122 protein-coding genes and 3 pseudogenes (2 of these 125 only partly in view) are annotated in these 111233 nt (G+C 63.9%); 87 read left to right on the top strand and 38 right to left on the bottom strand.

What is annotated here, in order from left to right:
• Positions 1 to 411, bottom strand: the start of a protein-coding gene (gene truB / locus IAU68_RS07355; protein WP_171192664.1) for a tRNA pseudouridine(55) synthase TruB. 483 nt of this gene lie to the left of the window's left edge; only the first 411 of its 894 coding nucleotides appear in the window; its start codon is at positions 409 to 411; its stop codon lies beyond the left edge, outside the window.
• 30 nt (positions 412 to 441) lie between these two features.
• Here truB and IAU68_RS07350 point away from each other — a divergent pair, with 30 nt between their 5' ends.
• From IAU68_RS07350 to IAU68_RS07335, 4 genes are all read left to right on the top strand, one after another.
• A complete protein-coding gene (locus tag IAU68_RS07350) occupies positions 442 to 1410 on the top strand; it encodes a bifunctional riboflavin kinase/FAD synthetase (protein WP_407928707.1) in 969 nt (322 codons plus the stop codon).
• The gene (locus tag IAU68_RS07345; RefSeq protein ID WP_171192662.1) at positions 1407 to 2369 is read left to right on the top strand and encodes a nucleoside hydrolase; all 963 of its coding nucleotides are present in this window, start codon (positions 1407 to 1409) and stop codon (positions 2367 to 2369) included. Before IAU68_RS07350 ends, IAU68_RS07345 begins: the two co-directional genes overlap by 4 nt.
• Positions 2370 to 2472: 103 nt before the next feature.
• On the top strand, positions 2473 to 2742 hold the full coding sequence (rpsO, locus tag IAU68_RS07340) for a 30S ribosomal protein S15 (protein ID WP_171192661.1): 270 nt from the start codon (positions 2473 to 2475) through the stop codon (positions 2740 to 2742).
• A 131-nt stretch (positions 2743 to 2873) separates the two neighbouring features.
• Positions 2874 to 5162, top strand: coding sequence for a polyribonucleotide nucleotidyltransferase (locus IAU68_RS07335; protein WP_171192660.1), 2289 nt, complete (start codon positions 2874 to 2876; stop codon positions 5160 to 5162).
• Between the two features lie 57 nt (positions 5163 to 5219).
• On the opposite strand, the gene IAU68_RS07330 is transcribed toward IAU68_RS07335, so the two are convergent.
• Genes IAU68_RS07330 through IAU68_RS07315 form a run of 4 tightly spaced genes read right to left on the bottom strand, consistent with a single transcriptional unit; the run spans position 5220 to position 7747 of the window.
• Positions 5220 to 6167, bottom strand: coding sequence for an oxygenase MpaB family protein (locus tag IAU68_RS07330; protein ID WP_231698991.1), 948 nt, complete (start codon positions 6165 to 6167; stop codon positions 5220 to 5222).
• Positions 6168 to 6186: 19 nt separating this feature from the next.
• The gene (locus IAU68_RS07325) at positions 6187 to 6429 is read right to left on the bottom strand and encodes a hypothetical protein (protein WP_171192659.1); all 243 of its coding nucleotides are present in this window, start codon (positions 6427 to 6429) and stop codon (positions 6187 to 6189) included.
• The gene (locus IAU68_RS07320; protein WP_171192658.1) at positions 6429 to 7079 is read right to left on the bottom strand and encodes an AMIN-like domain-containing (lipo)protein; all 651 of its coding nucleotides are present in this window, start codon (positions 7077 to 7079) and stop codon (positions 6429 to 6431) included. Before IAU68_RS07320 ends, IAU68_RS07325 begins: the two co-directional genes overlap by 1 nt.
• 20 nt (positions 7080 to 7099) lie before the next feature.
• The gene (locus IAU68_RS07315; protein WP_171192657.1) at positions 7100 to 7747 is read right to left on the bottom strand and encodes an AMIN-like domain-containing (lipo)protein; all 648 of its coding nucleotides are present in this window, start codon (positions 7745 to 7747) and stop codon (positions 7100 to 7102) included.
• Between the two features lie 56 nt (positions 7748 to 7803).
• Here IAU68_RS07315 and dapB point away from each other — a divergent pair, with 56 nt between their 5' ends.
• The 7 genes from dapB to IAU68_RS07280 all read left to right on the top strand — a co-directional run bounded on the left by dapB (position 7804) and on the right by IAU68_RS07280 (position 16364).
• Complete coding sequence (gene dapB, locus IAU68_RS07310; protein ID WP_171192656.1) at positions 7804 to 8547, top strand: 4-hydroxy-tetrahydrodipicolinate reductase; 744 nt, start codon at positions 7804 to 7806, stop codon at positions 8545 to 8547.
• On the top strand, positions 8548 to 9174 hold the full coding sequence (locus IAU68_RS07305; protein ID WP_171192655.1) for an FAD-dependent thymidylate synthase: 627 nt from the start codon (positions 8548 to 8550) through the stop codon (positions 9172 to 9174).
• 36 nt (positions 9175 to 9210) lie between these two features.
• Positions 9211 to 10119 (top strand): 4-hydroxy-tetrahydrodipicolinate synthase, encoded by a 909-nt coding sequence (gene dapA, locus IAU68_RS07300; RefSeq protein ID WP_171192654.1) that lies wholly within the window; start codon positions 9211 to 9213, stop codon positions 10117 to 10119.
• A gap of 2 nt (positions 10120 to 10121) precedes the next feature.
• Positions 10122 to 12179, top strand: a complete 2058-nt coding sequence (locus IAU68_RS07295) for a ribonuclease J (RefSeq protein WP_269434718.1) — start codon at positions 10122 to 10124, stop codon at positions 12177 to 12179.
• A gap of 90 nt (positions 12180 to 12269) precedes the next feature.
• The gene (locus tag IAU68_RS07290) at positions 12270 to 12719 is read left to right on the top strand and encodes a hypothetical protein (RefSeq protein ID WP_171192653.1); all 450 of its coding nucleotides are present in this window, start codon (positions 12270 to 12272) and stop codon (positions 12717 to 12719) included.
• 14 nt (positions 12720 to 12733) lie between these two features.
• On the top strand, positions 12734 to 13360 hold the full coding sequence (locus tag IAU68_RS07285) for a TIGR03085 family metal-binding protein (protein WP_171192652.1): 627 nt from the start codon (positions 12734 to 12736) through the stop codon (positions 13358 to 13360).
• A 67-nt stretch (positions 13361 to 13427) separates the two neighbouring features.
• The gene (locus IAU68_RS07280; RefSeq protein WP_171192651.1) at positions 13428 to 16364 is read left to right on the top strand and encodes an FtsK/SpoIIIE family DNA translocase; all 2937 of its coding nucleotides are present in this window, start codon (positions 13428 to 13430) and stop codon (positions 16362 to 16364) included.
• Here the strand turns inward: IAU68_RS07280 and IAU68_RS07275 are convergent.
• Positions 16361 to 17410 (bottom strand): HNH endonuclease signature motif containing protein, encoded by a 1050-nt coding sequence (locus IAU68_RS07275; RefSeq protein ID WP_171192650.1) that lies wholly within the window; start codon positions 17408 to 17410, stop codon positions 16361 to 16363. The genes IAU68_RS07280 and IAU68_RS07275 overlap by 4 nt on opposite strands.
• Positions 17411 to 17678: 268 nt before the next feature.
• Between IAU68_RS07275 and IAU68_RS07270 the strand changes: the two genes are divergently transcribed.
• On the top strand, positions 17679 to 18854 hold the full coding sequence (locus tag IAU68_RS07270; RefSeq protein ID WP_171192649.1) for a TerC family protein: 1176 nt from the start codon (positions 17679 to 17681) through the stop codon (positions 18852 to 18854).
• Here IAU68_RS07270 and IAU68_RS07265 read toward each other — a convergent pair.
• Positions 18851 to 19135, bottom strand: a complete 285-nt coding sequence (locus IAU68_RS07265) for a YciI family protein (RefSeq protein WP_171192648.1) — start codon at positions 19133 to 19135, stop codon at positions 18851 to 18853. The two genes, IAU68_RS07270 and IAU68_RS07265, sit on opposite strands and share 4 nt — an antisense overlap.
• A gap of 38 nt (positions 19136 to 19173) precedes the next feature.
• Here IAU68_RS07265 and pgsA point away from each other — a divergent pair, with 38 nt between their 5' ends.
• The 4 genes from pgsA (at position 19174) to IAU68_RS07245 (ending at position 21538) form a co-directional block, all read left to right on the top strand.
• The gene (gene pgsA / locus IAU68_RS07260; protein ID WP_231699139.1) at positions 19174 to 19713 is read left to right on the top strand and encodes a CDP-diacylglycerol--glycerol-3-phosphate 3-phosphatidyltransferase; all 540 of its coding nucleotides are present in this window, start codon (positions 19174 to 19176) and stop codon (positions 19711 to 19713) included.
• The gene (locus IAU68_RS07255) at positions 19710 to 20246 is read left to right on the top strand and encodes a CinA family protein (RefSeq protein ID WP_171192646.1); all 537 of its coding nucleotides are present in this window, start codon (positions 19710 to 19712) and stop codon (positions 20244 to 20246) included. Before pgsA ends, IAU68_RS07255 begins: the two co-directional genes overlap by 4 nt.
• Positions 20247 to 20269: 23 nt before the next feature.
• Complete coding sequence (locus IAU68_RS07250; protein WP_171192645.1) at positions 20270 to 20617, top strand: helix-turn-helix domain-containing protein; 348 nt, start codon at positions 20270 to 20272, stop codon at positions 20615 to 20617.
• Between the two features lie 72 nt (positions 20618 to 20689).
• The gene (locus IAU68_RS07245; RefSeq protein WP_171192644.1) at positions 20690 to 21538 is read left to right on the top strand and encodes a PspA/IM30 family protein; all 849 of its coding nucleotides are present in this window, start codon (positions 20690 to 20692) and stop codon (positions 21536 to 21538) included.
• Between the two features lie 61 nt (positions 21539 to 21599).
• Here IAU68_RS07245 and IAU68_RS07240 read toward each other — a convergent pair whose 3' ends face one another.
• The 3 genes from IAU68_RS07240 to IAU68_RS07230 are packed head-to-tail and all read right to left on the bottom strand — an operon-like array spanning position 21600 to position 23452.
• Positions 21600 to 22205: an energy-coupling factor transporter transmembrane component T family protein gene (locus tag IAU68_RS07240; protein WP_171192643.1), complete on the bottom strand. Its 606-nt coding sequence runs from the start codon at positions 22203 to 22205 to the stop codon at positions 21600 to 21602.
• Positions 22202 to 22891, bottom strand: coding sequence for an energy-coupling factor ABC transporter ATP-binding protein (locus IAU68_RS07235; protein WP_171192642.1), 690 nt, complete (start codon positions 22889 to 22891; stop codon positions 22202 to 22204). The genes IAU68_RS07240 and IAU68_RS07235 overlap by 4 nt, the downstream gene beginning before the upstream one ends.
• Before the next feature lie 3 nt (positions 22892 to 22894).
• Positions 22895 to 23452 carry a biotin transporter BioY gene (locus IAU68_RS07230; protein ID WP_171192641.1) on the bottom strand — a complete coding sequence of 186 codons (558 nt, stop codon included), beginning with the start codon at positions 23450 to 23452 and terminating at the stop codon, positions 22895 to 22897.
• Positions 23453 to 23509: 57 nt separating this feature from the next.
• On the opposite strand from IAU68_RS07230, the gene IAU68_RS07225 reads away from it, so the two are divergent.
• From IAU68_RS07225 to miaB, 4 genes are all read left to right on the top strand, one after another.
• Positions 23510 to 23725 (top strand): DUF3046 domain-containing protein, encoded by a 216-nt coding sequence (locus IAU68_RS07225; RefSeq protein WP_171192640.1) that lies wholly within the window; start codon positions 23510 to 23512, stop codon positions 23723 to 23725.
• A 241-nt stretch (positions 23726 to 23966) separates the two neighbouring features.
• The gene (gene recA, locus IAU68_RS07220) at positions 23967 to 25085 is read left to right on the top strand and encodes a recombinase RecA (RefSeq protein ID WP_171192639.1); all 1119 of its coding nucleotides are present in this window, start codon (positions 23967 to 23969) and stop codon (positions 25083 to 25085) included.
• Positions 25086 to 25088: 3 nt separating this feature from the next.
• A complete protein-coding gene (gene recX, locus IAU68_RS07215; RefSeq protein ID WP_171192638.1) occupies positions 25089 to 25676 on the top strand; it encodes a recombination regulator RecX in 588 nt (195 codons plus the stop codon).
• Positions 25677 to 25710: 34 nt separating this feature from the next.
• The gene (miaB, locus tag IAU68_RS07210) at positions 25711 to 27240 is read left to right on the top strand and encodes a tRNA (N6-isopentenyl adenosine(37)-C2)-methylthiotransferase MiaB (RefSeq protein WP_171192637.1); all 1530 of its coding nucleotides are present in this window, start codon (positions 25711 to 25713) and stop codon (positions 27238 to 27240) included.
• Between the two features lie 15 nt (positions 27241 to 27255).
• Here miaB and IAU68_RS07205 read toward each other — a convergent pair whose 3' ends face one another.
• Both IAU68_RS07205 and IAU68_RS07200 read right to left on the bottom strand, forming a co-directional pair.
• Positions 27256 to 27924, bottom strand: coding sequence for a response regulator transcription factor (locus tag IAU68_RS07205; protein ID WP_171192636.1), 669 nt, complete (start codon positions 27922 to 27924; stop codon positions 27256 to 27258).
• A complete protein-coding gene (locus IAU68_RS07200; protein ID WP_171192635.1) occupies positions 27921 to 29006 on the bottom strand; it encodes a sensor histidine kinase in 1086 nt (361 codons plus the stop codon). Before IAU68_RS07200 ends, IAU68_RS07205 begins: the two co-directional genes overlap by 4 nt.
• Before the next feature lie 254 nt (positions 29007 to 29260).
• Between IAU68_RS07200 and IAU68_RS07195 the strand changes: the two genes are divergently transcribed.
• Complete coding sequence (locus IAU68_RS07195; protein ID WP_171192634.1) at positions 29261 to 29959, top strand: ABC transporter ATP-binding protein; 699 nt, start codon at positions 29261 to 29263, stop codon at positions 29957 to 29959.
• Positions 29960 to 30143: 184 nt separating this feature from the next.
• Here IAU68_RS07195 and IAU68_RS07190 read toward each other — a convergent pair whose 3' ends face one another.
• A complete protein-coding gene (locus IAU68_RS07190; RefSeq protein WP_171192633.1) occupies positions 30144 to 30692 on the bottom strand; it encodes a hypothetical protein in 549 nt (182 codons plus the stop codon).
• Between IAU68_RS07190 and IAU68_RS11605 the strand changes: the two are divergent.
• From IAU68_RS11605 to IAU68_RS07180, 3 genes and pseudogenes are all read left to right on the top strand, one after another.
• Positions 30678 to 31025, top strand: a pseudogene (locus tag IAU68_RS11605) (FtsX-like permease family protein); the annotation flags it as partial. The gene IAU68_RS07190 and the pseudogene IAU68_RS11605 sit on opposite strands and share 15 nt — an antisense overlap.
• Positions 31026 to 31391: 366 nt before the next feature.
• On the top strand, positions 31392 to 32396 hold the full coding sequence (locus tag IAU68_RS07185; RefSeq protein ID WP_171192632.1) for an ABC transporter permease: 1005 nt from the start codon (positions 31392 to 31394) through the stop codon (positions 32394 to 32396).
• A 41-nt stretch (positions 32397 to 32437) separates the two neighbouring features.
• Complete coding sequence (locus IAU68_RS07180; RefSeq protein ID WP_171192631.1) at positions 32438 to 33052, top strand: Rv2732c family membrane protein; 615 nt, start codon at positions 32438 to 32440, stop codon at positions 33050 to 33052.
• 141 nt (positions 33053 to 33193) lie between these two features.
• Here IAU68_RS07180 and IAU68_RS07175 read toward each other — a convergent pair whose 3' ends face one another.
• Both IAU68_RS07175 and IAU68_RS07170 read right to left on the bottom strand, forming a co-directional pair.
• Entirely contained in the window at positions 33194 to 34264 is a 1071-nt protein-coding gene (locus IAU68_RS07175) for a GNAT family N-acetyltransferase (protein WP_171192630.1), read from the bottom strand.
• On the bottom strand, positions 34265 to 35617 hold the full coding sequence (locus IAU68_RS07170) for a DUF349 domain-containing protein (RefSeq protein WP_171192629.1): 1353 nt from the start codon (positions 35615 to 35617) through the stop codon (positions 34265 to 34267). It lies immediately after the preceding gene.
• 131 nt (positions 35618 to 35748) lie between these two features.
• On the opposite strand from IAU68_RS07170, the gene IAU68_RS07165 reads away from it, so the two are divergent.
• The 4 genes from IAU68_RS07165 to IAU68_RS07150 all read left to right on the top strand — a co-directional run bounded on the left by IAU68_RS07165 (position 35749) and on the right by IAU68_RS07150 (position 39465).
• Complete coding sequence (locus IAU68_RS07165; RefSeq protein WP_171192628.1) at positions 35749 to 36315, top strand: hypothetical protein; 567 nt, start codon at positions 35749 to 35751, stop codon at positions 36313 to 36315.
• A complete protein-coding gene (gene miaA, locus IAU68_RS07160) occupies positions 36312 to 37211 on the top strand; it encodes a tRNA (adenosine(37)-N6)-dimethylallyltransferase MiaA (protein WP_171192627.1) in 900 nt (299 codons plus the stop codon). Before IAU68_RS07165 ends, miaA begins: the two co-directional genes overlap by 4 nt.
• Positions 37208 to 38002 (top strand): diaminopimelate epimerase, encoded by a 795-nt coding sequence (gene dapF, locus IAU68_RS07155; protein ID WP_171192626.1) that lies wholly within the window; start codon positions 37208 to 37210, stop codon positions 38000 to 38002. The genes miaA and dapF overlap by 4 nt, the downstream gene beginning before the upstream one ends.
• Before the next feature lie 80 nt (positions 38003 to 38082).
• A complete protein-coding gene (locus IAU68_RS07150) occupies positions 38083 to 39465 on the top strand; it encodes a hypothetical protein (protein WP_171192625.1) in 1383 nt (460 codons plus the stop codon).
• 15 nt (positions 39466 to 39480) lie between these two features.
• Here IAU68_RS07150 and IAU68_RS07145 read toward each other — a convergent pair whose 3' ends face one another.
• On the bottom strand, positions 39481 to 39996 hold the full coding sequence (locus IAU68_RS07145; RefSeq protein WP_171192624.1) for a hypothetical protein: 516 nt from the start codon (positions 39994 to 39996) through the stop codon (positions 39481 to 39483).
• 20 nt (positions 39997 to 40016) lie between these two features.
• Positions 40017 to 40757 carry a hypothetical protein gene (locus IAU68_RS07140; protein WP_171192992.1) on the bottom strand — a complete coding sequence of 247 codons (741 nt, stop codon included), beginning with the start codon at positions 40755 to 40757 and terminating at the stop codon, positions 40017 to 40019.
• 118 nt (positions 40758 to 40875) lie between these two features.
• Here IAU68_RS07140 and hflX point away from each other — a divergent pair, with 118 nt between their 5' ends.
• On the top strand, positions 40876 to 42420 hold the full coding sequence (gene hflX, locus IAU68_RS07135) for a GTPase HflX (protein ID WP_171192623.1): 1545 nt from the start codon (positions 40876 to 40878) through the stop codon (positions 42418 to 42420).
• A gap of 12 nt (positions 42421 to 42432) precedes the next feature.
• Here hflX and nagB read toward each other — a convergent pair whose 3' ends face one another.
• Positions 42433 to 43194: a glucosamine-6-phosphate deaminase gene (gene nagB / locus IAU68_RS07130; protein WP_171192622.1), complete on the bottom strand. Its 762-nt coding sequence runs from the start codon at positions 43192 to 43194 to the stop codon at positions 42433 to 42435.
• Between the two features lie 78 nt (positions 43195 to 43272).
• On the opposite strand from nagB, the pseudogene IAU68_RS07125 reads away from it, so the two are divergent.
• Positions 43273 to 44184: pseudogene (locus IAU68_RS07125) on the top strand (uracil-xanthine permease family protein); the annotation flags it as partial.
• Between the two features lie 14 nt (positions 44185 to 44198).
• On the opposite strand, the gene IAU68_RS07120 reads toward IAU68_RS07125, so the two are convergent.
• From IAU68_RS07120 to IAU68_RS07110, 3 genes are all read right to left on the bottom strand, one after another.
• The gene (locus IAU68_RS07120) at positions 44199 to 45371 is read right to left on the bottom strand and encodes a tyrosine-type recombinase/integrase (RefSeq protein WP_171192620.1); all 1173 of its coding nucleotides are present in this window, start codon (positions 45369 to 45371) and stop codon (positions 44199 to 44201) included.
• A gap of 78 nt (positions 45372 to 45449) precedes the next feature.
• A complete protein-coding gene (locus IAU68_RS07115; RefSeq protein ID WP_171192619.1) occupies positions 45450 to 45848 on the bottom strand; it encodes an ImmA/IrrE family metallo-endopeptidase in 399 nt (132 codons plus the stop codon).
• Entirely contained in the window at positions 45823 to 46275 is a 453-nt protein-coding gene (locus IAU68_RS07110; RefSeq protein ID WP_171192618.1) for a hypothetical protein, read from the bottom strand. Before IAU68_RS07110 ends, IAU68_RS07115 begins: the two co-directional genes overlap by 26 nt.
• Before the next feature lie 171 nt (positions 46276 to 46446).
• On the opposite strand from IAU68_RS07110, the gene IAU68_RS07105 reads away from it, so the two are divergent.
• The 51 genes from IAU68_RS07105 (at position 46447) to IAU68_RS06855 (ending at position 83378) form a co-directional block, all read left to right on the top strand.
• On the top strand, positions 46447 to 46677 hold the full coding sequence (locus IAU68_RS07105; RefSeq protein ID WP_171192617.1) for a helix-turn-helix domain-containing protein: 231 nt from the start codon (positions 46447 to 46449) through the stop codon (positions 46675 to 46677).
• Between the two features lie 25 nt (positions 46678 to 46702).
• The gene (locus IAU68_RS07100) at positions 46703 to 47200 is read left to right on the top strand and encodes a hypothetical protein (protein ID WP_171192616.1); all 498 of its coding nucleotides are present in this window, start codon (positions 46703 to 46705) and stop codon (positions 47198 to 47200) included.
• 249 nt (positions 47201 to 47449) lie between these two features.
• The gene (locus IAU68_RS07095) at positions 47450 to 47647 is read left to right on the top strand and encodes a helix-turn-helix domain-containing protein (RefSeq protein WP_171192615.1); all 198 of its coding nucleotides are present in this window, start codon (positions 47450 to 47452) and stop codon (positions 47645 to 47647) included.
• Positions 47644 to 47838, top strand: coding sequence for a hypothetical protein (locus IAU68_RS07090; RefSeq protein WP_171192614.1), 195 nt, complete (start codon positions 47644 to 47646; stop codon positions 47836 to 47838). The genes IAU68_RS07095 and IAU68_RS07090 overlap by 4 nt, the downstream gene beginning before the upstream one ends.
• Positions 47835 to 47996: a hypothetical protein gene (locus tag IAU68_RS07085; RefSeq protein ID WP_171192613.1), complete on the top strand. Its 162-nt coding sequence runs from the start codon at positions 47835 to 47837 to the stop codon at positions 47994 to 47996. Before IAU68_RS07090 ends, IAU68_RS07085 begins: the two co-directional genes overlap by 4 nt.
• 94 nt (positions 47997 to 48090) lie before the next feature.
• A complete protein-coding gene (locus tag IAU68_RS07080; protein WP_171192612.1) occupies positions 48091 to 48336 on the top strand; it encodes a hypothetical protein in 246 nt (81 codons plus the stop codon).
• Positions 48326 to 49249, top strand: a complete 924-nt coding sequence (locus tag IAU68_RS07075) for a YqaJ viral recombinase family protein (protein ID WP_171192611.1) — start codon at positions 48326 to 48328, stop codon at positions 49247 to 49249. Before IAU68_RS07080 ends, IAU68_RS07075 begins: the two co-directional genes overlap by 11 nt.
• The gene (locus IAU68_RS07070) at positions 49246 to 49449 is read left to right on the top strand and encodes a hypothetical protein (RefSeq protein ID WP_171192610.1); all 204 of its coding nucleotides are present in this window, start codon (positions 49246 to 49248) and stop codon (positions 49447 to 49449) included. The genes IAU68_RS07075 and IAU68_RS07070 overlap by 4 nt, the downstream gene beginning before the upstream one ends.
• 46 nt (positions 49450 to 49495) lie before the next feature.
• Positions 49496 to 50473 (top strand): recombinase RecT, encoded by a 978-nt coding sequence (locus tag IAU68_RS07065; protein ID WP_171192609.1) that lies wholly within the window; start codon positions 49496 to 49498, stop codon positions 50471 to 50473.
• Positions 50474 to 50503: 30 nt separating this feature from the next.
• Complete coding sequence (locus IAU68_RS07060; protein ID WP_171192608.1) at positions 50504 to 50845, top strand: hypothetical protein; 342 nt, start codon at positions 50504 to 50506, stop codon at positions 50843 to 50845.
• The gene (locus IAU68_RS07055) at positions 50845 to 51129 is read left to right on the top strand and encodes a hypothetical protein (protein ID WP_171192607.1); all 285 of its coding nucleotides are present in this window, start codon (positions 50845 to 50847) and stop codon (positions 51127 to 51129) included. The genes IAU68_RS07060 and IAU68_RS07055 overlap by 1 nt, the downstream gene beginning before the upstream one ends.
• Positions 51126 to 51578 carry a single-stranded DNA-binding protein gene (locus IAU68_RS07050; RefSeq protein WP_171192606.1) on the top strand — a complete coding sequence of 151 codons (453 nt, stop codon included), beginning with the start codon at positions 51126 to 51128 and terminating at the stop codon, positions 51576 to 51578. Before IAU68_RS07055 ends, IAU68_RS07050 begins: the two co-directional genes overlap by 4 nt.
• A 168-nt stretch (positions 51579 to 51746) precedes the next feature.
• Positions 51747 to 52079: a hypothetical protein gene (locus IAU68_RS07045; RefSeq protein ID WP_171192605.1), complete on the top strand. Its 333-nt coding sequence runs from the start codon at positions 51747 to 51749 to the stop codon at positions 52077 to 52079.
• Positions 52080 to 52108: 29 nt separating this feature from the next.
• Entirely contained in the window at positions 52109 to 52930 is an 822-nt protein-coding gene (locus IAU68_RS07040; RefSeq protein WP_231698990.1) for a DNA-methyltransferase, read from the top strand.
• The gene (locus IAU68_RS07035; RefSeq protein ID WP_171192603.1) at positions 52927 to 53871 is read left to right on the top strand and encodes a hypothetical protein; all 945 of its coding nucleotides are present in this window, start codon (positions 52927 to 52929) and stop codon (positions 53869 to 53871) included. Before IAU68_RS07040 ends, IAU68_RS07035 begins: the two co-directional genes overlap by 4 nt.
• Positions 53868 to 54056 (top strand): hypothetical protein, encoded by a 189-nt coding sequence (locus IAU68_RS07030; protein ID WP_171192602.1) that lies wholly within the window; start codon positions 53868 to 53870, stop codon positions 54054 to 54056. The genes IAU68_RS07035 and IAU68_RS07030 overlap by 4 nt, the downstream gene beginning before the upstream one ends.
• On the top strand, positions 54053 to 54649 hold the full coding sequence (locus IAU68_RS07025; RefSeq protein WP_171192601.1) for a RusA family crossover junction endodeoxyribonuclease: 597 nt from the start codon (positions 54053 to 54055) through the stop codon (positions 54647 to 54649). Before IAU68_RS07030 ends, IAU68_RS07025 begins: the two co-directional genes overlap by 4 nt.
• Positions 54646 to 55287, top strand: coding sequence for a hypothetical protein (locus IAU68_RS07020; protein ID WP_171192600.1), 642 nt, complete (start codon positions 54646 to 54648; stop codon positions 55285 to 55287). Before IAU68_RS07025 ends, IAU68_RS07020 begins: the two co-directional genes overlap by 4 nt.
• A gap of 94 nt (positions 55288 to 55381) precedes the next feature.
• Positions 55382 to 55675 (top strand): HNH endonuclease, encoded by a 294-nt coding sequence (locus tag IAU68_RS07015; RefSeq protein ID WP_171192599.1) that lies wholly within the window; start codon positions 55382 to 55384, stop codon positions 55673 to 55675.
• Between the two features lie 167 nt (positions 55676 to 55842).
• Positions 55843 to 56067 (top strand): hypothetical protein, encoded by a 225-nt coding sequence (locus IAU68_RS07010; RefSeq protein ID WP_171192598.1) that lies wholly within the window; start codon positions 55843 to 55845, stop codon positions 56065 to 56067.
• Positions 56060 to 56749, top strand: coding sequence for a hypothetical protein (locus tag IAU68_RS07005; RefSeq protein ID WP_171192597.1), 690 nt, complete (start codon positions 56060 to 56062; stop codon positions 56747 to 56749). The genes IAU68_RS07010 and IAU68_RS07005 overlap by 8 nt, the downstream gene beginning before the upstream one ends.
• Complete coding sequence (locus IAU68_RS07000; RefSeq protein ID WP_171192596.1) at positions 56715 to 57002, top strand: P27 family phage terminase small subunit; 288 nt, start codon at positions 56715 to 56717, stop codon at positions 57000 to 57002. The genes IAU68_RS07005 and IAU68_RS07000 overlap by 35 nt, the downstream gene beginning before the upstream one ends.
• Complete coding sequence (locus IAU68_RS06995) at positions 56999 to 58342, top strand: DNA methyltransferase (RefSeq protein WP_171192595.1); 1344 nt, start codon at positions 56999 to 57001, stop codon at positions 58340 to 58342. Before IAU68_RS07000 ends, IAU68_RS06995 begins: the two co-directional genes overlap by 4 nt.
• 20 nt (positions 58343 to 58362) lie before the next feature.
• On the top strand, positions 58363 to 58716 hold the full coding sequence (locus IAU68_RS06990) for a hypothetical protein (RefSeq protein ID WP_171192594.1): 354 nt from the start codon (positions 58363 to 58365) through the stop codon (positions 58714 to 58716).
• A 15-nt stretch (positions 58717 to 58731) separates the two neighbouring features.
• On the top strand, positions 58732 to 59043 hold the full coding sequence (locus tag IAU68_RS06985; RefSeq protein ID WP_171192593.1) for a terminase small subunit: 312 nt from the start codon (positions 58732 to 58734) through the stop codon (positions 59041 to 59043).
• Positions 59030 to 60724 carry a terminase large subunit gene (locus IAU68_RS06980; protein ID WP_231698989.1) on the top strand — a complete coding sequence of 565 codons (1695 nt, stop codon included), beginning with the start codon at positions 59030 to 59032 and terminating at the stop codon, positions 60722 to 60724. Before IAU68_RS06985 ends, IAU68_RS06980 begins: the two co-directional genes overlap by 14 nt.
• A gap of 25 nt (positions 60725 to 60749) precedes the next feature.
• Positions 60750 to 62009, top strand: coding sequence for a phage portal protein (locus tag IAU68_RS06975; RefSeq protein WP_171192591.1), 1260 nt, complete (start codon positions 60750 to 60752; stop codon positions 62007 to 62009).
• The gene (locus IAU68_RS06970; RefSeq protein ID WP_171192590.1) at positions 62006 to 62359 is read left to right on the top strand and encodes a RapZ C-terminal domain-containing protein; all 354 of its coding nucleotides are present in this window, start codon (positions 62006 to 62008) and stop codon (positions 62357 to 62359) included. The genes IAU68_RS06975 and IAU68_RS06970 overlap by 4 nt, the downstream gene beginning before the upstream one ends.
• 95 nt (positions 62360 to 62454) lie before the next feature.
• The gene (locus IAU68_RS06965) at positions 62455 to 63495 is read left to right on the top strand and encodes an HK97 family phage prohead protease (protein ID WP_171192589.1); all 1041 of its coding nucleotides are present in this window, start codon (positions 62455 to 62457) and stop codon (positions 63493 to 63495) included.
• Complete coding sequence (locus IAU68_RS06960) at positions 63495 to 64790, top strand: phage major capsid protein (RefSeq protein ID WP_171192588.1); 1296 nt, start codon at positions 63495 to 63497, stop codon at positions 64788 to 64790. Before IAU68_RS06965 ends, IAU68_RS06960 begins: the two co-directional genes overlap by 1 nt.
• 23 nt (positions 64791 to 64813) lie before the next feature.
• A complete protein-coding gene (locus IAU68_RS06955; protein ID WP_171192587.1) occupies positions 64814 to 64999 on the top strand; it encodes a hypothetical protein in 186 nt (61 codons plus the stop codon).
• 14 nt (positions 65000 to 65013) lie between these two features.
• Positions 65014 to 65538, top strand: a complete 525-nt coding sequence (locus tag IAU68_RS06950) for a hypothetical protein (RefSeq protein WP_171192586.1) — start codon at positions 65014 to 65016, stop codon at positions 65536 to 65538.
• Positions 65535 to 65903, top strand: coding sequence for a hypothetical protein (locus IAU68_RS06945; RefSeq protein WP_171192585.1), 369 nt, complete (start codon positions 65535 to 65537; stop codon positions 65901 to 65903). Before IAU68_RS06950 ends, IAU68_RS06945 begins: the two co-directional genes overlap by 4 nt.
• Positions 65896 to 66168: a hypothetical protein gene (locus IAU68_RS06940; RefSeq protein ID WP_171192584.1), complete on the top strand. Its 273-nt coding sequence runs from the start codon at positions 65896 to 65898 to the stop codon at positions 66166 to 66168. Before IAU68_RS06945 ends, IAU68_RS06940 begins: the two co-directional genes overlap by 8 nt.
• Positions 66168 to 66554, top strand: coding sequence for a hypothetical protein (locus IAU68_RS06935; RefSeq protein WP_171192583.1), 387 nt, complete (start codon positions 66168 to 66170; stop codon positions 66552 to 66554). Before IAU68_RS06940 ends, IAU68_RS06935 begins: the two co-directional genes overlap by 1 nt.
• 13 nt (positions 66555 to 66567) lie before the next feature.
• Positions 66568 to 67329: a phage tail tube protein gene (locus IAU68_RS06930; RefSeq protein ID WP_171192582.1), complete on the top strand. Its 762-nt coding sequence runs from the start codon at positions 66568 to 66570 to the stop codon at positions 67327 to 67329.
• A gap of 94 nt (positions 67330 to 67423) precedes the next feature.
• On the top strand, positions 67424 to 67822 hold the full coding sequence (locus tag IAU68_RS06925; protein WP_171192581.1) for a hypothetical protein: 399 nt from the start codon (positions 67424 to 67426) through the stop codon (positions 67820 to 67822).
• A gap of 209 nt (positions 67823 to 68031) precedes the next feature.
• Positions 68032 to 68187 carry a hypothetical protein gene (locus tag IAU68_RS06920; protein WP_171192580.1) on the top strand — a complete coding sequence of 52 codons (156 nt, stop codon included), beginning with the start codon at positions 68032 to 68034 and terminating at the stop codon, positions 68185 to 68187.
• 18 nt (positions 68188 to 68205) lie between these two features.
• Positions 68206 to 74703 (top strand): tape measure protein, encoded by a 6498-nt coding sequence (locus IAU68_RS06915; protein ID WP_171192579.1) that lies wholly within the window; start codon positions 68206 to 68208, stop codon positions 74701 to 74703.
• An 18-nt stretch (positions 74704 to 74721) separates the two neighbouring features.
• Positions 74722 to 75513 (top strand): hypothetical protein, encoded by a 792-nt coding sequence (locus tag IAU68_RS06910; protein ID WP_171192578.1) that lies wholly within the window; start codon positions 74722 to 74724, stop codon positions 75511 to 75513.
• Entirely contained in the window at positions 75514 to 76425 is a 912-nt protein-coding gene (locus IAU68_RS06905; RefSeq protein WP_171192577.1) for a hypothetical protein, read from the top strand.
• On the top strand, positions 76422 to 78587 hold the full coding sequence (locus tag IAU68_RS06900; protein ID WP_171192576.1) for a hypothetical protein: 2166 nt from the start codon (positions 76422 to 76424) through the stop codon (positions 78585 to 78587). Before IAU68_RS06905 ends, IAU68_RS06900 begins: the two co-directional genes overlap by 4 nt.
• Positions 78588 to 79010: 423 nt before the next feature.
• On the top strand, positions 79011 to 79391 hold the full coding sequence (locus IAU68_RS06895; protein ID WP_171192575.1) for a hypothetical protein: 381 nt from the start codon (positions 79011 to 79013) through the stop codon (positions 79389 to 79391).
• Positions 79392 to 79416: 25 nt separating this feature from the next.
• Positions 79417 to 79809, top strand: a complete 393-nt coding sequence (locus tag IAU68_RS06890; protein ID WP_187767822.1) for a hypothetical protein — start codon at positions 79417 to 79419, stop codon at positions 79807 to 79809.
• Positions 79810 to 79825: 16 nt separating this feature from the next.
• Positions 79826 to 80224 carry a hypothetical protein gene (locus tag IAU68_RS06885; RefSeq protein ID WP_171194137.1) on the top strand — a complete coding sequence of 133 codons (399 nt, stop codon included), beginning with the start codon at positions 79826 to 79828 and terminating at the stop codon, positions 80222 to 80224.
• Between the two features lie 44 nt (positions 80225 to 80268).
• Positions 80269 to 80718, top strand: coding sequence for a hypothetical protein (locus IAU68_RS06880; RefSeq protein ID WP_171194136.1), 450 nt, complete (start codon positions 80269 to 80271; stop codon positions 80716 to 80718).
• Positions 80702 to 80875, top strand: coding sequence for a hypothetical protein (locus IAU68_RS06875; RefSeq protein WP_171194135.1), 174 nt, complete (start codon positions 80702 to 80704; stop codon positions 80873 to 80875). Before IAU68_RS06880 ends, IAU68_RS06875 begins: the two co-directional genes overlap by 17 nt.
• Positions 80876 to 80911: 36 nt before the next feature.
• On the top strand, positions 80912 to 82264 hold the full coding sequence (locus tag IAU68_RS06870; RefSeq protein WP_231698988.1) for a GH25 family lysozyme: 1353 nt from the start codon (positions 80912 to 80914) through the stop codon (positions 82262 to 82264).
• Between the two features lie 2 nt (positions 82265 to 82266).
• Positions 82267 to 82509: a holin gene (locus tag IAU68_RS06865; RefSeq protein ID WP_171194133.1), complete on the top strand. Its 243-nt coding sequence runs from the start codon at positions 82267 to 82269 to the stop codon at positions 82507 to 82509.
• Positions 82499 to 83002: a hypothetical protein gene (locus IAU68_RS06860; RefSeq protein WP_171194132.1), complete on the top strand. Its 504-nt coding sequence runs from the start codon at positions 82499 to 82501 to the stop codon at positions 83000 to 83002. The genes IAU68_RS06865 and IAU68_RS06860 overlap by 11 nt, the downstream gene beginning before the upstream one ends.
• Positions 82983 to 83378: a hypothetical protein gene (locus IAU68_RS06855; protein WP_171194131.1), complete on the top strand. Its 396-nt coding sequence runs from the start codon at positions 82983 to 82985 to the stop codon at positions 83376 to 83378. Before IAU68_RS06860 ends, IAU68_RS06855 begins: the two co-directional genes overlap by 20 nt.
• A 66-nt stretch (positions 83379 to 83444) precedes the next feature.
• Here IAU68_RS06855 and IAU68_RS06850 read toward each other — a convergent pair whose 3' ends face one another.
• The 3 genes from IAU68_RS06850 to IAU68_RS06840 form a co-directional block, all read right to left on the bottom strand.
• Positions 83445 to 83654 (bottom strand): hypothetical protein, encoded by a 210-nt coding sequence (locus IAU68_RS06850; protein ID WP_171194130.1) that lies wholly within the window; start codon positions 83652 to 83654, stop codon positions 83445 to 83447.
• A gap of 92 nt (positions 83655 to 83746) precedes the next feature.
• Positions 83747 to 84238, bottom strand: a complete 492-nt coding sequence (locus IAU68_RS06845; RefSeq protein WP_171194129.1) for a hypothetical protein — start codon at positions 84236 to 84238, stop codon at positions 83747 to 83749.
• A gap of 45 nt (positions 84239 to 84283) precedes the next feature.
• A complete protein-coding gene (locus IAU68_RS06840) occupies positions 84284 to 84736 on the bottom strand; it encodes a hypothetical protein (protein ID WP_171194128.1) in 453 nt (150 codons plus the stop codon).
• 233 nt (positions 84737 to 84969) lie between these two features.
• Here IAU68_RS06840 and IAU68_RS06835 point away from each other — a divergent pair.
• A pseudogene (locus tag IAU68_RS06835) lies at positions 84970 to 85386 on the top strand (solute carrier family 23 protein); the annotation flags it as partial.
• 70 nt (positions 85387 to 85456) lie between these two features.
• On the opposite strand, the gene IAU68_RS06830 reads toward IAU68_RS06835, so the two are convergent.
• The 5 genes from IAU68_RS06830 to lexA form a co-directional block, all read right to left on the bottom strand.
• Positions 85457 to 85726, bottom strand: coding sequence for an HPr family phosphocarrier protein (locus IAU68_RS06830; protein WP_171194127.1), 270 nt, complete (start codon positions 85724 to 85726; stop codon positions 85457 to 85459).
• A 60-nt stretch (positions 85727 to 85786) separates the two neighbouring features.
• A complete protein-coding gene (locus tag IAU68_RS06825) occupies positions 85787 to 87841 on the bottom strand; it encodes a PTS fructose transporter subunit IIABC (protein WP_171194126.1) in 2055 nt (684 codons plus the stop codon).
• A gap of 20 nt (positions 87842 to 87861) precedes the next feature.
• Positions 87862 to 88845: a 1-phosphofructokinase family hexose kinase gene (locus tag IAU68_RS06820; RefSeq protein ID WP_231698987.1), complete on the bottom strand. Its 984-nt coding sequence runs from the start codon at positions 88843 to 88845 to the stop codon at positions 87862 to 87864.
• An 81-nt stretch (positions 88846 to 88926) separates the two neighbouring features.
• Positions 88927 to 89712 carry a DeoR/GlpR family DNA-binding transcription regulator gene (locus IAU68_RS06815; protein WP_171194125.1) on the bottom strand — a complete coding sequence of 262 codons (786 nt, stop codon included), beginning with the start codon at positions 89710 to 89712 and terminating at the stop codon, positions 88927 to 88929.
• An 81-nt stretch (positions 89713 to 89793) separates the two neighbouring features.
• Positions 89794 to 90444, bottom strand: coding sequence for a transcriptional repressor LexA (gene lexA, locus IAU68_RS06810; RefSeq protein ID WP_171194160.1), 651 nt, complete (start codon positions 90442 to 90444; stop codon positions 89794 to 89796).
• A gap of 428 nt (positions 90445 to 90872) precedes the next feature.
• Here lexA and IAU68_RS06805 point away from each other — a divergent pair, with 428 nt between their 5' ends.
• Both IAU68_RS06805 and nrdR read left to right on the top strand, forming a co-directional pair.
• Positions 90873 to 91079 carry a hypothetical protein gene (locus tag IAU68_RS06805; RefSeq protein ID WP_171194124.1) on the top strand — a complete coding sequence of 69 codons (207 nt, stop codon included), beginning with the start codon at positions 90873 to 90875 and terminating at the stop codon, positions 91077 to 91079.
• A 41-nt stretch (positions 91080 to 91120) separates the two neighbouring features.
• Positions 91121 to 91582, top strand: coding sequence for a transcriptional regulator NrdR (gene nrdR / locus IAU68_RS06800; RefSeq protein WP_171194123.1), 462 nt, complete (start codon positions 91121 to 91123; stop codon positions 91580 to 91582).
• 21 nt (positions 91583 to 91603) lie between these two features.
• On the opposite strand, the gene hrpA is transcribed toward nrdR, so the two are convergent.
• Both hrpA and IAU68_RS06790 read right to left on the bottom strand, forming a co-directional pair.
• Complete coding sequence (gene hrpA / locus IAU68_RS06795; protein ID WP_171194122.1) at positions 91604 to 95545, bottom strand: ATP-dependent RNA helicase HrpA; 3942 nt, start codon at positions 95543 to 95545, stop codon at positions 91604 to 91606.
• A gap of 15 nt (positions 95546 to 95560) precedes the next feature.
• Positions 95561 to 96517, bottom strand: a complete 957-nt coding sequence (locus IAU68_RS06790; protein WP_171194121.1) for a hydrogen peroxide-inducible genes activator — start codon at positions 96515 to 96517, stop codon at positions 95561 to 95563.
• 115 nt (positions 96518 to 96632) lie between these two features.
• On the opposite strand from IAU68_RS06790, the gene IAU68_RS06785 reads away from it, so the two are divergent.
• The gene (locus IAU68_RS06785; RefSeq protein ID WP_171194120.1) at positions 96633 to 97229 is read left to right on the top strand and encodes a peroxiredoxin; all 597 of its coding nucleotides are present in this window, start codon (positions 96633 to 96635) and stop codon (positions 97227 to 97229) included.
• Between the two features lie 29 nt (positions 97230 to 97258).
• On the top strand, positions 97259 to 97783 hold the full coding sequence (locus tag IAU68_RS06780; RefSeq protein ID WP_171194119.1) for a carboxymuconolactone decarboxylase family protein: 525 nt from the start codon (positions 97259 to 97261) through the stop codon (positions 97781 to 97783).
• 91 nt (positions 97784 to 97874) lie between these two features.
• Here the strand turns inward: IAU68_RS06780 and IAU68_RS06775 are convergent, their stop codons facing one another.
• The 6 genes from IAU68_RS06775 to IAU68_RS06750 form a co-directional block, all read right to left on the bottom strand.
• Positions 97875 to 98903, bottom strand: a complete 1029-nt coding sequence (locus tag IAU68_RS06775; protein WP_171194118.1) for an ornithine cyclodeaminase — start codon at positions 98901 to 98903, stop codon at positions 97875 to 97877.
• A gap of 39 nt (positions 98904 to 98942) precedes the next feature.
• Positions 98943 to 100460: an amino acid permease gene (locus IAU68_RS06770; RefSeq protein WP_171194117.1), complete on the bottom strand. Its 1518-nt coding sequence runs from the start codon at positions 100458 to 100460 to the stop codon at positions 98943 to 98945.
• 33 nt (positions 100461 to 100493) lie between these two features.
• Positions 100494 to 103925 carry a bifunctional proline dehydrogenase/L-glutamate gamma-semialdehyde dehydrogenase gene (locus IAU68_RS06765; protein WP_171194116.1) on the bottom strand — a complete coding sequence of 1144 codons (3432 nt, stop codon included), beginning with the start codon at positions 103923 to 103925 and terminating at the stop codon, positions 100494 to 100496.
• Positions 103926 to 104128: 203 nt separating this feature from the next.
• Positions 104129 to 105376: an NAD(P)/FAD-dependent oxidoreductase gene (locus tag IAU68_RS06760; protein ID WP_171194115.1), complete on the bottom strand. Its 1248-nt coding sequence runs from the start codon at positions 105374 to 105376 to the stop codon at positions 104129 to 104131.
• A gap of 107 nt (positions 105377 to 105483) precedes the next feature.
• Complete coding sequence (locus tag IAU68_RS06755) at positions 105484 to 108027, bottom strand: DEAD/DEAH box helicase (RefSeq protein ID WP_171194114.1); 2544 nt, start codon at positions 108025 to 108027, stop codon at positions 105484 to 105486.
• 41 nt (positions 108028 to 108068) lie between these two features.
• Positions 108069 to 109154, bottom strand: coding sequence for a PAC2 family protein (locus IAU68_RS06750; RefSeq protein WP_231699136.1), 1086 nt, complete (start codon positions 109152 to 109154; stop codon positions 108069 to 108071).
• A gap of 138 nt (positions 109155 to 109292) precedes the next feature.
• Between IAU68_RS06750 and IAU68_RS06745 the strand changes: the two genes are divergently transcribed.
• On the top strand, positions 109293 to 110444 hold the full coding sequence (locus tag IAU68_RS06745; RefSeq protein WP_171194113.1) for a DUF4192 domain-containing protein: 1152 nt from the start codon (positions 109293 to 109295) through the stop codon (positions 110442 to 110444).
• On the opposite strand, the gene galE is transcribed toward IAU68_RS06745, so the two are convergent.
• On the bottom strand, positions 110441 to 111233 hold the 3' portion of the coding sequence (gene galE, locus IAU68_RS06740; RefSeq protein WP_171194112.1) for a UDP-glucose 4-epimerase GalE. The gene runs 188 nt beyond the window's last position; 793 of the gene's 981 nt are visible here — the last part of the coding sequence; the start codon falls outside the window, past its right edge — the gene reads right to left on this strand; its stop codon occupies positions 110441 to 110443. The genes IAU68_RS06745 and galE overlap by 4 nt on opposite strands.

Below are 111233 nucleotides of genomic sequence, written 5' to 3'. Positions count from 1 at the left end.
CACCAGTTCGTGGGCGCGGCGTCCGTCGATCTTGATCGCGGAAACCTTTGACGGCACCTGCATAATCTCGCCGGTGAGGTTCGAGACCGCGGCGCGGATCGCCTCCTCGCTCACCTTTGATGCGTCGTGCGTCTCGACGACATCGCCCTCCGCGTCGTCCGTCGTCGTCGCTTGGCCCAGCCGAATGGTCGTCTCGTACACCTTGTCGTCGGCCACCAGGTGGGCGAGCAGTTTCGTGCCGCGTTCGATGCCTGCGACGAGCACCCCGGTCGCCATCGGGTCGAGCGTGCCCGCGTGCCCCACCTTGCGGGTACCGAAGAAGCGGCGCAGGCGGGCGACCACGTCGTGGCTTGTCAGGCCAGCTGGCTTATCGACGACAACAATGCCGAACGTTGCGAGGGGATCGTTCATGCCACGAGCGTATCCCGTACTGTGTCGGGCGTGGATATTTTGGCAGGGCTTAACGCGGTTCCGGAAACGCTCGGCAACAACGGCACCGTCGTCACCATTGGTGTGTTCGACGGCGTGCACCGCGGCCACCAAATGCTCATCTCGCAGGCCGTGCACAGGGCCCGCGAACTCGGCGTGCCCAGTGTCGTGATGACATTCGACCCGCACCCCGTGACGGTGTTTACCCCCGACCGCAGCCCGGCGGCGCTGATGTCGCTGGAGGAGCGGGCCCACCACATCGCGGAACTCGGTGTGGACTACCTGCTTGTTATCGATTTCCGCCACGAACTCGGCGGGCTCACGCCGCAGGAGTACGTCGATGACGTGCTCGTCAGCAAGCTCGGAGCCCGGCACATTTTGGTGGGGGAGAACTTCACCTTTGGCAAAGACGCGGCCGGCACCGCCACCACCATGGCGCAACTGGGTGAGCAGGCGGGCGTCGACGTGACCATTGTGCGGTTGCTTTCCGACGGCGGCGTGCGGGTGTGCTCGACCGCTATCCGCGACCAACTGTCCGGCGGCAACGTGCACACCGCCACCGACTACATGGGCCGGCCGTTTTCCGTCATCGCCCCGATCGAGCGCGGGGCGGGCCGCGGCGGCAAGGAACTGGGCTACCCGACGGCGAACCAGTACGCCTCCGACGCCGCGGCCGTCCCCGCCGACGGCGTCTACGCCGGGTGGCTGACCATTATCGACGACGCCCCCATCGACGGCGACATGGAACCCGGGGAGCGCTACCCGGCGGCGATCTCCGTGGGCACTAACCCCACATTCGGGGACCTGCGACGCAGCGTGGAGTCGTTTGTGCTCGACCGGGACGCCGACCTGTACGGGCGCATGGCGCGCGTGGAATTCGTGGGCAAAGTGCGCGACATGCTGAAGTTCGACTCCGTCGACGAGCTTTTAGAGCACATGGCCCGCGATGTGGCCACCACCCGCGATATCCTCGGGGCATGACCACCAAGCTGATTCTGGATCTGGACACCGGTATCGACGATGCCCTCGCCCTCGCGTACGCCCTGGCCTCGCCGGAAGTCAACCTTATCGGGGTGACCTGTACCTACGGCAACGTGGTTGTCGCTGATTCGGTGCGCAACACGCTCGCCATCTTGGAGCTGTTCGGCCGAACGGACATCCCGGTGTTCGCCGGACCAGACCACGCGCGGGTGAAGGATTCCTTCGAAGTCCAGGAAATCTCGGCGTTTATCCACGGCAAAAACGGCATCGGTGAAGTGGAGATCCCCGACCCGAAGCGGCAGGTGGAAACGACATCCGCGGTCGACTTTCTCGTCGAGTCTGTCGATGCTTACGGCGATGATCTCATCATCGTGCCGACCGGCCCGTCGACTACGATCGCGGAAGCGGTTGAAGCTTCCAACGTGTTCCGCGAAAACGCCAACATCGTGATGATGGGCGGTGCGCTGACCGTCCCCGGCAACGTCACCGCGTGGTCCGAGGCAAACATCAACCAGGATCCGGAAGCTACGGATCTGCTGTTCCGGAAGGTTCGCAACGTCACCATGATCGGCCTCGACGTCACCCTGAAAACGCTTCTGACCACGAAGGAAACCGCGCAATGGTCTGCGCTTGGCACCACCGGCGGCAACTTCCTGGCGGACATCACGAACTACTACATCGACGCGTACAAGACCACCTCGCCGCACTTGGGCGGCTGCGGCTTGCACGACCCGCTCGCCGTCGCGGTGGCTATTCAGCCTGGTTTGGTTGACACGCTCGGCATCAACATGAAGGTGGACACCGATGGCGAGACGCGCGGGCGCACGATTGGCGACGAGACGCGGCTCAACGACCAGGACAAGACAGCCGCCGTCGCAGTCCGAGTCGACACCGCCGGCTTTTTGGACGAGTTCATGCGTCGACTGACCGGTTTGGCCCGCGAAACAGCCGTCGTGTAGTCTTTCCCGAGGTCTTGCGCCATTCGACTGTGGTTCGTGGCAGTTACGGCGCAGCGAAAGACTTTTCCGTAGAACGCGAACTGAAACAACCAAGGAGTTCCTCATGGCACTGTCCACTGAGAAGAAGGCCGAGATCCTCAAGGCTTACGGCCTGCACGAGACCGACACCGGTTCCCCGGAGGCGCAGGTTGCGCTGCTCACCGAGCGCATCAACAACCTGACCGAGCACCTCAAGACCCACCAGCACGACCACCACTCCCGTCGTGGCCTGCTGCTGCTCGTCGGTCGTCGTCGCGGCCTGCTGAAGTACCTGCGCGAGAACAACGTCGATCGTTACCGCGATCTGATTGCCCGTCTGGGTCTTCGTCGCTAAGCAAAAGCGCAAAAATAACGCCTCACCTGCGTGGTGGGGCGTTTTTTGCTATCATCGTTGCCCGTTGCAAGAACACCAATATAGGGCGGCACCGATGATCGCCACCACGCCTTCGAAGGAGAGGGATCCTTTTGCGCAACTTTCAGCCAAAAAACTCGTTTGATGTCCAAGTTGAGGAGGACTTCGGTGTGACCGAGGTCGTCGCCACGCTGGACAACGGCGAGTTCGGCACCCGCAACATCCGTTTCGAGACCGGGCAGCTCGCGCGCCAGGCCGACGGCTCTGTGACCACCTACCTTGACGACGACACCATGATGCTGGCCACCACCACCGCATCGAATCAGCCGCGCGAGGGCTTCGATTTCTTCCCGCTGACCGTGGATGTGGAAGAACGTATGTACGCCGCCGGCAAGATCCCGGGCTCGTTCTTCCGTCGCGAGGGCCGCCCGTCCACGCAGGCGATTTTGGCCTGTCGCTTGATCGACCGCCCGCTGCGCCCGACGTTTGTCAAGGGGCTGCGCAACGAGGTCCAGGTGGTCATCACCGTGCTGTCTCAGCACCCGGAGGAGTACTACGACGTCGTCGCCATCAACGGCGCGTCTGCTGCAACGCAGCTGTCCGGCCTCCCGGTCTCCGGCCCGGTTGGCGGCGTGCGCATGGCGTTGCTTGCCGACGACAAGCACCCCGAGGGCCAGTGGGTCGCCTTCCCGAACCACGAGCAGCACCAGCGCTGCCTGTTCGAGATGGTCGTTGCCGGACGCATGGTCGAGCGCAAGCGCGGCCGCAAGACTGAGGAAGACGTCGCCATCATGATGGTGGAGGCCGGCGCGGGCGTGAACGTTGTCGAGCAGATTAAAAACGGCTACCCGGCACCGACCGAGGAGACCGTTGCGGAGGGCATCGAGTCGGCGAAGCCGTACATCGAGACCCTGTGCCGCGCGCAGCGTGCGCTGACCGAGGAAGTCTCCACCGAGGACAAGGAATTCCCGCTCTTCCCGTCGTACTCCGAGAAGGTATTCAAGGCCGTGGAGAAGAAGGCGGCGAAGAAGCTCTCGAAGCTGATGACCATCGCGTCGAAGGCGGAGCGCGAGGACGCCACCAACTCCTACATGGAGGAGATCGAGGAGGACCTGTTCGACTCCTTCGACATTGACGACGACGAGCACGAGGAGCGCGCAGCCGCGTCCAAAGAGATCCGTGCGGCCTACAACGCGGTGCAGAAGCAGATCGTGCGCGAGAAGATCCTCTCCGAGGGTTTCCGTATCGACGGCCGCGGCGTGACTGACATCCGCGACTTGGGCGTCGAGGTCGAACTCATCCCGCGCGCCCACGGCTCCGCCTTGTTCGAGCGCGGCGAGACCCAGATCCTGGGCGTGACCACGCTGGACATGCTGAAGATGGAGCAGCACCTCGACTCCCTGCACCCGGAGGACTCGAAGCGCTACATCCACCACTACAACTTCCCGCCGTACTCCACCGGTGAGACGGGCCGCGTCGGCTCGCCGAAGCGCCGCGAGATCGGTCACGGCGCTCTCGCAGAACGTGCGCTCGTGCCGGTGATCCCGTCGCGCGAGGACTTCCCGTACACCATCCGCCAGGTCTCCGAGGCGCTCGGCTCGAACGGGTCGACCTCGATGGGCTCGGTGTGCGCCTCCACGCTGTCGCTGTACAACGCAGGCGTGCCGCTGGCTGCCCCGGTGGCCGGCATCGCGATGGGGCTTGTCTCCGGCGAGGTCGACGGCGAGACCGAGTACGTCGCGCTAACCGACATCCTGGGCGCCGAGGACGCGTTCGGCGACATGGACTTCAAGGTCGCCGGTACCCGCGAGTTCATCACCGCGTTGCAGCTCGACACCAAGCTCGACGGCATCCCGTCGAAGGTGCTTGCCGACGCCCTGAACCAGGCCCGCGACGCCCGCGAAGCCATCCTGGATACCATGGCTGAGGTCATTGACGGTCCGGACGAGATGAACACGCTCGCCCCGAAGATCACCACCGTGAAGATCCCGGTACCGAAGATCGGCGAGCTGATCGGCCCGAAGGGCAAGACGATCAACCAGATCACCGAGGACACCGGCGCGGAGATCTCCATCGAGGACGACGGCACCGTGTTCGTCTCCGCAGCCTCCGGCGAAGCCGCGGACGCAGCGATTGAGAAGATCAACGCGATCGCGAACCCGCAGATGCCGAAGGTGGGGGAGCGCTACCTGGGCACCGTTGTCAAGACCGTCGCCTTCGGCGCGTTCGTGTCCATCATGCCGGGCACCGACGGCCTGATCCACATCTCGAATCTGGGTGGCAACACTCGTGTGGAAAATGTTGAGGACGTCATCAACGTCGGCGACAAGGTTGAGGTGGAAATCCGCGACATCGATAACCGCGGCAAGATCTCGCTCGTCCCGGTGGAGGACAACGAGTAACACGTCGCACAGCGAAAGCGGGCGCTACTCCGGTAGCGCCCGCTTGCTACTGTCCGGTTACACCGGGCAGCCGGACGGCTTGTACGGCTCGATCTTCTTCGGTTCCTTGTACTTGCCGCGGATCATGCCATTTTTAATCATCAGCGACCTACCGGGCTCCATGTAGCGCTTGTCTTCCGGCAGGATCGTGAACACCTTTCGGATCACATTCGCGATGCGGTTGAAGCGGCGCTGGTCCTTCTTAGTCCACTCGAGGTCCAAGATCTCGCGCTCCTTGTCGTTGAGCGTGCCGATGGTCAGCCAGATCAGCGAGTTCATCGCCGGCTTCCAGATCACCTTCCACACCGCCTCGGGCACACCGTCCGGGGCTTTGACCGGCTCGACGCGGGCGGTGCGCAGCGCGAAGTCGACGGTCTCGTTGCGCTCTAAGACGGTGTCTTCCATCTCGTCGATGTAGGCGATGAGATCGTCGTAGTTGTCAATCACCGGGCGCTCCGACAGCCCGTACATGTCCCACCAGGTCACGCCCTCGCGCACGATCTGGTCCTTTTCTTCGTGGGTGAACGGGGTGCCGAAGAGTTCCTGGGCGAGGATGACGCGGTAGACAAACGTCGCGTGCGCCCACCAGTACGTCTCCGGGTTCAGCGAGTGGTAGCGCTCGCCGTCGCGCAGCTTGCCCTTGATGTCCACGTGGTAGTCGCGGATCTGTTTGCCCAATTCGCCGTTCTTGTCGTAGATGGACATGATGATCTGCGGGGTGGAGCGCTCAAGCCTGGCGAACGGCTCCTCGAAGAACTTCGAGTGATCGAGCAGGGACTGTCCGATCGCCGGGTGCATGTTTTGCAGCACGCCGGTGTAGCCGCGCAGCAGCTGCAGACGCTTGTCGGAACCCCACTTCCACATCAGCGAATCAGGGCCGAGCGGTGCTCGCTTTAGGTTGCGCGCGCCGGTTTTCACGCTGCCGTCGAGCAGGTTGTCGTAGTTTTCAGGGTTGTGCTGGCTCATGTGTGAACCGTAGCACTATCTATGCTTCGTTTTGTTCCAAATCACGTTTTTGGTTGTCGCGGTGTCCGAGCAGTTCTTCGCGACGATTCCACGTAAACAACCCCGCGAGCGGGGAGATGCCGAAAATGAGGCCCCAGCGGCGTTTGGCGTCGTCGTCAAGATCGCTCTTGTGAATCTCGTGCAACTTCCGCGCCAGCACGACGGCGCCGAGTACCGCAAGTACGGCGACGAACGCGAGGCCTAACCATGATGTCGTATTCATTACTTCTGGAAATCCACCACCACGCGCGTCGGATTCTCCAGCACCGTGAGCTTGTAGGGGCGCTGCGCATTCAGCCCCACAACGTATTGGGCATCGGCCTCGAACACACCGCCGTCGGCCACGCCGACGATGTTGCCGGCGGCAACTCCCGACGGATCAGACTTGGCCACAATCTCCTCGTCCGCGGACATGCTCAGCGGCACTCCCTGGATGAGCAGCGTGAAGAAGGCGTTGCCGGCGGGGCGAATTTCGTAGCCGGAGGCCTGCTGGCGCGGATCGGCCTCGTAGCCGGCGATCACACTGGGGGATCCGGTCCCGGACAGTTCCACGACGAGCCGGTCGAATCCGTCGTGGGCACCGGCGCGGACGTCTTCGATCATCATCTCCGCGGGCTGCTCGGAGCGGATGTGGGTGTCTTCGAGCGTGAAGCCTTCCGCCGCGGGTTTCGCAGCAGCTGCCTGGGCGGCTGTGGGGGAGATGTCCGTGGTCGCTTCCGTGCTTGTCGACGACGCACTGGTCGACGCACTCGACGCCGGCGACTTGTTGGCGGCTGTCGGCTCGTCCAGGGCGGGCTCGGTCTCTGCGCTGCAGGCACCGAGGGCGAGCGCGGCGGCAACGGCAGGGGTGAGAAGCATGCTGTGGCGTTTCATACCCGCCCAGCTTAAGGGGGTTACTGCTCGAAGTCGATGACCAGACGGTTCGGCTCGTCGAGGTAGTAGATGCGGTATGGGCGCTGCTTATCCAACCCGATGAGGTACTCGGTCGCGCCCAGCACCTTGTGCGCGGAGGTATGGAAGATCTCTTGGACGTTGCCGGCAGTTGCATCGTGGGTGTAGTCGCGTCCGGAGTCGTCGGTGGTGTTGCGGATCTCCACCCGCAAAAACGCGTTGCCGGCGATCGGTAGTGCGGCGTCGGAGCCGTACGACATTGGGGTGTCCATCCACCTTGTCGCAAACCCCGGCGCCTGGGTGCCGTTGAACTCGTAGACGACGCGGTCGAACCCGTCGTGGGAGCCCGCGCGCAGGTCCATGATCACGACGTCTTCGCCGAGTCCTGCGACGTCGCGTTTGTCGGTGGAAAATCCACTGTTTTCGTTGTCGGGGGACGTCTGCGGGACGATGCCGTCGTAGGTGGTGGAAGGGGCGTTTTCGATCACGGTTTTGGTGACGGTGCCGGGAGGTGGGGTCGTCGTCACGCTAGAAGGCTCCGAGATTTTTGTGAACTCGTTGGGCTGCGGCTCCGGGGTGTCTGTGGGGGCGCACGCGGTCAGGGCAGTGACGAGGGCGAGGGCAACGACGAGGCGCGAGCGGGCAGTCATGTTGAAAAGATTAACCGGGCTACCATTGCGGGCAAGTATCAACGGAAAGGAAACGCATGATCAAGGTTGGAGTACTCGGCGCGAAGGGCCGCGTCGGTTCGGCGGTTGTGGCAGGAGTGCAAAAGGCTGACGATCTCGAGCTCGTCGCTGAAATCGACCACGGTGACGACCTGCAGCAACTTGTCGATGCAGGCGTCGAGGTAATCGTAGATTTCACCACCCCGACTTCCGTCATGGGCAACCTGGAGTTCTGCATTAATCACGGCATCCACTGCGTGGTGGGCACCACCGGCTTCGACGACGAGCGCTACCAGCAGGTGCGCGACTGGTGCGCCGCAAACGAAGGCGTCGGCGTGCTCATCGCCCCGAATTTCGCCATCTCCGCGGTGCTGACCATGGCGTTCGCTCGCCAGGCCGCGCCGTTTTTCGAGTCCGCCGAGGTCGTCGAATTCCACCACCCGAACAAGCTCGACGCACCGAGCGGCACCGCGGTCAAGACCGCGCAGGGCATCGCCAAGGCGCGCAAGGACGCCGGGATGGGCGAGATGCCGGACGCCACCGAGCAGGCGCTTGACGGCTCCCGCGGCGCCGACGTCGACGGAGTGCCGGTGCACGCCGTGCGCATGCAGGGCATGGTCGCGCACGAGGAAGTCATCTTCGGTACGACGGACCAGTCGTTGACCATCCGCCAGGATTCCTACGGGCGCGAATCCTTCGTCCCCGGCGTGCTCACCGGCGTGCGCGAGGTGGCGGATCACCCGGGTCTGACGATCGGCCTCGACGAGTACCTCGGCCTGTAGATGCGCGTCGAACTCGTCGCCGCCACCGCACTGCGCACCGCCCACCCCGACCACGTCACCGATGGGGAAGCGGCCATTACGCACGCAGCCATGTCCACGGAAGCACCCGAGGCGGTGCTGAGCAGGCTTATCGACGACACCCGCACCGACCTACTCGCCCACGCCAGCGCAACCCTGCACATCTTCGGCGTCTCGCGCACCGCCGCCGCTGCCGTACGGGCCCACGACGGGTTCGCGGTGCAGCAGCGCGACGATGACGGCTACGTCGTGCCCCCGCTAGTCGCCGAAGATGAAGAACTAGCGCAGCTGCTCGACACCGCGCTGGAGCACGCCGAATTCGTGCGCCGCGAGTTGCTCGACGGTCTCGAGCAGTTGCTTGGCGACGAGCCCAACCTGCTCGCCCGGCGCAAACGCGCCACCGAGGCCGCCCGCGCGCTAGAGCCGGCGGCGTCGGCTATGCAGCTTGTTGTCACCGGTTCGTTTGCGACGTGGCGGGGGTTCGTCGCAAAGCGCACAGGCGAGTACGAAGATGCGGAAACCCGCGCGCTTGCCCTCGAATGCCTTGCGGTGCTGCGGGAGGAAGCGCCGAAAGTGTTCGGGGATTTGGCGCCGGGGGAACGTCGATAGCCAAATGCGCGACTGAAGAAGGTATCCTTTCTGCCCATGGGCTTATCGTGCAAAGTTGATAGAGGCGCCGACATCTTCGGCACCGTCTGCGTCGCCATGGTCACGCCGTTCGATTCCGACGGCGCGCTCGACCTTGCCGCAGGGCGTCGACTTGCAGCCCACTTGGTAGAAAACGGAATCGACGCACTTGTCCTCGCCGGCACCACCGGCGAATCCCCGACAACGAGCCCGGAAGAAAAGGTCGCGCTACTCAAGGCGGTGCGCGAAGAAGTCGGCGACCGTGCGAAGATCGTCGCCGGTGCGGGCTCCAACGACACCCGTCACGCCGTCGCGCTGGCCAAAGAAGCCGCCGACGCAGGCGCCGACGCGCTGCTGGCCGTCACGCCGTACTACTCCAAGCCGTCCCAGGCCGGAGTAGTCGCGCACTTCGAAGCCATCGCCGCCGCGACCGACCTTCCCGTGTGCCTCTACGACATCCCGGGCCGCTCCGGCATCCCCATCGAGGAAGCAACGATCCGGGAACTCGCACAGATCGACACGATCAAGGCGATGAAGGACGCACGCGGCAACCTCTTCGAAGCCGCCGGCCTGATCCAAGACACCGGCCTGGCGTGGTACTCGGGCGACGACCCGTTGAACCTGCCGTGGCTCACCCTCGGCGCAACCGGCGTCATTTCCGTTGTCGGACACGCGGCGCCGCAAGCGCTGCGGGGACTGGTGGACGCATTCGAGGCTGGCGACCTCGCCCGAGCACGGGAAATCAACGCCAACGTACTCAACGTCCTCGCGCGGCAGCAGGCCGCGCTGGGCGGCGTGACATTTGCAAAGGCAGCTCTGCGACTGCAGGGCATCGAAGTGGGAGACCCGCGCCTGCCCGTCGCAGCGGCGACTGAAGAGCAGGTTTCGCGGCTCCGAGAAGATTTGACGAAAGCTGGAGTCCTCTAAATATGAACGAACCCCGCAACCGCGCCCGTAAGGTGACGCGCAAGGCAGGACCCCCTGAACCGGCTGATCAGCAGCCGGTCTTCCAAGCTCCGGACACCCCGGACGCGAACGCGCAGAAAAACTCGGCCGACAAGGGCGACGCCGAGCGCGACGGCGGCGAACAGCCGCGCGGCAACCGCGGCGGTAACAACCAGGGCGGCGGCCGGAACAACGGCAACGGCGGTGGCCGGAACCGTCGTCGCGGTCGCAGCCGTGGCGGCAACGGCGGCAACAACGGCGGTGGGCGCCGCAACCCGGTCAAGGGCATGCAGGGCGCTGACCTGACCAAGCGTCTGCCCGCCCCGCCGAAGCTGGCCAAGGACACGCTGCGCATCTACGCGCTCGGCGGCATTTCCGAAATTGGCCGCAACATGACCGTCTTTGAATACAATGGCCGTCTGCTCATCGTTGACTGCGGCGTGCTGTTCCCGAACTCCGACGAGCCGGGGGTGGACCTCGTCCTGCCGGACTTCGGCCCGATCGAGAATAAGTTGGACAAGATTGAGGGTCTCGTCGTCACGCACGGCCACGAGGACCACATCGGTGCGATCCCGTGGCTGCTCAAGCTGCGCCACGACATCCCGATCTACTCGTCCAAGTTCACCAACGCGCTGATCAAGGCGAAGACGCAAGAGCACCGCCAGCGTCCGAAGCTGCACGACGTGAACAAGGATTCCGAGGTCAACGTCGGTCCGTTCCGCCTGCGTTTCTGGCACGTCAATCACTCCATTCCGGAGTGCCTCGGTGTGTCGATCAAGACGGGCGCGGGCCACGTCGTCATGACCGGCGACGTCAAGGTTGACCAGACCCCGTACGACGGCAAGCCGACCGACCTTCCAGCGCTGTCGCGGCTTGGCGACGAGGGCATCGACCTGTTCATGTGCGACTCCACCAACGCCACCATCCCGGGCATTTCCGCCTCGGAGGCCGGTATCGAGGAGACGCTGACCCGTCTGGTGTCCAACGCGCGTCAGCGTGTGGTCATCGCGTCGTTCGCGTCCAACGTGGCGCGTGTGCAGATGGCGGTCAACGCCGCGGTGGCCAACAACCGCAAGGTCGCCTTCAACGGCCGTTCCATGCTGCGCAATATGGAGATCGCCGAGAAGATGAACCTGCTCAAGGCGCCGAAGGGCACGATCATCCCGATCGAAGAGGCCGCGAAGATGGCCCCGCACAAGACGCTGCTGATCACCACGGGCACCCAGGGCGAGCCGATGGCGGCGTTGTCGCGCATGTCGCGCCGCGAGCACCGCCAGATCACCATCCACGACGGCGACACGATCATCTTGTCGTCCTCGCTCATTCCGGGCAACGAGGAGGCCGTCTTCGCGGTGATCAACAACCTCGCCCAGATCGGCGCGAACGTGATCACCAACGCCGAAGCCCACGTCCACGCCTCGGGCCACGGGTACGCCGGTGAGTTGCTCGCGCTCTACAACGCGGCGCGCCCGCGCAACGCGATGCCGGTGCACGGCGAGTGGCGCCACATGCGCGCCAACAAGGAGCTCGCCATCTCCACCGGTGTGAAGCCGAACAACACGGCGCTGGCGCAAAATGGTGTGGTCGTCGATATGCACAAGGGCAACATCAAGGTCGCCGGCCAGTACCAGGTCGGCCAGCTCTACGTCGACGGCACCACCATGGGCGATGTGGACCCGGACGTGCTCGCGGACCGCACCTCGCTGGCTTCAGGCGGCGTTGTCTCGATCACCTGCGTTATCGACGACGCCACCGGCCGTCTGCTCGAGGCGCCTCGCGTATCGACGACCGGCTACACCGACGATGACCGCGACTTCAACAAGAAGGTCGTCGAGGGCGTCGAGGCCGTGATGGGCGATCTGGCCGCCGAGGGTGAGAACGACCCGTTCCGCATGGTGCAGCAGATTCGCCGCAAGGTCTCGCGCGCGATCGAGCAGAACTACAAGCGCCAGCCGGTGATCCTCCCGACGGTCGTGCCGATGTCTTCCGACAACCACGCCGCAACCGAGGACGAAATCGCCGCGACCCGCGAATCGCGTTAGTTCGCTTCTCGACGACACCGTCACCCCCTCATCCTGTGAATTTCAGGAGAGGGGGTGATGTGCGTCATAGACGGGTGTAGCGTTCGGGCTATGAAAACCGCAACGAAAATCGCCGCGGCTTTTCTCGCCGCCGCGATGACACTCGCACCAGCTGCTAACGCCTTTGAGGGCGACGTCGACTGGACCGGCGGACGCCCGTTGCCGCCTGGCACCGAGGTCCCGTTCGACCCCGGCTACGCGTCAGCGTTCAAGATGTACGACGTGATCCGACTCGGCGACCCGAACTACCGCAACGCCCAGGTGCCCGGCGTCCGGGTGGTGGGCAAATTCGAGGGCGACAAGATCGTGTGCCTCATGAATGCCAAGGGCGGGCTGACGGGCTGCTACGTCGACGGCCAGCCGGTGACCAACCTCGGCTGGGGTCGCGGCGGCATGCGCGTGACCACCGACCCGGTGATCGAACGGTTTGCTCCGGCGATCAAGGAGATTCAAAAGTTCGAGGCGCAGTTCTCGAGCGGCTCGTCGTTGAGCTCGAGGTAGCTAAACTCGGGCGCATGTCTTTTGCACAGCAAGAACGCGCCCGTTTAGCCGACCTCTTTCTGGAGGTCGGACCCGAAGCCCCGACACTTTGCGAAGGATGGACGAGTTTCGATCTCGCCGTCCATTTGCTCATCCGGGAGAGAAAACCGCTTGCGGCCCCCGGAATCTTCGTCGACGCCCTCTCCGGTATTACGGACGATGAGACCGAACGCCAGAAAGCTCGCCCGTACGAGGAGGTTGTGCGCGAGTGGGCTGCCGGTCCGCCGGCGTTTCTGAAGCCTTTCAATACCGCGATGAACACTTCGGAGCATTTCATCCACCACGAGGACCTGCGTCGCGGTGGGGGAGCGGTGGAACCGCGCGATTTCTCCCGCACGGTAAATCAGGAACTGTTTGCGTTGGCGAAGCGCTTCGGTGGCATGACCCTGCGCAAGGCGACGGTCCCGGTGATTCTCACGCCTCCCGATCTGCCGCCGGCAACCATCGGCGACAAGGCGGGTGTGGCTGACCGCGGCGACAACGTGGTGCGCGTGTCGGGCGCGCCCGGAGAGCTTCTCTTGTGGGCTTCCGGACGCGATGCCGCGGTCGTGGAACTAACTGGCGCGGTCGACGCCCTCGAGGGGCTCGACGTCAAGATGTAGCGCTTGACGGCACGCCGACGGTGTGGTGTGTGGGGAAAATGTGACTAAAGGCGTTAAAGTTACAGCCATGTCTGTCAAAAACACCGCACCGCGCTCGTCGCGGTCTTCCTCGCGCCGGTCGGCGGACGGCACCCGCTACGGCGGACCGGTGTCAATGACGCACCCGCCGACGTCCTCTAACGTCGCCGCCGACACTGCCGACGAGCGCGTCGGGTCCGCATACAAGATCGTCGGTAGTTCCCTCGGCGCCGCAGCCCGCGGCGTCGGTTCGTTTTTCCGGCGCGACGAGCGCCACCGCGAGCAGGAAGAAGAGAATCTGAGCACCCCACGCAGGCGCCCGCGCCGCGACGAGCGCGAAGACCACGACAACTACAACGATTACGACGATCACCAGGAACACGACGAGCCCGCTGGCCCGCGCATTAGCACCTTTGAATCCCACGCCGATGCTTGGGGCTTGGTGCTCATCGGCCTGGCCGCCATTATCGGGGGCTCGGTGTGGTTCGACGTCGCAGGCCCGGTCGGCGATCTGATCTCCACCGGCACCCACTGGCTCATCGGTGCCGGCGCGCTCATTCTCCCGGTGCTGCTGATCGGCATCGCAATTGCGCTCATGCTCAACGTCCGCGCGAGCGAAGCCGTGCGCGCACGGGTAGCGCTCGGGTTTAGCATCATCGCGGTCGCCATGCTGGGGCTTATCCACGTCTTCGCCGGCAACCCCGCGGAATGGGCGGACCGGAAGATCGCCGGGGGTGCGGTCGGCGCCTTCACCGGCGGATTGCTCGTGGCAGGCTTTTCCTCTTACGTCGCCGTGCCGTTGCTTGGACTGATTGTGCTCTACGGAGCACTCAAGGCAACCGGTATCACGGTGCGCGAAGCGTACGACTACGTCGTGGGTCTGATTACCGGTGTGCTTGCCAGTGACGACGAGGACGACGACCCGTACGCGCACGTCGAAAGCGATTTAGATGACATCGCAGAGGGGCGCGATCGTCCCAAGAAGCGCCCCGCTCCTCGTCCGGCGCCGCGGCTGAGTCCCCGTCGCCGTCCGTCGCCGATGGAGAGCTACCCCGCCGACGAGGAAGAGGACCTGTTCGACTTCGCCGACGACTTCGACACCGAGTCGGAACCGGCATCCGAACCCGAATCTGAACCCGCGCAGACCGCCGTCGTGCCGCGCCCGAAGCGCCGCCCGGCACCGCGTTACGACGACACCGCGAACGAAACGAAGGCACTGCAGCGCCCCGAAGAGGCGGTGGAAGAGACCGCACCCGACGCGGTCGAAACCTCTCGCGAACAGGTCGCCAAGGCGATTGCTGCTCGCTCCGGCATCGACGCAGCGAAGGTGCCAGCGACCACGCCGAAATCCGAAACCGAGCCCAAGGCGCCGAAGCAGGTGCGCAAGATCCCGCAGGGCGATTACACCCTGCCGTCGACGGACCTACTGTTGGCGGGCACTGCACCGAAGACGCGCACCGAGGCGAATGACCGCATGATCGAGGCGATCACGGACGTCTTCGAGGAATTCAAGGTTAACGCCCAGGTCACCGGTTTCTCGCGCGGTCCGACCGTGACGCGCTACGAGGTCGAGTTGGGCCCCGGCGTGAAGGTCTCCAAGATTACGAACTTGCAGTCCAACCTCGCGTACGCCGTCGCCACCGACAATGTGCGCCTGCTTACCCCGATCCCCGGCAAGTCCGCTGTGGGCATCGAGGTGCCCAACGCCGACCGCGAGATGGTGCGCCTGCGCGACGTACTGGATGCGCCGAAGGTGTCGTCGCAGGACGATCCGATGCTCATCGGTTTGGGCAAGGACATTGAAGGCGAGTTCATCGCGTCGTCGATTCAGAAGATGCCGCACCTGCTGGTCGCGGGTTCGACCGGTTCCGGTAAGTCGGCGTTCGTCAACTCGATGCTGATCTCGCTGCTGACCCGCGCGACCCCGGAGGAGGTCCGCCTCATTCTGGTCGACCCGAAGATGGTGGAGCTCACCCCGTACGAGGGCATTCCTCACCTGATCACCCCGATCATCACCCAGCCGAAGAAGGCCTCCGCGGCGCTGCAGTGGCTCGTTGAGGAGATGGAGCAGCGTTACATGGACATGAAGTCCGCGCGCGTGCGCCACATCAAGGACTTCAACCGAAAGGTCCGTTCCGGTGAATTGACGGCGCCTCCGGGGTCGGAGCGCGAGATGCGTCCGTACCCGTTCATCGTGTGTGTCGTCGACGAGTTGGCCGACCTGATGATGACGGCGCCGAAGGAGATCGAGGATTCCATTGTGCGCATCACGCAGAAGGCACGTGCGGCTGGTATCCACCTGGTGCTTGCTACGCAGCGTCCGTCGGTGGACGTGGTCACCGGTCTGATTAAGACGAACGTGCCGTCGCGCCTTGCCTTTGCGACGTCGTCGCTGACCGATTCCCGCGTCATCTTGGACCAGGGCGGTGCCGAGAAGCTCATCGGTATGGGCGACGGTTTGTTTATCCCGATGGGGGCCGGCAAGCCGCAGCGTCTTCAGGGTGCGTTCGTGTCCGACGAGGAGATCCAGGCGGTCGTGGAGGCCGCGAAGGCCCAGCAGGACGAGCCGGAGTACGTCGAGGGCGTCACCGAGGACAAGCAGGCGGAAGCCAAGGTCATTGACGACGACATCGGCAAGGACATGGACGACCTCCTCGAGGCCGTGGAACTGGTCGTCACCTCGCAGCTGGGGTCGACGTCGATGCTGCAGCGCAAGTTGCGCATCGGATTCGCCAAGGCCGGCCGCTTGATGGATCTGATGGAGTCGCGCGGCGTTGTCGGCCCGTCGGAGGGATCGAAGGCGCGCGAGGTGCTGGTCAAGCCGGAAGAGTTGGACACGATCATCTGGATGATCAAGGGCGCCGACCCCGCTGAAGCTCCCAAGGACGCCATGCTTGACGACGACACCCCCACCGACGACACCGACCACGACGATGACACCCGCACCGTCACCGCCACCTACAACCCGACCGGCGGTGCGTTCTAGCCGAACAGCTGCTGCATAGCGCCGGAGGGCGTGACTGGTACCGGCACATCACCTGGGGAGACCCAGGTCGGTGTGCCGTTTATCATTTCGATGTGTCCGCGGTGTCTGATGTGGGGGTCGTCGTCGTTAACCCGGTTGTGGTAGCTGCACAGTGGCGCCAGGTTCGCGAGGTTGGTTTCGCCGCCGTGTTTCCACGCGGTGATGTGGTGGATTTCGCAGTGGTCAGCGCCGTGTCTGCAACCGGGGAAGGGGCATCTCGGCATGATCATGCGGGCTAAGTCGCGCTGCTTCCGATTGGCAAACCGCTTCGTGCGGTAGAGGTTCACCGCACCTTCCTGTGGGTGGAAGAGTGCCACTTCACCGAAGGTGAGGTCGAGGTATTCGGCACCGGTCATGGTGGTGCCGTCGGTAAGCGTAAGCACCACCTCGTCGCCGTCGCCGGTAAGGATTCGCACGTGCTCCGGCAGCGGTACGAGCACGATGGGTCGCGGGGCTGCGTGTGGCACGGCCTCTCCGTCGCGGATGAGCTCGAGGAACGCCTCGAGCATCTGCGGCGCGGCGGGCTTGGAGGAGTCGACGTGCTGGCGCAGGGCGTGCTCCAGATCCGCGATGTCGCGCTCTGCGGCAGTGACTTTCATCGTGCGCATGCCGAGAGTCGAGCAGGTGAATGTGACCTGGGCCTTCGGCGGCTTTGGTGCGGCGGCGGGGATGATGTTCTTCGCCGCGTCGCGCAACGCGGCGAAGCTGCCGCGGACGGCAAGGAGCTCGCGGCGCATCCGCCAGCGGTCCGATTCATCGCCGACGGCGCGCAGACGATTCTCGATATAGGCCAGGCGGTCGAGATCAAACGCGCCAGCACGCGCTGCGGCAAGGGCGAGGCGCTGCTGCTTCGTCCACCGGGTTGCACCGAAATACACGCGGTGGAGGCGCTCCCAGGTTGAAACGGTCGCCGGGCGGCAGCGCGCGGCAAGGGCTGCCGGGCGGTCGAAGCCTTGGAGGCTGTCGATCGTCGGCAAGCCGGCGAGGAACGTTTCAAATGGGCTCATGACCCGCACGCTAAACCAGAAACCGGAACGTCAAAAACGTGCCTGTGGATAACCGCGTTGACACATCAACAATCGGGGTGGGTTATCCACAACCGGGTTCGCCGGTGGGCTTCGCCGTGTGTATTGTGTAACCCACTTGGAGGGGAGTACCCCGGAAGTGTTCTGGATCGTCAGCACGGTGTCGTCGTCAAGCGAAGGCCCCGGTCCGAACAGCCCACGAGGGTGGGGGAGACCTCCGGTCGTCTTTTCTGCAACCGGAGGTTAAAGCATGCATGTGCCCCTTAGTATTTGGCTGATCACCTCTGCGGTGATCCTGGGATTTTTCATCTTCGACTTCGTCTCGCACGTGCGCACCCCGCACGAGCCGACTATGAAGGAATCGGGCGGCTGGGCCCTGTTCTATATGTCCATGGCGTGCGTTTTTGGCGGGCTGGTCTGGTGGATGTGGGACGCGGAGCACGCCGTTCAGTTCTTCACCGGCTACATCACCGAGTTGTCGCTGTCGGTGGATAACCTGTTCGTTTTCGCCCTGATTATGGGCTCGTTCAAGATTCCGCGCGCCTACCAGCAGAAGGTGCTGCTCATTGGCATCGTGATCGCGCTGATCTGCCGTCTCCTGTTTATTCTGCTTGGCGCCGTGATCATCGAGGCGTGGTCGGATGTGTTCTACATCTTCGCCGCGTTCCTCATCTACACCGCCATCAAGCTGGTCTACGACGAAGTCACCGATCAGGAGGATCCGGACCCGAACGACATGTTCGTGGTGAAAACGCTGCGCAAAGTCATTCCGGTGACCAAGTCGTACCACGGCGACCGGCTAGTTTCGAAGACTCAGGCCGGCAAAAAGGCGGTTACCCCGCTGTTCGTGGCACTGCTGTCCATCGGATTCATTGACGTCATGTTCGCCTTCGACTCCATCCCGGCGATCTACGGCATCACCCAGGAGTCTTTCCTTGTCTTCACCGCCAACGCGTTCGCGCTGCTGGGTCTGCGTCAGCTCTACTTCCTGCTCAACGGCCTCCTTGACCGCCTGGTGTACCTGCCGTACGGCCTTGCGGTGGTGCTCGGCTTCATCGGTGTGAAACTGCTGCTGCACGCGCTGCACGAGAACAACCTGTCGTTTATCAACGGCGGCGAGGGACTTAACGTGCCGGAGGTCGGCACCGTTGCCTCGCTGCTGGTCATCGTTGGCGTGCTCGTAGTCACCGCGATTGCGTCGGTGGCGAAGGACCGCGCAGATGTCAAGGCAGGCGTGCGCGACTCAGACGCGGCCAAGTACCACATCGACTACGACGACCACGGCAACCGCCGCAAGGTCGACCGCGAAGGCCACCACGTCGAGTGGATCGACGACCCGGCCACGTCCGGCAAGGGCGACCACACCGCCACTGGTTCGCGCGACACCGCCCACCTCGACGTCGCGCGCGGCGGCCGGAAGGCTTAGGCGAAGATATTCATCACCGGGTTCCACTCCCGGATCTCGCGCGCGGCCAGGGCGCCCTCCACGGTGTAGGGGTCCTGGTCGAGCACGTCGGCGGCTTCGGCCTCGGTGGCGGAATCTGGCAGCTGCAGGATGATCAGTGCCTGGTCGCCGTCGGCAAACGGGCCCGATCCCACGATGCGTCCCAGCGAGAGTTGGGAGGCGATGAACTCGCGGTGGGCGGGGCGGGTGTCGTCGACAAGCGAGGGCTCGCCGTAGGTGTAGGTTGCTGCGAAATATTTCATACAGGTCAGTCTAGGAGGTAGGTATGGTGGAGTCCGTGATGCAACCGGACAAGCCCTCGAATTGGAATCTGCCGAATATTCTGACGTCGTTGCGGATTCTGTTCATTCCAGTGTTTGCCTGGCTGGTGCTCTCCGAGCGCTGGTGGTGGGCGTTCGGCCTGTTCGTGGCGCTGATGATCACAGACAAACTCGACGGCGACATCGCGCGTGCGCGCGGGTTGGTCACGGACTTTGGCAAGATCGCCGACCCGATCGCCGACAAAGCGCTCATGATCACCGCGCTGGTGACGCTGAATATCGCCGGCCCCTTGCCGGTGTGGATCACGGTGGTGATTGTAGTGCGCGAGCTTGGCATTACCTTCTGGCGCATGTGGATGCTGCGAAACGGCCGGGTCGTGCCGGCGTCGCGAGGCGGCAAGATCAAAACGGCCTTACAGACTCTCGCGGTGGGCCTCTACCTCTGCCCGCTGCCTGGCTGGATGGGCTTGCCGGTCTACCTCGTCATGTTGGCTGCCGTTGCGGTCACCGTCATCACTGGCGTGCAATACCTCCTCGACGCGGAAAAGGCGAACAAATGACAGCGCAATTGCTTATCGACGAACTACGTTCCCGCAACCAAACCATCTCCTTTTGCGAATCGCTTACGGCCGGCCTTGCCGCAGCGACACTCGCCGAGGTGCCGGGCGCATCTGACGTCCTCGTCGGCGGTTTGGTGACGTACTCGGCGAAGCTAAAGACAGCGCTTGCGGACGTCCCTGCGGACCTCATCGAACGCGAGGGCGTGGTCTCCGCAGCGGTGGCTCGTGAAATGGCTCGTGGCGCGCGTCGCGTTTGCGGTTCCGATTGGGCGGTGGCGCTCACTGGTGTTGCAGGTCCGGACGACCAGGACGGCATGCCGGCCGGCACCGTATGGATCGGACTTGCGGGGCCGAGGTGGACGGCATCGTCGCAAGCTGCCGAACTGCTCGATTCCTCCGTGGGCCGTTACGCGCTCGTACCCGGCCATGATGTGCCGGTGCGGGTGCTGGCGGGAGAGCGAAACGAGATTCGTCGATTAGCGGTGCAAGCTGCGCTCGAAGGGGCCTTGACCGGAATCCGGGAACAAAACTGACCGCGTAACCGTTGGAGCAACTGATGACCACAACGACTCTGCTTTACGACACCCCAGTACAACTGCCCGTCGACGACGAGCCTGCCCGCGAACCGCTGTTCCGCGAGGCGCTGGGCATGTCGCTGCGTGCGTTCCGCGCGGACAAGGGTGTCACCTTGCGCGCGCTGGCCAAGGAAGCGCGCGTGTCCTCCGGCTACATCTCCGAGTTGGAGCGCGGCCGCAAAGAGGTCTCCTCCGAGCTGCTCGCGTCGCTGTGCACGGCACTCGACACCACGGTTTCTGAGGTATTGCTCGAGGCCGTAGCCAACTTGTCGCTGCACACCTTCAACGAGGAACTTGCAGCAACCACGCCCGCAGCGGCGGAAGCGTAATGCGCGTCACGCGACTACAGTGGTTCACGTTTACCGATTAACTACGCAACGAAAGGTCGCGGTGATGTAGCCATGGCGAATCCGTTTTCCAAGTTCTGGAACTACCTGATGGCGCTCTTCGACAACAAGATCGAAGAAAACGCTGACCCGAAGATCCAGATCGAGCAGGCGATTAACGACGCCCAGCGTCAGCACCAGGCGCTGTCCCAGCAAGCCGCGGCTGTGATTGGCAACCAGCGCCAGTTGGAGATGCAGCTAAACCGTCGCCTCGAGGACGTCGAGAAGCTCCAGGCGAACGCGCGTCAGGCACTGCAGCTTGCCGACAAGGCACGCGCCGAGGGCAACGCCCAGAAGGCGCAGGAATACGAAAACGCCGCCGAGGCATTCGCAGCACAACTGGTCACGGCCGAGCAGGGTGTGGAAGACACCAAGCAGCTCCACGACCAGGCGCTGCAGCAGGCATCCCAGGCCAAGCAGGCCGTTGAGCGCAACGCCGCGCACCTGCAGCAGCAGGTTGCCGAGCGCTCCAAGCTGCTTTCCCAGCTGGAGCAGGCCAAGATGCAGGAGAAGGTCTCGGAGACGATGCAGTCGATGAACTCCATTACCTCCTCTGGGCCAAACCTGGATCAGGTGCGTGACAAGATTGAGCGTCGCTACGCCAACGCGCTGGGCGCGGCTGAGTTGGCGCAGAATTCCATCGAAGGTCGCATGGCCGAGGTCGAGCAGGCTGGCATCCAGATGGCCGGCCACGGTCGCCTCGAGCAGCTGCGCGCTGAGATGGCAGGCGAGCTGACCGCAGGCGACAAGCCAGCTATTGAAAAGGGTGGTGCCACCTCGACCGGCAACTCGAACCCGGTCGGCGCCGAGGTCAACGATGACGCTGTCGCACAGCGTATGCGCGAACTGCGCGGCGAAGCCTAAGTTTTTCACCGTCCAAGGGCCCGTGGTGTGTACCGCGGGCCTTTGTCGTTGCGAGACGTGGTTAGTCCACCGCGCCGCGGGCCATGAGCGCCTCGCCGATCATTTTTGCGCGACGCACGGAGCGGATAACCAGGGGAGTGCCGAAAGCGTGGACGGAAAAGCCTGCGCCGCGGGCTTTGCGGGCCTCGAGGACCTCGTTGGCTGTCGCGAGAGTCAGCGGGATGAGCCGGATCGTCAGCGCGATGGTCAGCGAGATGAGTTCGCCGGTACGGCCGAATGGGGAAAGGGCGCGGTCGAGGGCGTCGAGAAGTTCCTGTACTGGCGTGGTCAGGGTGAGCAGGTTGGCGGCGGCGATCGTCGCCAAGAGGCCGATGAGCAGCGTCAAAGCAGCGGCGACGCCGTTTTGCCACACCATGAACGCACCGAGGAAGAGCAACACCGGCAGCAACGGCACCAGTTGGCGTACGGCCAACCCCATCGGGATGCGCGCCCAGGCGTAGAGCACCAGAACGAACGTCAGCAGTGACATGGACTGCCACGGCTCGGACGGCCAGACAGTGGTGAAAATGATGAAAGCGACGAGCAAGACAAACTTCAGCGCCGGCGCCATGCGGTGCAGCAGGGTGTCGCCGGGGATGTAGACGCCTAAGGGCAGTTCGCGGATCACGGTTTCGCGTCCATCAGGTCGGTGTAGAAGGCAATGGCGTCGGAAGGCGTGCCGTCGTAGGCGAGGCGACCTTCGTCGATGACCAGCACGCGTTCGAAATCGCGCAGCATGTCCAGGTCGTGGGTGACCACGATGAGTTGCTGGTCCAGCGAGGTCAGTTCGCGCACGATGCGGCGGCGGTTGCGCAGGTCGAGCAGGGTGGTGGGCTCGTCGGCGATTATGGTGTCCGGCTCGATCACCAGCACGGATGCGAGCGCGAGCATCTGCTTCTCGCCGCCGGAGAGCGTGTGCGGGGAGTTTTCGGCGAGGTGGGAGAGTCCGAAGCGGGCAAGGGCGTCGTCGACACGTGAGCGCACTTCGTTGCGCGGCAGTTTGAAGCGGCGCAGGGAGAAGGCGACGTCGTCGACCACGCGCGGCATCACGATTTGCGATTCTGCGTCGGAGAAGACGAATCCGACGCGTTTTCGGATGTCGCGGCCGTGTTTGGCGGGGCTGAGGTCGTCGTAAAGCACTTGCCCGGTGGACGGTTCAATCAGCCCGTTGATCATGCGCACCGTGGTCGATTTGCCGGAGCCGTTCGAGCCGATGATGCCGATGCGTCGTTCGGTCAGGCGTGCTGTGAGTGGCTCCAGCACGGTGGTGCCGTCGTAGGTGACGGATGCGCCTTGAAAGTCGATGGTGGGCATTGCTTATCGACGACGCAGGTCCGGAAACGCCTGGTGCACCGCGTAAGCGATGAAGATGATTAGGGCGACCTTGCCGGCGTCCGGCAGGAAGAACGGAACCTGCGCGGCCCATGCTGCGCCGAAGGTCATGCCGGAGCGCCACATCAGGCCGAATACGCCGCAAAGGTACTGGAAGAAGAGCCCGACGTAGCCCGCGAGGATGAGGACGCCGATGGTGGCGCGTTTGTTGCGGAACGGCGCTCGGTAGGCGATCAGTCCGGCGACGAGCGCGGAGACGAGGTAGCCGCCGAGGTAGCCGACGGTTGGGCCGCCGAGCGCGGAAATAACGGTGCGACCGCCGGCGAGGACCGGCAGGGCGAGGCCGACGAGCAAGAAGATTGCGGCGGTGAAGAAGCCGCGACGCCCGCCGAGGGCGAGACCGGCGAGGATCACGGCGGCGTTTTGCAGGACGATGGGCACACCAGCGGCGCCGACGGGGATGGAGACGATGCCGAGGGCGATAATGATTGCCGCGAAGACGGCGATGAGTGCAATATCCTGCGCGGTCGAGTTCTTATTCATGCGCGGCAGTGTACCTGAACGGTGTTCAATAAAACTCGTTCGGGTACCGTGTGCCGCATGCGTTTGACGGAATTCCATCAGTTGGTCGAGGACGAATTCGGCTCCGGTCGCGCGCAATGGGTCATCGATTCCCAGGTCATTCCGGGCTACGAGCGCACGGCCGCGGACTTGATCGAAAGTGGTGTCGATCCGCGCGAGGCGTGGCGCGGCCTGTGCGACGCGTTCGATATTCCGGAAGAGCGACGCTTGGGTGTCGATAGACCGGGCTTCTAGGGCTTTTGCTTGACGACGACACCTTCCGGCGTGTTCGACTCCCATTCGAACATGCTTGCGTGTACAGTCTTGCGTGTCGTGACCGCGTCTTAGCATTGCGCACGTATCCGTTTCACTCCAAAAGTTTCCGCACGGCAGGGAACCGAAGGGGTGGACGTGAACGTCTAATGAATATCCAACAAACATCAACCCGGATGCGGCGCGCGCCGCGCCGCAAACACAACGGAGGGTAGAACACCACATGGCAACGAAGAAGAAGACTGCGGCTTCCGCCGGAAACGACCGGCAGAATGCGCTCGACGCCGCGCTGGCGATGATCGAGAAGGACTACGGCAAGGGTGCTGTGATGCGCTTGGGCGATGAGAACCGCCCGCCGATCCAGTCCATTTCTTCCGGAAACACCGCCATCGACGTCGCGCTTGGCATCGGCGGTTGGCCGCGCGGCAGGGTCGTGGAGATCTACGGGCCGGAGTCGTCCGGTAAGACCACTGTTGCGCTCCACGCTATCGCGGAGGCGCAGCGCGCTGGCGGTATTGCGGCATTCATCGACGCCGAGCACGCCCTCGACCCAGAGTACGCCCGCAAGCTCGGCGTGGATACTGACAACTTGCTGGTTTCCCAGCCGGATACCGGCGAGCAGGCGCTTGAGATCGCAGACATGCTGGTGCGCTCCGGCGCGATCGACATGATCGTGATCGACTCGGTCGCAGCGCTGACGCCGAAGGCCGAGATCGAAGGCGAGATGGGCGACTCGCACGTCGGCCTGCAGGCCCGCTTGATGTCGCAGGCGTTGCGCAAGATGACGGGTGCGCTGTACAACTCCGGCACCACCGCCATCTTCATTAACCAGCTGCGTGAAAAGATCGGCGTGATGTTCGGCTCCCCGGAGACCACCACCGGTGGTAAGGCGCTGAAGTTCTACGCGTCGGTGCGTTGCGATGTCCGTCGCATCCAGACGCTCAAGGACGGCCAGGACTCCATCGGCAACCGCACGAAGATGAAGGTTGTGAAGAACAAGGTCTCCCCGCCGTTCAAGATCGCCGAGTTCGACATCATGTACGGTGAGGGCATCTCGCGCGAGTCCTCCATCATCGACATGGGTGTGGAAAACGGCATCGTGAAAAAGTCCGGCTCCTGGTTCACCTACGAGGGCGACCAGTTGGGACAGGGCAAGGAGAAGGCCCGCATCTTCCTCAAAGAGAACCCGGATCTTGCCGACGAGATCGAAGACAAGATCTTCCGCGCCCTCGGTGTGGGCAAGTACGCCGCCGCGAACTCTGACGATCTGACCGACGACCCAGTGGACATGGTGCCCAACATCGACTTCGACGACGAAGACGAGGCAGCAGCCGAGAAGTAGCCGATGGCCGACCCCGACAAGATCGCGCAACTCCAGGCCGCGCTCGAGGCGTACGAACCCGGCACCGGCCTGTTCGACCGCTCCCACGAAGAGGAGAAGGCACCGGTGCGCAAGCGGGCACTTGGTTTGCTCGATCAACGCGCCCGCTCTCGCGAGGAGCTCCGCGGCCGTTTGATCAAGGCGGAGTTTGAGCCGGCGCTTGTCGACGAAGTGCTCGACGACCTCGCCGGCTCCGGCCTGATCAACGATTCGCGCTTCGCCCACGAATGGGTGCGGCAACGCGCTGAGAGGCGGGGCAAGTCGTCGCGCGCGCTCGACATGGAGTTGCGCGACAAGGGAGTTGGCACTGCGGACCGCGCCGCCGCACTGGAACAAATCTCAGACGACGACGAAGAACGCACCGCCCGTGCCGTTGCGGAGAAATCCGCACGCAAAGTCAAAGCGGCGCCGACCGAGCGGGCCGAGTACGACAAACACCTGCGTCGGGTCGTCGGCGCGCTCGCACGTCGCGGGTTCAACCAGGGGATGTCGATGCGTATCGCCCGAGAGGTGCTCGACGAGCGCATCGCGGAGGTAGAAAACACCGGTTAGGCGCACGGGTGCTCGCTGGTTAGACTGTCTCGCCGTGACTACGGCGAACACCTCCCAAACCTCTACTCCGCGCACCTACGAGGTGCGCACGTTCGGCTGCCAGATGAACGTGCACGACTCCGAGCGCCTGTCCGGCATGCTCGAGGACGCCGGCTACGTTGCGGCCGATAAGGACACTGAGCCCGACCTGGTCGTGTTTAATACCTGCGCAGTGCGCGACAATGCGGACCAGCGTCTGTACGGCTCCCTGGGGCAGTTGAAAAACACGAAGAAGAATCACCCTGGCATGCAGATCGCGGTGGGCGGGTGCCTTGCGCAGAAGGACCGCGACACGGTCATTGAGAAGGCGCCGTGGGTCGATGCGGTGTTCGGCACCCACAACATCTCCGCGCTTCCGGCGCTGCTTGACCGGGCACGCGTGGAGGACGAGGCCCAGGTGGAGATCGTCGAATCCCTCGAGGTGTTCCCGTCGGTGCTGCCGGCGAAACGCGAGTCGTCCTACGCCGGGTGGGTGTCCATCTCGGTTGGCTGCAATAACACGTGCACGTTCTGCATCGTGCCGTCGCTACGCGGAAAGGAGCTCGACCGCCGCCCGGGCGACATCCTGGCGGAGGTGGAGGCGCTGGTGAGCCAGGGGGTCTCCGAGGTCACCCTGCTCGGGCAGAATGTGAACGCCTACGGGGTGAACTTCGTCGATGAGGAGATGGAGCGCGACCGCTCCGCGTTTTCCAAGCTGCTGCGCGCCTGCGGCGACATCGAGGGCCTTGAGCGGGTGCGGTTTACCTCGCCGCACCCGGCGGAGTTCACGTCCGATGTCATCGATGCGATGGCGGAAACGCCGAACGTGTGCCCGCAGCTGCACATGCCGCTGCAGTCCGGTTCGGACAAGGTGCTCAAGGACATGCGCCGGTCGTACCGTTCGAAGAAGTTCCTCGCCATTTTGGATGAAGTGCGTGAAAAGCTCCCTCACGCATCGATTACCACCGACATCATCGTCGGCTTCCCGGGTGAGACGGAGGAGGATTTCCAGGCGACGCTCGATGTCGTGGAGAAATCTCGCTTTACCTCGGCGTTTACGTTCCAGTATTCGCCGCGCCCCGGCACTCCGGCAGCTGAGATGGAACAGCAGATTCCGAAGGCCGTGGTGCAGGAGCGTTTCGAGCGTCTGCTCGAGCTGCAGGAGCGCATCAGTGCGGAGGAGAACGCGAAGCTCGTCGGCACGGAGCAGGAGCTGCTGGTCCAGGCCGAGGGCGGCCGGAAGAATGACCGAACGCACCGCATGTCGGGGCGCGCACGCGACGGCCGCCTGGTGCACTTCGCTGTGGAGGGCGAGATCGACCGCGAGATTCGTCCCGGCGACTTTGTGACCGTAACGGTCACGGATTCCAAGCCGCACTTCCTCATTGCGGACGCGGGCGTGCGCAACCACCGCCGCACCAAGGCGGGCGACAATTCGGCTGCGGGCCAGGTGCCCACCACTGCACCCGTGGGGGTGGGGCTCGGCTTGCCAACGATTGGCCAGCCCGCCGCCGCACCGGCAGATTCCGTCTGCTGCGGTGGCTAGGGTAGCCTCCTCGGTTCACTGCCGCGGAGTGGCTAGACCGGCATCGTACGCAATGATGACGAGGTGAACCCTATCCCTCGCGTTGAGCTTGCTCAGGAGGCGACCGACATGGCTTTTCACGGTTGTTTCCGCCATGTGCAGTGATGCGGCGATTTCTTGGTTGCTTTGTCCCCGCGCGATGGCAGTGAGCACCTCGAGCTCGCGGGGTGAGAGTTCTTCTGCGAGTTTGGCCGCTAGCGCGGAAGGACTCGGTGCGGCCATATGGGGGCGGAATCGATCGATCACCCGTGCAGTGGTCGAAGGGGCAAGCATCGCGTTGCCAGTGGCAACGGTCCTAATCCCCGATATGAGATCGGTTGCACCGCAGTCCTTGAGCATGAACCCTGATGCGCCTGCAGCGAGTGCTTCATAGGCGTATTCATCCAGATCGAAGGTGGTTAGAGCAATCACGCGGGTGGGGTAGCCAGCTACGGTGATTTTTTGCGTCGCTCCAATCCCGTCCATGTGCGGCATGCGTATATCCATGCAACACACGTCCACGGCCAACCCGCTCTCGAGCAGTTCGAGTGCTTCGTTGCCGTTTGCAGCCTCGCCGACCACCTCGATATCCGGCGCGGTGCTAAGCACTAAGCGAAAGCCGGTTCGTACCAATTCTTGGTCGTCGACAAGCAAGACGCGAATCATGCCTTGACCTCCTGGGTTGCAATCGGCACCTGTGCGACCACAGAGAAGCCTCCCTCGGCCCGTGGGCCCGCAACAAGCTTCCCTCCCACGCTTCGAGCTCGCTGGGTCATGTTCGCAATTCCATTGCCGCGGGAGTCGTCGGTTTGGAGGGAAGTGCCACTATCGACGATTTCGACGCGGAAGTGCTCACCCACTTCGGTGACGGCTACGCGCGCTTGGGCCCCTTCACCGGCGTGGCGCATGACATTTGTGAGTGACTCTTGCACGATGCGGTACAACGCGACCTGGGCAGAGGGCGACAGCGGGGCTGTTGAGAGGTCGTCGGTACCGACAAGCTCGAAGCGCTTACCCGTGGGGTCGCACGATCGCACCAGGTCAGCAAGTTGCCCCAGCGTGGGCTGTGGGGCGTGGCCTTCGGTCTCAGAACCGACTGCACGAACCAGGTTGCGGGTGTCCTGCAGAGCCTGCACAGCGGCCGCGTGTGCGGCACTGATTGCATCAAAGGCATCGGATGGCGAGTTGCGAGACTGTTTGAGCACATGTGCCGCAGCATCCGTCTGTACTGCGATGACTGACAGGGAGTGGGCGAGTATGTCGTGGAGGTCTGCTGCGATGCGCGATCGTTCCTGTTCTACGGCGAGTTGAGTGGTGAGGCGATGGTCGCGTTCGGTTTGCGCTGCTTGGACGGCGAGCATGGTTGTGCGCTCTCGATGCATGCGGACAACCACACCAATCAACACGGCACCGATCACCGGGATCGCGGAAACGAACAGCACCGGGATCGGATCGAGAACCCAATCGACGAGCGTGCGTGCTGGCCGAAGTGTCGAACTGTTCCACCGGAACCATGTGTGGACGGTCATCGCGAGCACTGATGCCACAGTCCACCAGCGTGTGGTCTTCGATTCTCGACGAATAGCGATGGCGCACAGTCCGACGAGCGGGACGACGTTGCCGGAGGTGAGATCCGCGGCCTCCGCGAGCCGGCCCAGAAACACCTGGCCCACGAGCGCGGGGACGCTGAGTATCACGGTGAGTTCCGGCATGGCGAACAGGAATACCAGGGGCAGGGTGAACGCCATTGCTAGAAAAAGATTAGGCCACTCGTCGGGGAGCGGGTACCGGGATAGTGCTCCGATCGTGAGTAACGGGAGGGAAAGCGTCGCAACTATGCAGCCCCACACCATTGGGTGGGCTTTGACGCGTTTGGCGAGATCCTCAACCATGTTCTGTATTGTCCTCCGTCGTTGGTACGCAATACATCCTCCTGCAGTAGATGGAATTTGTGTACTGCAGGCCGATGTGGGGGCGCGTCGGCGTCGGGGACACTGTCCCCATGACACCTTCTCCCTTGCTGCACATCCACGCAGTAGAGAAAACCTACGGCACGGGTGCGGGCGCGGTTCGAGCGCTTGATCGGGTGAGTTTGGATGTTCCTCGTGGGCAATTCCTCGCAATTATGGGCCCTTCCGGTTCCGGCAAATCCACGCTTCTACAGTGCGCTGCGGGTCTGGACACCGTGGACGCGGGACGGGTCGTACTGGACGGCGACGAGCTCACCGCGATGAGCGACGACAAGCTCACCATCACTAGACGTGACCGGATTGGGTTCATTTTTCAGGCGTTCAACCTGATTCCTACGCTCACCGCGCGAGACAACATTGTCTTGCCATTGAAAATGGCCAAACGCTTGGCGGATCCGGATTGGTTCGATCACATTGTGGCGATCCTGGGCTTGCAGGACCGCCTCACTCACAAACCGACAGAGCTTTCCGGAGGACAGCAACAACGTGTTGCTGTCGCCCGCGCGCTGATTACTCAGCCGGACATCATCTTTGCTGATGAACCCACCGGCGCGCTTGACCAAGCTACGAGTGCGAGCCTCATCCGGTTCTTAAGGCACCTCACGGATGAGCTCAACCAAACTCTCGTATTGGTCACCCATGACGCAGCCGTAGCCGAATGGGCTGATCGAATCGTGGAGCTTCGCGATGGCAGTATTGCCAACGACACTGTCGTCAGGCCGGTGAATTAGCGTGCTCCGTATCTCTCGCACTTCGCCAGCGAACTTAATCGCTGCCCTGTTTGCTACAGCGCTCGTGACATTTACCGTTTTCCTCCAAGCAGGTGTACGCGGAGATCTCGAGCGAGCCGTGCGCACCGCAACCGGCGACGCTGACCTCATTGTCACACTCACCGGTGCTGACTCGGCATTGCCCTCAGATCTCGTTGGAGGGATCAGGGCAGTGCCAGGAGTAGAGAAGGTCGAAGAACAGACTGCCGGTATCGCGGTGGTCGACGATGAAATAGGCGCAGCCATCGGAGTGCAATCGCTTCTCGACGACACGTTGTTTCGCCTCACTGCGGGGCGTATGCCCACCAGTGACAAAGAGTCGGTCATTGTGGAAACCCCAGGAAAGCCGATGCGTTATCTGCCCGGCGCCGAGATCAACCTCAAGAATAACGGGGGCGGTTCCGAAACCATTGTCGTTGTCGGCACCGCGGAGGCTGACCCCGGCGCGGCGATGGAGCCGTCCCTGCCCACGCTTCTGTGTTCGCGCAGTGCCGCTCAGCGGCTGTTGGGGATCGCGGGAAGCAACGCGGCATTTGTTCATGCAAGCGGCAGCGTCGACGATGTTCGGGCACAGGTTGCCGAGAAAGTTGCTCAATTTGGCACTACCGCGCGAGTCGAGAGCAGCAGCGAATACGTTGCTGCGAACGCGTCGAAGTACGAAGCTGGCACACAAACTGTAATGCTCGCGCTGCATCTGCTTGCCGCTGTCGCCTTACTTGCTGCGCTCGTGGTGGTTGGTAACAACTACAGACTTCAGCTTGCACGCCGTACGAGGGAGATTGCGCTACTGCGGAGCATAGGTGCTTTGCGAAGCCAGGTGTTTACGTCGGTAATTGCCAGCGCCGCTGTCGCCGGCGCACTTGGTGCGGCGGGCGGAATCGCACTTGGCGTGGTTGCCGGGGTTTTGGCGCTGAAGGGGATGCCTGCCGCGTCAGCAGATGCGGGATTCTGGATGCGGCTGATCGCGCTTGGATTGGCTGCTGGAGTTTTTCCTAGCGTGTTGTCGTCTGTGAGGCCGGCTCGACGGGCAACTCGTGTCGCGCCAGTCGAAGCCCTTCGTCTTACGGAGCCAGCAGTCCGGACATCTGGCGGTTCTCGTGGTGGGGGTGGTTCGCGCACGGTGTTAGCGGTGTTGCTCGTCTTCACCGGGATAGCTGTGACCGTCACCGGCGGGGCCACTCAGTCGCTGGCCCTGGTGATCACAGGAGCGCTCCTCGCATGTGCCGGCTTGTTGAGCCCTGGAGCGCAAATCTTTACGAGTACGGCACTGGGTTTCGGCCGGATAGCAATTGCTCGAGGGGGAGCGCACGCGGCGCTTGCCAGCGAGCAGCTGCGGCGCCACCCCGGGCGATCTGACGCCACCGCAGCGGCAGTGTGGCTAGGGGCGACATTAATGGCAGCGTTGCTCTCCGGAAGCGCTACGGCCCAGGCCACGTTGGGCGAAATTGTCGAGGCTGCGACACCAACCGACATCATTGTCACTCCAGCCGGAGACACGGACAACCCTGTGGAGCTAGGCAACCGCGTGAGTCAGCTTCCCCAGGTTGCAAATACTGCCGTCGTGTCAGACGTCGTGCTTGACGCGGAGTTCGCTGCATCGCCGGATAGTGACGGTCCGATGACCGTGGCAGCGTGGACCCCGCAGCTAGGTAGCGTGCTTCGCACCGACGCGATCATCCCTGAACCCGAGCCAGGGACGATCATTTTGCCACCCACACCGGAGACCACTGCGGGGTCAGGGCTAGTCACCGTCACCCTCCGTCAGTCTGGCAATGCACACCCCTTCGACATCACGGTTATCGAAGGCGCGCCTCTGATGGGCATCGTGCACCAATCGGATCTTGCACGATTCGCGGTGTCTACGCCCAACGTGTGGGTGAAGGGGGTGCCCGGAGCTGACCCACTTGACGCGGCGGATGCGATTGGCGAGCTACCCGGTGTGGCAACGCTGAACAGCCCGGCCGTCCAACGCCTCGAGGCGGATGCGGAACTCACACGATTCGTTGCGCTCGGACTCGCGTTTCTCGCTGTTGCGCTGGTCATTGCAGTAGTGGGACTATCCAACACCGTTGCGCTTTCAGTTACCGAGCGCTATCGAGAAATAGGTCTGCTTCGTGCCCTTGGAGCCCGGCGCACCCAAATTACAGGGATGGTTCTGACTGAGACGTTGCTGCTCGCTCTCGCTGCTGGACTCATTGGCGTGGTATTCGGAGTGCTCTTCGGCGTTACTGGGGCGAATGCGCTACTAGGAGGCGAGAAGCTCCATGTTGTGACAGCGATCCCGTGGGCTTCGTTCGCCGCACTGGTGGTGGGCTTGCTCGCTGCTTCGGCGATTGGAGCAGTGCTACCGGCGCGCCGGGCCGCGGCTATTCCGCCGGCTGCGGCGCTCGCGCAGTAGCTGCTAATCAATAGCAGGCACTAAGGGCTACAGTGACTGTCATGACGCAGCCCAACACCGAATCCCTTGCCCGCGCGGAGAAGAACGCCGCATCCACCGTGGACATGGGCGCGAAACGCTGGGTGCTCGCCGCCGCGTTAGCCATCTATTTGGTGGCGCTGTTCCTGCCGTTCGTCGGCGGGGCGTCGCTGTGGCAGGTGCTCGCCGCCACTGACGCGGCGAGGGACGCCCAAACTGCGATCACGGAGTACGTCTTCGCGTGGATCTCGCTTATCGGCGTCGGTGTCCTGACCACACTTGCCGTTGCCACGCAGCGCTTCGCACTCGCAGTACCAGCGTGGATGGTCACCACTGTCTCGCTGGTCTACTCCGTGCTTGGCATCTGGCTGCGCAACTCCAACGCCTCCGGCATCAGCCGTGGCCCCGGCTACTACCTGGTCCTGCTCGCGGCAGTGATCGTGGTGTTCACGGTGTTCCCTCTGATTCTGTCGCGCAACGAGGAGCAGGCGGCCGCCGCTAAGCAGCGCGCCGAGGCACAAGGCAAGGATGAGGTGGCGCTGGCGCAGCGCGCCGCGACCAGGGAGCAGGAAAACCCTCTGCTTATCGACGACCGCCGTGCCCGCGCAGCAGAGCGACACCGCAAATCCTTGGACTAACGCGTAGAAGCTCGGGGCGGGGCACCCAGCCCGCAAAAGCCGATATCGGCGTTTAGCGCGACCGCCAATCCGCGACCTGGGCTTTTGTGGCAGCTCACCTTGCAAACGCCGATATCGGCATTTACCAGGTGAGCGCGTTGCCTACCGTTTCTGCCACGCGGTGGTGGAAGAAACCACCTCCGCGTCCAGCCCCCGCATGATGGCGTTCGCCGCGGGGGAGTCGGCGGGGTAGGAGCAGTAGGCGGTTTCCAGGTCCTCCCAGACTTCCTTCGCGCGCGAAAGCGATGCGCGCAGCATGGCAGCGCCGATGCCGCGACCGCGGTGCTCGGGGAGTACGTAGACCAACCCAAGTTCGCACACGGATGCGTCGTCGGCATGGAAGCGCACGACTTCACATAAGCCGACGATGACACCGTCGACGTAGGCGAGCCCGGTCAGCTGCGCCCCGCCGCGATCCTTGAGACGCGCACCGGCGTCGCGGATGCGCGCAAGGTCCCAGTCGATGGTGTCCATGATCAATTCGCCGCGCGGATAGTCGCGAGAGGCCGCGGTGAGCAGGCTAGAGAACTGCTCCACTTCCTGCGGTCCGGCTTTGCGGCGCGAGAAAAAGCCGGGCCCCTCAATCACCGCAAACTCGGCGGGTGCGAGTGCAGGAAGTGAATCCAAACCCGCGATCTCGAAGGTCGCTTGGTCTTCCCGGAATGCGGCGGTGTAGCCGGCCTCGACCACGCCCGGCGGGGTGTCGTCGCCGGGGGAGTGCGTCACCCAGAGTTGGCAGATGGGGCGGCCCAAGCGGGTCGACAGGTCGTCGAGAAGCGACAGTGCCGCCACCCACGGTTCGGTGGGGACGGGCTCGCCGGGAAGCGGCGCGATCTCGGAGTCGAAGGTGAAGTTCGCCTCGATCACCTGGCGGTCTTCTAGCAGCGGCAGGGAGACAAAGAGCCATGCTTCGGTGTGGTCGAGGTCGTCGTCGAAAAGTTCGCGGTAGCCCAAATCGGTCACGGGGCGCAGCGGCTGCTCGGACGTGAGCGCGAACAGGATCGCTTCGGACTCGGTAGACGGTTCGAGCCGCTTCGCGATGTGCGAGGCGGACACCCCGGAGGTGGCAAGCCCCGTGATGTCCTGGATGGCAAGGGTGGCGGAAAAGGCGTATCCCCCGACCACTGCCTCCGACGAGCCAGGGCGGGGGACAAACTGTTGGGCGTGAAGCAATTAGTCCTCGTTCACGGCCTTCGCGGCGACGTCGGCAAACTCCTGCCACTGCTTCGCCTGCTCGCGCAGCGTCGCCGCCTTAGCGGAGTCGCCCTTCGCCTCGGCATCCTGGGCCTGGCGCTCGAAGTCGTCCGCCTTGACCTGGAACTGGTTGACCTTGTCCTGCTGGGCCGGGTCAGACTTGCGCCAGCGGGAATCCTCGGCGTCCGACACGCGCTTTTCAATGCGGCCGATCTTGTCCTCGTACTCGCGCACGCGGCCGCGTGGCACATAGCCGATCTCGTCCCACTTGTCCTGCAGTTCGCGCAACTTCGCCTTCGCGCCGCCAAGCCCCTTGGACGGGTCGATCAGGGCGTCGTACTCGGCGAGTAGTGCGTCCTTGGCTTCCGCGTTGGCCTCGAACTCGCGGTCGCGTTCGGCGTTGACTGCGTTGCGTGCCTCGAAGAAGTGGTCCTGGGCGGCGCGGAAGCGCTCCCAGAGCTTGTCGTCCACCTCGCGTGGGGCGCGACCGGCGGCCTTCCACTCGGTCATCAGGTCGCGGTAGGCGCGGGCGGTCTCGCCCCACTCGGTGGAGTCTTGAATCGCCTCGGCGCGCTCGACCAGCTCCTCTTTGATCTTCTTGGCTTGGGCGCGGTTGCGGTCCAGTTCGGCGAAGTGGGAGCCACGGCGGCGGTTGAAGCTGTCGCGGGCGCGGGAGTAGCGCTTCCAGAGCTGGTCGTCGGTCGCGCGGTCGATGCCGCGGATGCCGCGCCACTCCTCGAGGATCTCGCGGATGCGGTCGCCTGCGCGCTTCCACTCGGTCGAGTTTTCCGCCAGGTCCTCGGCCTCGGCAGCGAGGGCCTCTTTCCGGGCGATGGCTGCCTTTCGACGCTCCGCCTTTTGCTCCTTTGCCTGCTCTCGGGCGTCGGCGGAGGCGGCGATGACGGCATCGAGGCGGGACTCGACGGCGTCGATGTCGCCGATTACGGCGGCGTCGTCAAGCGACGCCTTCAGCGCTTCGGCCGATTTACGAATCGCGTCGGCATCCTCCGGGTGGGCGCGCAGGCGCGTCTCGATGAGTTCGACTTCGGTGACCAGGTCGTCGTAACGCTGCCCGTAGTGCGCCAACCCTTCCTCAGGCGTGCCTGCCTGCCAGGAGCCGATCTGGCGCTCGGTGCCGCCGCGGGTGAGGAAGACGTTGCCTTCGTCGTCGACTCGGCCGAACTTCGACGGATCCGACTTCTCGCGAGCCGGTGTCGGCGCCGGGGTGATGGTCGGTGCGACGGGTTTCGGGCCCGGCTTCGGGCCCTTTTTCGCCATCGCGGCAGGAGAAGGTATGTTGCCCGGTTTCGGGGTGGAGTTCGACTCGGTCATTGTGGTCGTCCTTTCCGCGGCCTGGGCCGCACTGTGCCGCGCGTCGCGGCTGCCTTTGCGCAATGCTTGCGATCGTACAGCCAGTTGCGGCACCGCGGGGGTGTTCGGGTGCGCTGGGTAGGGTTGAACGGGTGACAGGAAACGTTTGGATCATCCCGGGATCGCCTGCGCTGGCGCTTTCGCGTGACGACGAACCCTCGCAACGCCTCCTTGCCGCCACCCGGTCACTCGCCGGTACTGCAGATGGCCGCCCGATCGACATCGTGTGCTCGCTCGAAAACAAATGGCGCACCGCCCACGCAGGCTCGCTACGGGCCTGGGGCGGGCCGGGGGTGACGGTCCGCGCGGGCAATCACCTTGGCGAAATCGTTGGCCGATACGCTCTCGGCGATCCGGAGGTTCGTGAGGTGCGCCCGCAGATCGGCAACCTGGACGCTGATGCGGTCACCGTCGTCGTGGTGGATGGGCCTGCAGGACTCACCGAGCGCGCACCGCTGGCCCTGCAGCCCGGCGCGCCGGAGACGCATCAAGGGATTGTGCGGTGGCTGGGCGGGGCGGAAGCGGTGGTCGTCGATACGCATGTGCTCGAGCCGCAGTTGTGGCGCGAGCTGGCGGCGCTTGACCGCAAGAACGCGCGGCTGATCGACGCCGACGCTTCGCTCGGTGTCGGGAGGTATGTGGCGGAGTGGAGTGTATGAACCCGATCGCAGTTGTAGGTCCTACCGCCAGCGGCAAGTCCGCGCTGGGTATCGCTCTTGCGCACCACTTTGATGGGGAAGTGGTCAATGTCGATTCGATGCAGTTGTATCGCGGCATGGATATCGGCACGGCGAAGTTGCCGGTCGACGAGCGCGAGGGGATCCCGCACCACATGCTGGACATTTGGGACGTGACGAAGACGGCCTCGGTGGCGGAGTATCAAACGCTCGCGGTGGGAACGGTTGAGGAAATCATGTCGCGCGGCAAGGTGCCGGTGCTGGTCGGTGGCTCGATGCTGTATGTGCAGTCGCTTATCGACGCCTGGTCCTTCCCACCGACCGACCCCGCCGTGCGCGCCCGCTACGAGGCGCGCCTGGCTGATATCGGCGTCGACGCCCTGCACGCCGAACTTGAGCAGGTGGATCCGGAGGCCGCCAGCATAATCGAGGACAAAGACCCGCGACGTACCGTGCGCGCGCTGGAAGTCATCGAACTGACCGGCAAGCCGTTTAAAGCCTCCCAGCCGCCGAAAAACGCCCCGCCGCGCTGGGGCACCCGCATCCTGGGACTGCGCATCAACGCCGACTGGCTCAACCCGCGCATTGAACTGCGCACCAGACTCATGTTCGAGCAGGGGCTTGTCGACGAGGTGCGCTCGCTTGTCGACGACGGCCTCGTACGCGACTCCACCGCTGGCCGCGCCATTGGCTACGCGCAGGTGCTCGCGATGCTCGACGGTGAGCTCACCGAACAGGAAGCGCTGGAGCAAACGATCACGGGTACTCGTCGCTACGTGCGCCGGCAGCGCTCCTGGTTCAACCGGGACCCGCGCACGACCTGGCTCGACGCCGCGGACCCTGACGTGCCGGGCCGCGCGTTAGACTCGCTGGCGTGAAATTCATCAAAGCGCATGCCACCGAAAACGACTTCGTCGTGCTCATCGACGTCGACGACCACAACGATGTGACACCTGATCAAGTCGCATTCCTGTGCGACCGCCGTGCCGGAGTCGGCGGCGACGGTCTACTACGGGTCGTGCGACGCGACGGGACGTGGTTTATGGATTACCGCAACGCCGACGGATCCGTCGCCGAGATGTGCGGCAACGGCATCCGCGCGTTTGCCCACGTGCTCGTCGCCGAAGGGTTGGAAGACGCCCGGGAGTTCTATGTGGACACCCGCGCCGGCGTCAAGCACATCCGGGTGCTCTCGGCGGACAGCACGGACGCGGTAGTCGCCGTCGGCATGGGTGCGGTCGAGGTCACCGGCGTGTCTACCGCTTCGATGGGGGATCACCAGTTTGCGGGTCTCGGCGTTAACGTCGGCAACCCTCACCTCGCCTGCGTGATACCGGGGCTTACCGCTGCCGGGCTGGCTGACATGAATTTCGTCGCACCCACCTTCGACCCTGAGTTCTTCCCGGAAGGAACCAACGTCGAGGTGCTCACTGAGCTCCGAGATGGGCAGACCCACATGCGCGTTTGGGAGCGCGGCGTGGGCGAGACGCGCTCCTGCGGGACCGGCACGGTTGCAGCAGCGCAGGCTGTGCTGGCCGACGCCGGCGTGGAGCACGGAACCGTCACCGTCAACGTCCCCGGCGGGGCAGTAGAAGTCGAGCTCAACGAGGGGCAAGCGACTATGACCGGGCCGTCCACAATCGTCTTCCGAGGTGAATTGTCTAGCTGATGTGCAGCGGTTGCTGAGGTGTCTGTACGTTAGATGCGAAAAACACCTACATACGTACAACTCTTTCCAAGGATTTTGGTATGCGCCGCACAATGTTCACTTCCGCCGCCACGGTGGCCGCCCTCGCCGCCGCAACGGTGGCGCCAGCAGTCCAGGCGGCGGATATCGCACCCCACCACCTCGGCGACGACGGCCAGCTCGTTTGCGCAGTCAAGCTCACCGGTAAAGAGGACAAGGAGATCCAGCGCTTCACCCTCGACGCCTCCACTGCGCTTTCCTCAGCACTGATCGCGGTGGTGGAGAAGCAGCACCCAGGCATGCGGGACAAGGGCGAGAAGTTGCTTCGCGACGAGCGCATCCGCCGGGTGTTCCAACAAGTGCTTCGCGGCGAGGAACCGAACGGGTTCGACGTGGTGCACCTCAAGACCGCGCTGACCTTCAACGGCTTCACCGCGTTCAACCAGGGCAGGCTCTCGGTCATGATGCTCTACCTCGGCGCACTCGTGCTTCGCGACGACCCGGCGTTGTTCCCCCAAAGTATCCTCTGGGACGGTGGCGCGCCGGGCCGTATTTACGCTGATGAGCAGGCAAGCGGTTCGAACGATGCGGTCAACGACGTCCTGGACTGGATCTTCGACGCCGTGCCGTATGAAAGCGGCGACTTAGATAATCTTCGCGCAGGGCTGAAGGCCACACCGGAACTCGCACGCATCGATGCCCAAGCCTCCCAATACAGCACGGTGCTTTCCGCCGCACGCAACGCATGCAACGCTCAGGACACGGTCCGCATCGAGTTCCCCGGCTCGCCTCGACCCAATAAGCCGACGCCGACCACGCCGGTGCAGACCACGAAGGCGCAAACCACGACGGCGCAGACGGCGACGGTAACCAGCGTCGCGCCGTCGGCCAAGACGACCCGCGCCGAGACGCCGAAGAGCCCGGCTACGGTCGTACCGTCCACGACATCAACGACAACCACTGTGGATGCCTCGCCGTCGCGAGCGCCGGAAACTACTACCGCCGTGGCGACGACCACCGCCACCGCTCACTCGACGACCTCCGCCACAGCGATGGCAACCGCGACAGCCACCGCTACGGCAACGGCAACGGCAACAGCCACCGCGACCGTGACGGCCACGGAAACTGCCGTGTCTACCGTTGTAAACACCACTCGGGTAGCTGTCCCGACCACCGTGACCACGCCGGTAACCACGAAAGCAACCACCGAGACGACGATTCCGGTAGTAACCACTACGCCGACGGCCACGCCGACAACAACGGAGACCACAGAAACTCCGGGCACACCAACACCGGACACAACAACACCGGAGGAGCAACCGGAAGGTTCGAGCGAGGCCGGCAAGGTGGTCGGCATCGTCTTCGGCGTGCTGGGTGCACTCGGGTTGATCGTCGCTGCGGTGCTGGCGTTCGGCCCTGCCATCGAGGTCAAGGTGACGTTCTAAACCGCCAACGGAGTCCTACGCCGGGCCGATTTCCTTCGCGGCGCGGCGTGCGTCGTCCCAGGCGGATTGGAGTTCGAAAGCGCGCTCGTCGGCAACCGTGAGGATGCGCTCGAGTTGTGCCTTGTCGGTGCTGGGGGATTCGAGGTAGCCGTCGACACGCTCGATGAAGCGACGCGCCGAGGAGGCGCGCAGGAGAAACTCGTTGACCTGGGGCACGGAATTATCCGGGTTCGCCAGGGCGGGGTAGTAGAGGGTGCGGTCCGCGATGTCCGCCGCGGTGGCTCCGTTTTGCATCTGCTCGTAGGCGTCGAGCACCTCGATCATGTCGTCGCGCGCATAAATGAGCGACGAGCGCATCGCCGTGATTTCCGGATCGACTTGGAGTCGCCGGCTAAACAAAAACGCACCGATGGCGAGCAAGACCGACAGCAGCAGACCGGGCAGTTTCAGGGTGAGGATAAGCAGCACTGACGCGGCGAGCACCAGTGCGCCCAAAAGTGCCCTCGATAAGTCTCTGTCCGGTGAACGCATCGCGGTCGGTCCCTACACGGCTAGTGGCCGCCGCAGCCGCAGGATCCGCCACAACCGCCGCAACCGCCACCGGACGGGGTGGGGATGGAGCCAGCCATGACGGCGGTGCCGGCGATGACGGAGTCGCGTGCTGGCAGGTCGCCGTCGGGCAGGCACACGTCGAACGGGAACGCCGCGTCCACAGAGACGTGAATGAAGCGCTGGCCGGTCAGTTCGGAGGTGCGGTACTCGGCGTCGAGGACGCGGCCGGAGAATTCCGCGCTGGCATCCGGGGTAGAGGCGGCGCCGGAGGCGACGGCCTCAGCGCCCGGGGAGGTCACGGAACCAACCACTGCACCCGGGTGCAGCGCGAGGTACGCCTCGGTGGACTCGTAGCGCTCCGTCGACAGGGCCAAAGCCGTGACGGACAGTTCTTGCCATTGCAGCGTGGGGTCGTCGACAAGCAGCGGCTCCTGGGCGAGGTTGACGGTCAGCGAGGCGATGGTGTTGCCGCGCGGATCGACAACGTCGGCGAGCGCGACAACGTCGTTGACGGGCGTGATGTGAGCAAACGCGCGGGTGACCGAGTCGAAGCCGGCGAAGGTGGCGAACGGCTCGACCGCGAGGATATTCAGCCGCGCACCGGAGGGGTCGGCGTACTGGATCAGCTGGCCGCCACGCACCTCACCGGTGACAGCGAGACGGTCGGTGGCAATAGCGGCTTCCACAGCGTCCTGCCATTTTTCGAAATTCAAGCCAATGGAGGCGAGGTCCGTGCTGATTGCTGTGCTCATGGGCTTCGATTCTAGACGCACGCCCCACCTGGGAAGAATCCCGGGCCTTGTCGCGTTTGATCGGGTAGATATGAAGAAGACGTTTCCAGCTACAACCAAGGATTTAATGACTGAACCCAACCTCGGCCGATTCGGTGGCAACCGCGAGCGTTTTTCGCTTGACGACGACACCACGCCGGAAGAACGCGCCCACGACGAACTCCTGCGCGAGGCGTTTCGCCACAACACACCGCAAGAGGACATGAGCCCGACTGTCGGTGCGCTCGACCTGGAAGACCGCAACGCGTTCCGCTCGGTCACCGGCGCCACGGAGGTGCGCCAGCAAGACCAGCAGGACATCTACGAGGTGGAGTACCGCAAACTCCGCATCGAGGAAGTCCTGCTCGTCGGTGCCTGGACCGAGGGCACGGTCGCCGAGATCGAGGCCCGCATGTGGGAATTGGCGGCGCTGGCGAAAACGGCTGGTGCCGAGGTTGTCGACATGCTGTACCAAAAGCGTGACAAGCCCGACCCGGGCACCTACATCGGCTCGGGCAAGGTTGCGGAGCTGCGCGAGATCGTGCTCTCGACGGGTGTAGACACGGTGATTTTTGACGGTGAGCTCTCGCCGTCGCAGATGATCGCGCTCGAGGAAGCGCTGAAGATCAAGGTCATCGACCGCACCATGCTCATCCTGGACATCTTCGCTCAGCACGCGAAGAGTAAAGAGGGTAAAGCCCAGGTCAGCCTGGCGCAGATGGAGTACCTGTATAGCCGCACCCGTGGTTGGGGCGGCAACCTGTCGCGCCAGGCTGGTGGCCGCGCCGGCTCCAACGGCGGTGTGGGCCTTCGCGGACCCGGTGAGACCCGTATCGAGGCCGACCGCCGGCGCCTGCGCACCGAGATGGCGAAACTACGCCACCAGTTGCGCGACATGGCCACGGCGCGCGAGGTCAAACGCGCGCAGCGGCAGCGCTCCACGATCCCGAAGATCGCGATCGCGGGCTACACTAATGCGGGCAAGTCGTCGCTCATCAACGCGATGACAGGTGCGGGCGTGCTGGTCGAGGACGCGTTGTTCGCCACCCTCGACCCGTCGACGCGCAAGGCGAAGTTGGCCGACGGCCGCAACGTTGTACTCACCGATACCGTCGGGTTTGTCCGGCACTTGCCCACCCAGCTGGTCGAGGCGTTCAAGTCCACACTCGAAGAGGTCGGCGGCGCCGATCTTGTTTTGCACGTCGTGGATGGATCTGACCCGTTTCCGCTTAAGCAGATCGAGGCGGTCAACGAGGTGCTCGCCGAGGTCACGCGCGATTCCGGCGACGAGATGCCGCCCGAGATCGTCGTGGTGAACAAGATCGACGACGCAGACCCGCTCGTGCTCGCCGAACTGCGCCATGCGTTCGAGAAAACCGGCCGCAGCGCCGTGTTCGTCTCGGCGCTCACCGGCGAGGGCATCGAGGAGTTAGAAGCGCGCATCGAGCAGTTCCTCAACTCCATCGACGCGCACGTGACCATGGTGGTGCCCTACACCCGCGGCGACGTGGTCAGCCGCGTCCACGAGGAGGGCACGGTGCGCTCCGAGGAGTACGAGGAGCAAGGCACGCGTATCGACGTCCGCCTGCCGCGCGTACTCGCCGAGCAGTACTCGGAGTTTGTGGTGTCCTAGCCTGGCGCCGGCTTAGCGCCAGTACGGGTCGAAATCCTTGTAGGTCTCGGCGTCGGAAAGCAGCTCCGCTGCGCTTTCGTCGACAACGACGGTCGCGGCGTTGTGCAGCTGCAGCGCCGAGGCGGGGCAGGACGCCGACAACGGGCCTTCTACAAGTGCCTGCACGGCATTCGCCTTCGCAGGGCCGGTGGCGATGAGCACGAGGTGGCGTGCCTCCAAAATCGTGCCGATGCCCTGGGACAGGGCCTGGCGCGGCACTTCGTCTGCAGAGTCGAAAAAGCGTGCGTTGTCCTCGATGGTGCGCGGGTGCAGGTCGATGAGGCGGGTGCGCGAGCGCAGCGAGCTGGTCGGCTCGTTGAACGCGATGTGCCCGTTGGCGCCGATCCCCAGAATCTGGATGTCCACACCGCCCGCGTGGCGGATCGCGTGATCGTAGGATGCTGCCGCGGAGTGCGGATCCTCTGCTTCACCGTTGGGGGAGGCGACCGCGGCGTCCGGGATGTCGATGGAGCCGGTGAACTCGCGGCGGATGGTGGAGTAGTAAGACTGCTCGTGGTCGCGCGGCAGGCCGTAGTACTCGTCGAGGAGGAAGGCCTTGCAGTTGGCGAAGCTCAGCCCTTCCTCGCGGTGGCGGCGGATCAGCTCCTTATAGGTCGGGTTCGGGGTGGACCCGGTCGCCAGTCCGATCGTGGCGCCCTGGCGGGCAAACGGCTCGATGCAGTCCGCGGCGTATGCGCCGACTTCGTCCGGGGTGCGTCGAATGATGATGTCCATGGGTTGTAAGTTACTCCGGTCGGGTACAAGGGGCGACGATTGGCGATCATTGTAAAACGAGGGCCATAATGAAGACTCGTGAAGAATTCAATAGGTTGGACCCTCCACGGCGACGGACGCCGTGTTAATCCCGGGGCCGTTGTCGCCCCCGACGAGCGGCTGTCGTGGCCGCGCACCATCGGCATCGGTATGCAGCATGTCGTTGCCATGTTTGGCGCGACCCTGCTTGTGCCCACACTCACCGGGTTTCCCGTCAACACCACGTTGTTGTTCTCCGGTTTGGGCACGATCATCTTCCTGCTGATCACCCGCAATCAACTCCCGAGCTACCTCGGTTCCTCGTTCGCCTTCATCGCCCCGCTGACCGCGTCGCAGCAGTACGGCGTCGGCGCGCAGTTGGGCGGCGTGCTGCTGACCGGCGCAGCACTCATCCTCGTCGGCGTGCTGGTGCAGTGGGCGGGCAAGCGGGTGATCGACGCGGTGATGCCGCCCGTGGTCACCGGCGCGATTGTGGCCCTGATCGGCTTCAACCTCGCGCCGACGGCCGTGAGTAACGTGCAGACTCAGCCAGCAATCGCGGGGGTGACCCTCCTGACCATCGTGGTGATTACGGTGGCCACCCGCGGGATGCTGTCGCGCCTGTCCATCCTCATCGGTGTGCTGGTCGGCTGGATCTTCGCAGCGCTGAGCGGCGGGCTTGGCGACGACGCCCTGGCCACCATTGGCGACGCCGCCTGGGTCGGACTGCCACAGTTCCACACCCCGGAGTTCCACCTCTCCGCGGTGCTGGTGACGCTGCCGGTGCTCGTGGTGCTCATCGCTGAGAACGTCGGACACGTCAAGGCCGTCGCCGAGATGACCAACCGCAACCTCGACCACCTGCAGGGCAGGGCGCTAATCGGCGACGGCATCGCCACCACGCTCGCCGGCGGGTTCGGCGGTTCTGGCACGACCACGTACGCCGAGTATATGGGGGTAGGTAGCAAAACCGCCTGTTCACGCTGCTAATCCACCGCCCGCAGGTGGCGCGATCCCGCAGAAATCCCGCGCGCGCTAAACGCTGGTGCCTCGAAGGCCGCCGATACGCGGTCGCGGTAGCCGTCGAGCACGTGCGCGTACGTTTCGAGCGTCGTCGCCGGGGTGTGGCCGGCCACCGCAGCGACGTCTTGCACCGCGACCCCGGCGGTGAGCATGGTGGATACGAAAAAGTGGCGCAGCGCGTGGAAATGCACACCCGGCGCCCCCGCATTCTCGGCGGCGTAGCGCACCACCTTGCCGGCGTGCGAGACCTGTACCGGGTGCCCATTGTTCGATACCAGTAGCCATTCGTCAGGTGCCCGGTCTACGGTGAGCCGGCGTAGTACCGGCACGAGCGCGGGCGCGATCGGCACGTCGCGGCGCGAGGTGTGCGACTTCACCGGGGCGCGGCGTTTGCCGTCGCGGGCGAGTTGCGCGCGCACGTGGATGAAGCCTGCGTCCAGGTCGATGTCGCCGACGACCAGGCCGGCGATCTCCGATACTCGAAGCCCCGCCCACAGGGCGATGTGCATCATGTCGGTGACCGCAGGATTCGGGCGCGTGACATTCTCGAGCCCCTTGGCGACGTATTTCGCCCCGCCTGTCTCCACCCGTTTGATGACCGCGTCGATCTGCGCGCGGGTGGGGATCTCTACCGGGTCGAGCGCTTTGTCCTTCCTCGGCACCCGTACCGGCGAGCGCGTCAGGTAGCCTTCCTGCACCCCCCACTTGAATGCGCTCGCCACGGTGACCAACGCGGTATGCACGGTGCTCTCCGCCAGGCCCGTATCGTCGGCGCTTATCCAAGCCCGCCCGGTGCGCAGGTGTGAAGCCCACTCCATCATCTCGGCGGGCGTGACCTCGGCGGCGGGGTAGTCCAAAAGCGGGGCGAGTTGGATGTCCCGCACGTGCTCGTAGGCGCCGCGGGTGGATGGCCTGATATCGCGGGTGGCGAGCCAGTCGTCAAAAAGGTGGCGCACCGTGATCTTTTGCGGCACCACGTTCGCCCCGCGTGCCTGCTTGACCTCGATGTCGGCGAGGAAGGTCTTTGCCTCGCGCTTTGTGTCGAAGGTGCGCGAGTGCTCACGCCCCCCTTTATCTCGCCAGCGCGCCACCCAGCGCACCGCGCCTGTCTTAGTTACTCGTCGTTGAATCGCCATGTATGATCGATCTCGTCTCTTTCCTTGGGAGGCGTAATCCGTCCGCGTTTGCTACCCAGCGCGCGGGCGTTTTTATTTTCAGGTTTCGCCGGTTGCCGCGGCGAGGTGGTGTTCTCGCCACACTGCCACCAGGTGTTTAGTGACTTCCAGTTCGGCGGCGATCGCGCCGGGGTGGGGGCCGTGGATGTGCTCGGCGGCGCGGTAGTCCACCGCGCTGATAAGCAGGCGGGCGGCCCACAGGTCGGCGTCTCGCTCCTGGCGGTGCTTGATCCATCCGGTGGCGGCCGGGTCATGCCCCAGCACGCAATGGCCGAGTTCATGGGCGAGCGTGCAGCGGCGGTTGATGTGGCCGAGCCCGCGGCGCAGCGTGATGTGTCGCCCGCCGTAGTATCGGCCCTTTTCGCCGCCGGTGTGCTCGGCGATGGTGACGCCGAGCGCGGTGGCGATCTCGTTAGGGTCCGTCGTGATAGTCGTCATCTCCAGGTTCCGGTTCGGTGTCGCTGTCGTCGGCAGCGTAGATGCCGGGGTCGATATCGAGGTCCGAGGTGTTCGAATCGGGCAGGGGGAATTCGGTCACGGTGGCTAGCGGGGAGGCGTCGGCGTTCTCGGCGGCGGCGAGGCGGTCGACGATGAGTTGTGCCAGTTCGAGGTCGGTGTAGTCGTCTACGCCGAAGCCGTTGTCCTTGGCGTAGCGGGTGACCTGGTCGTCGGTGATGGCGCCTGCGGCGACGAGGGCGTCTACCGGGTTTGCGTTGTAGTGCTCGGCGACGGTGAGCGCGAAGGCGGGGTCAGCGTTGTCGATGTTTTTGCGGACGGTGGGGTGGGAGATTCCGACGGCGGTGGCGATGGCGCGGGCGGAGGCGCCGCCGGTGGTTTTGGCGATCCAGTCGCTGAAGTTTGTCATGCCTTAATGGTAAACGGGTTTACCACCTAAAGCCAGTTGACCTGCGATGGAAAGAAAACTAACCACCCATACGGGGGTAAACCGGTTTACCGTTCTACCACCGGACGGTAAAGCGAGTTACCATGCTGAGGCCGGATGGAAAATTACGTTACCGAAGGAGGCCGGCAATCCATGAAGGCCAACATCTACGCGAAGGCAGACGTGCTGTCTGCGCTTATCGCCGAGCGCGGCCTGACCCTTAGCGAACTCGCCGAGCGCGCCGGCGTTACCCGCCACACCGTGCGTAACGCACTCGATGGCCGCCCGGTATCCGCCGGATTCGTCGCCGGTATCGGCCTTGCGCTCGGCGTCGATTTCGCCGAGGTGTTCACCATCCGCGCACAGGCCGCTGAAGCGGCTTAATCCCTATCCCAAGAAGGAGACCCCTATGTCCACCAAGCCAACCGATACGCAAATCGCAAACTCGCTGCGCACTCTCACCGACATGCTCGACCACAAGGCAGTTCGTCTTACTGGCGGGGCGGCGATCTACCGCGTCGCACGTCGCAAGACCGATATCGACCTCGACGCCATGACCGCCGCCGTGATGATCGACCACGCATTCGGCTTCTTCAAGTACGTGCTTGAAGGAATCATCACCGGCGAGAGCGACTTCGCGGCCGCCACGGGGGCAGATGCCAAAACCGCCGACAAGGCCGACGCTGACGATGATCCGCTGTCTGGCCTGTGCCCAAAGCACCGCCGCGAAGCCGAAGAAGCCCGCGAGCGCAAAAACGACCGCGAGCGCGAGGCCAATTTCGACGATGAAGCGGACTCCGAATCCGATGGCGGCACCTTCACCGTCGAACTCGACGGCGAGAAGTTCGACGCCGACGCCGACACCGTCGCCGAGGTGCTCGAGCGCATCGCGCAAGCACTCAAGTAGCACCCCGTGCAGCCTCCGGTCCGCGGCTTACGCGCGGCGCCGGTTCATGACCGGACGGAGGCACTAGGGGCGGGCGTTAATCCGACAATTCTCGGCTGACCCCCGGACAAGGGCCGCCCATGAAGGGCAGATGCTGCCTCGCCGCCCAGGCGGTTCCTGCGCCCGCCCCGACCAACCGAATAGCAAAAAGCCGCCCGGCTGCTACCCGGACGGCCCTGCATTTTCCCTGTCACATCAAAGGAGACAACCGTGAAGCATAGCAAACGGGCGATAGAGCCCCGGACCTACTCGCTCGCCGAGACCGCCGACATCCTCGGATTCGGCCGCACAACCCTGCAGGATCACGTGCGCAACGGCTCGGCGAACCACCTGCACCCGATCTCGCTGGGCACCCGGACCCGATTCCCGAAGGCGGTCATCGACGCGCTTGCCGAGGGGGCAGCATGAACCGGCAACCTCGAGCCCAAGCCCGCGCCGCGACCGTCGAGGACTTCAAGTTCATGTCGTCGATTATCGGCTCCCCGGCGGCTATTCACCGCATCGCCGCCGCCCGGGGCCTCACCGTGGTCACCGTGGTGAAGCATCTGTGCGAGGCCGGAGTGCCTTATCACCTCGATTCCCGGGAGGTGGCGGCATGACCGATACCGAGCTGACCGCCGTCGCCGAAGCCACCGGGGTGATCGACCCCGCGCCGGGTACTCACTTCGACCTCTCCGAGGTCTTGTGGGCGGTGCTGACCGCCGTGATGTTTTTCGTCTCGTATTGCCTAGTCGCCGTAATGGAGGGCCCTTACTAATGCAACCCCTGGACTTGATAATCATCGCAGCCAACGCCGCACTCGACGTGCTGCTCTATTCCGGCCAGTGCGCGCCGGGTTTCGGAGGTGCGCTGTGACCGGCGTCGAAATCATGGCCTTCATCGTGACCCCGTTCCTGGTCGTCGTCCTGTTCGCCGCGGTGCTGTTTCTGCTCACCCGCTTGATCGAGATCGAGGATCATCTGCGCGCAGTCAACATCCGGCTGAAACATCTTCACCTTGCCGTCGAGGTAGTCGCCGCTGCCCCCAAAACGTCCACTACGCCACCCGCGGCGTTTTGGGAAGCCGTCGAGCGGAAGGGGGTGCGCCGTGACAATTAGTGTCGTTGCGAATCCGCCGCAGCCTGGCACCTCGGAGTGGCGCCGGATTATTACCGCCTCGAAGGTGCCCGCCATCTTGGGCATCTCTCGATTCCAAAGCCAGTATTCAATCTGGCACGAGATGCACGGCGACGTCGAGCCGGAAATCCCCGACCGCGACCGCATGGCGTGGGGGCACATCGCCGAGGCGTCTCTCGCTGACTGGTGGGCGTACAAAAACCCGGGCGCGAAGTTGAATCCGCGCCGGGCGGGCTCGTTCGAGATCGCCTACACCAACACCGCGTTGCCGTTTGAAAACATCGCCACGTTGGACCGCCGCGGGTTTTTCCCGACCGCCTCGCCGGGTGAGCGCTTCCATATCGTCGAGTGCAAAACGGCGATGTCGTTCGATGATTGGGGCCGCCCGGGCGACGACGACAGCGTGCCTGCCGACTACTACGCGCAGGTGCAGTTTCAAATGGGCGTGTCCGGTATCCACCGCGCGAGCGCCGTTGTGCTCGGACCGTACGGCGAGCCCGAGATCCACGACGTGGAATTCCGCGAGGATGAATTCGCCGCGATCGTCGATCGTCTCGTCGAGTGGCAGGCGTCGCTCGATATGTGTCTCGCGCCCGACCTGGATTCCCGCGTGTCTACCTATGAGACGGTGCGCGGGCTGCACCCGGAGATTGACCGGGAGGGTGTCGTCCAGGTCGAGCCATGGCAGGCGGTGGACATGCTTGACCGCATCACCGGCGTGGACCGCGCGGAGGCTGAAGCCCGCGCCGCGAAAATCGAGGCGATGGAACTCATGGGCACCGCCCGCCTGCTCAAGTGCGGCGACGTGAAAGTTGCCGATCGTCGAGCCCGCGCCGGGGGCAAGCCTTACGTCCAGTTCGACAAGAAGGCCGACCTGTCGGAGGTGGCATCGTGACCGATCTACCTCCGAAGGACCGCGCTGTGACCGCCGGCGATCTCGCCGCGCTGTTCGCCTCGATGCCCGCCGACGAGCCGATCGGGATCAAGTTCGACCCGTGGGCGCCGGTGGGGCGCGTCGTCGAAAAGGTGCGCCCGGATCCGAAGGGCCAGGGCCTAATCGTCCACATGACTATGGGCGGGCCGGAATGGGACTAGCGATGCGCAATCCGAAAACAACCAAACCGAAGAATAGGGGAAAGTAATGTCTGACCTGCAAAACTCCAACACTGGCAATGGTGGCGACCTGGTCGGCACCGCCGATGACCGCGGCGTACACCAAGAGGGCAACCTGTCGCGCTACACCACCGACGAGCGTGCCCGACTGCGCGCGCTGATGGGCGCCGATGACGCCTCTGATGCTGATCTTGATGTGCTCGCTATGGTCTCGCAGCGCTCTGGTCTTGACCCGTTTTTGAAGCAGATTTATCTGGTCGGCCGCCGCACGAAAACCGGCGGGTATCGCGGTGAGCCCGAGCGCTGGGAGACCAAATGGACCGTCCAGTCCTCGATTGATGGTCTGCGCGAGGTGCTGTTCCGCACCGCCGACGCGAAGGGCGTTGACTGCTCGATCGGCCGGCCGGTGTGGTTCGACGCCGACGGTAGTCCGCACCGTTTCTGGGTAGGCGATGCCAACCCGACCGCCTGCGAGGTCGAGGTCACCCTCGGTGGTCGCACCGGCTACGGCGTCGCCACCTGGGACCAGTTCTGCCAAACCACCAAGCAGGGCACGCCGAACTCGATGTGGAGCCAAATGGGCCCCCACATGTTGGCTAAGTGTGCGAAGGCCCTTGCGATTCGTGATGTGTGCTCGCTCGCCTCTGGGATCTATATCGACGAGGAAATGCAGCAGGCTGAAAACCGTGTCTTTGCCGAGGCGCGTCGTACCGATACGCAGCCGAAGTCGCTATCCCGCGGGTCGTCTGGTCTGCAGTCTGCGATCGCCGCCCCGGAGCAGGAGGCCGCGCCGGAATGGTCCGAGGTCGGCACCATCGCCGCGGGTGATATCGAGCGAGCCGAGACCCGCTCGGCGCTGGTCTCGGTACTCGAAAACGCGAAGAAAAACGTCGGCGCCGCCGAGTACAAGGCGCTGCGCACCAAGGGCACCCAGCGCTGGAATGAACTTCCCGCCGAGGACATCACCGACGCCGAAGTCGAGCCTGAATCCAACCCGGACGCGTAGCCGCCCGACCTGTTGAAAGGAACTGTGTAAATGTCTGACATTCATGACGCCCGCGTGTGGGCGCGCCGTGTTCTCTCGCAGGTGGAAAGTGGTGGCACTTTGGGCACCCCTGCCGAGGCCAACGCCGCCGAGGTGCTGCTACGGATTACCGAGCCGCGGCCTATCTCGGAACTGCCGGCGATGCCGCCTCTATCCGGAGCCGAGACCGAGGACGGCCAGCAAGCCGTCATCTTGTACTGGGATCCGAACGATGATGATCGCTACGTCACCGGACTGGTGAAAGACCACGACGGCGTATGGCGACACGAGCCGTGTTTGAACCCCGATATGTGGCTGTCGAACCTCACCCGCTACGAAATCCGGGAGGTGTGATGGGGCGCTGGGATAAGCCGCGCGGCCGCTGGTTTGTGTTCCGGGAGTTGTTTTCCGGCGACTGGTGTGTCGTGCAGTGGAAGCGCCGCGTCCAGCCGGTGTTCTTCCGCGAATGGTCTGACGCGGTGCGCTACGCGAATCTGCGCGCCGGTCTGGACATGCTGCGCGACCGGCTACGCGGCGAGATGGAGCACGCCTGGGACACCACCAACATCGACGCGTACGTCGCCTACCTGTGGGCGTACCGGCGGGTCAACAAACTACTTGAAGGAGCAACACCGTGATCGATTTTGAATACCGGGCGGGAACGTTGGTCTCGCCGCCTGAGATCCGGTTCACGCCGAATACCGGCACCACCTGCTTGACGCTGCGTTTGGGGCAGTCTAATTCTCGCTACAACGACGAGGCTGGTCGCTGGGAGCGGGTCAAGGAGCATTACTTCGATGTGGTGGTGTGGCCTATCCGCCGCGGTGAGACCACTATCGATCTGCCGACCATTGCGGAGGCGGTGCTCGAAAAGGGCAGCCGCGTGGTGGTGCGCGGCCGCTTCGAGACCCGTAAGTGGGTCAACAAGCGCGGCGATGATGTCTACTCCACCGAGTTCGTCGCCGACTCCGTTTTCGTGGACGCGCTCTCTCTCGGCGAACAGGCCGCCGGCGGTGACCCGGGTGGGGCAAGCGGGCAGGCGGGCCCGGCCCCCCAGAATTCAGGTGACACTCCACCGTGGATGTAACCGCTTCTCGGCGCCTCGCGCTCACTGTCGCTGTCGACGTGTGCCGGGGCGCCTGTCTTATTCCGACGCCGGCGCTTCTCGGTGCGCTGGCTGACTTCTTCGAGGGCGCGTTTACGCGCTCGGATTTGGAGGTGCTCTGTGAAAACTCAACGCAATAGGTGGCGGGTGATGCGCTCACGCCATGCCGTGCTCGGTATGTGGGTGGTCGGCGAGCTGAAACCTGCGGACGCGTTCGCTCCCGCGACGTGGTGGTCGTCCGCGATCTTCTATACCTGGGAGGCGGCGCTCCATTACGCGAACCTGCGCGCCGTCGGGGTCATGCGAGAGGTAGCGACGAGGGAGGCTTCGCTATCCGAAGCGAAGGCGCTTAGGAAGCGGGCGGAGGCGCACCGCCGGGTGGCTCTCGCCGCTTTTGGTCACGCGCAGCGGTGTATAGACGAGACGCTCGCCGCGGCTACTGAGGCCCACCAGATCATGAGCCGGGGCGGTGATTCGGCGTGACGTGCTCGGTGTTTTACGAGTCGCATGATGTGCGATTGCTGCTCGGTAGCGCGTGGGATGTCGCTGCTTCGCTGGATGATGATTCGGTTGATTGCGTTGTCACTTCACCGCCGTATTGGCGTCTGCGTGATTACGGTGGCCGGCCGGAGCAGTGGGGGCAGGAGCGAAGCGTCGGCCAGTACGTTGATCGAATCGTTGGCCTGTTCGGTCTCATTTTCCGAAAGATGAAGCCGGAGGGTGTCGTCTGGCTGAATCTGGGAGACAAACGCGTCGATGGTCAGTTGTGCGGCGTGCCCTGGATGGTGGCGAAGGATCTGCAAACAGACGGGTGGCATTTGCGTTCGGCGGTTGTGTGGCAAAAGCCGAACGGTATGCCGGAATCCTGCACCGATCGTGTTTCGCAGAACTATGAGCATGTGTTCATGCTTACGCGGGGGAAGGAGCACTATTTCGATCTGGATCCTTTGCGCGTGATGTATGACGGCGATCGGTCTGCCTCTCGCCGGGCTCGATCTGGGCATACGAACAAGGGAAATTCGGCGACCGGGGTGTGGTCCGGTGAGCATTCGGGGCGTAATCCGGGCAGTGTGTGGTCTATCCCGACCCAGCCGTTCCCGGGCGCGCATGAGGCTGTTATGCCGCTCGAACTTGCCCGGCGGTGTGTCGTGTCGTCCTGCCCGGAGGGCGGGCTCGTGTTTGACCCGTTTCACGGTTCCGGCACTACCGCGCAGGCGGCGGTGGAAAGCGGCCGTCGGTATGTCGGCGGCGATATCAACGATGGCTATCTGCGTTTGTCGCTAGATACGCGGTTGCAGAACGGGACTCTCGATCTTGGAGGTGCGCTGTCGTGACGTGGTTTCGTGTTGATGATTCGTTCTACGACCACCCGAAGGTGCTGGGGCTGGATATGTCGGCGCGTGGTCTTTGGGTGTCGGCGGGTACGTATTGTGCCCGGCATCTGACTGATGGGGTGATCTCGGAGCGTGAGATTCGTGTCATTGGGGGCACTCGTCGGCAGGCTGAGAAGTTGGTTGCGGCGGGGCTGTGGCGCGTCCTTGACCCTGTGGATAACTCTGTGGATAAGCCTGTGGATAGTGCTGTGGATAACTCGGCGGGGGATAGCGCTGTTAACCTTTCGCGCGGCCGTCGAGCGTCCGGCGGCGCGTCGTCGCGCGCCCGTCGGTACGCCTTCAACGATTGGCGGGACTTCCAGCCAACGCGCGACGATGTCGAGGCGAAGCGAAAGGCGGCGCGCGATCGTATGGCCGCCGCACGAGCCAAAAAGCGCAACACCAGCGAGGAAGGCAAGACGTTCGCGCGAACAAATGACGAACGTTCGCAAGAAGTTCAGAACCAGGAATTAGCCGAACGTTCGCCTTACCCCGGCCCGGCCCGGCCCGACCCGACCCATACAGCTAAAGAGCTAGCCAGCCACCTTTCGGTAGTACCGCGCGAGGACGGGCAGGCTGACCCCCTCGAAGAATTAGCCGCCGCTACGCGCCGGGCGCGCGACGCCGGCATCTCCGAGAGCGCAATCCGGGCGGGCACCGCCGAGTACCAACGCCGCCCCGAGCCCAAAGGACCCGGCCTGTTGCGGACCCTGATCGACGACGCCTGGTCGCATGAGCGCTCAACCGCCGCCGACACCCAAGCCCGCGCCGCCCGGCGCGCCGCGATCGAAGCCTGCAACCAGTGTGACGAGCGCGGCATGCGCGCCGTGCCCGGCGGTCTCGTTCGCTGCAACCACCAACCTGCCGCCGATGATGTACCCCCCTGGGAGGAAGCCCTATGACCGACCCGATTCGCTCCGTTGAGGTGATCCCGTTCGGCGCCGGTGTCTACATGGTCAAACTGCGTCATATCGAGCGCGACTTCACCGGCCATGTCGTCCGCACCGCCAGCGCCGGGATCGCCATCGTCAACGAGAAAACCGCCCGACAAATCGTCACCAACGCCGGAGAGGAATGGCCGCTGTGACCCCCGCTGACAAGCCCGCCGCCGACGATCTGCTCCGCACCCTCGACGACTTCAACCTCGCGCCGTGGCAACGCGAATTCATCGAACGCGTGCTCACCGTCGAAACACCCGCGGCGACACCACCGCCGCGCGAACTCGCCGCCCCGGTGCTCGACGTGTTCGTGCCCGGCGTACCGCAGCCGCAAGGCAACCACCGCGTCAGCCGCGCCGGGTACACCTACGAAGCGAACCCGAAACTCAAACCCTGGCGCGACGCCGTCGCCATCGTCGCCCGCCGCGCCTGGCTCGGCCGCGCCCCGCTCGATGAACCCGTCGCCGTCGACGTGCATTTCGCCATGCCGAAACCCAAGCGGCCAAAGTTCACCCGGCCTGCCACCAAACCCGACGCCGACAAACTCCAGCGCGCTATCGGCGACGCACTCGAAACCGCCGGCGTCGTCACCAACGACAGCCGCATCGTCCTTTGGCGTGTCGCCAAGGTCTACCCTGGAAGCAACCAACCCACCGGCGCGCGCATCCAAGTGCGCCCCGCACCAACCGAGGCACCCGACCCAGCCGAGAGCACCCCGACTACTGGAGGCCCTCGCCCGTGATCGACCCTGCCCAAACCGACGCCGACGCCCGCCGCCTGCGAACCGCCGCCGACGACCTCACCCGCGCCCTGGTGCTGCTCGCCGCCTGCAAAACCACCAGTGGCGGCACCCGCACCGAGCGCATCATGCGCGCCACCCCCGGCCCCGCCGCACCCGGCAACCCCCGCGCTATCCACCTCGCCGTCGAACTCGACGGCTTCCTCCACGAACTCTGCGCCGATCTGCGCGACCAAATCGAACCCGGCCGCGTCCTCGAAGCCGACGGGATCATGCTCACCCGCTGGATCGGATTCAACGCTCACGTCATCGCCGCCACCATCGACTGGACCGACGACCTCGTCGACGCGCTCGCCGGGTACACCGCCCGCGCCCGCCGCGTCACCGGCACCGCACCGCGCCAACCACCCAAGATCGAACCTCGGCAAACCGCCGCCGCCATCTGCCAACGCCTCGCCTCAATGGGGCACCGCGTCACCCCGGAGCAACTCACCCTGTGGCACCACCGCTCCGCCGGCGCCGTCAGCGTCGAAAAACGCGGGCAGCGAAACCTCTACCTGCTGACCGAAGTGCTGGACTGGATCACCCGCGACCGGCCCGGCCCCCGCGCTGAAACCCAAGGCCAAACCGCCACAGGTTGAGACTGCAAGATGAAGTGCTATACTCGACGCAGCAGCACCGCCGTGTGGACATCACGCCGGTGCTTTTCTCATGCGACCGCGAAGGGGGGCGAGCATGGCCGAAGTACAACCCTGGGGCGGGCGCCGAGCCCAAAAAGTCACCGCCGAATTCCGCGCTGAATGCGAAGCCGCCAACACCCGGTGCTGGCTCTGCAGCCAACCCATCGACTACACCGTCCACCGGCCAAACCCCGACGCCTTCGAACTGGATCACTTCTACCCGCGCAGCGAATTCCCCGACCTGACCTGGGAACCGTCGAACTTCCGCGCCTCGCACGCCTCCTGCAACCACGCGAGAGGCAAACGCGACCACCCCGCCGCCATCGGACCCACCACCATCGACTGGTAGCCACCCCGGCAGCGCCCAACGCCCGCCCGGACCCCGGGGGGAGGGGGGTAAAAATCACTGTCAGGAATCTCACAGGAAAAGGTGGGGGGCGGGTGGGCCTCTCTCCCCGCGCGGTGAGTACCCCCATCGCGCACGCGCGCGCGAGGCACCCGTTTGAGGAGGCGAAAATGAAGCCTGTTGTCGGAGTTTTGGGCCCGACGGTGGCCGAGGCGAAGGCGTATTGCCGCGAGCGCGGCTACCCGCTGGGATTGGCGTGCTCGCCGCGTACGGTGCGCGCCGGGGTGCTTGACGGCGCCGAGTTGCACGGGCGGGTGATCGCGGTCGGCGGGGTGGAGTTGCCGCGTTATGTGGGCGTGTTGCTTGAGCGTTTCGAGGTGGTGTTCGGTGCCTGAAGCCAAATCGTTTACCCGCCGTGCTCCGAACCGGCGCCCGCGACTGTTCAAGGTCGGCGATGCCCGGGCCGCGCTTGCCGACTTCGACCGCGGGTGTGAGACGACCTGCTACACGTTCGGGCAGTTTTCCATCATCGACGTGATCGTCGCGCTGCTCGGCAAAACGGGCCCAGCGGATGTGGTGATCTCCACCTGGACCGCGGGCGCGGCCGATCTACGCCGGGCGAGCGAGTTGATGCACGACCGTCGGATCCGGTCGTGCCGGTGGATCGTTGACCACTCGTTCAAAAACCGCCAGCCGGAGTACCTGGAGACGATGGTCGATCTTTTCGGCGCCGATTCGATCCGGTCGCTGAAAACGCACGCGAAGTTCGTTGTCGTCTCGAACGATGAGTGGAACATCGTTGTGCGCACGTCGATGAACCTGAATGAAAACCGGCGCCTTGAAAACTTTGATGTTGTCGATGATGAGGCGTTTTGCCGCTGGCATCTCGATTTGACCGAGGGCGTGTTCGCGGACCGGGCGGCCGGTGACTGGGTTGATCGTGATGATCTGGATTTATCCGGTGTGGCTGATACGCCGCCGGAGTACACCTGCGAGGTCGGCCGCGCATCGTTTGGCCGTGTCTACGAGAAGGGGGTCGCAAGTGTCGGACCAGTTCGACCAATTCGCCGCGCCTGAGCATCTTTCTGATGAAGCGCGCGAGGTGTGGGATTCGGTGATCGCCGAGGCGTCGAACCCGGCGTATATCGCCGCCGATGAACTCGCCGCGTATTGCAACGCGGTTGTGCTCGAGCGTGATTGCGCTCGCCGTGTCCGCGAGGAGGGCACGATCGTCGCCGATGAGCGGGGTCGTCCGATTGCGCACCCGGCTATTGCGGTGGGGCGCCAGGCGCAGCAGGACATCAAAGGATGGGCTGAAAAGTTTTTATGAAGGTTGAAAGCATCGAGTACCGCTCGTGCCATGTCGACGAGTTGCGTACCTATGAGAAGAACCCGCGCCGGGGTGATGTGGCGCGTATTGCTGAATCGCTGCGCGCGCGTGGTCAGTACCGGCCTTTGGTTGTCAACCGGGGTACGCATACCGGGCGCGAGATGGAGGTGCTTGCCGGTAACCACACGTTGGCGGCGGCGCGTTCGATCGGGCTGGATCATGTCGATGTGGGCATCGTCGATGTTGACGAGCAGACCGCCCGGTCTATTGTGGTGGCGGATAATCGTCTCGCTGATCTCGGCGGCTACGACGAGGCGACGCTCGCCGAGTTGCTCTCCGATATCGACGATTTGACCGGCACCGGTTACTCCGACGCCGATTTGCAGGCGATTTTGGCCGGGCAGGAAACGCCGGAGGAAAAGACCGACCGCGACGACGCGCCGCCGGTGCCTGAGACCCCCCCCATGTCGTCTGAAGGCGATGTCTACGAGTTGGGCCCGCACCGGGTGTGGTGCGGCGACTCTACGAACGCCGGGGGTGTGGCCGAGTACCTGCTTTACGATGGTCTGGTCGATTGCGTGTGGACCGACCCGCCGTATGGCGTTTCGTACGTGGGAAAGACCAAGGATTCGCTCACCATCGAAAACGACGGCGCGGCTGGTCTCGCCGATCTGCTCCAGGGCGCGATGGGCACTCTTGCCGTCTCGGCAAAGCCTGGCTCCCCGGTGTACGTCGCGCACGCCGATACCGAGCGTGTGACCTTCGAGACCGCGATGCGCGATGCCGGCCTTCTTGTGCGGCAGAATCTCGTTTGGGTCAAGAACACGATGGTGCTGGGTCGCTCCGACTTCCATTACAAGCATGAGCCGATTCTGTACGGCGAAACCCCGCCCGCGCCGGGCTCCGACGAGGAAGCCGCCGCGATCGAGGCCCGCGAGGTCGACCCGGCCCACCCGCACGGTGATCGTCACGAGCCGATCCTTTACGGGTTCACCCCGGGAGGCAAGGGACGCCTTGGCCGCGGTGGTGCCCGGTGGTTTGGCGACAACAAGCAAACCACGGTGTTCGAGTTTCCGAAGCCGCCGCGCAACGCCGACCACCCGACGATGAAGCCGGTGGATCTGGTCGTCGCCATGCTCAAAAATTCGTGTCCGCCCGGCGGGCTGGTCCTGGACCTGTTCGGCGGGTCTGGCTCGACGTTGATTGCCGCGCATCATCTCGGCGCGAAGGCGCGCTTGGTCGAACTTGACCCGCGTTATGTCGATGTCATCTGCCGCCGCTGGCAAGCCCACACCGGGCAGGTGCCTATCCGAGGCGGGGAGGAGGTGTCGTTTCTGTGAAGTCGCCGCTCGATCGTTGTGTGCAACTGCGTCTGGCCGGCGCGTCGTACGACAAAATAGCCGCGCAGCTGAAACTGCCGATCGAGGAAGTCGAGCGGCTGGTCGCCGAAGGTGTGGCCGCGCTCAACTCCGAGCCGTCAGCGCTGCGCGCCCGGCTCGAACTTGCCCGCCTTGATGCGCTGCTGATGGGTATCTGGGCGCAGGCGCAGCGCGGCGACACCGCCGCTGTCGGCCAGGCGCTGAAGATCATCGGGCAGCGCTCTGCGATCCTCGCCCGCCTCGATGGTGTCCAAAGCGGCGAGCCCGACAATTCCGGCGTGCCATCGGTCGCCGACCAGGTCGCAACGCTGAAACTGTCCGTCGCTGAATCGTAGGAGGTGCGCGCATTTATGTCTGATTCTCTCGCCGCCTCTGTGCTGCGATCTGTCAAAGCCCGCGGCGACGATATCGGCGAAAAGGACCAGGCGTTAGTTGATTTGGCTGTGCGCTACGCGCTGCAGATCGACGCTGGCATCAACGCCGGCGGGCAGGCCGCCACCAAGGCGCTCTATCTCGGCCCCCACCTTGTGAAAGCGCTCGAACGGCTGGGTTGCACCCCCGTGGTGGTGAAGGAAGAAGGTCAAAAGAGCAGCGGCAACCCCGGCGGCCCGGTCGTCGATGAGTTGTCTGCTCTGCGGAGCCGTCACCGTGGCGGGGCGTAAGGGCTCCGCCGAGCCGCGCATCTTTACCCCGCCGCTAGTCGAACTGACCCCGGAGACGTCGCTTGGATTCGAGGCGATTGAATTCTGTGAGCGATTCCTTGGGCTGGAACTTCGACCGTGGCAAAAATTCGTGTTGATTCATGGCCTTGAGTTGGACATGCGCACCGTGCCGGGCCGGCCGGAATTCGACCCAGATACTCCAAAGCAGCGGCTCTACGATTACCGATTCCGGCAGGTGCTCGTCCTGGTGGCGCGTCAGAACGGCAAGACCGTGGTGATGAACCTCCTCGGCTTGTGGCGCCTGTTTTCGGACGGCGCCTCCGAGATCCTGTCGAGCGCGCAGAACCTGTCGAACGCGGAGCGTGCGCTCGCTGACTCGTTCAAGATGGCCACCCGCTGCGACGTGCTCGCCGACTATCTGCCTTACCGGATGGAAAGGGGTAAATGGGTTCCGTACATGCGCCAGGCCAACGGCTCGAATCAGATCGAATTGGCCGCGGTGCCCCCAGGTTTAGAGGGGGTGCTCGATATTTCGGGCGCGATGCCGGCCTGGTACGTCATCGCCGCCGGCGGTGCTGGTCGATCGTTTTCGGCCGACCTCGCGCTGCTCGATGAGTTACGCCAGCAGCGCAACTCCGAACTATGGGACGCGGTCGAGCCTACGACCAAGGAGCGTCCGCGTAACCAGATCTGGTCGTTTTCCAACGCCGGCGATGCGCGCTCGGTGGTGCTGCGCCGCCTGCGCAACAACGCGCTGAAAGCGATCGAGGACGGTACGACCGAGCGCGAAAAGTTGTGCCTTATGGAGTGGTCCGCCGAGCCGGACCGGTCGATCTTCGACCCCGACGGCTGGTACGAGGCCAACCCGTCGCTGGGATGGGGCAACGCCACCGAAGAGGACATGGCCGCGCTCGCCCGCGCCGCGCTTGACCCGGAGGCCGACGACGCAGACGAGTCGTCGTTTCGCACCGAGTACCTGTGCCAGTGGGTGTCCTCGCTCGAGCCCGGCAAGTTCAACTCCGCGCAATGGGACGCGCTCGCCGCGCCGCTCGAAGGTCTACCCGAAGGCGCCGAGGTACACGTCGGCGTCGATCTATCGCTGGAAGCACGCCAGGCTCATATCGCCGTGGCGTTCAAACGCGACGACGGGTATTGGCACGTCGAGGTCGTCGCATCGCGCGCCGGGTTCGCCTGGGTGCCCGAGTGGCTCAACGCCCGCCGCGGCACCTGGTTTAACGGCGTTGTCGGTCTGCAATCGACCGGCAACGCGCCGGCGACAGCGCTTGTGCCGCTGCTGACCGAGGCCGGTATCGAGGTCGCCGAATGGCGAAGCGCTGCGATGACCGGATCCGTGCTCGCCTACACCGCGGCGGTGCGCGACGGGGTGATTCGTCACCCCGGCCGCGACCCTGATTTGGATGTGCCCACCGTGCTGGAAGCCTCGGCGCTCGGCGTGAAGGACCGCAAATTGGGCGACGTCGCCTTGTGGGACCGCGAGCGCTCAACCGGTGACGCGGCACCGTTTATCGCCACGAATATCGCGTGGTGGATGGGGCACCGCATCGAGGATCGTTTCGTCTCGGCGTACGCCGACGACGACTGGGATGAAGATCTGCCGGACGACGATTCGGCGGTGCTGGAAGAAATAGGCGAGGACGACGGCGGTTTGTTGATCGTCTAGCAAAACTTGAAAGGAGGTGCCCGCGGTGGGAATTCTTGAGCGTCTAGGTCTGCGCCAGTCGGAGCCGGTCGGCAAGTTCGACGTCGGTCTCGACTTCATCGATGTTGTCGATCTCATTCCCGATATGAGCGCCGAGCAACTGTGGCACCAGCAGCCGCATCTGCGCACCGTGACGTCGTTTATCGCTCGGATGGTGGCGACCGTGTCGCTGCATGTCTACGAGCGCGAGGACGACGGTTCGCGGGTGCGCGTGCGCGATTCGTACGTGACCGAACTGGTCAAAAAGCCGAATCACCACGAAACGTTTTACAGGTTCCTCTACGGCTCGGTGATGGACCTGTGCCTGTATGACGAGTTTATATGGCTTCTCGATGATGACCCGGCGCGCGGCGACCGGTTCCACCTGTATCGGATCCCGCCGAATTGGGTTGTCGAGAAGAAGTGGTCTGACCCGTGGACGTTGGAATGGCTGGGTCTTGCTGATAGTCGCACCAGGCGCCCGTTGTGGATCGAGGGGGAGCGGGTGATCCGCTTTGCCGGGTATTCGCCGGATTCTGTGCGCTCTGGTGCGTCTCCGATTGATGCGCTGCGCAGTGTGCTGCGCGAACAGATCGAGTCGGCGTCGTACCGCGAGCAACTGTGGCGAAACGGGCCGCGTCTCGGTGGCATCATCACGCGCCCCCAAAACGCGCCGTGGGATAACGTGGCGCGCCGGCGGTTTAAGCAGATGTGGCAGGCGACGTACGCCGGAGCCGGGTCAGGCTCCGGTGGTGTGCCGGTGCTCGAAGATGGGATGGAATTCCGCCCGTTCCACCTGTCGGCCGGAGATGAACAAGTCGCCGAAATGACCAAGTTGTCGCTGTCGACGGTGGCGCAGGTCTACCACATCAACCCGACGATGGTGGGGCTGCTCGACAACGCTAATTACTCGAATGTGCGCGAGTTTCGTCAGTCGCTTTACGGCGATTCGCTGGGGCCGGTGATGAAGCAAATCGAGGAGTTGCTCAACTACGAGTTGCTGCCGCGTCTTGCCGCGCGTGACCACACGCTGGATCCGCAGCGGATCTACATCGAATTTAATGTCGAGGAGCGCTTGCGCGGCCGGTTCGAGGAGCAGGCCGAGGTCACCTCTAAGGCTGTCGGCGCGCCGTGGATGACCAGGAACGAGGCGCGCGCGATGAACAATCTGCCGCTTCTCGAAGGCGGCGACGAACTGGTCGTCCCGCTCAATATTTCCGCCGGCGAACCCGACCCGGAGCCGGAAGGCGAGGAGGTGGAGCCGTGATTCAGTTCGTCTCGTACGGGATCAAAAACGGCCCGCCCCCGGCGTTCGACGTGTTGATCGACTGTCTGGATTTGCCGGACCCGTCGCCGGTGGTGCTCGATACCCCGGGTACGACCGCCGAGGTCGCCGAGGTGATTCTCGGCGCGAACCCGCTTGTGCAGTCATGGCTGCAGGTGGTCACTGCGCTTGTGCTCGAGCGGATGAAAACCGACGGGTCGTTCACCGTGGCGTTCGCCTGCTCGGCAGGCTGGCACCGCTCGCCGTTTGCCGCCGAGCATGTCGCCGCGATGCTGCGCGCCGCCGGTGTCGAAGTGGCGGTGTGTCACCGCGACCTGGAGGTGATCGGATGAGCGTCCATGTCGTTGTAGGCCCACCATGTGCCGGCAAGTCGACGTTTGTTGAACAATCTGCCGGCCCCGGGGTGCCCCGGTTCGACTTCGACCGAATGGCGACTGTCGTCGGCGGCGTCGAATCCAACCATGACCGCGAACCGGCGGTCAACGAGGTGACGGCCGTGTTGCGCCGGGCGGTGATGGGGTGGCTGCTCGACCCCGAGACCGTCGTCGATGAGTTTTGGCTGATCGACACCAACCCGTCGAAGGCGACCGTGGAGCGTCTCGAAGGGATCGGCGCGGTGTTTCACCTTTGCGATCCGGGGCTCGATGAGTGCCTCGCCCGCGCCGAGCGCGATGGGCGACCCGAAGGCACCGCTGATCGGATCCGCGCCTGGTACGCCAACCCGCCGGAGATTCCCGGCGTTACGAAAGGAGGGCCTGTGCGGCTCAAAAATTACAGCGCCGACGTGCGCGTGAAGGCGGCGCCGACCGAAGGGGAGGCGGCCGCTGGTCGTATTGAGGCGTACGCCTCTGTCTTTGACACTGTCGATTCGTACGGTGATGTGGTGCGCCGCGGCGCGTTCGCCGACACCTTAAAGGAGTGGTCGGATAGCGGGAAGACGATTCCGCTGCTCTACGGCCACAACTTTTCCGACCCGTTTATGAATATCGGCGGGGTGGTCGAGGCGTCCGAGGACGAGCGCGGCCTGAAAATCACCGCCGACCTGGACATGGATAACCCGTCCGCGGTCCAGGTTCTCAACCTCATCTCGAAGGGGCGCCTGTCCGAGATGTCGTTCGCGTTTAATTACCGCGATGCCGGGCCGGCCACCGTCGACGGCGACGAGATCTTCGAGGTGCGCGCCGTTGAGTTGTTCGAGGTCTCTGTCGTGCCGATCGGGGCGAATCGTGAGACCGAGATTGTATCGGCGAAGTCGGCGCGTGAACTTTTGACCGCTGTGAAGCAGGCCAATCTTGACGCCGAAACCGAGGCCGCTGTCGTCGGCGCGCTGACCCGCGCGGCCGGCGACGACGAGGCGGAGGCGTCTCCGCCCCCCACCCCAACCGATGAGGGTGAGGAAGAAGAAACCGACGCGCTCGCGCTGCATGCACGGGCGCGTCTCGCAATTTTAGAAAGGATGGGCAACTAATGGCTCAATCTCTAATCGAGCGTCGCGCCGCTCTGCTGGCGGAGGCGCGTGATCTCATTCCCGCCGACGGCGCGAAGATGGACAAGGACACGTATGCGCGTGTCGAAGGCCTGATGGAGGAGCACGACGCTGTCGATGCTGAAATCAAGGCCGCCCAGAAGGCCGGTTCTCTGATTGATCGTGTGCGCGGCGCCGACCTCGGCGAGGAGGGCGTAGCCGATACCCCGGGTGATCACGCCGCCGCGACGCTGGGTGATCACTTCGTCAAGCACGCCGGTGATGTGCTGACCCGCCAGGCCGGTGGCGCGCAGATGCAGTCTGCGACGCCGGAATACGAAACCCGCGCCCCGGAGGACCCGTTCCTTACTCCGAATGCGGAGGGCTCCGAGGTCGCGCACCTCGCGCCGTGGGCGACCGAGTTTCGCCGCACGATCGTCAACGCCAAGCGCGACAAGTTGGTCATCGCCGACCTGATGGGCGCGGCTCAGGTCTCGCCGCAGACGCAGACCATCTCGTACCTCGTCGAGAAGCTTCCGCTCGTCGCCGAGGGTGGTGCCGCGACCGTCGCCGAGGGCGCGCGCAAGCCGTACGTGCGTTTTAACAACTTCGACGTCGTCTCCGAGAAACTGACCAAGATCGCGGCGCTGACCAAGATCACCGACGAAACCGCGGCCGATCTGACCTTCGTGCGCTCGTGGATCAACGACCGTTTGATCTACGAACTCTCCGTCGTCGAGGAGGAGCAGTTGCTCGCCGGCGACGGCACCGGCTCGAATGTCACCGGCCTGCTCAACCGCGAGGGCCTGCAGCAGTACGACATCGCCGGCGACCTGTTCGACGGTCTGTTCCTCGCCTCCCAAAAGGTCCCGGAGTTCACCGGTCTTACCGCCGACGCCCTGGTCGTCAACACCGCCGATTTTGTGCGTATCCGTCTCGCCAAGGACGCTAACGGCCAGTACTTCGCGGGCGGTCCGTTTACCGCCGGCCAGTACGGCAACGGCGGGCTGACGCTCAACCCGTCGCCGTGGGGTCTGCGCACCGTGGACACCCCGGCGATCGAGCGCGGCACCTACGTGCTCGGCGCGTTCCGTCAGGGCGCGACCGTGCTGCGCAAGAACGGCCTGCGCGTCGATTCGACCAACTCCAACGTCGACGACTTCGAGCAGAACCTGATCACGCTGCGCGCCGAGGAGCGCCTTGGCCTGATGGTCGAGCGCCCGGCCGCATTCGTGACCGGCTCTCTCGCCGGGTCCGAGATCCCGGGTGTTCCCGCACCGGCTGAAGCCGTCGCGTAGCAGAAAGGATTGGTGATCTTGCTATGGCAAATCTCAAGCCGTATCGCGTGACCGTAGGTCGCGGGCGCACGACGATTCTTCGCCTGTCGGAGGAAACCGTTAAGCGCTCCTACCCGGACGCGGAGGAGTTGAAGGTCGGCCCGGAGCCTACGACGCCGGAATCTCCGAAGCCGCGTACCCGTACCCGCTCGAAGGCGGCCGAAAAGTAAAGGGGGGCTGACCCGTGACCGAGCCTGCAATACCGGCGGATCACGGCCTGACCCCTGATGATTTCCCGGGCGCGACCGCCCTTACCCAGGACGCGATCGACGCCGCGGTGTCAGCGGTGCGCCGACTGGCTGACTGGCATGTATGGCCGGAGCGTGCTGAAACGCTGCGCGTCGACGCGCCGGGGGACAAACTGGTCGCGCTGCCAACCAAGCGGCTGGTCTCTGTCGAATCGGTCACCGTCGATGGCCGGGAGGTCACAATCGGTGAAAACGACTTCTCCGAGGACGGCACCTTGTGGATCGCCTCGATGACCCCGCACCCGGAGGGTAGGCCCCGCCGGGTGGTCGCCGAGGTGGTGCATGGTTTCGCCGCACCCGGTGATGTGCTCTCGCTGATTCGCTCGATGGCCGGCCGCGCCTCGGCGCCCGGCCAGGCGTATCAGGTGGGGCGGATCAACGTCGGCGCCCCGGGGGCTGTGACCCCCCAGTCCACCGAATGGCGGATCATCGACCAGATCAGGTTAGGGCCGATTCCATGACCGAGCCGGGAGTGATCTTCAACCAGTCGCTGGATGTCGCCCGGCCGCGTCGTATCGATTCGCCATATTCGACCGAGCCGGTCTACGACCACGACAACCCTGAATGGGTGCCGGTCGATTTTCCGGTGTCGGTGCAGCCAGCCGAATCGAGCGAGGACGATCTGCAGCGCCCGGTGGTGGTGAGCCGTCTTGTGCTTATCACCCCGCCCGGCACCGACGTGCCGGATTTAAGCGCGGCGTCGCGGGTGCGTGTCGGCGGGGTCATGGTCTGCGACGTCGTCGGCGCGCCCGCGAGGTGGCCGGACCCGTGGAAGGCGGGGGCGGTGCATCATCTCGAAGCGAGCCTGGAGGTGATCGATGGTTAGGCCGTCGGACGCTTTCTTTCGGGAAGTCAACCGGGCAGTGGCGAAATCCGGGGCGCTGGAAAAGGCCGCCCGGGACATCGCCGATCGTGCGACCCGTATATCGCGGGCGAATGGTGGCAGCGCCAACTACACGCTGCGACCGGGTATCCGACCGAATGGTCGCGCGTATGTCGATGTCGTCTCCGACAATCACGCCGAGGAGCGCGGCTCCGAGGACGTCACCCGTATCAACGCGCTGAGGCGCGCATCGAGGGGGGAGCGGTGATGGACGTTTTCGCGCTACTCGTGCCCCACATTGCGCGGCTGGATGGGGTGTCCGGCGTCTACGACGAGTTGCCGCATGGCGCGCTGCCTGATCGGGCGCCGCTTGTACATCTCGAATCGGCCGGCCCCGCCCAGCGGGCGCCGTCGTTGCAAGGGCTCGGCGCCGACCAGGTCGGCGCCGACGTCAACCTCTACGTGCCCGAGGCGATGTGGAAATCCGGGGCGGCGATGCCGCTCGCCCACAGCCTGCGCGCGCATCTCTACGACTTCCGCGCGGGCGCCGCCCGGGCGGTTGAGGTGACCCGGCCTGAAAAGTGGCCGGATCGCAATCCAAAAACCCGCCGGATCGGCATGACCGTCGAGGTCTTGCTACCGGCTCAACTCTAGAAAGGACCCCGCGATGGCGGATTTCAAGGTCGATCTGACCGACCCGAACTTCAATGCTCAGCTGGTCTCGCTCGGCGTGACCGGCACCATCCACTACGCGCCGTATGGCACCGACGCTCCGGAGGGGCTGGAAGCCTACGAGGCGCCCTATGTCAACCTGGGGTGGATCTCCGACGAGGGCCTGACCGAGGCCATCTCTCGCGAGTCCAACTCCTTTACCCCGTGGCAGTCCAACTCGCCGGTGCGCGAGGCGGCGTCCTCCGAGGAGTTCACGTTCTCCGCGGTGCTGTGGACGATCGGCGGTCTCGCCACCGCGATGCGCTACGGCGTGCCGGAATCCGAGATGGACTACAACTCCGACGGCAAGTTTGCGGAATTCACCCAGGGCGGCGATCTGCCCGCAGAATTCCGCTACGGCCTCGGCTTCGACATTCTCGATGGCTCGAAGCACCGCCGCTTCCTCTTGCCGGCGGCGTCTGCGATTGACCCGTCGGACGTGACCTACCAGAAGGGCGACCTGATCGGCTACCCGATGACGTGGCGCGCCAACGTCGACAACAAGCTCGGCTACTCGATCCTGCGCCGCTTCAAGGAAGGGTGGCGTCCGGGCTATGTCGGCGCCGATGGCAACGACGACCTGAAGGTGCGCGATCTGGGCGACTGGTCCAAGCGCTCCGCCTCCTCGCCGGCTGATTCCGGCACCGCATCGCGTACCTCCGGCAGCACCACCTCCGGCGGGTCTACTGCGACCACCGGCGATACCGGCACCGCCTAACCACTAGGGGCCCAGGGAATTGTTGGGTTTCGCCCTGGGCCCCGCACCACCTCGAAACCCACACCAGACTTCTACCGAAAGGAAACCCACCAACATGGCTAAGAAACTGCGCGATCTCGGATCCTTCGACGAACTCATCGCCCAGCGCCGCGATGCCGTCGGCGCTGATGGCCGCACCGTACCGATCGAGGGATTCGGCAAAACCTGGCAGATCGCCGCGCCGAATCTGCAGTCCGCTGAATGGAACGACCGATTCCAGGATCTCGTCGATGATGTCGCCGACAACGTCATTTCGACTACTGACTACCGCGCCGAACTCGCCGATCTCATGCTCGGCGACCAGGCGGGCGACTTCATCGCCGCGGCTGAAAAGGAGGGCGTTGACCCGCTCACTCTGCTCAACTGGGCGCTTGTGAAGGTGTCGGAAGATGAGACGGCAAACCCTACCCGTCCGAACTCGCGGAGTACCCGACCGCGTGCGAAGCGGCGCTAAGCGCCGAGTACGGCGGCGACCCGGTCGCCGCCTGGCATCGCGGCGAAATCTCAACCCGGCGACTGAAAGCGCTCATCGACTGGCTGCCGGAGGGGTCAGCGCTGCACCGCGCGATGCGCCGCGATGGGCGTAGGTGGACCGTCTCGGATTCGATCGCCTGGCAAATCCTGGGGGAGTTGCACCGGGCGAACATGTACGGGCGCGGGTTCTTGAAAATCAAGCCCGAGCAGGACCGGCTGAAATGGCCTGTTACCCCGTGGGCTGACACCGACGATGACGCCTCCGAGCGTGTCGGCAAAGTCGCCGCGGCGGATCAGGCGGCGGCCGTGGATTACCTCATCGGACTATCTGCGCCCCCCACTTAGTTTCAAAGGAGGCCCGGTATGGCTATTGGCAAGAATGGCGACGCGACCTATGTGCCGGTTCTGCCGTCGTTCGACAAGTTCTTCACCGAAACGGAGAAGGCGTCGGCGAAGGCTGGTAAAACCGCCGGGCAGAAGTTCGCCGATTCGATGCAGCGCGAAACCGCCCGTGCGCAAAAGGCCGCCGATTCAGCGGGCCGGGCGATGGAGCGTGCTCAAAACCGGGCGGCGACCGCGGCTGATAAAACCCGTGTTGCTCAGTTGAAACTGGCCGAGGCGATGGAAAAAACCGACGCGAAGGCGTCTACTGTCGCCAAGGCCACCGCCGATGTGGCGAAGGCGCAGCGCGACGAGGAATTCGCCGCGAAGGCCGCGACGCGTGCCAGCGAAAAGTACGAAAAGGCGAAGGCGAACCTCGCCGCTAAAACCGACGAGGCGAACAACGCGCTCGAGGTCGGAGCCGATTCGCTCGATGGCTACGCAGACGCGGCTCGCCGCGCGCGTGGTGATGTCGATGAACTCGGCGAATCCGCCGGCGGGCTGGGATCCCGAATCGTCGATGGGGCTAAGACTATCGGCAAGGGTGCGCTGCTCGGTGTCGGCGCGAAAATCGGCCAAACCATGATGTCGGGTGTCCATGATGCCGTGTCGGGGGGTCTTTCCCGACTCGGCACCATCGAGCAGGCCGAGACCATGCTTTCCGGTCTCGGCCACTCGGCTACCGCCGTCGAAGGCATCATGGACAACGCCATGACCGCCGTGAAGGGCACCGCGTTCGGCTTCGGCGACGCGGCGTCTGCGGCCGCGTCTTTCGTCGGTGCTGGTGTCGCCCAGGGCGAGGACCTGACCCGGGTGCTGACCCTGGTCGGCGACACTGCCTCGATTACCGGGTCGAGTTTCGGCGAGATGTCGGCGATCTGGACCAAGGTCGCCGGTAACCAAAAACTTACAACCCAAGAACTGAACCAACTTCTCGATCGCGGTCTCGGCCTGTTGCCGGTGCTCCAGGAGCGCTACGGTGTCACCGCCGAAGAAGCGCGCAAGATGGTCACCGAGGGCAAGGTGTCCTTCGAGGACTTCTCGGCCGCGATGGAGGATATGGTCGGCGGGTCGGCTCAAAAGATGGGCTCTACCTTCTCGGGTTCCGCCGACAACATGAAGGCCGCGCTGGGTCGTTTTGGCGCGCAGTTGCTCGACCCCGTGTTCGAGCATGCTCCGGCCGTGTTCGACGCCATCGGTACGACGGTGGACGATCTCGGCACCCGGCTTGAGCCGGCGGTCGCCGCGTTTTCCGAGTGGCTTGCCCCGGTGATGCAAAACGTCGCCGAGAACCTTGCCCCGGCGGTGGTCGGCGCGCTCGATACCGTGATCGGATCCGTGACCGGCCTGGTCGATTTCGTGCGAGGTAACCAGGACTGGATTTTGCCGCTCGGCGCCGCGTTGACTGCGGTCGCCGGTGGTCTCGCCGCGGTGAACCTGCAGTTAAAGATCGCCAAGGCGGGCGGGTTCGCCGCGTGGGCGATTAAGGCCGCGAAGGCTACGACGCTTTGGTCGACCGCTACGACTATCGCGGCGAATGCGCAAAAGGCGTTTAACCTTGTGCTCGCCGCGAACCCGATCGGGCTTATCGTGACTGGTATCGCGGCGGCCGCGGCGGCGCTGACGGTGTTTTTCACCAAGACCGAAACCGGCCGCGAGATGTGGGCTCGCCTCACCGAGGTGTTCCAGGTGGGGCTGGAAGCGGTGAAGGTCGCCTTTAGCGGGTTCGCCGAGACCGCCCGCGGCGCCTGGGATACTTTGGCCGCTGGTATTGAGGTCGCCTGGGAGACCGTCATCAAGCCGGTGTTCGACTTCTTCTCGCTGGCTGCTCGCACGCTCGTGACCGTGATCGCCACGGCAGTGGTCACTCCCATCATCCTTGCGTGGAATCTGCTCTCTACCACCATTCAGGCGGCGTGGGAGCACGTCATCAAGCCGGTGTGGGACGCGATGGCGGCGGTGGCGACCTGGCTTTGGGGCACTGTCTTAAAGCCGGCGTTCGACAATATTTCGACCGCGTTTACCAACCTCGGCATCGTGATTCAGGCGATCTGGACCGGCTACATTAAGGCGGCGTGGGACGCGCTCGCCGCGGCCGGAACCTGGCTGTGGAATTCCGTGCTCGCCCCCACCTTTGAGGCGATCGGCGCCGGGTTTAGCGCGCTCGGCGACGGCTTCATGTGGGTGTGGGACAACGTCCTGAATCCGGTGATCGATGGTTTCGCCGCTGCGCTTACGTGGCTGCACGACAGCGTTGTCGAGCCGGTGCTGTCCTGGATCGGCGAGAAGTGGGATGTGCTCAGCGCCGGTATGGCGGTGGTTAAGGATTTCATCGTCGATACCGTGTTCGGCGGCATTCAGTCCGGCCTCGACACGCTCAAGGGTTGGTTTGAAACCGCCGTGAACGGCATCGAGTTGCTGTGGGACGGCATCAAGGCTGTGACCGCGAAGCCGGCACAATTCGTCGTCGATGTGGTGTTCAACAAGGGTATCCGCAAGGCGTGGAACGGCATTGCAAAGTTCACCGGCCTGGATGAACTCGATGAGATCAACGTCACCAATCTCGGCGGGTTCGCCGCCGGTGGTGTGCTGCCTGGCTACACCCCGGGCCGTGATGTTTTCCGCTTCATCGATCCGGTGCGCGGAGCGCGGGTGGACCTTTCCGGTGGCGAGGCAATCATGCGCCCCGAGTGGGCCCGTATGGTCGGCAAGTCATCGATCGACCGCATGAATGCCGACGCGGCGCGCGGGCGTCTGCGCGCCTCCGACATGGAGATGTTCACCTCCCCGCTGCCGTCGACCTACGGTGGCCTGTCCGACGGGTCGTCGATTCCGAATCCGGAGGCGCACGAGCCTGTCAACCGCCGAGTGCTGCGCGACGCGGTGCGCCGAGATCTCTCCGCGCGTGGATACGCGTCCGGCGGCATTTACACCCCGACGCCGCGCGAAAATCAGCAGTTGGGTTCCGGCGTTGTCAACCGCACCCTTTGGATCGCCGCAAAGACGGCATTCCCGGGCGCGACGCTGAATTCGGCTCAAACCGACCACTTCAACGACGGCGGATATCACCCGACCGGTCAGGCTATTGACCTGGGCGGTCCGATGCAGCAAATCGCCGACTGGATTTTCTCGAAGTGGCCGAAAACTGCGCAGCTGATCTGGGGGCCAGGCCCGCTCGCGCTATGGGGCCGAACCGGTCGAATCGACCCGGCGGACCAGGCCGGTATCCGTGCGGCGTACGGACCGGGCACGATGGCCGGCCACTACGACCACGTGCACTGGGCGTCCGACGGCGGCATCGACTCCGACGGGATTATGATCTCCGCCGATGGGGCATCGTCCTCCGGCGGCGGGTTCGATCTCGGCGCGATGGTCAAGGGCATGTGGGACCGCGTCATCGACGCTATCCCGTCCTGGGATGGGCCCGGCCTCATTGGCGAATTGCCCGGCGTCATGCTGAAGAAACTCGCCACGTCCGCGTGGGATTTTGTCAAGGACAAGATCGGCGGGTTCTTCGGCAAGTCTGGTAGTGCTGGAAATGTCGAATCGTGGCGCGAGATGGCGATGGACGCGATGCGCCGCAACGGTTTTGATGCGGACAACCCGGCGCAGGTGAACGCTATGCTCGCCCAGATTCAGTCCGAATCGGGCGGCGATCCGGGTATCGCGCAGCAGATCGTCGACATTAACGGCACCGGCGAGGCAGCGGGTGTTGGTCTGCTGCAGATCATCCCGGGTACGTTTGCGGATCACCGCGACCCCACGTTGCCGGATGATCGCCGCGACCCGTGGGCAAACATGAACGCCGCGCTGCGCTACTACCGCGCGACCTATGGCGATGACCTGACCACCATGTGGGGTCATGGTCATGGGTATGCCGCCGGTGGTGTGCTGCCGGGCTACACCCCGGGCCGTGATGTGCACCAGTTCTATTCGCCGACCGCCGGGGCGCTCGCCCTGTCCGGTGGCGAAGCAATCATGGTGCCCGAGTGGACCCGTGCTGTCGGCGGGCCGGCCGCGGTGGAGCGGATGAACCGCGAAGCCCGCGGCGGGCGCTCTACCGCGACCCGCGGTGCTGCCTTTGCTGATGGTGGCGTGGCGTTTTGGGATCCGATCGCTACCCGCCAGCGCGCGGTGGCCGCCGACCTGTCGGCGGATATCCAGCGGTTGATCCGCGAACTGCGCGCTGATCGTGATGTCGCTAAGTTCGGCGCGGCGATGAGCGAGGCGCTTAAGCCTGCAGTCCGCGAGTTGGAACTTATCGCCAACCCGCAGACCTACGAAGGCATGATGGCGCGCTCCCTTGCGGCCAAGGGCGGCGAACTCGCCGGAATGCTGGGCCTGGAAGATACCGCCACGGCGGTGTCTACTCTGCTCGGCGCGGAGCGCTCGCTGCTTGACGCGCGCGCCGCGCAGGCGGAGCGCCTTTCCGCGATGGCGGACCAGGAGGCCGAACTCGAAGCCATGCGCGAGCGGCTGACTGAGCTCGAATCCAGCAAGGTCGAGTTGTCGAAGGAGGATCAGCGCAAACTCGCCGACGCCGAGAAGAAACTCGCCGACGCGCGCCGGGAAGCCGGCGAGGTCGATCGGGAGGGCGCGGCGTCGTCTGATGCGGCGGCTGATTCGTCCGCGAAGGCCGCCGACGCCGAGGACAAACTGTCGGCGAAGCGCGAAAAGTCAAGCGAAAAGGTGGAAAAGGCCGAGGAGGACCTTGCGCGCCTGCGCGAGGACCTGGGCGTGAAGCAAGAGGAGGATGAGGAAAAGCGGGCCGATGAAATCTCGAAACTGACCGAGCAAATCGCCAACGCTGAACTTGATCTTGCCTCTGCGCGCCGTGCGTCGGTCGAGAACTTGGACATGTCCTTGTACTCGATTCTGCCGCAGATTTCGGACGGCGCGAAGCAGGCCGCTGCCCGGCTGAAGGCCGCCACCCCTCAGATCATGCAAATGGTGGGCACGCACCTTCCGCAGGCCGCTGGTCTTGTGGCGTCTGCGATTCCGCAGGCGACCGGTGCGCTTGAGTCGCTCGCCGTGGCGGCGGGCCCGGCGGGTATCTCTGTCGGCGTGGCGGTGGCCGGCCTGTTTGCGATCGTGAAGGTCGGCAAGATGGTCGTCGAACTCGCCGACAAGTTCATCAGCCGGATTACCGAGGGGCGTATCGCGTTCGCTAACGCGCTCGGCGCGTTCGCCGCGTCGATTCGTGAGATCTCCGATCTGGTCGACAAGCAGCGTCAAATGGTCGCCAGCCTGCGTATGGACCTTGTCCGCCAGACGATCGTCCAAACTAAGGCGGCGATGGATTCGCGTAACGCGAATGCGGCGCTTGTGCGTAGCCGCCTCGACGGTGACAAAACTGTCGCCGAAGCGCAGGCCGCGCTGCAGGCAGGTATCCAGGCCGAGGCCGCGAAGTCGGCGGCGGCGTACGGGGACCTGTCTTTGGCGTACGACCGGTATCGCTACAACGAGATTGCGGCGATGGTGGATCGTCTGGAAACCCAGCGTGAAATCTCGCCGGAAGTCAAGGCGCTGATGCATGAGGTTGACGCCGCCGAGTTGACGCGTATGGCGAACGTGCAAAACGCGACCGCTGACGCGATCGAGGCGGCGTACGCGCAGCGCGCGGCGAACCGTGCCGTGCTGCGCACGACGCAGGACCTCGAAACCGCGGCGGCGCGGCTGGCTGAAATGACCGGCACCGCCTTCGGTATGGATAAGGCCGGGGCGCGTCTCGGCGAGGAGGTCGCCGCGCTGTATGCCGAGAACGCTGAAATCCAGGGCCGGTTGTGGTCCTGGGGCAACGCGTTGTCGATCGGCTACAACAAGCGCGTGCGCAGCCGCGATGAGGCGGCGCTGCGTCGCAACGAGGCGCGCATCGCCGAACTGCAGGCCATGCCTGAATATCAGGGGTTTGGCGTGTCGGCGCGCGAACTCGACCGGCTGCAAAACGACGTTGCCAACCTGTACAAGTGGGGCAACGCCGATAAGGCCGAGGCGCTGCTGAAACAGTCGGTGCTCGGCGACCCGGACCGGGCCGCGCAGGCGTTCCAACTCTCGGCGGATCTCGCCGCGATTGCGGATGAGAAAACCGCCAAGCAGCGCGAGGTCGAGGACTTCGAAGATGAGGTCTCTCTCAACGAGGCGACCCGTCCGCTGCGTGATGCGGCGTCGTCGCTCGAATCGATGGCGGAGTCGTCGAAACTTCGAGCCGAGGCGCTGCGCACCGAGGATTCGGTCGTCGCCAGCCGCCTGGACGCGATGGCCGATTTCGAGCGCGAGAACGCGGTCGATATTCAGCGGGTGTCGCGCGGGGAGCCGTCTCGAATCGAGTTGACGTTTACCGATAAGGCCGCCTATTCGGCGGCGGAGGTGGACGAGTTGCTCGATCGTGTCGGTGATGTCGATGGGCTCGAGTTGCGGATCCGCAAACTTGAGCAGCAAGGCCGGCCGGGCGCGGGTGATCTCGTCCGCGCTCGTCGCTAGGAAGTAGGGAGGTTGTCGATGGCTGACTACACCATCGAGTACGTGGACCCGCGGGGCCGCCGGTGGAATTTGTCTACCGGCGAGCAGGGTGTGCTGCTTTTGGCTGAAGGTGCTAGCGGCTTGAAGCCGCAGCGCGCCACCGAGGGTCTACGGCTTGCCGGGGTGCCCGGTCAGGTTGTGCGCCCGGGGTCGTCGCGGGTGGAGCCGGTTTCGGCGACACTTTCTGTGCTGGTCGACCCGGGGGCGGCGCGATTGTCGATGCGCGAGGTGTGGCCGGGCTGGGTGTCGGCGTGGTCGCATGATTCGGCGGGGCGTATTGAGTATTACGCGCCGGGGCTTTCGCAGCCGCGGTGGATGGAGGTCCGCCTCGGTGATGAAGGTATGCCGCAGCCGGATCGGTCGCCGTTGGAGCAGCGGCATATTTCGCTGGACGTTCCGGTGGTGTCCGATTCCGGGCTGTTCTATGAGACGGGGTCGTCATCGAAGCAAAGCGTCACCGTTACGAATAGGGGGGTTGCCTTTATATGGCCGCGATTGCGGTGGAAGGGGGCCGGTGGGCGACTTTCGTTACCGTCAGGCGCCGGGATCGCTATTCCAGCCGCCGCAGAGGAGCGCGTGCTCTATCTCGACCCGGTTGAATCCGGCGTGTTGCTACGCCCCGACGGGTCGATCGACGAGGCGTTGTGGGCGCGGCTGCGCGGCGGGTTCATCACCGAGCCGGTGCCACCCGGGGCCGCTCGCCGATTCGGCATCTTTGCCGGGGCGCGCCTCGAATGGGATACCGGCTTCGATTCGCCGTGGAGGTCATAGGTGGATTTTCCCGAGTGGCAAAAACACGTGAACCAAGTCGTCGCCGATACCGGCGAGTGGATCGGGCTCGCCAACGCCGACGGTGTTCCGGTCTGTGATTTCCCGGCGGCTGAATCGGTCGAGGCGCCGCGTACTCGTCTCGCTGTTGCCGACCACCAGGTGGTGATCCCCGCCCGGGGGCGTATCGCCCCCACAAACGGGATCGTCGAGCGGCTGCTCGCTCCGAACATCGGCGTGTTCGATGAATCGGGCTACCTCGCGCCGGCCACTGGTGGCAATTATCTTGTGGTGATCGCTCGGCCTGGTATCCGGCTCGCGTTTGATGTGGTGTTCGCTACCGGCGAGGGTCCGGCGGACGCGCCGGAGCGGCTGACCGTCGGCGGGGTGTCGCTGACCGATCTTCTGGATGCGCACCCGTGCCCGTCGATTCCGCACACCTGGGAAGGCGGCGAGTTTACCGAATGGCGCGAGGACGCCGGCGGGCCGTATCGCAAGCCGCGCCAACTCGCCCCGGTGGAACTGGCAACCCGCGCCGACGGGTACACCGTTACCGGCCCGGCGGTGCGCGTGATCCGCGATCTTTGTCAGGATTCCTTCGACGCGGTGAATGCGCTCAAAGGCTGGACCGACCCCCACCTCGTTGTCGACTACGGGGTGGCGTCGGCATCCGGCGAGCGCATCACAATACAGGTCCAAGACGACCCGCTGTGGTCTACGATCCTCGCCCCGGCCGAATCCGCCGGCGTCAACGTCTGGGTGGAGTTGTGGTGGCCGGGGGATCCACCGATTACGGTGCGCGGGCCTCGCCTGGCACCCGATAAGGCCACAGGCGAGCGGTTTGGCCCCCCAGTTCGTAAAACGTTCAACCACCCGGTGGGGCGGGTGTGTGTGCAGGAGGTGGGTAGATCATGACCGCGCCGCTTATCGCCGACGGTGGTGAAATGACGGTGATGCGCCCGCTCGCTGCGTTTACGTGGGGAGCGTGGGACGTTACTCACCTCGAAGATGTCGATGAGCCGGAGTTGCCCGATGGGCGAAAACTCGGCTACGTCGCCGACTTGCCCGAGCAACCCTCGGGCCGTTTTGGGCGCCGGTTCGCCCGTGAGGACGTGTCGATTTCGGCGGTTGATGAAACCTCTACCGTCGAGGAGGTACTCGACGCGGCCGCGGCGCGTACCGGCGGGCAGTCGTTTTTCGAGCGTGACATCACCCTTGCTGGTCTGGGTCGGCAAATTCCCGGCAAGCACATTCGCGTCAACGACCGGGTCCCGGTTTTCGTATGGGGCCGGCTCCTTCCCGACCAACTCGTTACTGAGGTGGATCGGGAGCGGGTGCATATCGGCGGGCAGGTCTTTTCTGACCGTCTTGCCCGGGAGGCTCAAAACCGTGAGTTGGATCGGCAGGTGCGCCGTGAGCGCCGCGAGGCAGCGGAGGCGACCGGGGCGGCGACCCGTACTGCGCGGGCCGCGGAGCGCACCGCCGGTGACGCGAAACTCGCCGCCGATACCGCCCTGTCTGAGGTGCGCGATGCGGACGGTAGTCTCGCCCGCTACGTCAAGCAGGCCCGCGAAGCCTCCGACCGCAGTGTGTCCTATTCGTTGGAGGCGTCGACCTATTCGGATCAGGCGCGGGGTCATTCGGATACCTCGGCGGCTCATTCCGTAAAGGCGGGGGAGCACTCCGAGGAAGCCGCGCGGCATTCCGAATCGGCGGGGCAGGATGCGCGGCGGGCCGAGTTGGCGTCGCTGCAATCCTCCGAATCGTCGGCGGCGTCGCAGGTGGCGTCGCAGGCGTCGCATGCCGCGTCGGCGTCGAGCGTGTCCTATTCGGTGCTGTCGTTTGAGCACTCGGAAGCCGCGCGGCGCCATTCGGATCAGTCGGCGGTGCATTCTGTGCGCGCCGGTGAGCATTCCGATCAGGCGGCCCAGCACTCCCAGGACGCGGGGGTGTCGGCGGCGGCCGCCGAGTCGGCGTCGCTGGAATCGTCGACGGCGTCGGATCTTGCGAAGGGGTATTCGGATTCGGCACGTCAATCGTCGGATTCGTCGTCTAAGTCGTCGAAGAAGTCGCAGGACGCGTCGGCTGATGCGGTCTCTGCGCAGGGATTTTCCGAGGAGGCGGCGCGTGAAGCCGAACGGCTACGCGGCGAAGCCGAGGGGTTTCGCAATGAAGCGGAACTTGCCCGCGCTGATGCGGAAGATCAGCGCGCGGAGGCTGAATCGAAACGCAATGAGGCGGAGGGGTTTCGGCGGTCGTCGTTCTCGGCGATGTACGCCTCGCATGCCTCTATGGCGATGGCGGAGCAAGAACGCGCCGCCGCCGAAAACGAGCGCATGCTCGCCGAGTTGGAGCGTGCCAGCGCCGAGGATAATCGTGCTGCCGCCGAGCAGGCGAGGTCTGCGGCTGAATCGGCGCGTGATGATGCTGAATCGAAACGCGCCGACGCGGAGGCGCGCCGTGATGAGGCGGAGGGGTTTCGGCGGTCGTCGTTCTCGGCGATGTACGCCTCGCATGCCTCTATGGCGATGGCGGAGCAAGAACGCGCCGCCGCTGAAAACGAGCGGCGCCGGGCTGAACTTGGTCGTGCTGATGCGGAAGATTCACGCAAGGCGGCTGAGATTGAGCGCTCGAATGCTGAAACCGCCCGCCAGGAGGCGTTCGAAGCGCGCGATGCGGTGGTGGCGAAACTTGAGCGCACCGCCGCCCGGCTGGTCTATATCACCTCGGAAGCCGGAATTAAGAAGGTGTCGAACGATTGGGTCACCGTCGACGCCTCTCGGAACACTGAAATTACGTTGACCCCGAAGGCGGGGTGGATGGGCTATATCCACCTGCAGTATTCAATCATCGCCAACTCCACGGATTGGGGCGTGCGCGTCGGCCAGGTCGCGTACGAGGAAATCAGGGTCTTGTGGATCCAGGACCGGAAAATCTGGGAAACCAACGGCCAGAACGCCAACGGCGGCCCGGCGTTATCCGCCGGGTCCGGGTCGAGCGCCTGGTCGCAGGCGAATCCATCCGGCCTTGCAGGTGATCGTTTCCGCCTGATCTGCACGCTCTACCCGTACGAGTAAACCCTGACCGCCGTGAGGTGGACAGGCCTGTCTATTGAAAGGAGAAGCATGTCAACAATCGATATCCCGCTGCCGTACGGCTATACCGTCGGCGGGAAGAAGGATTATTCCTGGCTGACCCGAGCCGATGGAGCCTCGTCAAACATTGATCTTGTGCCGGGGCCGTGCCGGGTCGTGGCCTCGTGGGCGGGGCCGGAGAAAGTGACGCTCAACCTCGTGCGAGGGGGCGAGCGAATCGAGCTCGACACTATTCCGGCAAAGGCGGGGGGGGTCGCGCAATTCTCGGATGGTCACCGTCGGCGCTATCGAGGGCGACCAGGTACGTCTCGAAGCATCACCCCGCACCACAACCGACGCGACCGGCACCATCGAGGTCTACCCCCTCAACTTCGAGTAGCGCGCCGCGCCGGGGCGGTGGTGTAGATGGCGGGCATCATCATGGAGCGGGTGGCGAAGCAGCCCGGCGGTGGCACCGGCACAATGCCGATTGTTTATCCCCCGGACGTGCACGGCGTGTACCTCGAACTGGAACCAGGGGTACACGATTTGATCATCGCCTGGGACGGGCGGGCGCAGGTCGAAGCGTTTCATGTGTGGAACCGGGATATGTCGCAGAAGGTCGCGGTCGTGACCCTCGACGCGGAAACCACCAGGAAGCAGCGCAGGGGCTTCGCCCGCGTTTCCTCCGAGCAGCCACAGTGGGTGTACTTCCGCTCAACCGGCGCACTGGACGCTGGGGCGCGACTAGCGGTACAAGCGATCCCCGCCAGCCTCACAATCGACTTCGAGGTCACCACCTCGTAGCGACTGCGGGGGGGGGGTGCGCTAAATGACCACCCCGAACATCGATGTGGATCTGTTCATGCCGTTCGCTATCGAATGGGAAAAACGCGATGTGTCGTCGGTCCTTTACAGGACCGACAAGAACACCGCGTGGACGCAGATCGCGGAGGGCTTTGCCTATCAGATCGTGCTGCAAAACTGGGTAGACCAGAACGTTTGGCTGTACACGAACAATGGTGCCGGTTCCAGCGGGCGCACAATGGCTACGTCAGACAGTGGCGGAGCGGCGGTTCCTTCTGGGGAACGCCGAACTTTCACCGTCGTGGCACGCCCTGGCCAAGAAACCTGGATTCATGTTGGAACGCTCAGCACGACGATAGGCACGGCTGGTGGCACGGCGGTTGCCCGAGTAATTCCCATGCCGATCATCGGCACCTAGCGCAGGGGGTGGCCGCATGACCACCCCTGATGTGAACATCGACTTCCTGCTGCCGAAAACCTACGTCCTGGAGCGCAAGGGCAAGCCGTATGCCGAGGTTGCCTACATGACCCGGGTGGTTGGTGGTGGTACTCGTATTCCGCTGCCGGCTGGCATGTCGATGGTCACCATCGTCGCAACCGGCATGTCGGCCGCCGGGCTCCGAGTCGAACTTGAGGGTGATAGCAGTTTCAAGAAGGAACTTGTGCCTTGGACGTTCGTCGACCACGAGACAATCCGCGTGTGGGCAGGCCAAATCTCCACCCCGGCAGACAATGCGATGAATCTCATCGTGCAGGCCCGAAACGTCACCACGAATGCGCAGAACAACGGCTCCGTGTCGGTGCAGATCGTGAACTTCCCACCTGAAAACTAACCCCTGCCGATGGTGGGGGTTTTCCACTATTGAAAGGTTTTTGCATGTCTCTTGATGTTTTTCGTGAAGCGCTTGACGGGCTGGATCCGGGGGAGTACCCGGAGGCGGCTCGTCTTGCTGTGATGAGGCTTAGTGATGAGGGGTTGTTTCGGCATCGTCTTTGGGCGGCCGATGATGAGGTGAAGCGTCGGGAGGCGGAGCGCGCGAAGGCCGAGGGCGCGACCGACGCGGTGCGCAATATGCGCGCGACGGTGCCGGCGCTCGCCCCGGTCGAGGCGCGTATTCCGGAGTCGAGCCCATACGCCGGAATGACCGGGGTGCTCGAGTACGACCCGACGAAGCCGTTTATCGACGGCGATCTGGTGTGGGCGTCCGAGCGGGTGTGGCAGGTGTCGTCTGCCGCGCCGGTGTCCACCCCGCCCGGTCAGGGCCGCGGCTATGTCGCTGTGCCCCCACCGGTTCCGGAGGAGGCGGCCGGTGCCGTCGAATCCTGACGCCGGCCGGTGGCGCCTCGCCCCGCGCTGGGAGGCTGATGTCGATCTCTGCCAGGGCGACCGGGTCAATTTCGGCGGCGGGGTGTGGGAGGTCTTGTGCGACCACCGCGCGGACGTTATCCCGCCGGGCGCGCCGGATCTGTACCGCAAAATCTAGAAACGAAAGAAGAGGAGTGTTTTCTCTATGGTTTGCATGCCTGTCCCCAAGGGATTCGTGACCACGAGCGGGTTCGGCCCGCGGTGGGGCGATTTTCATTGGGGCGTTGATTATGGCAAGGAGGGCGGGTGCGCCGACGAGCCTGTGTTCGCCGTGAAGTCTGGCACGGTGACCCGATCGGGCCCGGCGTCCGGTTTCGGAAACTGGATCACGATTGATCACCCGGCGTCGAATGGTGGCGGCGAGACGGTCTATGGCCACATCATTCCGGAGGTGTCTGTCGGCGATCGCGTCGAGGAGGGCCAGCGTATCGGCCGCATCAACGGCGAGCGCGCCACCAACGGCGGCGTCGCCCCCCACCTTCACTTCGAGTGGCACGAGTTCTCCTGGGTGCCGCCCGGCAAGGGCCGTCTGAATCCGGCGGTGATGCTTGACGGCGCTCGGTGGCCAGGCCAGGTCCGCTCGTCGCTGAAAGATCTGGCCGGGGTGCGATTCGGGATCGACATCTCGGAGCACCAGGACGGCCTTGCGCTGCGCAAAGCGAAGGCCGAAGGTATCGAGTTTGTGATCCTGCGTCTGTGCGACGGCACCTACGTGGACAAAACGTTTCGGTCGCATCTTGAGGACGCGGAGCGCAATGGCCTGTTGGTCTCTACCTACTGGTATCTGCGTGCCCCGTCGGAGGGCACCACGATTGCCCAGCAGGTCGATGTCATCGATCGGCAACTCGGCGGCCGAAAGGACCTCGGCGTGTGGATCGACGTCGAATCTGTCGGCCAGAATCAGCGCAAGTTGCTCACCGGCGACGACGTGTGGGCGGCGAAGCGTGAACTTGAAAAGCGCGGCTACTACGTGCCCGGCATCTATTCCGGCGCGTGGTACTGGGAGCATATGCCCGGTGGCGAACCGTCGATGGACGGTCTCGGCTATCTCTGGGTGTCCAACTACGGCCATAACCGCACCGGCGCGCCGCGCGTTACCTACGACCGGGACGGCGGCAACGGTCACTCTGGGTGGCGCTACCCGCTCGGTGACCGCCGGCCGGACATTCTGCAATTCGGATCCAACGGCATCGTAGCCGGCAAGCACCCGGTGGATGTCAACGCGTTTCGCGGCTCGCTTGATGAACTCGCCGCGATATTCAATCCCACTTCTTCTAAGGAGGACAGCGTGAATGCTGAACAGGCGGCCCGCCTCGAGGGCAAAATCGATACTCTGCTCGACTACGCTCGCAAGATTTACTTCCAGCTGACGGGTGAAAATGATCGCGGTCTGCCGCAGTCTGGTCGGCGTACTGCCTACGATCTGCAGTCTGCGATCGCCGAGAAGGTCGGCGTGCCCGACACCTTCGACAAGATGGCCGTGCTCAAGGCGAAGAAGGAGGTATAGCCATGTGGTCTACTGCCTTTTGGAAGCAGGCCGCGGAGCGCGCGGCTAAGACGTTCGCCCAGTCCCTTGTCGCCTCTCTCGGCGTGGGCGCGGCGTCGCCGATCTGGGATCTCGGATGGGTTGAGGCGCTGGGGATCGCGGGCACCGCGACGGTGCTTTCGGCACTTACGTCGGTGGCGTCGCTGGGGGTCGGCGACCCGTTAGACCCGTCGTTGGTTGACGGGGGCCGGCATCGTGCCGATTGATCACCTGCCCGGCAGGTGGCGGCCCGGCGCGCGGGCGTTTCGGGATTGGGTAGCGACCGACAAGGGGGTGCTGCTCATTCTCGCGTTGGTGTTCACCGGGCGCTCGCTGTCGTTTTTCTCTGACGCGCCGTCTATATTTCGGCATGTTGTCGAGGTGCGCTATTGGTGGATCTCGCCGATCGTGTGGGGGGCGTCGGCGCTGCTTTCGTGGATCGCGCTTCGACGTGATTCACCACGGGTGGAAAGCGCCGCCCTGGTCGTCGCCGGTATGGTGCTCGCCACGTGGGGGGTGCTGTACCTGTGGACCGAGCCGGTGCATATTCCGGGGTATTGGGGGTGGCTTGACTGGATTCGAGTGGTGCTTGAGCATCTGACCCCGTTTTTGGCGCGAGGTGTGATCTATATCGGCTTAGCGCTGTTTTTGGTGTATACCGTGTGGCGCGGTCGGTTCATGCCGTCAGTTTGGAGGGGGGATGATGTCGCCCGACTTTGATCTGTCTCCGATCTCGAATGGCTGGGAGTTTCTGGCCGCTGTGTGTTCGACGTTGATCGTGGCCGCGTTTGGCGTGGTGGCGCAGCGGGCGAAGGCTGTAGCGGACGAAAAGGCCAAGTCGGATAAGGAGGCGGCGCGTGCGGTTGAGGCGAATGTCGCGCAGGTGCCCGAGTTGCTGGATACGGTGCAATACTTGACCGAGCAACTTCGGGTGCAGGCTGATGTCAACCGGGCGGTGAACAGGAAAATGGCCGAGTTGGAGGCGCGGTTTAAGCGCACCGACGTGTATCACCGCTGGCTTGCCGAGAGTATGCCGCGGCCGCCGTTTCTTACCGAGGAGGAGTTTTACGCCGCGCGAGCGGCCGGCGAGTTGTGAAATCTCCGCCCCCAGATTGTTTAGACCCCGCTCCGGCGTTTGCCGGGGCGGGGTCTTTTCTTATGTCTAGGGGGTGGTGATCTCTAGTCCGAAGTAGGCCAGGCGCCAGTCGTCGGCGTCGAAATCGCCGGGCGGGTGGTCCATCTCGTCGAGGACGTCGAGTTCTTCATCGGTAGGTTCATGGAACCAGTCGGTGATCAGTTCTTTGACGTGATCGTGGTCGTTGGCGGTGACCTGGTCGTCGGTGTTCAGGTTGGTGATGGTGTATGTGGTCATGGTGGTTTCCTGTGGTGGTCTAGTGTGCTGTGCGGGCGCGATCGTGGTGTGCCCACCTTGGCTACGGCCAGGATGGGGGTATTTTTTCGCGCCTACTTCACGATACGTTTAATTGTCGGTTGCGAGAAGCCCGTGGATTTCGCGAGGCGGTACATAGTCACGCCCTGCTTGTGCGCGGCACGGATAGCATCGTCAAGCTTGCCACGCTGGATGCGCGCTTCCCTCTCTGCCTCCTGCAGCTGCATGGTCTGAGAACGCACAGTTTGGAGTGCGTGCTTAGCCTCGTACTCCCAGACGCTGGAGAAGTCCACCAGCCGCTCTGCCAGCTCGTCCCACCCGTGGCCGTCGTCTAGTGGGACGGTAAGGGTCTCTCCGTCGGGGCGGAGAGCGACCACCTTGCCCAGGTGCCCTGAAACAGGCGCATCCCACATTGGCGTACCGTCGCCGCGTGCGCACCATTCGAGCGTGAGCGTCAGCGGTGGCATCTCGCATTCGATGATGGTGGAGGTAGTCCCGTCGAGGGCAGCGCGGATGGCCGGCTCGACGTGCTCGACCTCGAGGTCAGGTATTTGTGTGTCTCTCATAGAGTCTCCTTAAGGGGGCGGGACTGCGCCTGCCCCGGGTGACGGCTAGTGCTGTTCTTCGGCGATTGCGCGCTCCTCAGCGGCACGCAACTCTTCGTATTTGGCGACTGCCTCCTTGACCTTGCTGTCGATGAGTCCGCGCAGGGTGCCGTTATTGAGCACCTTGAGGAAGGCCTGCTCCTGCTCTTCGACCCATTCCCCAGTGCGAAGTTCGGCGCGGGTGGTGGGCTTTTCGTAAATGCCGGCCAGGATCTCGTCCCACGCACCGTAGGCGATGCCATCTGCGAGGCTGTTGCTGATGAGCATGCGGTGGGTCTCGGCTGCGCCGGCAGCCCGATGGAAGGTGCTGCGCCAGTTCTTTTCAAGGCCTGCGCTTTCATAGGGGTTGGCGCCGGTGTTGTCTTCGATGCTGTAGGTGAAGTTTCCTGCCTGAGCGGTGATGATGGCTTCGATGCGGTGGGCGATGTTTCGCTCTGCGCGGTAGGTGGCGAGGTTCATTGTGTTCTCCTTGCGTGTTGCTCTCTTGCTTACATCCCTATAGTAACACGGTGTTAGTGGTAATGCAAGTTTAGTATCATTGCTGCGTGTCGCGCGGGGGTCTTTCCCCTTCATGGGGTTCGGCAAATCCCGCAGAAATCCCGCATCCGCCTCCGGTCTCGCCGTTTTTGCCGGGCCTGCCGGGCGTGCCGGGTGCCTAAACATGCTGGTCAAAGCGTCGGCGCTGGTCACGGTCTGCCACGCCGAGGTACGCCGAGAACATCGGTGTGATGGCGGCGACGAAGGTGTACTCCACCGCCGCGTACTGGGTCGCCGCCGTGTTCGCCATCGTGTTGGCGTTTATCCCGAAGTTCGGCGCGGTGATCTTCACCATCCCGGCCGGCGTACTCGGCGGCGCTTGCCTGGTGCTCTACGGCCTGATCGGCATGCTGGGCGTGCGTATTTGGCAGGACAACAAGGTGGACTTCACCGACCCGGCGAACCTCACCGCAGCGGCGGTGGCGCTGATTGTCGGCATCGGCAACCTCTCGTTCGACATCGGGCCGGTGACCCTCGAGGGCATCGCACTGGGCTCCGTTGGAATCATCGTGATCTACCCGCTCATGCGCTGGGCGTACGACACGATCGGGGAGGGGCAGTTCCGCAAATAGCGAAGCAACGCGAAAACGCCCGGGCAGTCGTTGCTGCCCGGGCGCTTTATCGTCGATACGCGAGAAGCGCTTACTCGTCGTCGAGGTTCTTGGCGATCAGCGCTGCGATCTCCTCCACGGCGTCCGCGTTGTCGGAGGTGACAACGACCTCGTCGCCGTACTCGGCGCCCATCGCCATGATCATCAGGGAGGACGCGGCGTCAGTCTCGTCGTCCTCGTCGCCGCCGACCAGGGTGAGCAGGATCTCGTCGTCGTACTCGCCGGCGGCGTCAGCGATCACTGTCGCTGGGCGTGCGTGCAGACCGACCGTGGAGCCAACTTTCACTGTCTTGGAAGCCATTGCGCAACTGTCCTTTCAAGGTGTAAGTGCGGAGTTGTTATCAAGTGTACGCGCCCGCGCCTACGCGGACACAGGGGATTCGGCCTGTTTTGCGGCCTTGCGGATTTCCTCGTTCGGCCACAGCTGCTTGAGCGCGACCACCGCGATCGTCGCCACCGCAACGCCGGCCGCGAGCGCGATCAGCATGCCCCACCACGGTTGGTAGGCGAAGATGACGAAGATACCGCCATGCGGCGCCTGGGCACCGACACCGAGCGCCATGGATACGGCGCCCGCGGTCGCGCCGCCGAGCATCATTGCCGGGATGACGCGGAACGGGTCGGCTGCGGCGAAGGGGATCGCACCTTCGGAGACGAAGGACAAGCCCAATAGCCACGCGGACTTGCCGTTTTCCTGCTCAGCACGGGTAAACAGCGACTTGCGGATGAATGTCGCAATCGACAGCGCGATCGGCGGAACCATACCGGCAATCATGACCGCGGCCATGATCTCGTACGCGCCCTGGGTGCCTGCGGACAGGCCTGCGGTGCCGAAGAGGTACGCCGCCTTGTTTACAGGACCGCCCAAGTCGAAACACATCATTAGACCGATGATCACGCCGAGCAGAATTGCCGACGAGCCGGACATCGACTCCAGCCAACCGGTCAGACCCTCCATGAGCGCGCCGAGCGGGCGGCCGAGCAGCAGGAACATGAGTACGCCGATGATCAGCGAGGTCAACAGCGGAATAATGACGACCGGCATCAGCGAGCCGAGCCAGCGTGGCACCTTCCACGTCTGGATCCAGTACGCCACCACGCCGGCAAGCAGACCCGTGATCAGACCGCCGATGAAGCCGGCGCCGACCATTAGCGAGATCGCGCCGCCGACAAAGCCCGGTGCGATGCCGGGGCGGCCAGCCAGGCCGTAGCCGATGTAGCCCGAGAGCGCCGGCACCACGAACTGCATTGCCATTTGGCCGGTGGCGAAGAACACCGCGCCGAGGTAGAGCAGCCAACCACTGCGTTCGAAGGCGATGGCTTCACCGTCGACGGTGATTTCGTTGCCCGGCAGGTTCGTCAGCGAGTAGTCGGTCACCAGCGCCTGCCAACCGTTGGCCATGTCAGCGCCCCCGAACAGGAATCCCAGCGCAAGCAGCAGGCCGCCGGCGGCGACGAACGGCACCATGTAGGAAACGCCGGTCATGATCGCCTGCTGGAGGCGCTTCGGCCAGCTTTCCGACGACGACGCGGTCTGCTCCGCCGCACCCGCGGAAGCTGCAGCGCTCACGCGGGGTGCGGCCGGGTTGCTCGCGGCGGCGATCGCTTCGTCGATCATCGCGTCCGGCTGGTTCACGCCACGCTTGACCGGGCTATCAACCACCGGCTTTCCGGCAAAGCGTTCCTTGTCGCGCACTGCGACGTCGTGGGCGAAGATGACCGCGTCAGCAGAATCGATGAAGTCCTGATCCAGCCGGTCGCCGCCGGACGAGCCCTGCGGCTCGACGCGCAAGTCCACGTCGCTGCGCTTCTCGGCCGCCTGCGTGAGCGCGTCGGCGGCCATGTAGGTGTGTGCGATGCCGGTAGCGCACGAGGTCACCGCGGCAATGCGCACCGGAGCCTTGCTTGACGACGACCCCGTCGCCGCCGCAGGAACAGCAGCCGATTTCTTCTTCTTCGGCTCGGCGTTGACCACCTCAAGAACCGCGTCAACGATCTCCTGCTCCGATGTGGCGGCCCGCAGCCGGTCCACAAAGTCGCCACGCACCAAGGCACGTGCAAGTTTGGAGAGGATTTTCAGGTGTTCTTTGCCGCCGCCTTCCGGAGCGGCGATGAGGAACACCAATTCTGCGTCACCGTCAGGTCCGGAAAAGTCGACCGGGTTGGTCAACCGGGCGAACGCGAGCGTCGGTTCGGTGACTGCCTCGCTGCGGCAGTGCGGGATAGCGACACGTCCGTTAACGCCGGTACCGGCCTTCGCCTCGCGGGCAGTGGCAGCCTCGGCGATCGGGGCGGCATCGCTCGCTCGGCCGCTGGCAGCGACCAGGCCGGCCAGCTCTGCGATGACATCCGGGGGTGCGGCACCCCAGTCGGCGTCGAGGCGCACGAGCTCGGGCGTGATCAGTGGAGAGTTCACTTGGCCTTCCTTTGATTGAGTTATACGGGGAAAACTTCGGTCTGCTCGAGATTGAGATCTTCCGGCGAGGGCAAACCGGTGCCGGGCATCGATGCCGCTGCAGATCCGTAGGACACAGCGCGACGCAGGCATTCTGCAGCGGGGGCGTCGTCGAGACGCGCGATGAGGTAGCCCGCGAGCGAACTATCACCCGCGCCGACGGTCGACCGCACCTCGGTCGGCGGTGGCGTGGCTGCCCATGCGCCGTCCTTGTTGACCAGACAAGCGCCGGAGCCGCCGAGGGTGACTAAGACGGCCTCGACACCACGAGCGACAAGGTCTCGACCGGCGGTGACGACAGGCGCAAAATCGCCGGCCTGGGCGCGCTGCTCGAGCTCCGCGCCATCCTCGCCAGTGAGCTGGGCGAGTTCAAAGGCGTTCGGCTTCAGCACATCCGGAGCGGCCTCTTCGAGTCGCTCGCCGAGCGCTACGAGAGGAGCGTCGGAGGTGTCGACCGCAATCACCGCGCCAGGCGCACTACGGCGCGCGGCACGGACGAGCGTGCTGTACCAGTGCGCTGGAGCACCTGGTGGTAGGGAACCCGCGAGGACGACAGCGTGGGCGGAGCGGCAACGCTTCTCCAGCGAAGACTCGACGGCGGTGAGCTCGTCGTCGGAAAGCGTTGCCCCCGCCTCGTTGATTTTGGTTGTTGTGCCGTCATCCTCAGTGATGGCGGTGTTGGTGCGCACCTGCGCCTCAACGTGCACCGGCAAAAATTGAGCAGGCACCGAGCGCATCGCTTTGGCGAACGGGTCGCTTTGCTGGCACGGCGCGACTGCGATGGCCTCGAGACCCGCTTTCGCTGCGACATGGGCGACGTTAATGCCTTTGCCACCGGCCTCTTTACGGGTCTCGGTCGCACGTGCGACCTCGCCCCGTTTCAGGGCAGGGATACGCACGGTGGCGTCGATGCTCGGATTCGGGGTGACGGTAACGATACGTTTGACGGTCTTTTCGCTGCTCACCCCCTCAGTGTGTCCGAATATGTCTGTTTGTGCAATGGTTCGGACACATTCGGTTCTAAACGGGGGTGTGTACCGTCCGCATTATGTTGTGGCGAGAACGACCTCAATGTCGTTTCGGCGCAGCTCTGCGACAAACGTTTCTGGCGCGTCGTCGTCTGTGATCACCACGTCGATCGCGTCGAGCGGGGCGAAGCTGACCAGGTAGTCATTGCCGATCTTCGTCGAATCGCACAAGACCACAACCTTCTGCGCGTTCGTGACCATGGACGACTTCACCGCCGCCTCTTGGGCATCTGCAGTGGACAAACCGTGGTCGATAGTCAGCGCGTTCGTGCCGATGAATGCGACATCCGCGCGCATGAGCGCCAAGGTACGAAGGGCGGTGCCTCCGACGACTGCTTGGGTGATGGCGCGCACGCTACCGCCGAGGAGCTGGACGTCGTTGAGGCCGGCGGTGGACAAGTCGAGTGCGATGGGCAGCGAATTCGTGACAATCGAGCACTCGCGCCCGGCGACGTGATCGGCTAACAGGCCCGCGAAGTGGGCTGTTGTGGTGCCGGAGTCGAGGAATATACCGGCGCCGGAGTGTTCGGGGAGGTACTTCAGTGCGGCTTGGGCAATGGCGTTCTTGGCGCCCGAGGCAGAACGCGAGCGGGCGTCCAGCGGCAGCTCTGAGGTGAGAAACGCCTGGTTGGCAACCGCTCCACCGTGGACGCGGTGTACGACACCCTCGGTGTGCAGGGCGGTCAGGTCGCGACGGATCGTCTCTGCGGTGACATCGAACTTTTCGGCGAGGTCGGCAACGCTCACGCGTCCCTCAACTGCCGTGAGCGACGCGATCTGGCGTTTCCGTTCCTCTGCATACATGGCACCGAGTATCCCAAATCGGGATGCCTATTTGTCTGTGTTTGTGTCCGGTTTCCCCCGGACGTGGGGAGTGAATGGGGGCTAAAGTGTGCGGAAAACGGAGATGACCCGGCCCATAATCTCTGCCTCGTCACCCTTAATCGGGGAGAACGCGTCGTTATGGGGAAGTAGCCATACACCGGTCGAATCGCGGTGGAACTCCTTCACAGTCGCTTCGCCGTCGAGCAGTGCGGCGACGAACTCGCCTTCCTCGGCCACTGGTTGGGAGCGCACGACGACCCAGTCGCCGTTGAGGATGCCCGCATCGCGCATCGACTCCCCGACCACTTGGAGCATGAACACGTCGCCGTCGCCAAGCAGCTCGCCCGGCAGTGGGTAGTACGTGTCTACGTTTTCCTCCGCCAGGATCGGGGCGCCGGCTGCGATTTGGCCAACAACCGGGACATAGCGCGCTGGCGCCGCCTCTTCCGGGGCATCCCGTTTGGTAGGTGCCTTGCGCTTCGGCTTGGTGGACTCCTGAAGGTGGCGCAGATCTACGGCTCGCGGTTTGTTTGGATCGCGACGCAAAAAGCCCTTCTTCTCCAGTTCCTTGAGCTGATAGGCGACGGACGATGTGGACTGTAGACCGGTTGCGTCGCCAATTTCACGGATGCTTGGCGGATAACCACGCAGCACAACGGCATCCTGGATGACCTGCAGGATCCTGCGCTGCCTATCTGACAGTGTGCTCATATCCAAATTGCCTGCCTCGGCCTTCTTCTTTGCCACGAGTTCTCCCTTTCTCACTCCCTGCGGTGTTTGCAGTGTGTTCGAACCTACCAGAGAGGGCAAGTTTGTTCGATATCTTTCGTTCCTGACTAGACACGTGAATGCGCCTTTGCTATAAATCGAACATGTAAGCGGATTCGAACATATAGACGAGTTCACGTTCGAACGTGTCGCGCCCGTTCGTAGAGTGGGACGCAAAACGAAAGGAGTCCAACGTGTCGGTAGCAATGAACCCCACGATGAACAGTGTGAGTTATGCCCGAAGCGCGGGTTCCATTTCGCAGTGTTACGTACAGCCAGTCGAGGTGTGGGACCTAGAGAAGGTGCCTGGCCGGGCGGTAGAGGCGTCTCGTGTTCGAACGCTCGGTGCCTATGATCGAAAAGGTGATCGTTTGAATCTCGTGCACTCCTGTGGCGAGAGGAAGACGGATGACGTTTTCGAATCGCACCGCGAGCGCAAGGAAGGCGTGGTTCTCGCTGCCATCCTCAGCGTCGCTTTGCTGGTCGGTTCCGCGTTCGGCGGGGCATTCAGTGGAACTGAACAGGCGCCCGCGACCCTGGTGACGTCGCAGAATCTCGAGGTCGCCGCGGCTCGGTAGAGCCATCCAGTCCTTTTCGGGGCGGGGGTAGGCTGAGCAACATGTATTGTCCTTTCTGCCACAACGAGCAGACCAGAGTCACTGACTCCCGATTGGTCGAAGCAGGATCCGCGATTCGCAGGCGCCGCGAATGCACACAGTGCGGGGGCAGGTTCACCACTGTGGAAAATGCGGTGTTGACTGTGGTGAAGCGAAACGGTGTGAGTGAACCGTTCGACCGGGACAAGCTCATCGTTGGTGTGCGCCGCGCCTGTCAAGGACGAGACGTCTCCGACGACGCACTCAAACGACTGGCGCAAGAGGTTGAGGAAACCGTCCGCGCTCAAGGAAGCTCCCAGGTGCCCGCGAACGAGATCGGCTTGGCGGTGCTCGAGCCATTGCGCGCTCTTGACGAGGTCGCATACCTGCGCTTTGCTTCCGTGTACAAGTCGTTCGAAAGCGCCGACGATTTCGAATCCGAGATTCGGCTCATGCGCCGGCGCGACCGCGACGAGTTCCGCTAAGTCCCCGCACACGCGTGAGAGCTAGCGCAGCGCGTCAACTTTCTTTTCGATCCTGCGCTGGCTGACCGGGCGGGGAGTGCCCAACCGCTGCGCGAAGAGGCTGACGCGCAACTCTTCGATCAGCCACACAATGTCCTTGTACGCGCGCGTTTTCCGGCGGTTCGCCGGCAGTTTCTGCATCCGCTGCGCAAGATACTGTTTGACGCCGTCAACCACGGCTTGACGGTCCGCATCTCGGTCCGGATCGACTCGCATGTCCTCGAGTCTGATCCGCATCGCATCGATATAGCGCGGCAGGTGCTGCAAATGGGCAACGCCGTGGATAGTCACCGCGTGCTTCGGCAAATAGAAACGCAATTGCGAGCGCATATCGTCGATCGCCGGGCCGTCCCACTGCTCCAACTCCGCTGACATATCCGCATAAGCCGCCAGAGCTGGGGCAAGGTTGACCACCGCACGTCGCACACCGCCGGATACCTGCGGTTTAATCTCGGCCAGTAGCGCGTCGAACTCCTCCGGGGAACGCACCGGCCCACCGTGTGCAACCATGAGGTCGCGGATGACCGCGACGCGTGCGTCCTCCACCAGCCCCTCGGCGCCGCCGTGCGGATAGCGGTCCACTGCCACCTTGTGGCGCAGCGGCAGCCCCTTCGTCATCTGCTGCGCATTGACGGGAATCTCGCGGAGGAGCAGCGTCAGTGTGGCAGTGGCCATTGACGCGTCCGCTGCCGCCTTCGTCGGGTGGACTGTGACCTTCACGCCTTCCTTTGTTGCCTCCAGGGCCGGGTAGGCGTCGACCTCGTTGCCGTCGATGGTGGTTTTAACAGTCTCCGGCACCGCACCGAGGGAATCGGCGGTCCACTTCTGCACGGCCTCAGATTCGGACTTGCGGCCGGCCTTTGACACCGAGGACTTAATCTTGCCTGCCTGGCGACGCTTCAGCGCGGTGAGATCCTTGTCGTGATCGACAATTTTGCCGCGGCGGTCGATAGCTGCGTAGGTGACTTTCAAGTGTGGCGGCAACGCCGCCGGGTTGAAGTCCGTGCCGTTGATACCTCGGCCACCGACGCTGCGAAGGGCCTCCGAGAGTGCATCGGTAAACGCTGTTGTGTCCGGGTCGACGTCGTCGGGCATCGCATTAAGTGCTCGCTCCGCGAAGTCAGGCGCAGGCACCACGGTTTTGCGCAGCGCCTTCGGAAGCGTCCGGATCATCTCGGCGGCGAGCTCGGAGCGCAGGCCCGGCACCAGCCAGTCGAAGCCGTCGGGGCGCAGGTTCGCCAGTAGCGGCACCGGCACCTCTACTGTCACGCCGTCGAAGGGGTCGCCGGGTTCGAACTTGTAGCGTAGCGCATACTCGACCGAGCCCTGGCGTTTGGCCTCGGGGAAGGCGTTTGCGGAGGCGTCGACGCCGTCGTCGTCAAGCAATGCGGCCGGGTCGAAGTCCAGGTAATGCTTGTCGTTCGCGCGCTGCTTCTTCCACCAGGAGTCGAAGTGGCGGGCGGTGGTCACGGATTCCGGCAGGCGCGAGTCGTAAAAGTCGAACAGCGTGTCCTCGTCGACGACGAGTCCGCGCCGGCGCACCTTCTCCTCAACTTCGGAGGCCTCCGCGAGCAGTGCCTCGTTGTGGTCGATAAAAGTGTGGTGGCGGTTCCAATCGCCCTCCAACAGTGCGTGTCGAATGAACATGTTGCGGGCGCCTTCGGGATCGACACGGTGATACGGCACCAGGCGGTCGCGCACGATGGTCACGCCGTAGAGCATCGACTTTTCGTGCACCATTGCCGCGGAGCGCTTCCGCGACCAGACCGGCTCCGAGTAGGAGTGCTTCAGCAGGTCACCTGCGGCGTGTTCGACCCAGGCCGGCTCGATTTTGGCCACGTCGCGCGCCCACAGGCGGGAGGTCTCCACCAGTTCGGCGGCCATAAGGAACTCCGGGGGCTTTTTGCTTAGCGACGACCCCGGAAAGACCATAAACCGCGTCCCGCGCGCGCCCTGGAACTCCTTGGAGTTGCCGTCGCGGGCGCCAATGTTGGAGAGCAGACCCGTCAGCAGGGACTGGTGGATGGCGTTGGCGTCGCGCTCGCCTGCGACATTTTCTGCGCGCGACCAACCGAGCCCGCGCTCGACATCGCGCAGCTGGCGCACCAGGTCGAACCACTCGCGGATGCGCATGTAGTGCAAGAACTCGCGCTTCATGCGTTTGCGGAACGCGTTGCCCGAGAGCTCGTCGCGAGAGTCGCCGATGTAGTCCCAGAGTTTCAGTGAAGACAAAAAGTCAGATTCTTTGTCCTTGAACCGGGCGTGCGACTGGTCCGCTTGGGCCTGATACTCCAAAGGCCGCTCGCGCACGTCCTGGATAGTCATCGCGGCGACAATGACGGTGACGTCGTCAAGCACGCCCAGCCGGTTTGCCTCAACCAGCATGCGCGCCATCTTCGGGTCAACGGGGATGCGCGCGATGTCGCGGCCGATGCCGGTCAGCGCGGGCGCTCCGTCGCGTTCCTTGTGCTTGATTGCCCCCAGCTCGTTGAGCAGCATCAACCCGTCGCGCACGGCCTTGTGGTCCGGCGGCTGGATGAACGGGAACTCGGTGATCTCGCCCAGCCGCAGCGAGATCATTTGCAGGATCACGCTGGCGAGGTTGGTGCGCAGGATCTCAGGATCCGTGAACTCCGGACGGGATTCGAAGTTCTCCTCTGAATACAGACGGATGGCGATGCCGTCAGCGGTTCGTCCCGAGCGGCCTGAGCGCTGATTTGCCGAGGCCTGCGAGACCTCCTCGATCGGCAGACGTTGCACCTTGGTGCGGGTGGAGTAGCGCGAGATACGTGCCAATCCGGTGTCCACCACGTAGTGGATGCCCGGGACAGTCAGCGATGTCTCGGCAATGTTGGTGGACAGTACGATGCGCCTGCCGGAGTGCGCGGAGAACACGCGGTGCTGCTCGGCGTTGGACAAACGGCCGAACAGCGGCACGACCTCAACACCGCGCCAATGCTGCTTCTCGATCGCCTCCATGCAATCGCGGATGTCACGCTCCGAGGCGAAGAAACACAAAATGTCGCCTTTGCCTTCGCCCATGAGCTCTTTGCAAGCGGCGACGACACCGTCGATCATGTCGGTGTCGATCTCCTTGACCGAGCCGTCTTTCGCTTCCACCTGCTCGACAAGCGGGCGGTAGCGAATCTCCACCGGATACGTGCGGCCTGATACCTCGATAATTGGGGCCGGGTTACCGCCGGCGTCGGCGAAATGGTTCGCAAATGCCTCCGGGTCGATGGTTGCGGAGGTGACGATGACTTTCAGGTCGGGACGCTTCGGTAGCAGCCGCTTGAGGTAGCCGAGCAGAAAGTCGATGTTGAGTGAGCGCTCGTGAGCCTCGTCGATGATGATCGTGTCGTAGGCGTTAAGGAAGCGGTCGCGCTGCATCTCGGTGAGCAAAATGCCGTCAGTCATCAGTTTCACGGAGGTGGAGTTGGAGACCCGGTCGTCGAAACGAATGGCGTAGCCGACAGACTGCCCGATGTCCTGGCCCAACTCGTCGGCGATGCGCTCGGCCACCGTACGCGCCGCCAACCTGCGGGGCTGAGTGTGCCCGATCAGACCGCGTCGGCCGCGGCCCATCTCGAGCAGCATTTTCGGGATCTGTGTTGTCTTGCCGGAACCGGTCTCGCCTGCGATGACCACAACCTGGTTGTCGCGCACCAGTTCCATAATGTCGTCGCGGCGGGCAGATACCGGCAGGTTTTCCGGATACTTAATCTCCGGGATCAGCGCATCACGCTTGTCGACGACCCCACGCGCCGTATCGATATCAGCACCGATCGCGGAAAGCGCCTCCGGCGATTTCGCGTTTTTTAGCCGCCTGCGGAACCGGCGCACCTCAGCGAGCGGCACGGAATCGAGTGCTTCGTAGAGCTGCGGCTTCGTCGGGGAAGGGGAAGGGGAAGTTTGCTCAGTCATAACCAGACGGTGAGTTTAGCGCGGAAGCAGGTGCTTTCCAGCTTCCTGCGCCTGCTCGAACGCTGACGTGACGAGTTTTCCGAGCTGTTCGAACTCTGACGCACGCTGCGACGACGACCGGTAGACCAATCCGACCGTGCGTTTCGCGTCCACGCCTTCGGCGAACGTGGCAGCTGCAACCCCGGGGCGGGTCAGTTCCGTGGCCACCGCAGAAGACGGGATCAGCGTGGAACCCATATCGGCGACGACGAGTTGTACCACCGTGGTTAGAGAGGAGGCCCGGGTGACGGATTCTGCGCTGGCTGGGCGGTGCACTGCAGCGATCTTGCACAGTTCCACGATCTGGTCGCGGAGGCAGTGCCCGTCGTCGAGAAGCAGCAGGTTCAAGTCCTCGAGGGCATCCAGTGTGAGGTCCGTGCGCCCGGCGAGCGGGTTGTCGTTGTGGGTGACGGCGACAAAGGGTTCGTCGTAAAGCGGGAGCTCGCTGACACCGCTGACGTTGACGGGGGTGGCAAGCACAGCGAGGTCGATCTGCCCGTCGCGCAACATGCCGAGTAGCACCTCGGTCTGGTTTTCCACGATGCGCGGCTCTAGCTCCGGAAACTGCTCTTCGAAGCCGGTGAGCAGTGCGGGGAGAATGTACGGCGCGATGGTGGGGATGATCCCGATGTTGAGGGGGCCCGCGAGCTCGCCGAGTGCACCGCGCGACTGGGTGACAAACGCGTCTGCTGCGTCGAGAGTGGCTTTCGCGTAGGGGAGAAGCGCTTCGCCGGTCGGGGTGACGATGACGCGCCGGGTGGAGCGTTCGATGAGTTGGATGCCCAAACCATTTTCTAAAGAAGCGAGTGCCTGCGATAACGACGGCTGGGAGATGCCGAGTTTTGCCGCGGCGCTCACGAAGTGTTTCTGCTCCGCAATCGTGACAAAGGTTCGGATCTGCGCGAGCGTCGGTTTATATTCTCGATTGCCCATGCCTATTAAGCGTACAAGAGTTAATAGGTTTTTACGTTGAAACCCCCTCGATTGTGTGCCATACTGGTTGCCGTCCGACGAAAACCCGTTTGACCAGTTTCTTTGGAGGATAACTATGCCGATCATGACTGTTGGGGAGCGTTTCCCGGAGTTCGACCTCATCGCCCTGAAGGGCGGCAACCTGAAGGAAGCCAACGCCGCTTCCCCGGACGACTACTTCGAGAACGTCTCGCTGGATAAGTACGAGGGCAAGTGGAAGATCGTCTTCTTCTACCCGAAGGACTTCACCTTCGTGTGCCCGACGGAGATCGCCGCATTCGGCAAGCTCAACGAGGAGTTCGAGGACCGCGACACCCAGGTGCTGGGCGGCTCGACCGATAACGAGTACTCCCACTTCAACTGGCGCGCGACCCACGAGGACCTCCTCGACGTCCCGTTCCCGATGTTCGCCGATGTGCGCCACGACCTGATCCGCGCTCTCGGTGTCGAAAACGCTGACGGCGTCGCAGACCGCGCCACCTTCATCATCGACCCGGACGGTATCATCCAGTTCGTCTCCGTCACCCCAGACGCTGTCGGCCGCAACGTCGACGAGGTCCTGCGTGTCCTCGACGCACTGCAGTCCGAGGAAGTTTGCGCTTGCGACTGGCAGAAGAACGACCCGACCAAGAACATCGACAAGATGGCTGTGGTCCAGGAGTCCCTGAAGTAAACACCCTTTTTCGTTAGAAGGAGCACGAGATGTCCATTGAGAACCTGCGCGGGGCGCTTCCCGAGTACGCGAAGGACCAGAAGCTCAACCTCGGCACGCTGACCCGCTCCACGGAGCTCAGCGAGCAGCAGCTTTGGGGCACCCTCCTCGCTTCCGCGGCGGCTACCCGCAACGAGAAGGTCATCGCCGAGATCGCGGAGGAAGCCAAGGAGCACCTCTCCGACGAGGCAGTGGAGGCAGCCTACGGCGCCGCCACCGTCATGGCGATGAACAACGTCGCTTACCGCGCCAAGAACTGGCTGGGTGATGACTACGCGAATGTGAAGTTCGGTCTTCGCATGAACATTATCTCCAAGCCGGGTGTGGAAAAGGCCGACTTCGAGCTGTGGTCGCTCGCAGTGTCCACCATCAACGGTTGCGAGCACTGCGCTGTGGCCCACGCGAACACCGTCCGTGAAGAGGGCGTGACCAAGGAGCAGGTCTGGGAGGCCGTCAAGGTTGCCGGCGTCGTCCAGGCTGTGGCTCAGGCCATCGCAATCGAGGACGCCCGCTAACGCATTTTTGCTTAGCGACGAACACACGCCGCCGGCCCCGATCCTTACACGGTTCGGGGCCGGCGGCGTTTCGTCGTCAAGCGAGCTGCGTTTACAGCGGGCTCGGCACCTTGGTGGTCAGGGAGAACAGGTCCTTCGGATCATCCGGATCGGCGACCAGCTCGATGTAGGTCTGGAATTCCGTGCCGGCGGTCGAGTCGCGTAGGTAGCGCAGCGCGGAGAAATCCTCGATGGCGAAACCGACGGAGTCGAACAGAGTGATTTCCTCGTCGCTGGAGCGGCCCTGTTCCTTGCCCGCGATGACCTTCCACAGTTCGACGACCTCGAAATCGTCGTCCTTGTTCTGGATCTCTCCCTCGATGCGGGTCTGCGGAGGGAACTCGACGAAGACGGTGGCATCGTCGAGGATGCGCGCATCGAGCTCAGTTTTGCCGGGGCAGTCGCCGCCGACGCCGTTGATGTGCACGCCCGGGCGGACCAGGTCGTAATCCAAAATGGTGTTCTGGGCCTTGTCGGCGGTGCAGGTGGTGATGATGTCTGCGCCTTCAAGCGCGTCCTCGACGCTATCGGCAACATAGACCTCGATGCCGAGCGGCTCGATGTTGCGGCGGAATTTCTCCATCGCGTCCGGGTCGATGTCGAAGATGCGCACCTTCTCAATGCCGAGTGCGGCACGGAAGCCCAGCGCCTGGAATTCGGACTGGGATCCAGAACCGATCATGGCCATGACCTCGGAATCCTTGCGGGCGAGGTATTTCGCGGCCATCGCGGAGGTAGCAGCAGTACGCAGGGCGGTGAGCAGCGTCATCTCCGCCTCGAAGGTGGGGTAGCCGTTATCCACGTCCGCAAGGAAGCCGAACGCAGTGACTGTCTGGTAGCCGCGCGCCGGGTTGGACGGGTGGCCGTTGACGTATTTGAAGCCGTACTCGACGGAGTCCGATGTGGGCATCAGTTCGATGACGCCGATCGGGGTGTGGCTGGCCACGCGAGGAATCTTGTCAAATTCCTCCCAGCGGGCGAAGTCCTCCTCGATGTAGCCGAGGATGCCAGCGATGAGCTTTTCCACACCGTGGTGGTCGATCCAGCGGCACATGTTGGTCACGTCGACGAGTTGAGTCATTGCGGTTTGTGTCCTTTCACAGAGGTTGGGGTGTGAGTTCTAGGAATTGGGTTTGGCGATTGGCGGGTCGAGGTCCACGTGCTCGCCGGTGGTCTTTTCGTAATTCACGTGCGAGCGGGAGATGAACTCCACGCGGTCGCGTACCTTGTACCAGCCGAACGCCAGCGCCGGCCACATCAGCAGCGACACCACCAGCGTCCACGTGCCGATCGGGTAGTCGAACGCCATGAGTACGATGACAAGGCCCAGGAAGAGCAGCGAGACGATATCGGTGAACGGCGAGAACGGTGCCCGGTAGTCGGGGCGGCTGTACCTGCCTTCCCTTGCCAGACGGACAAAGCGCATGTGCGACAGAGAGATCGCGGCCCACGACGCCATGGTGCCCAGAGCGGCAATGTTCAGCACGACCTCGAACGCGGCTTCTGGGACGAAGTAGTTGAGCACCACGCCGAACAGGGCCACACCAGTGGTCAGCAGGATGCCTCCGTACGGCACGCCGCCCTTGGTCACCTGGCCGGCCCACTGCGGGGCAGAGCCCGCCTTGGACAGCGAGTACATGATGCGGCCGGTGGAGTACAGGCCCGCATTCAACGACGACAGCGCGGCGGTGATGACCACCAGCTGCGTGATCGCACCAGCGTACGGGACGCCGATGGAGTCGAAGAACGTCACAAACGGCGACTCGTCGCCCGAGTACTCGGTGTACGGCAGCAGCAGGCACAGCAGCAGCACGGAGCCGAAGTAGAACACGAGCAAGCGGAAAACCACCGCGTTAATCGCACGCGGAATGTCCTTGCGCGGGTTTTTCGCCTCACCCGAGGTGGTGCCGAGCAACTCGATGCCGGCGTAAGCGAAGACGACACCCTGGATGACGATCAGGGCCGGCAGCACTCCGCTCGGGAACCAGCCGCCGTTATCGGAAATCAACGACAAGCCGGTGAGCTCGCCGCTCGGGTTGCCGAAAACGACCATGAAGATGCCGACAGCAAGGAAGGTGAGCAAGAATGTCACCTTGATCAAGGAGAACCAGAACTCCATCTCGCCGAAGAACTTCACCGAAATCAAGTTCATTGCTGTAACCAACGCAATGACAGTGAGCGCGTAGATCCACTGCGGCACATCGTTGATCCAGCCGTAGTACTGGCCGAACCAGCGGATGTAAATCGCCAGCGCGGTCGCGTCAGCCACTGCCGTGGCCGCCCAGTTGAACCAGTACAGCCAGCCGGAGACGTAAGCCGCCTTCTCGCCGTAGAACTCACGGGTGTACGACACAAACGAGCCAGACGTCGGACGGTGGACGATGAGCTCGCCGAGGCTGCGCAGAATGAGATAACCGATGAACCCGCACAGCAGGTACATCAGGGCCAAGGACGGACCGGCGGCCTCGAGGCGTGAACCCGCGCCGAGGAACAAGCCGGTACCGATCGCCGACCCGATGGCGATCATGTTGATCTGGCGTGTGGACAGCCCCTTTTGCAGGCCGTCATCCTCGTTCGGGATCACGCCGGCTTTCGGCCGGGACGGGGCGTCTGATTGGGGTGGAGGGGAGATGGTCATCAGGTGCTCCCTGGTGTTTGAGGTGGACTGGGGTTACTTCCGGATGCCGGCCGGGTCGTGGATGACACCGAACCGGTGCAGCGTTGCGGAGATCGCCTGCTCATGCAGGTACGGCAGGAGCTCGCGGCGCCCGTCGAGCAACGCGGGGCCGTCGAAGACCGCTGTCGTGATGTCGCCGTAGAGCTCGTCAGGTGCGGCACCGAGTGCACGCACCCACGACGGGGTGCCCTCGATACGGGTGGCGTCGACAGCGATGCCGGCTGCCTTGAGCTCCGCAGCGATTGCCTCCGGAGCCACTACCCGCACCTCACTGCCAGTGATCGCTGCTGCGAGCGCCTGGCGGTAGACATCGCGCAGCTGGTATCCCTCGCCGACGTAGACCACGACCGGCTCGAGCGTGTTCCGGTAGCGGAAGATGTTCGCCTCAGAGCGCAGCCCCGAGTGGTCGTGGCCGCGGCCGAACTCGCGGTCCCACGCGCGCTGGTCGTACTCGGCCGCGCGGGAGAGCCAGCCGTAGTCCTTGGCATTGAGGTGCGGGCGGAACTCTTCGAGAAGTTCTTGCACATCAGCGGAGATGCTCACACCCGGCGAGGCCGGCAGCTCATCGCGGTCGTGCCACGTGCCCATCTGCGCGACGTAGTTCGGTCCGCCCGCCTTCGCGCCGGGGCCGACCGACGACTTCTTCCAGCCGCCGAAGGGTTGGCGCTGGACAATCGCGCCGGTAATGCCACGGTTGACGTAGACGTTTCCGGCTTCGACGCGGTCGAGCCAGGTGTTGATCTCGTTGCCGTCGAGCGTGTGAATGCCGGCGGTCAGGCCGTAGCCGGTCGAGTTTTGCCACTCGATCGCCTCGTTGAGGTCCTTGGCGTGCATGATGCCGAGCACCGGGCCGAAGCACTCGTTCTGGTGGTACCAGGAGCCCGGCTTAACGTTGTCGCGGATGCCTGGGGACCAGAACTTCCCCTCGTCGTCGAGCTTCTTCGGCTTGAGCAACCACTCCTCGCCGTCTTCCAGCTGGGTCAGTCCTCGCTCCAACTTCTCGCCCGGGGCCTCGATGAGGCCGTTCATGGTGGTCGATAGGTCGGTGCCGGGGCCAACAACCAGGGTGGAGGCGGCGTCGAGAAGCTGGCCGCGCAAACGCTCGGACTCTCCTGCGGAACCGACCAGGATCACCAGCGAGGCCGCGGAGCACTTCTGACCGGAGTGGCCGAACGCTGATTGATACAGGTCGGCGATCGCCAGGTCCGGGTCGGCGGACGGGGTGATGATGATGGCGTTCTTGCCGGAAGTTTCCGCCATGACGTTGAGCTTCGGATCCCACGACTTGAACAGCTGTGCGGTATCGGATGCTCCGGTGAGGATGATGGCGTCGACGGCGTCGTCGGTAAGCAATGCCTTGCCCGCCGCGCCCTCATCTGCACGGACGTACTGCACGGTGTTGGGGTCGATGCCTTTGTCCTGAAAGACTGCCTGAATGCAGTCGGCGATGAGTTTCGCGCACTGGGTGACCTGCGGAGCCGGCTTGAGAATGACAGCGGAGCCCGCGGCGAGCGCGGCCATGACACCGCCAGTCGGGATCGCGACGGGGAAGTTCCACGGTGGCACGACCACGGTGAGCTTGTTCGGTTCGAAGTCCGCGGCGATCTCGTCCAAGTGGCGGGCGCTATCGGCGTAGTAGTCGCAGAAGTCGATCGCCTCGGAGATCTCCGGGTCGGACTGGTCGACGGTCTTGCCGGCTTCGTGGGCTGCGACGGCGACGAAATCACCGCGACGACGCGCGATTTCGTCGCCAATCGCCTCGAGTACTTTTGCGCGTTCCTCGGCGGAGCGTGCGCCCCACGCTTTCTGGGCTTCAAGGGCGCTGGCGATGTTGTCTGCGATCGCGGCAGGGTCGGTGATCTCCTCGCCGGTGTCGATCGCCGGCGGGTTGCTCAGGTGCTCTGTAGCCCAGACGCGGTTAGCTTCGAGCGCGGGGTCTGTGTCCGGCTCGTTGAAGAAGCGGCCGGTAACCGCGGATGCCTCCGCGACGTTGCGCTCGGTTTCGGTGTTGCGGTCCTGAGTGCGGTTCGGGCCGTTATGCACGTTCCAACGGTTGTCCACCGCCCAGCGGAAGACCTCCTCCTGCTCCTTGATCGGATCGCGCTCTGCCGTCTTCGGAGCGAACAGCGCGTGGAGGAAGTTCTGCGGCGCCGCGTTTTCCTCGAGGCGGCGCACAAGATAGCTCACGGCCACGTCGAAGTCGTCGCGGTTGACCACCGGGGTGTAGAGGATCTGTGTGCCGTAGACCTCTCGCACGATCTGCTGCTGCGCCGGGGACATGCCCTGCAGCATCTCGGAATCGACCATCTCGGTCACTCCGCGGCGCTGAGCGAGCTCGTAGGCGAGCGCAGAAGTAAACAGGTTGTGCGACGCCACACCGATGGACAGTGCCCCGGCGTACTCCGGGCGCAGGATGAAGTCGAGCAGGCGGTAGTAGTTCGCGTCCACCTCGTCCTTGGTCAGATACGGAGCCTGCTCCCAGCCGCGGACCTCGGCGTGGTGGCGCTCCATTGACAGGTTCGCACCCTTGACCAGGCGGATCTTAATCTTTGAGCCGCCCTCGGCGACGCGCTGCTGGGCAAATTCAGCCAAATGATCCAGTGCCCCGAGCGTGTCCGGCAGGTACGCCTGGAGCACGATGCCACCCTGGTAGTCCTTGAACTCGTCTTCGCTGAGCAACTGGGTAAACACATCGATGGTGAGGTGGAGATCGTGGTACTCCTCCATGTCCATGTTGATGAACACCTGGGGGTCGCGGTCCCGGGCCGCACGGTAGAGCGGGCGAATGCGGTCTTTGACTTGGCGTACACATTCGTCGTAGTCCCAGTGATTGAGCTGGGAGACCATCGACGACGCCTTGACCGACACATAGGTCACGCGGGGGTTCTTGATCAGGTTCAAGGTGCGTTCGGCGCGGTCGGTCGCCTCCTGCTCGCCGAGCACTGCTTCACCGAGGAGGTTGAGGTTGAGCTGCTCGCCGCGCTCTTCAGCGTTGTCGAGGAGTCGGTTGAGCGCGTTGCCTTCGGCATCCAGGACGAGGTGGCCGACCAACTGGCGCAGGCGGGCACGTGCCGCCGGGATGACCACGTTAGGCAGGAATGGGCCGACGAATGCGCCGAGGCCGACCAGCAAGGCGTTGACTTGGCCGAGGAACTTCGCGTCAACGTCTTGGGTAATGGCGCGCAGCGCCTGGGCTGCGACTCGGTTGCTCTCCGGGCGCATGACGCGGTCCACGAAGTCCATGGTGAAGCGGACGCCGTTGTCGTCGCGAAGCAGTTCCGCGAGTTGCTGGGTGGAGGCGTCGTCGGCATCTGCTTCGGCGGTAGCTTCCATCCAGTGGTAGGCGCGAGCGACGGCAGCCTCGACGACGGCGTCGAGGTCGTCGGAATTGGACGGCGCAATCTGGTTGGTGCTGAGTTGTGGCATTTGTGTTCCTTATCACTCAAGATTGACCAATGTGACAAGGAATAACATATGTCAGAAAAGCGGGATAAGTGACAGTCTCCACTATTTAATTTTCCGACGATGCAAACCACCAGCGCACGACGGTATTCGAGCGGGGGTAGTCGGACATGAAAGTAGCCCCCGTCACACAAACTGTGCGGCGGGGGTGCGTCAGGTGATGTGGCTTACAGGCCGCCGAAGGGGCCACGGAGCGGATCGAACGGCTTGATCGTCTCGTCGACCTCGCCGGTCTCGATCTGTTTCGCCAGCATCTTGCCGGACAGCGGGCCAAGGATGATACCCCACATGCCGTGGCCGCCATTGGTGTAGACGTTGGGCACCTTTGTCGCGCCCACCAATGGCAGCCCGTCCGGGGTCACCGGGCGGGAACCGACCCATTCGTCCTGCCGGTCGTTCCAGTCGATACCGCGGAAGAACGGCTTCGTCTGGTGGATCATGGACGCCACACGTCCCGGCTGGAACGGCTCGTCCGGACCGCGGAACTCCATCGTGCCCGCGATACGGAAACGACCCTGGTACGGAGTGCAGGCGATCTTCGGATCCGGCAAGTACACCGGGCAAGTTGCAGGTTGGTCGGTTTCCACGGAGAACGAGTAACCGCGGCCGGCCTGAATCAACGTGGTCACGCCGAGGCTTTTCGCCAGGTTGGGCAGCCACGCGCCGGTGGCGATCACCACATTGTCCGCCTGTAGCCACTCGCCGGTGGACAGTTTGACTGCCGGCTTGCGGGTGGAGGTGACTTCCGCAACCTCCACGCCGGTGGTGACCTTGCCGCCACGTTCGACGATGGAGTCGGCGATCGCCTGACAGTAGGGGCCCGGCTCGATGAACCGCTGGCCGCCCATTCGGTAGGTGGCCCCGACCTCTTCGGTCAGCATCGGTGCATCGGTGCGGGCGTCGTCAAGCGTGATCTGCTCGAACGGGATGTCCTGGCCGTGGCGCGCCGCCCCCTCAACTTCCTTGAGAAAGCCCGACGCTTTCGACTCGTTTTCGAACCCGATGATGAACGGGCCCTCATGAGTGGTGGCTTTGACGCCTCCGGCTTCGAGCTCGTCGAACGCCGCGAGGGCAGCCAGGTCCGCCTTCGTCAGCCCCGCCATCGTCTTGTCCCATGCGCGTCCGGTGGCGTGGGCCATAAAGTTCGCGCAGAAGCGCCACAGTTTCGGATCGAATCGAACCGGCACATCGAGCGCGGCGTGTTTGTCGAACAGCGCGGTCGGACCGTACGCCCACAAGCTCGAGTTTGACAGCGGGATGGTCTTGCCCGGCGCCAGCCAGCCGGCGTTACCCCAAGACGATCCGGCCGCAACATCGATGCGCTCGAGAACTTCCACGTCATGGCCGAATTCCTGCAGATGCCATGCGGTGGAGAGGCCGGTCATACCGGCGCCGACAACAATAGTGCGGGTCACGGTTGTGCTCCTTGTCACGATAGGTCCGAAGCGTGCGCTAGTTAATGTACGCTTGAGCAGCTTCCCGCAGGACCGTTTTGAGCTTTTCGCTTTGCGACGACCCCCTGCTACTGCCCCCGCATCTCAACCGAAGACAGGCGCACCTCGCCCGCTTCGTCCGATGCGTCGAGGTCGACCACACCATGGATCTGGAACGCGTTGTCGCCCTCCGGATCGTTGATGATCTGCGTGACCTGCCAGGATCTGCCGGTTGTGTCGCTGAGACGGAAAAACTCTGGACCACGTGAATCTGGTCCGAGCTCCACGTCGTCGTACTCGTCGAAGTAGTCGTCCATCGCAGCCGGCCAATCCACCCGCTCATCCGGTTCGAGGTAGTCGAACATTTCCGCGAGCGCGTCTTCCTTTTCGTATGCGAACAGTTCGACAATCCGGAAGAAGTAGTTTCGCACCATGATGGTGAACGCGCGCCGGTTCGCGGTCAGTGCGGTCGGGTCCTGCACGCCGAAGGCCAGCTCGCGGTCGATGGTGTCCTGGCTGACCGGTTCGTCGTCGCCGGTCATGTGCGCCCATTCGTCGATAAGCGAGGAGTCCACTTGGCGGATCATCTCGCCGAGCCACACAACGATGTCTTCCAGCTCCTCGTTCATGTAGGCGTCCGGGATGGAGTAGGACAGTGTCCGCCACGCGTCGGTGAGGTAGCGCAGTACGACGCCCTCGGAACGGGCCAGGCCGTAGGTGGAGATGAGATCCGAAAACGTCATCGCGTGTTCGATCATGTCCCGCACTACGGATTTCGGCGACGGCTCGAATTCCTTCGCCCACGGGTTGCCCTGGGTGAAGGTGTCGAAGGCCTCGTCCAGTTCGTCGGCGAGTGGCTTCGGGTAGGTGACATCCTCGATGATCGCCATGCGCTCCGTGTAGTCCACACCCTCCGCTTTCAACGCGGCGATCTCCTCGCCGCGGGCCGCCTTCTCCTGGGCCTGCAGGAGTTGGCGAGGATCGTCCAAAATCGCCTCGAACGCGGAGATGACATCCAAGGTGTAGGTGTCCGCCTCCGGATCCAGGATTGTGAGAAACGCCAACGCGAACGGTGCAAGCGGCTGGTTGAGCGCGAAATCGCGGTCCAGCTCCTGGGTGAGCGTGTACGGGCGGAACGCGGGGGAGTCCGGGGTGCGCTCCACCACGCCAGCGTTGATCAATCCGCGGAAGAGCTCGACAGCGGTGAGGATGTCGCGGTTTTGCTTCGTGCGGTTGTCGTGGTTTCCGCGCAGCAGTTTGCGCATGTGCTCGTAGCCGTCGCCTGGGCGCGCCACCACGTTGAGCAGCATCGAGTTCGACACCTTGAACTGGCTGGTGAGTTCCTCCGGCTCCGCAACCTTGAGCCGCTCGAAAGTGTTCTCAGACCAAGACACTTCGCCGTCGCGCGCGGATTTCTTGCGGATCTTCTTGAGCTTCTTCGGGTCGTCGCCGGCCTTGCGGCGCAGCTTCACGTTTTCTATTTCGTGCTCTGGGGCCTCGACGACCACGGTGCCCTCCGTGTCGTAGCCGGCGCGTCCTGCGCGACCGGCGATCTGGTGGAATTCGCGCGACTTCAAAATGCGCTGGCGGGTGCCGTCGAACTTGGCTAGGCCGGTGATCAGCACCGTGCGGATGGGCACGTTGATGCCCACTCCCAGTGTGTCTGTGCCGCAGATGACCTTCAGCAGGCCGGTCTGCGAGAGACGCTCTACAAGTCTGCGGTACTTCGGCAGCATGCCGGCGTGGTGGATGCCGATTCCGCGGCGCACAAGCTTCGAGAGCGTTTTACCGAAGGTCGTGGTGAAGCGGAAGTCGCCGATTTCTTCCGCGATCCGGCGCTTCTCCTCGTCGGTGACGATCTTCATGCTGGTTAGCGCCTGCGCACGCTCGGTGGCCTCGCGTTGGGAAAAATGCACGACGTAGATCGGCGCCTTGCCGTCCGCGAGCAGCTCCTCAATCGTTTCGTGCACCGGGGTGAACACGTAGTGGAAGTCGAGCGGCACGGGGCGCTCGGCGCCGCCGACGTAGGTCGTCTTGCGGCCGGTGCGCTTGGTCAGGTCCTCTTCCAGCCACGCGGTGTCGCCGAGTGTTGCGGACATGAGGAGGAACTGTGCTTTGGGCAGTTCAAGCAGCGGTACTTGCCACGCCCAGCCACGCTCTGGCTCCGAGTAATAGTGGAATTCATCCATCACCACTTGGTCGATGCGAGCGTTTTCGCCTTCGCGCAGGGCGATGTTGGCCACGATTTCTGCAGTTGCGGCGATGATCGGGGCATTTGCGTTGACCGAGGCGTCGCCGGTCATCATGCCGACGTTCTCGGCACCGAAGATTTCGCACAACGCGAAGAACTTTTCGCTCACCAGCGCCTTGATCGGCGCGGTATAGAACGAGCGTTGGCCACGTGCGAGCGCGATAAAGTGCGCGGCGTTGGCGACCATGGACTTACCGGACCCGGTCGGCGTCGCCAGAATCACGTTGTCGCCGGCGAGCAGCGCTAGCGAAGCCTCCTCCTGGGCGGGGTAGAGGCTGATGCCGCGGGAGGCCGTCCACGACGTGAACGAGTCCCACACCGCGTCCTCGAACAGGGACTCCGGTGCCTCGGCGATGTCGGAAAGCAAGTCAGAAAGCGTCACGCTTCCCACCGTAGCTGACAGCCCCGACACCGCCTTAGGCCCTAATCGCCGGAGCGGTTTTCGCCCCGATCGGTGTCATCGCCGGTGCCGTTGTCGTCGTCACGCGAACGCTCCGCAGCATCATCGATCTCAGGCTGCGCGGGGTCGATGAAGAAGTGGTCACGCAGACGCTGATCCGTCGCCTCGTCGTGGGGGAGGCTTCGCTGCTCCTCGCGGGTGCGATCACGGTCCTCGATGGCGGTGAGATAATTCTCAAACGCCTCGCTGATCTCCTCGCCAGAGGGCATCTGCGCTTCGCCCGGCATCATGGCCTGCGGGTGGCGACTGCGGTACTCCTCCATCTCCTGGTCGTAGTGCTCTTCGAGCGCCTGGACCACGTGGGCGATCTCGTCGGAGTTCGTCGTCTGCTCCGCCAACTGCTGCGTCACGCGGCGCATATCGCCCTCGAGCGAGCCCAGCGGGAACTTCAACCCGGTGGAGTCTTGCACTGATTGCAGCAGCTGGAACGTCGCATGCGGGTACGGCGACGCCGCGACGTAGTGCGGCACGTGCGCCGTATAACCCGCCACGTTCCGGCCCCGGCCGTGCAGCTCGCGTTCGATAAGGATCGAGGCCGAACCCGGGATAGACACCATCCCATCGAAGGTGTACATCGAACCGACCAAGTCCGAATCATTGCCGTGTGCGGAGACCACCAACGGGCGAGTGTGCGGCGCGCCCATCGGAGCGGCGTACAGGCAGATCGTCTTCTCCACGTTGAACCGCTCGACGAGGTCGGCCACAGCGTTGCTGAACGCCTCCCAGCGCAGATCCGGCTCCGGGCCGGACAACAGCAAAAACGACTTGCCGTTCGCGTCCCTCAGCACCCGCATATCCAGCTGCAGGTCAGCGATGTCAGTGATTTCCGAGTGCGCAAGCGTCACCGTCGGACGGCGCGAGCGGTAATCGATCAACTCGTCGTTGCTAAACGTCGCTACCGTGCGGGATTCCAACGCCGCCTTGAGGTGGTCGGCGGCGGACTCGACAGCGTGGCCCGCATCCGCGTAGCCGCGCATGGCGACGACAAGCGCCGGCCCCTTCGGGTTGGCGCTGTCCACGGAAGGCGAAGGGTACTCCAATTCGTACATCTGCCGATCATTCGTCACGGTAAGAACCTCCTGAGGTGGTATCGCGCATTCCCACACCATAACGGAGCGCCACACAGAAACATTCCACAGAACCAAAAGTCGACGGAACCGGCAGGCGATTTTCAGCGTCAGATAGATATGACTGACACTCAACCACAGCCACAAGGAAACAATCCGTTCGATGACGCCGAAACGGCCCATCCCGACACCTACACACTGCGCTCGCCAGCGCACCTCATCGCATCACTGCCCGGTACGCTCGGCTACTACCCGAGCGAAACGGTGGCGCTCATCAACCTGCACACCCGGCCCGACGACCCAGACACCCTGGACGTCGGGCCCTACTTTTGTGCCGACATTGGTAGCACCGAGCAGCTGCACGACATGCTCGCACAGCTACCGATGCTCAACCACGCCGCCACCTTCGCCGTAGTCATCAGCCGAGTCCCCGAGTCCAGCATGGTCGCCCGCGCGACCGAGGAGCTGCGTTTGCTTGCCGACGAGTACGGCCCCGTCATCGACGCATGCTGGTGCGTCTCCGAGGTCGCCGACGGCACCCCGTACCGCCTGGCGTTTGTCAACGACCCTGCGGCGGCAGCCGAATGGGGATGGGAGGACTGTTTCGACGCGGGCACCGTCGCCTCAGTCATCGCCTCTCCCGCGATGCGGCCGTACATCGACAACGGAATCTTGCCGGAACTCGACCGCGTGGACACGTACGAGCACTTCGACCCGTTTCTCTACAGTGATGCAGCCCGCTGCGACGCAGTAGCACCGCGTGCCTACCGACGAGGCGCGGAACTCGCCGACCTCATGCATGTCGCGCCGTTGCTCGCACGCAGAGACATCGAGCGGGCCTGCGAACTATTCGCCACCGCCCCGAGCGTGAAAGTCATCGATAACGACGACGGCCTCGTTCTCGCGGATGTCTTCGACTCAGACGCCGATGTAGAACTCCTTGCCTCCGTACTCACGCGCGGAAGGCTGCGAGACTGCCTCATCCTCGACGCGCTCGAGCACCCCCGCGGCGCATCCGCGATCCTACTGACAATCGGACGCAACTTCACCGGCGCTATCCGCGCCAACGCGCTATGCCTGTGGGCGATCGTGGCAGTCTCGCAACGCCTCTACGCCTGGGCGGGAGTCGCGCTGCGCTGCGCGGACGACGAGGTGCCAGGCCACTCGCTATCGAACTTGCTGCTCCACGTCATGCTCGCGGGCAAAGCGGAAGACATCCTCGACGTCAGCCGCAGAGGATGCCGGGACACCTGGTTTGAACTCGGCGGTTAGCGCGCAGAGTGCGAATTCTCGCCCAGCTCGCGGGTGAACTCCCACGCGTCTTCAACGATGCGGCGTAATTGCGTGCGCGACGGGTCCCACCCGAGCTCTTGTTTAATCTTGTCGGACGAGGCGATGAGCACTGCTGGGTCGCCGGCGCGCCGTGGTGCCACTTCTGCGGGGATCGGGTGGCCGGTGACTTCGCGGCACATTTCGACGACTTCGCGTACCGAGTAGCCAGCACCGGAGCCCAAGTTGTAGATCCGGTGGCTACCCGGCGTGTTCGTCTCTAGGGCAAGCATGTGCGCATCCGCGAGGTCGCGGATGTGGATGTAGTCGCGGACGCAGGTGCCGTCCTCGGTCGGCCAGTCATCGCCGTACATCATGATCTTGTCGCGGTAGCCCATCGCGACCTGCAGCACGATCGGGATGAGGTGGGTTTCGGTGATGTGGTTTTCGCCGACACCGTTGTGTGCGCCTGCGACGTTGAAGTAGCGCAGGCTGGTCGCTCCGAGCCCGTAAGCGTTGCAGTACGACGTTATGGCGTGGTCGATAGCGAGTTTGGATGCGCCATACGGGTTCGTCGGACGGGTCGGGGCGTCTTCGGTGATCGGGACAACATCCGGTTCGCCGTAAGTGGCGGCAGTGGAGGAGAACACTAGCGAGTTCACACCGTGGGTGCGCATTGCGTCGAGCAAGTCGAGTGAGACACCGACGTTGCTGTGCCAGTATTTCGCCGGATCTTGCATTGACTCTCCGACCAATGAGCGGGCGGCGAAGTGAAGCACCCCGTCGTAGCGT

It is taken from the genome of Corynebacterium lujinxingii (assembly GCF_014490555.1).
GTDB classification, from domain to species: domain Bacteria; phylum Actinomycetota; class Actinomycetes; order Mycobacteriales; family Mycobacteriaceae; genus Corynebacterium; species Corynebacterium lujinxingii.
Note: the sequence above shows the minus strand (reverse complement) of the source record. Positions and strands in the feature narration are given on the sequence as shown.

Coding starts and splice junctions, on each gene's coding strand:
- dapB (WP_171192656.1), top strand. CDS start 7,804: ATGATCAAGGTTGGAGTACTCGGCGCGAAGGGCCGCGTCGGTTCGGCG.
- IAU68_RS07110 (WP_171192618.1), bottom strand. CDS start 46,275: ATGACAAACTTCAGCGACTGGATCGCCAAAACCACCGGCGGCGCCTCC.
- nagB (WP_171192622.1), bottom strand. CDS start 43,194: ATGGACATCATCATTCGACGCACCCCGGACGAAGTCGGCGCATACGCC.
- IAU68_RS06940 (WP_171192584.1), top strand. CDS start 65,896: ATGGTTAGGCCGTCGGACGCTTTCTTTCGGGAAGTCAACCGGGCAGTG.
- IAU68_RS06960 (WP_171192588.1), top strand. CDS start 63,495: ATGGCTCAATCTCTAATCGAGCGTCGCGCCGCTCTGCTGGCGGAGGCG.
- IAU68_RS06985 (WP_171192593.1), top strand. CDS start 58,732: ATGTCTGATTCTCTCGCCGCCTCTGTGCTGCGATCTGTCAAAGCCCGC.
- IAU68_RS06865 (WP_171194133.1), top strand. CDS start 82,267: ATGTGGTCTACTGCCTTTTGGAAGCAGGCCGCGGAGCGCGCGGCTAAG.
- IAU68_RS06895 (WP_171192575.1), top strand. CDS start 79,011: ATGGCGGGCATCATCATGGAGCGGGTGGCGAAGCAGCCCGGCGGTGGC.
- lexA (WP_171194160.1), bottom strand. CDS start 90,444: ATGAGCACACTGTCAGATAGGCAGCGCAGGATCCTGCAGGTCATCCAG.
- IAU68_RS07230 (WP_171192641.1), bottom strand. CDS start 23,452: ATGAATAAGAACTCGACCGCGCAGGATATTGCACTCATCGCCGTCTTC.
- IAU68_RS06785 (WP_171194120.1), top strand. CDS start 96,633: ATGCCGATCATGACTGTTGGGGAGCGTTTCCCGGAGTTCGACCTCATC.
- pgsA (WP_231699139.1), top strand. CDS start 19,174: ATGCAACCGGACAAGCCCTCGAATTGGAATCTGCCGAATATTCTGACG.
- rpsO (WP_171192661.1), top strand. CDS start 2,473: ATGGCACTGTCCACTGAGAAGAAGGCCGAGATCCTCAAGGCTTACGGC.
- IAU68_RS06775 (WP_171194118.1), bottom strand. CDS start 98,903: ATGACTCAACTCGTCGACGTGACCAACATGTGCCGCTGGATCGACCAC.
- IAU68_RS07055 (WP_171192607.1), top strand. CDS start 50,845: ATGGGGCGCTGGGATAAGCCGCGCGGCCGCTGGTTTGTGTTCCGGGAG.
- IAU68_RS07180 (WP_171192631.1), top strand. CDS start 32,438: ATGACGCAGCCCAACACCGAATCCCTTGCCCGCGCGGAGAAGAACGCC.
- IAU68_RS06780 (WP_171194119.1), top strand. CDS start 97,259: ATGTCCATTGAGAACCTGCGCGGGGCGCTTCCCGAGTACGCGAAGGAC.
- IAU68_RS07145 (WP_171192624.1), bottom strand. CDS start 39,996: ATGCGTTCACCGGACAGAGACTTATCGAGGGCACTTTTGGGCGCACTG.
- IAU68_RS07060 (WP_171192608.1), top strand. CDS start 50,504: ATGTCTGACATTCATGACGCCCGCGTGTGGGCGCGCCGTGTTCTCTCG.
- IAU68_RS07185 (WP_171192632.1), top strand. CDS start 31,392: ATGGCAGCGTTGCTCTCCGGAAGCGCTACGGCCCAGGCCACGTTGGGC.
- IAU68_RS06845 (WP_171194129.1), bottom strand. CDS start 84,238: ATGAGAGACACACAAATACCTGACCTCGAGGTCGAGCACGTCGAGCCG.
- IAU68_RS07285 (WP_171192652.1), top strand. CDS start 12,734: ATGTCTTTTGCACAGCAAGAACGCGCCCGTTTAGCCGACCTCTTTCTG.
- IAU68_RS07280 (WP_171192651.1), top strand. CDS start 13,428: ATGTCTGTCAAAAACACCGCACCGCGCTCGTCGCGGTCTTCCTCGCGC.
- IAU68_RS07270 (WP_171192649.1), top strand. CDS start 17,679: ATGCATGTGCCCCTTAGTATTTGGCTGATCACCTCTGCGGTGATCCTG.
- IAU68_RS07265 (WP_171192648.1), bottom strand. CDS start 19,135: ATGAAATATTTCGCAGCAACCTACACCTACGGCGAGCCCTCGCTTGTC.
- IAU68_RS07100 (WP_171192616.1), top strand. CDS start 46,703: ATGTCCACCAAGCCAACCGATACGCAAATCGCAAACTCGCTGCGCACT.
- IAU68_RS07225 (WP_171192640.1), top strand. CDS start 23,510: ATGCGTTTGACGGAATTCCATCAGTTGGTCGAGGACGAATTCGGCTCC.
- IAU68_RS06765 (WP_171194116.1), bottom strand. CDS start 103,925: ATGCCACAACTCAGCACCAACCAGATTGCGCCGTCCAATTCCGACGAC.
- IAU68_RS07235 (WP_171192642.1), bottom strand. CDS start 22,891: ATGCCCACCATCGACTTTCAAGGCGCATCCGTCACCTACGACGGCACC.
- IAU68_RS06840 (WP_171194128.1), bottom strand. CDS start 84,736: ATGAACCTCGCCACCTACCGCGCAGAGCGAAACATCGCCCACCGCATC.
- IAU68_RS06880 (WP_171194136.1), top strand. CDS start 80,269: ATGTCTCTTGATGTTTTTCGTGAAGCGCTTGACGGGCTGGATCCGGGG.
- hrpA (WP_171194122.1), bottom strand. CDS start 95,545: ATGACTGAGCAAACTTCCCCTTCCCCTTCCCCGACGAAGCCGCAGCTC.
- IAU68_RS07115 (WP_171192619.1), bottom strand. CDS start 45,848: ATGACGACTATCACGACGGACCCTAACGAGATCGCCACCGCGCTCGGC.
- IAU68_RS06815 (WP_171194125.1), bottom strand. CDS start 89,712: ATGTATGCAGAGGAACGGAAACGCCAGATCGCGTCGCTCACGGCAGTT.
- IAU68_RS07030 (WP_171192602.1), top strand. CDS start 53,868: ATGACCGACCCGATTCGCTCCGTTGAGGTGATCCCGTTCGGCGCCGGT.
- IAU68_RS06885 (WP_171194137.1), top strand. CDS start 79,826: ATGACCACCCCTGATGTGAACATCGACTTCCTGCTGCCGAAAACCTAC.
- IAU68_RS06790 (WP_171194121.1), bottom strand. CDS start 96,517: ATGGGCAATCGAGAATATAAACCGACGCTCGCGCAGATCCGAACCTTT.
- IAU68_RS06925 (WP_171192581.1), top strand. CDS start 67,424: ATGGCTAAGAAACTGCGCGATCTCGGATCCTTCGACGAACTCATCGCC.
- IAU68_RS07205 (WP_171192636.1), bottom strand. CDS start 27,924: ATGATTCGCGTCTTGCTTGTCGACGACCAAGAATTGGTACGAACCGGC.
- IAU68_RS07290 (WP_171192653.1), top strand. CDS start 12,270: ATGAAAACCGCAACGAAAATCGCCGCGGCTTTTCTCGCCGCCGCGATG.
- IAU68_RS07085 (WP_171192613.1), top strand. CDS start 47,835: ATGACCGATACCGAGCTGACCGCCGTCGCCGAAGCCACCGGGGTGATC.
- recX (WP_171192638.1), top strand. CDS start 25,089: ATGGCCGACCCCGACAAGATCGCGCAACTCCAGGCCGCGCTCGAGGCG.
- IAU68_RS06930 (WP_171192582.1), top strand. CDS start 66,568: ATGGCGGATTTCAAGGTCGATCTGACCGACCCGAACTTCAATGCTCAG.
- IAU68_RS07015 (WP_171192599.1), top strand. CDS start 55,382: ATGGCCGAAGTACAACCCTGGGGCGGGCGCCGAGCCCAAAAAGTCACC.
- IAU68_RS07195 (WP_171192634.1), top strand. CDS start 29,261: ATGACACCTTCTCCCTTGCTGCACATCCACGCAGTAGAGAAAACCTAC.
- IAU68_RS07045 (WP_171192605.1), top strand. CDS start 51,747: ATGCGCTCACGCCATGCCGTGCTCGGTATGTGGGTGGTCGGCGAGCTG.
- IAU68_RS07090 (WP_171192614.1), top strand. CDS start 47,644: ATGAACCGGCAACCTCGAGCCCAAGCCCGCGCCGCGACCGTCGAGGAC.
- recA (WP_171192639.1), top strand. CDS start 23,967: ATGGCAACGAAGAAGAAGACTGCGGCTTCCGCCGGAAACGACCGGCAG.
- IAU68_RS07065 (WP_171192609.1), top strand. CDS start 49,496: ATGTCTGACCTGCAAAACTCCAACACTGGCAATGGTGGCGACCTGGTC.
- IAU68_RS07295 (WP_269434718.1), top strand. CDS start 10,122: ATGAACGAACCCCGCAACCGCGCCCGTAAGGTGACGCGCAAGGCAGGA.
- hflX (WP_171192623.1), top strand. CDS start 40,876: ATGACTGAACCCAACCTCGGCCGATTCGGTGGCAACCGCGAGCGTTTT.
- IAU68_RS06915 (WP_171192579.1), top strand. CDS start 68,206: ATGGCTATTGGCAAGAATGGCGACGCGACCTATGTGCCGGTTCTGCCG.
- miaA (WP_171192627.1), top strand. CDS start 36,312: ATGAACCCGATCGCAGTTGTAGGTCCTACCGCCAGCGGCAAGTCCGCG.
- IAU68_RS06745 (WP_171194113.1), top strand. CDS start 109,293: ATGACTGACACTCAACCACAGCCACAAGGAAACAATCCGTTCGATGAC.
- IAU68_RS07315 (WP_171192657.1), bottom strand. CDS start 7,747: ATGACTGCCCGCTCGCGCCTCGTCGTTGCCCTCGCCCTCGTCACTGCC.
- IAU68_RS06945 (WP_171192585.1), top strand. CDS start 65,535: ATGACCGAGCCGGGAGTGATCTTCAACCAGTCGCTGGATGTCGCCCGG.
- IAU68_RS07010 (WP_171192598.1), top strand. CDS start 55,843: ATGAAGCCTGTTGTCGGAGTTTTGGGCCCGACGGTGGCCGAGGCGAAG.
- nrdR (WP_171194123.1), top strand. CDS start 91,121: ATGTATTGTCCTTTCTGCCACAACGAGCAGACCAGAGTCACTGACTCC.
- IAU68_RS06935 (WP_171192583.1), top strand. CDS start 66,168: ATGGACGTTTTCGCGCTACTCGTGCCCCACATTGCGCGGCTGGATGGG.
- IAU68_RS07245 (WP_171192644.1), top strand. CDS start 20,690: ATGGCGAATCCGTTTTCCAAGTTCTGGAACTACCTGATGGCGCTCTTC.
- IAU68_RS07250 (WP_171192645.1), top strand. CDS start 20,270: ATGACCACAACGACTCTGCTTTACGACACCCCAGTACAACTGCCCGTC.
- IAU68_RS06910 (WP_171192578.1), top strand. CDS start 74,722: ATGGCTGACTACACCATCGAGTACGTGGACCCGCGGGGCCGCCGGTGG.
- IAU68_RS06855 (WP_171194131.1), top strand. CDS start 82,983: ATGATGTCGCCCGACTTTGATCTGTCTCCGATCTCGAATGGCTGGGAG.
- IAU68_RS06890 (WP_187767822.1), top strand. CDS start 79,417: ATGACCACCCCGAACATCGATGTGGATCTGTTCATGCCGTTCGCTATC.
- IAU68_RS06995 (WP_171192595.1), top strand. CDS start 56,999: ATGAAGGTTGAAAGCATCGAGTACCGCTCGTGCCATGTCGACGAGTTG.
- IAU68_RS07345 (WP_171192662.1), top strand. CDS start 1,407: ATGACCACCAAGCTGATTCTGGATCTGGACACCGGTATCGACGATGCC.
- dapA (WP_171192654.1), top strand. CDS start 9,211: ATGGGCTTATCGTGCAAAGTTGATAGAGGCGCCGACATCTTCGGCACC.
- IAU68_RS06955 (WP_171192587.1), top strand. CDS start 64,814: ATGGCAAATCTCAAGCCGTATCGCGTGACCGTAGGTCGCGGGCGCACG.
- IAU68_RS07320 (WP_171192658.1), bottom strand. CDS start 7,079: ATGAAACGCCACAGCATGCTTCTCACCCCTGCCGTTGCCGCCGCGCTC.
- IAU68_RS06900 (WP_171192576.1), top strand. CDS start 76,422: ATGACCGCGCCGCTTATCGCCGACGGTGGTGAAATGACGGTGATGCGC.
- IAU68_RS07190 (WP_171192633.1), bottom strand. CDS start 30,692: ATGCAGCGCGAGCATTACAGTTTGTGTGCCAGCTTCGTACTTCGACGC.
- IAU68_RS06770 (WP_171194117.1), bottom strand. CDS start 100,460: ATGACCATCTCCCCTCCACCCCAATCAGACGCCCCGTCCCGGCCGAAA.
- IAU68_RS07305 (WP_171192655.1), top strand. CDS start 8,548: ATGCGCGTCGAACTCGTCGCCGCCACCGCACTGCGCACCGCCCACCCC.
- IAU68_RS07255 (WP_171192646.1), top strand. CDS start 19,710: ATGACAGCGCAATTGCTTATCGACGAACTACGTTCCCGCAACCAAACC.
- IAU68_RS06850 (WP_171194130.1), bottom strand. CDS start 83,654: ATGACCACATACACCATCACCAACCTGAACACCGACGACCAGGTCACC.
- IAU68_RS06870 (WP_231698988.1), top strand. CDS start 80,912: ATGCCTGTCCCCAAGGGATTCGTGACCACGAGCGGGTTCGGCCCGCGG.
- IAU68_RS07150 (WP_171192625.1), top strand. CDS start 38,083: ATGCGCCGCACAATGTTCACTTCCGCCGCCACGGTGGCCGCCCTCGCC.
- IAU68_RS06830 (WP_171194127.1), bottom strand. CDS start 85,726: ATGGCTTCCAAGACAGTGAAAGTTGGCTCCACGGTCGGTCTGCACGCA.
- IAU68_RS07105 (WP_171192617.1), top strand. CDS start 46,447: ATGAAGGCCAACATCTACGCGAAGGCAGACGTGCTGTCTGCGCTTATC.
- IAU68_RS07170 (WP_171192629.1), bottom strand. CDS start 35,617: ATGACCGAGTCGAACTCCACCCCGAAACCGGGCAACATACCTTCTCCT.
- IAU68_RS07200 (WP_171192635.1), bottom strand. CDS start 29,006: ATGGCGTTCACCCTGCCCCTGGTATTCCTGTTCGCCATGCCGGAACTC.
- IAU68_RS07325 (WP_171192659.1), bottom strand. CDS start 6,429: ATGAATACGACATCATGGTTAGGCCTCGCGTTCGTCGCCGTACTTGCG.
- IAU68_RS06965 (WP_171192589.1), top strand. CDS start 62,455: ATGGCGACTGTCGTCGGCGGCGTCGAATCCAACCATGACCGCGAACCG.
- IAU68_RS07330 (WP_231698991.1), bottom strand. CDS start 6,167: ATGAGCCAGCACAACCCTGAAAACTACGACAACCTGCTCGACGGCAGC.
- IAU68_RS07275 (WP_171192650.1), bottom strand. CDS start 17,410: ATGAGCCCATTTGAAACGTTCCTCGCCGGCTTGCCGACGATCGACAGC.
- IAU68_RS07120 (WP_171192620.1), bottom strand. CDS start 45,371: ATGGCGATTCAACGACGAGTAACTAAGACAGGCGCGGTGCGCTGGGTG.
- IAU68_RS06750 (WP_231699136.1), bottom strand. CDS start 109,154: ATGTACGAATTGGAGTACCCTTCGCCTTCCGTGGACAGCGCCAACCCG.